This is a genomic window from Streptomyces chumphonensis, assembly GCF_014779715.1.
GTDB lineage: Bacteria > Actinomycetota > Actinomycetes > Streptomycetales > Streptomycetaceae > Streptomyces > Streptomyces chumphonensis.
In genome coordinates, this window is the sequence record NZ_JACXYU010000005.1 from 226952 (window position 1) to 335715 (window position 108764).

Below are 108764 nucleotides of genomic sequence, written 5' to 3' on the forward strand. Positions count from 1 at the left end.
CCAGGCCGACACCCACGATGATCAGGATGCTGGTACCGCCGAACGGGAAGTTCTCGTTCGCACCGAAACCTGCCAGCGCCACCGTGGGCACCAGGGCGATCAGACCGAGGTAGATCGACCCGGGCCACGTGATGCGGTTCAGCACGTAGCTCAAGTACTCCGCCGTGGGGCGTCCGGCCCGGATACCCGGGATGAAGCCACCATACTTCTTCATGTTGTCTGCAACTTCTTCGGGGTTGAAGGAGATGGCGACGTAGAAGAAGGCGAAGAAGACGATGAGCAAGAAGTACACAGCGACGTAAATCGGGGCACCCTGGTCCGTGAAGTTGTCACGAACCCAGTCCGCCCAGCCCGCCGTCGAGCCGCTGAACTGAACGATCAGCGCCGGGATGTAGAGCAGCGACGAGGCGAAGATGACAGGAATCACACCTGCCTGGTTCACCTTGAGCGGGATGTAGGTGGACGTTCCGCCGTAGGAACGGCGGCCGATCATGCGCTTCGCGTACTGCACGGGGATGCGGCGCTGGGCCTGCTCGACGAAGACCACGAGCCCGACCATCGCGAGTCCGACGACCACGACGGTGCCGAACTCGATCCAGCCGTCCGCGAGGTCGCCCTGCTGCTTGATGGCCCACAGCGCGCCGGGGAAGCCGGCGGCGATGGAGATGAACATCAGGATGGACATGCCGTTGCCGATGCCGCGGTCGGTGACGAGCTCACCGAGCCACATGATCAGGGCGGTGCCGGCGGTCATGGTGACGACCATGGTGATGGTCGTGTACACCGAGTCGTCGGGGACGATCTCGTCGCCCACGGGGCAGCCCTGGAAGAGGGAGCCGCTGCGTGCGGTCGCGACGAGACCGGTGGCCTGCAGCACCGCCAGCGCCACGGTGAGGTAGCGGGTGTACTGGGTGATCTTCGCCTGGCCTGACTGGCCCTCCTTCTTCAGGGCCTCCAGCCGCGGGATCACCACCACGAGGAGCTGCAGGATGATGCTCGCCGTGATGTACGGCATGATTCCGAGAGCGAAGATGGTGACCTGCAACAGTGCGCCACCGCTGAACATGTTCACCAGGCCGAGCAGGCCGGCGTCGCCGCTCTGCTGGTTGTCCAGGCAGAACTGGACGTTCTGATAGCTGATTCCCGGGACGGGGATCTGGGCCCCGAGCCGGTAGAGCACCACGATGCCCAGCGTGAACAGCAGCTTCTTGCGCAGGTCGGGCGTCTTGAAAGCCCGGGTGAACGCGCTGAGCACGGTACCTCCTGCGGCTCTCGCACGATGTGCGCGAGAGGTGACGGTCTGGGTAATGACGGATACGACGGTCAAGAACTGGTCAGTCACTGTGCCGACGCCCAACGGGTGGCTGCGCGCAGGCGGACAGTGCCGCTCACCTTACCGGCGAGAAGGCCGCCCTAGGAACGACCAAACGACCAACCGGGGATGCCCGTTCCTTGGGCATCCCCGGTTGGTGTTGCTGTCATCGTGCTCAGACGAGCTCGGTGACGGAGCCGCCGGCGGCGGTGATCTTCTCCTTGGCGGAGCCGGAGACCTTGTCCACGGTCACCGTCAGCGCCACGGAGACCTCGCCGCTGCCGAGCACCTTGACGAGGTGGTTCCTGCGCACGGCACCCTTGGCGACCAGGTCGGCCACGGTGACGTCGCCACCCTCGGGGTAGAGGGCGGCGAGCTTGTCCAGGTTGACGACCTGGTACTCGGTGCGGAACGGGTTCTTGAAGCCCTTGAGCTTGGGCAGCCGCATGTGCAGCGGCATCTGCCCGCCCTCGAAGCGCTCCGGGACCTGGTAGCGGGCCTTGGTGCCCTTGGTGCCACGACCCGCCGTCTTGCCCTTCGACGCCTCACCACGACCGACGCGGGTCTTGGTGGTCTTGGCGCCCGGGGCGGGACGGAGGTTGTGGACCTTCAGCGGCTTCTCTTCCTGAGCAGCCATCTCAGTCGACCTCCTCGACCGTCACCAGGTGACGCACGGTGTGCACCATGCCGCGCACCTCGGGACGGTCAGCCTTGACGACCACGTCGTTGACACGCTTGAGACCGAGGGTCCGCAGCGTCTCACGGTGGTTCTGCTTCGTACCGATCACGGAACGGGTCTGAACGATCTTCAGCTGAGCCATTACGCGCTCACCCCGGCACGGGCCCGCAGCAGGGCGGCGGGCGCGACGTCCTCGAGCGGCAGGCCACGACGGGCGGCGATCTCCTCGGGGCGCTGCAGGCCCCGCAGAGCGGCCACCGTGGCGTGCACGATGTTGATCGGGTTGGACGAGCCGAGGGACTTGCTCAGCACGTCGTGGATGCCCGCGCACTCCAGCACGGCACGCACCGGGCCACCGGCGATCACACCGGTACCGGGGGAAGCCGGCTTGAGCAGCACGACACCGGCCGCCTCCTCACCCTGGATGGGGTGCGGAATGGTGCCCTGGATGCGGGGGACCTTGAAGAAGTGCTTCTTGGCCTCCTCAACGCCCTTGGCGATGGCGGCCGGCACCTCCTTGGCCTTGCCGTATCCGACGCCCACGGTGCCGTCACCGTCGCCCACCACGACCAGCGCGGTGAAGCTGAAGCGACGACCACCCTTCACAACCTTGGCGACGCGGTTGATCGCGACGACGCGCTCGACGTACGCGGTCTTGTCGGCAGCAGCGCCGCCGTCCCGCCGGTCCTTACGGTCCCGCCGCTCGCCGCCACCGGCGCCGCCACCGCGGCGCTGGGGTCCAGCCATTGGAATTACCTCTCTCGTTGATCCGCTGTGCGTAGGGACCGGCTCAGAACTTGAGCCCGGCCTCGCGGGCGGCGTCGGCCAGGGCGGCGATGCGCCCGGCGTACTTGTTGCCGCCGCGGTCGAACACGACGGCCTCCACGCCGGCGGCCTTCGCACGCTCGGCGACCAGTGCGCCGACCTGCTTGGCCTGGGCGCTCTTGTCACCCTCGGCGCCACGGACGGAGCTGTCCATCGAGGACGCCGAGGCCAGCGTGTGGCCCTGGATGTCGTCGATGACCTGCGCCACCATGTGGCGGTTGGACCGCGTCACCACGAGACGCGGACGCTCGGCGGTGCCGGAGACCTTCTTCCGGACGCGGATGTGACGCCGCTTGATGGCGGCGCGCTTGTAGGCGTCGCCCTTGGCGATCTTCACGCCGAATGCCATGGCTTACTTACCAGCCTTTCCGACCTTGCGGCGGATGACTTCGCCCTCGTACTTGACGCCCTTGGCCTTGTACGGGTCGGGCTTGCGCAGCTTGCGGATGTTGGCCGCGACCTCGCCCACCTTCTGCTTGTCGATGCCCTCGACCGAGAAGCGGGTCGGGGTCTCGACCTTGAAGGTGATGCCCTCGGGCGCCTCGACCAGCACCGGGTGGCTGAAGCCGAGGGAGAACTCCAGGTTGGAGCCCTTCGCCTGGACGCGGTAACCGACACCGCTGATTTCGAGCTTCTTGACGTAGCCCTCGGTCACGCCAGTGATCATGTTCGCCACCAGCGTGCGGGACAGGCCGTGCAGGGCCTTGTTCCGGCTCTCGTCGTTCGGGCGGGTGACGACTACGGCGCCGTCCTCACCCTTGGCGACCTCGATGGGGGCGGCGACGGTGTGCGCGAGGGAGCCCTTGGGACCCTTCACGCTGACCGCGCGGCCATCGATGGTGACGTCCACACCGGCGGGAACCGTGATGGGGAGCTTGCCGATTCGCGACATGGCTTTTCCTCCGTTCCCTTCCGTTACCAGACGTAGGCGAGGACTTCTCCGCCCACGCCCTTCTTGCCGGCCTGCTTGTCGGTGAGGAGCCCGTGCGACGTGGAGATGATCGCCACGCCCAGGCCGCCGAGCACCTTCGGCAGGTTGGTGGACTTTGCGTAGACCCGAAGGCCCGGCTTCGAGATCCGCTTGATGCCGGCGATCGAGCGCTCGCGGTTGGGGCCGAACTTCAGCTCCAGGACGAGGCTCTTGCCCACGGGGGCGTCCTCGACCTTCCAGCCGGTGATGTAGCCCTCCTGCTGGAGGATCTCCGCGATGTGCGACTTGATCTTGCTGTGCGGCATCTCGACGGTGTCGTGGTACGCCGAGTTCGCGTTCCGCAGACGTGTGAGCATGTCTGCGATCGGATCGGTCATGGTCATGTGATGGCCTTCGGCCTCTCTCGCCGGGGTTTCCTGTCTGCTCCATCCCTCTCCCCGCTCGGTGGCGGGACGGGTGCGGTGCGGGGACCTACGGCGTAGTAAGCGTCTTTAGCGGGCTTCGCCCGCGGGCGGTCCTGGGCGGCGGACGCCCAACCCCACAAGCCTACGGCATGGGGGGCGGGCCTCCGCCGTCCAGTTGCTTACCGAGAGTCCTGGTGGTCCGCGGGTGCGGGACTACCAGGAGCTCTTGGTCACGCCCGGCAGCTCGCCGCGGTGCGCCATCTCGCGAAGGCACACACGGCACAGGCCGAACTTGCGGTAGACGGAGTGCGGACGGCCGCAGCGCTGGCAGCGGGTGTACGAACGCACACCGAACTTCGGCTTGCGGGCGGCCTTGGCGATCAGAGCCTTCTTCGCCATGTCAGTTCTCCTTGAACGGGAAGCCGAGGTGACGCAGCAGGGCGCGGCCCTCTTCGTCGTTGGTCGCCGTGGTGACCACGGTGATGTCCATGCCCCGGACCCGGTCGATCTTGTCCTGGTCGATCTCGTGGAACATGACCTGCTCCGTGAGACCGAAGGTGTAGTTCCCGCGTCCGTCGAACTGCTTCGGGGACAGGCCGCGGAAGTCGCGGATGCGCGGCAGCGCGAGCGACAGCAGGCGGTCCAGGAACTCCCACATCCGGTCGCCACGCATGGTCACGTGGGCACCGATCGGCTGGCCCTCGCGCAGCTTGAACTGCGCGATGGACTTACGGGCCTTGGTCACGGCCGGCTTCTGGCCGGTGATCGTGGCGAGGTCGCGGATGGCGCCCTCGATCAGCTTGGAGTCGCGGGCGGCGTCGCCCACACCCATGTTGACCACGATCTTGGTGAGGCCGGGGATCTGCATGACGTTCTCGTACTGGAACTCGTCACGCAGCTTGCCCGCGATCTCCTCGCGGTAGCGCTGCTTGAGGCGCGGTGCGTTGGTGGTGGCAGTCATCAGATGTCCTCACCGGTCCGCTTGGCAACGCGGATCTTGTTGCCGTCCTCGTCGAAGCGGTATCCGACGCGCGTCACGACCTTCTCGCCGTCCTTCTCCACGACGAGCTGAACGTTGCTCACGTGGACGGGGGCCTCGGTCGTCACGATGCCGCCGGTCTTCGAACCGCGAGCGGTCTGGCCGGCCTTCGTGTGCTTCTTGACCCGGTTGACACCCTCGACCAGGACGCGGTCCTCGCGGGGGTAGGCCTGGATGACCTTGCCCTGCTTGCCCTTGTCCTTGCCGGTGATGACCTGAACCAGGTCGCCCTTCTTGATCTTCATGCTCACAGCACCTCCGGCGCGAGCGAGATGATCTTCATGAACTTCTTCTCGCGCAGTTCACGGCCCACCGGGCCGAAGATTCGGGTGCCGCGGGGGTCACCGTCACCCTTGAGGATGACAGCGGCGTTCTCGTCGAAGCGGATGTACGAGCCGTCGGGACGACGGCGCTCCTTGACGGTGCGCACGATGACGGCCTTGACGACGTCACCCTTCTTCACGTTGCCACCGGGGATCGCGTCCTTGACGGTGGCGACGATGACGTCCCCGATACCCGCGTAGCGGCGACCCGAGCCACCGAGCACACGGATGCAAAGGATCTCCTTCGCACCAGTGTTGTCGGCGACACGCAGTCGCGACTCCTGCTGGATCACGTCTATCTCCTGATCGTCTGCCGGTTCCCGGTGGGGAGTTCACGCGAACTCCCCACCGAGCCTGGCGGAACTTTCCGGAAGGCGAATGCCTTACGGGTTACTTGGCCTTCTCGAGGATCTCGACGACGCGCCAGCGCTTCGTCGCGGACAGCGGCCGGGTCTCCATGAGGAGGACGCGGTCGCCGACACCCGCGGCGTTCTGCTCGTCGTGCGCCTTGAGCTTGTTCGTACGGCGGATGACCTTGCCGTACAGCGCGTGCTTGACGCGGTCCTCGACGGCGACGACGACGGTCTTGTCCATCTTGTCGCTGACGACCAGACCCTCACGGGTCTTGCGGAAGCCGCGCTGCTCGTTCTTCTCAGTCACATTCGTCTCGCTCATCAGGCGCTCTCCACCGTCTCGATGCCGAGCTCGCGCTCGCGCATCAGGGTGTAGATCCGGGCGATGTCCTTGCGGACGGCCTTCAGCCGGCTGTTGTTCTCCAGCTGACCGGTCGCCGCCTGGAAGCGGAGCTTGAACAGCTCCTCCTTGGCCTCGCGCAGCTTCCCAACGAGTTCCTCGTTGTTCAGCTCACGCAGCTCGCTGGCCTTGGTACCGGCCGACATCACGCGTCACCTGCCTCGCGCCGCACGATCCGGCACTTCATCGGAAGCTTGTGAGCAGCGCGAGTGAGCGCCTCACGAGCAATCTTCTCGTTCGGGTAGGACAGCTCGAACATCACCCGACCGGGCTTGACGTTCGCGATCCACCACTCCGGCGAACCCTTACCGGAACCCATGCGGGTCTCGGCGGGCTTCTTGGTGAGCGGACGGTCCGGGTAGATGTTGATCCAGACCTTGCCGCCACGCTTGATGTGACGCGTCATGGCGATACGAGCTGCCTCGATCTGCCGGTTCGTCACGTACGCGGCGGTGACCGCCTGGATGCCGAACTCGCCGAAGGCGACCTCGGTGCCACCCTTGGCCATACCCGAGCGCTTGGGGTGGTGCTGCTTGCGGTGCTTGACCCTGCGCGGGATCAGCATGGCGGTCAGGCCTCCTGTCCGGTGCTCTCAGCCGGAGCGGCGGCGGCGGGCGCCTCGGCCTTGGGGGCCTCGGCGGCAGCCTGCTGCTGCTGCGGCTTGCGGCCACGACGCTCGCCGCCACCGCCACCCCGACGCGGACGGTCACTGCCGCCGCGGGAGGGACGGTTACCGGCGCGCGCGGCGGCGTTCTCGGCACGGACCTCGGCGATGTTCTTCACGTCGCCCTTGTAGATCCACACCTTGACGCCGATGCGGCCGAAGGTGGTCTTGGCCTCGAAGAAGCCGTAGTCGACATTCGCGCGGAGCGTGTGCAGGGGCACCCGGCCCTCGCGGTAGAACTCCGAGCGGGACATCTCGGCGCCGCCGAGACGACCGCCGCACTGGATCTTGATGCCCTTGGCGCCGGCCTTCATCGTCGACTGCATGCTCTTGCGCATGGCGCGACGGAAGGAGACGCGGGAGGACAGCTGCTCGGCGACGGCCTGGGCCACCAGCTGAGCGTCCAGCTCCGGGTTCTTCACCTCAAGGATGTTGAACTGGATCTGCTTGCCGGTCAGCTTCTCGAGCCGGCCGCGGATCCGCTCCGCCTCGGCGCCGCGGCGGCCGATGACGATGCCCGGACGGGCGGTGTGCACGTCCACGCGCACCCGGTCGCGGGTGCGCTCGATCTCCACCTTGGAGATGCCGGCCCGCTCCATGCCCTGCGTGAGCAGGCGGCGGATCTCGACGTCTTCCTTGATGTAGTCCTTGTACAGCTTGTCGGCGTACCACCGGGACTTGAAGTCCGTGGTGATGCCGAGCCGGAACCCGTGCGGGTTAACCTTCTGGCCCATTACCGGGTTCCTTCCTTGCTGCCGACGACCACCGTGATGTGGCTGGTCCGCTTGCGAATCCGGTACGCGCGGCCCTGGGCGCGCGGACGGAAACGCTTCAGGGTCGGGCCCTCGTCGACGTAAGCCTCCTTCACGAACAGGGTGCTCACGTCGGTGTGGTCGTAGTTGTGCGCGGCGTTGGCAATGGCGCTGTCGAGCACCTTGCCCACCGGCACACTCGCGGCCTGCGGGGCGAAACGCAGGACCGCCTGGGCCTCCGTGGCGTTCATGCCACGGACGAGGTCCACCACCCGGCGGGCCTTCATGGGCGTGACGCGCACATAGCGCGCCTGGGCCCTGGCTTCCATGGTTGTCCCTTCGGTGTCAGTCATAGTCGTTGCACCCAGCCGATCAGCGACGACGCGACTTGCGATCGTCCTTCACGTGGCCGCGGAAGGTGCGGGTCGGCGCGAACTCGCCGAGCTTGTGGCCGACCATCGACTCGGTGACGAACACCGGGACGTGCTTGCGGCCGTCGTGCACCGCGATCGTGTGGCCCAGCATGGCCGGGACGATCATGGAGCGGCGGGACCAGGTCTTGATGACGTTCTTGGTGCCGGCTTCGTTCTGCGTGTCCACCTTCTTGATCAGGTGGTCGTCGACGAAGGGCCCCTTCTTGAGACTGCGCGGCATCTAAACCCGCTCCTAGCGCTTCTTGTTCGTCTTGCGGCGGCGGACGATGTACTTGTTGCTGGCCTTCTTCGGCGAGCGAGTACGTCCTTCCTTCTGACCCCAGGGCGACACCGGGTGGCGTCCACCCGAGGTCCGGCCCTCACCACCACCGTGCGGGTGGTCGATCGGGTTCATCACGACGCCGCGGACGGTCGGGCGAACGCCCAGCCAGCGCTTGCGGCCCGCCTTGCCCCAGTTGATGTTCGACTGCTCGGCGTTGCCGACCTCGCCGACGGTGGCGCGGCAGCGGACGTCGACCAGCCGGATCTCGCCGGACGGCATGCGCAGGTGGGCCATGGAGCCCTCACGCGCGAGCAGCTGCACGGCGGCACCCGCGGAACGGGCGAACTTCGCGCCGCCGCCGGGCCGCAGCTCGATGGCGTGGATGGTCGTACCGACCGGGATGTTGCGCAGCGGCAGGTTGTTGCCCGGCTTGATGTCGGCCCCGGGACCGTTCTCCACGCGGTCGCCCTGCTGGATGCCGCGCGGCGCGAGGATGTAGCGCTTCTCGCCGTCGGCGTAGTGCAGCAGCGCGATGCGCGCGGTGCGGTTCGGGTCGTACTCGATGTGCGCGACCTTGGCCGGCACGCCGTCCTTGTCGTGACGACGGAAGTCGATCACGCGGTAGGCGCGCTTGTGGCCACCGCCCTGGTGGCGAACGGTCACACGACCGGCGTTGTTACGGCCGCCCTTGCTGTGCAGCGGGCGGACCAGCGACTTCTCCGGCGTGGACCGCGTGATCTCGACGAAGTCGGCGACGCTGGCGCCACGACGGCCAGGAGTCGTCGGCTTGTACTTGCGGATACCCATTTCTCAGTCCTCGTCCAAAATCGGACAGCTATTGGACAGTCCACGTCTCCGTTAGGAGACCGGCCCGCCGAAGATGTCGATACGGTCGCCCTCGGCGAGGGTCACGATGGCGCGCTTGGTGTCGGCGCGCTTGCCGTAACCGGTGCGGGTGCGCTTGCGCTTGCCCTGCCGGTTGATCGTGTTCACACCGGTGACCTTGACCGAGAAGACCGCCTCGACGGCCTGCTTGATCTGGGTCTTGTTGGCCCGCGGGTCGACGATGAACGTGTACTTGTTCTCGTCGAGCAGCGCGTAGCTCTTCTCCGAGACCACGGGCTTCAGCAGGATGTCACGGGGGTCCGTGAACGTGCTGCTCGTGATCGCGGTGGCCGCGGTGGCGGTTGCCTCGCTCATCAGGCGTCGCTCCCTTCGAGCTCAACCTCACTCGCGACGGCCTTGCCGGCCTTGGCGGGCCCGGCGACGAAGGAGTCGTAGGCAGCCTTGGTGAAGACCACGTCGTCGGAGACGAGCACGTCGTACGTGTTCAGCTGGCCCGGCTCCAGGATGTGCACCTGGGGCAGGTTGCGGGCGGACAGCCACGCGGCCTCGTCGGCCCGCTCGGCGACCAGCAGCACGCTCTTGCGCTCGCTGATCTTGCCGAAGAGGGTCTTGGCGGCCTTGGTGGAGACCTCGCCCTCGACCACGCCGGAGACGACGTGGACGCGGTTGTGGCGGGCCCGGTCGGAGAGGGCGCCACGCAGGGCGGCGGCCTTCATCTTCTTCGGGGTCCGCTGCGAGTAGTCACGCGGCACGGGACCGTGCACGACGCCACCACCGGCGAACTGCGGGGCGCGGGTCGAACCCTGACGCGCGCGGCCGGTGCCCTTCTGGCGGTACGGCTTCTTGCCACCGCCGCGGACCTCGCCACGGGTCTTGGTCTTGTGCGTGCCCTGGCGGGCAGCGGCCAGCTGGGCGACGACGACCTGGTGGATCAGCGGGATGCTGACCTTCGCGTCGAAGATCTCCGCGGGGAGCTCGACGGTCCCGGCCTTGTCGCCTGCCGGCGAAAGGATGTCAATGGTGCTCATTACCTCAGGCCCCCTTGGCCGCAGTACGGACCAGGACGAGGCCGCCGTTCGGACCGGGGACGGCGCCCTTGATGAGCAGCAGTCCCTTCTCCGCGTCAACGGCGTGGACGGTCAGGTTCTGGGTGGTGACCCGCTCGTTGCCCATGCGGCCCGCCATCTTCATTCCCTTGAAGACGCGGCCGGGGGTGGCGCAGCCACCGATGGAGCCCGGCTTGCGGTGCACGCGGTGCGCACCGTGCGAAGCCTTGCCGCCGTGGAAGCCGTGGCGCTTCATGACACCGGCGGTGCCCTTGCCCTTGGACTTGCCGGTCACGTCCACCTTGATGCCGGACTCGAACACCTCGGCGGTGATCTCCTGGCCCAGGGTGTACTCGGACGCGTCCTCGGTGCGGAGCTCGACCAGGTGGCGCCGGGGCGTCACGTCGGCCTTGGCGAAGTGACCCTTGAGGGGCTTGTTCACCTTGCGCGGGTCGATCTCGCCGAAGGCGATCTGGACGGCGCCGTAGCCGTCACGGTCTGCGGAGCGCACCTGGGTCACGACGCAGGGGCCGGCCTTGACCACGGTCACCGGGACGACACGGTTGTTCTCGTCCCAGACCTGGGTCATGCCGAGCTTCTCGCCCAGGAGGCCCTTGATCTGCTTAGCCATCTTCAGCGCACCCCTCAGAGCTTGATCTCGATGTCAACGCCGGCCGGGAGGTCCAGGCGCATCAGCGAGTCAACGGTCTTGGGCGTCGGGTCGAGGATGTCGATCAGACGCTTGTGGGTACGCATCTCGAAGTGCTCGCGCGAGTCCTTGTACTTGTGCGGCGACTTGATGACGCAGTACACGTTCTTCTCAGTGGGCAGCGGCACCGGGCCCGCGACCGACGCACCAGTGCGGGTCACCGTCTCGACGATCTTCTTCGCCGAGTTGTCGATGACCTCGTGGTCGTAGGCCTTGAGCCGGATGCGGATCTTCTGTCCCGCCATGGCTACTTCGTAGTCCTGTCTCTCGTAAACGCTCTGGACCCGGTGGCTCCACCCTCACGTCCGACCCACGCGGTCGGGCGTGTCGCATCCCCTCTCGTACTTCTCCGCAGGAGCAGCCCTGCGAGGGGAGGAACCGGGGGGAAGAAACCCACCGGGTGCCTGGTTAAAAGCCCCTCCTGCGCTTCCCGGAAGATTCCCGTACTTCCGCCCCTGACGAGGGGCGACGAATACCTGGGACTCGCTTCCGGTCCTCCCGGCGGGAGGCGCACAGCATCGGCACTCAACCGAGCAACCGGAACAGTGTGCCATACGGGACAGAGCCGTCGCCAATCGGGCCGGGCCCGCCCCGGGCGCTGTGCGCCGGGCCCACTCAGCCCTCGGCGGCGCCCTGGACGGCGGACAGCAGCGCGTGGATCCGCTGCGCGTAGGCCCGGCCCCAGAAGCCGTACTCGACCAGGTCGTCCGCACCGAGCCGGAGGTTCACCAGCCAGCCGGTCACGAAGCGACCGTGGCCCGCGTGCTGCTCCTCGGAGGTGAGCGTCACCCGCAGCCGCCCCAGCTCGCCGTACGGGCAGCGTAGCCGTCCGTACTTCGTGACGGCGTACAGGGCCCGGTCGGTGAAGACCAGCATCCGGTACCCGTAGCTGCCCGGAAGCCGCCCCGGCGGGACGGCGACCGCCCCCACGGCCTCGCCCGCCCGGACCCGACCCTGCCGCGCGGCCTTCTCCACCAGCCGCCCGGAGAGCGCGACCCCCTTCCGCACCAGACGGTCCGGCTGGACCGCCAGCACGTCGAAGATCCGCTCGGCGACGGCCCGGTCCGTACGGGTGGGCCCGATGTTTGGAGCCGGCTGACGCCTCCCCGGCCCGGCGACCCCGGAGGCCGCCCCCGCCGGGTTGGGGAACAGAGGCACACGGGCCAGATCACCGGCCTTCTGCGTGGGGGCGTGCACCTCCGGCACGGGCGCCCCCTTCTCGCGCTGGAGCACCCCCACGACCCGGCACACGTCGACCAGCGACAGCGCCCCGGCCACGTCCGCCTCCCCGGCGGTCAGGACGTCGACGAGGCTGCGCCCGAACGTCGTCCAGGACAGCGTCCCGTCCATCTCCGCCCAGGTGTCCCGGTCGGCGGCGCACAGCACGGCGACGCTGCCTGGCCCGGAGCGGGGCTCCTCCTCGACGACCGTCCGCACCCGCCGCCCCACGACCTCGTCGAGCGGCCCCTGCATGTGCGGCACCGCGGCCGCCGCGAAGCAGGAGTCGAGGATCAGGACACGGTCGCTGTCGGGCGCCACCGCCCGCAACAGGCGGCCCAGCGAGCTCGCGCGCAGGCTGGTCTCCTCCGTCAGCGGCGGACGGGTGTCGTGCAGCGCGAGGCAGTACTCCTGCGACGACGGCGGGAAGAACCCGTGACCGGTGTAGAGGAACAGCACGGTCCACCCGGCGCCCCTGGGGCTCTGCCCGCCGAACGCCTTGACCAGGAAGTCCTGGATCACGTCGAGGTGATGCTGCGCGCCCGCCTCCCCGAACAGCCACAGCAGGTGTTCGGTCGGGAGCCGAAGGTGCTCGCCGGTCAGGTAGGCCCGCACGGCGTCGGCCGTGGTGCGGAACGCGGCGGCGTCCTCGAACTGCTCCATGCTCGGCCAGGAGTCGGCACCGCAGACGATCGCCAGCGTGCGGCCGGGGTCGAGCACCCCTACTCCCCCGCCTCCCCGACGGCCCCGGCATCCTCGTCCTGCGCGGTGTCCTCAAGGAACCACTCGATGACCTTCATCGTGCGCGCCGAGGGCCGCCCCTCCAACGTCAGCTCCGTGGTCACCTCCCCGGACCCCGCCCGCCGTCGCACGAGGTGCAACTGAGCGACGCTGCGCTTCGCCATCCACCGCGCGACCCCCCGGGCGAGGATCGGCCCGACCCCGAGACTCAACGCACCGGCGAGGGCGACGAGCGCCCCCGCGTCCTGCCGCTTGGCGTCGGCCCGCTGCTGGCGGGCAGCGGCCTGCGGCACCTCGGCGTGCAGGAACTCCGCCAGATCCGCCGCCAACACACCGGCCTCCCGGGCACCGACCCCGGGGAAACTCACGACCACACGGTCCCGACCACCCTGCTCCGCCACACCGACCCCCTCAGCCGAAACCACCCGCACACCCCATACCCCCACCCACGTCCAGCCAAGCCCCAGGCCGACCACACAGCCTGCCGTGCTCTGAGCTACGCCATGCACGGCAGAGAAGCGCCAGTCTGCCAAGTCACCTATCGCGCTACTCACGAAGAGGACATCTTGAACATGAGGGTCGGAAACACCTCCAAATTCTGACCCACTTCTACCTCCGAGCCCGTTTCCACTGAGACCACTTGCCCACCTGAGTCAAGAATCGCCAACCGTTTCGATTAAGACTCACGGGCACGACTTCAAATGAGAGGGAATTCTCTTTCAATTGCATCCAGTTTGGACCGATGGCGAGAAATCCAGTTCGCATCAATCGAAACAGGCACAGTTACTTCAATCTGAGACACAGGGGCATCGTAGACTGAGATTTCCGCACACCCACTGTCACCCTCTGGATTGACTATAAGCCGTGGCGATCGCCCGCTCTCCAACCAAGTAACGCTTCGCCCGGACGAAAGCGACACTAGCAGCGCCCGCCAAACCTCCAGGTCGTAACCTGAGATGGACAGATCCAAGCGCCCCTGCGCGAAGTGACTGGAAACAATAATCTCCGCCTCAAGGAAATCATACTCGGGCTGTTCCCCAAATTTGCCACCACGTAGAATTCGGACCACTACACCTTGTTCTTCATCCGAAAGATTTATGAGCTCCATGAAATCCTCTCCTGATTCTAAACATCCAGCCTCATTGATCACTGCATACACAAGATAGAAGCACCGAGGGACGACGATGATTTACTCATGGTACGTTCTTGATTTCTGCTTTCACGTTTGTGCCCCGATTCCCCACTGCATAGATATCCAACTTGTAGGGAATGAGGTTCCCGCCTTCATAGGAAGGAATAGATAGGTAGTATACTCGCTCGCCGCCTGCTACAGCCTTCGCGACTCTGTCTTCGAAAGTCTTCTGCACGACCGAGTTGGCTCGGGGGTGCTGAGGGATGAGATTTCGCACCTCAGTGCCACTCCCGCCTAGTTGGCGCCCAATCAAATGCCCGCGATGCAAGCCTCGACGGTATCCAGGTGGGTCAAAATGTCCGTTGCGATTGGTGTCGCTGCCGACGATGTCGGTGTCATTCGAATCAGGGTGCGCACCTCGACCGATCACCTTGATGGCATCGCGCTGTAGGCAACCCACTGCTCCGGTCGCTCGATCTTGTTCGTCTCGAGGGTGATAATAGATCCAACTAGTACCGCCGGAGATGCAATTCCTCTCCTGCTCCTCCCAAGATTCGACGAGATTGCGAAATTCCCGCCTAAAGGACGCATCATCAGACGCACGCGGGAACATTTTGAAGTATTCGCCGAGTTGCTTGTCAGTGAGGTTCAGGTCCTTGCGCGCGCGAGTCTGCGAGTCGTCGGCGAGGGTGTTCTGGGCGGAGTCGACGGTGGCTGTCGAGACGTCCCGGGCGTGGACGACTGATATGACGGCCGCGAGGATCACGTGCCACGGAGGTGGCGGGGGCGGCGGCGGGGGTCCCTGAGGGCCACGGGGGCCTTGGGGAACACGCGTGGCGGCAGCGCCGCCGCTGCCCCCGTTGGCGCCGCTGTTGGCGCCGCCGGTCCCGGAGCTGTAGCCGCAGTTGTAGGTGCACCGGGGAGCGTTGGTCGTGGGCCTGTGGGGACGGTTGTTGCCCCGCATTCGGTCCCTGTACCGGAACTCGCGCTGCCAGCGGCGTGCCTGGCTTCGGTGGCTCGTGCGCGACTGATAGCTGGAAGTCTTCTTGTTGTTCGACTTCTTATTCTTGTTCGAGTTGTTGTTCGAACGGTTCGGTGTGCCTCCCCCTTGGTGCTTGGGTGCACCGCCACGACCACCGCCGGAGTACGGACGGCCGATGAGTGGTGCCCATCCGCCCCCTTGGTGGGCGGACTTGTGGCCGGTGGGGTCGGTGTGGTTGAGGGGGCTGGCGCTGCCGTAGGTGTAGCGGTTGGCCTGGACGGACGGGGTCGGGTTCAGGGTCCAGGAGTCGCGGGAGGTGAAGCCGCCGGACGCGGGGTCGTACCAGCGGGCGTGCATGTTGACTTCGCCGGTGACCGGGTCGGTGTACTCGCCCTGGTAGCCCAGCGCCCCCGTGGCGCCGTCGGTGGCGGCGACCTGGCCGAAGGGCGAGTAGGCGGTGGATCCGGAGAGAGTGCCGTCGTCGGGGATGAAGGTGGCGGTCACATCGCCGTGGACGTCGGTGAGGACGGCGGTGGCGCCGTTGCCGTCCGCGTCGGCCGTGGCCAGCGGATCGCCGACCGGGTCACGGGTGACGAGCTGGTCACCGGTGCGGACGGCGTTGTTGGACTGGTCCGCGTAGGCGAAGGGGGTGTCGTCGCCGCGCTGGACGAGTCGGCCCAGACCGTCGTAGGTGTAGTCGACGCCGTCGCGGCTGCTCATCCGGCCGAGCGCGTCGAAGGCGGCGGAGACGGTTCCGCCGTCGGCGTCGGTGACCGTGCGCTGCGTGCCGCGCGCCGTGTAGGCGTAGGAGCTGCCGGCGGCCGTCAGCAGACGGTTGCGCTCGTCGTAGGTGGCGGTCGCCTCGCCTGCGCTGGTGCGGTTGCCGGCCGCGTCCCAGGTGTAGGCGGTGTCGGTTCCGTCGGGGGCGGTCCAGCCGGTGAGGCGGCCGGAGCGGTCGTAGGTGTGGGCGCCGGAGCCGGCGGTGCCGGTGGTGGTCTTGCCGGTGACGCGGTCCTCGGCGTCGTAGGCGTAGGTGAGCGAGGCGCTGGTGGCGCCGCCGGGCTCGGCCAGGATGTCGGTGACCAGGCGGCCGAGGTCGTCGTAGGTGTAGCTGCGGACGGCACCGCCGCTGCCGTAGGTGACGGTCGTCGGCTGGGACGCGGCGTTGTAGCCGTAGCCCTGGGTGGTGCCGGTGAGGGGGTCTGCGGCCGAGGTGAGGCGGCCTGCGGGGTCGTAGCCGAAGGTGGTCGTGCCTGCGGCGTCGGTGCGGCTGGTCAGGTGGCCGTCGGCGTCGTAGGCGAACGACGCGTCGCCGGAGGGGCCTTCGGCCGTCAGCAGGTTGCCCCGGTCGTCGTAGCCGAATGTCTGGGTGCCGCCGGGGGCGTTGACGGACGTCAGCCGGTCGGCGAGGTCGTAGGTGAAGGTGTCCGTTCCGGTCGCCGTCTCGGCGCCGGAACCGGTGTGCTCGGTGATCCGGCCCAGCGCGTCGAAGGTGCGTTGTTGGGTGACGCCGCCGGGTTGGATCTCCCGAACCGGCCGGCCGGCGGCGTCGTACACGGTGGTGAAGGTGCGGTCGGCGGCGTCGGGGTGGGCGTCCGTGGCCGGTTCGACGACGGACTCCGGCTCGCCGTGGCTCGTGTGGGTGTACCAGGTGGTGTGGCCCCTGCCGTCGGTCAGGCGGGTGCGCTGCCCCAGGGCGTCGTAGCCGAAGGTGGTGGTGACGGAGGTGTCGGCGTCGACGGGCTCGACGAGCCGCGTCAGGCGTCCGGCCGCGTCGAACGTCTGCCGGGTGGTGTGGCCGAGCGCGTCGGTGACGGCGACGGGGTTGCCCTCGGCGTCGTAGGCGGTGCTGCGGCTCCGTAGCGGTGTGCCCTCGGGGTCGTGGTCGCTGACCTCGACGGCCCGTCCGGCCGGGTCGTACTGCGTCCGGGCGACGCGTCCCAGGGGGTCGGCGACGGCGGTCAGCAGGCCGGTGGGGCCGTAGGTGTACGTCGTCGTGCCGTCGGCGGCGTCGGTTTCGGTGACGGGCTGGCCCGCCGCGTTGTACTCGGCACTCGCCTCGGCCCCGCCGGGGCTGGTGGTGGCGACGAGGTTGCCGCTGTCGTCGTACCGCAGGCGGGTGGTGTACACGGCGTCGGCGGGGTGGCGTTCGAAGACGCTGAGGGTGATGCGTCGGCCGAGTTCGTCGTAGGTGGACTCGGTGCGGGCGCCCGTCGGGTCGGTCACCGAGAGCTGCTCGCCCAGCAGGTCGTAGGTGTAGCGGGTGACGGGCCGTTCGGCGCCGTCCCCCGGGGCGGGGGCGGTGACGCTGGTGCGGTTGCCGAGCTGGTCGTGGGTGAAGTCGGTGGTGTGGCCGAGGGGGCCGGTCTCGGTGGCGACGTGCCCGGCGGCGTCGTAGGTGCGGGTGACGGTGGGGGTGAGCGCCTCTTCGGCACCGGGCGGCGTGTAGGCGGGCAGGGTGGTGCGCACGGCCCGGCCGAGCGCGTCGTAGTCGGTGCGGACGATCTCGCCGTCCGCGTCCCGCGTCGCCGTCTCGTCCCCGAAGGCGTCGAATCCGCTGCGGATGACGGGGCGTTCGGTGGCGGGGGCCACGCCGTGCTTCTCGACGGTGACGGGCGCGCCGCGGGTGCTGTTCGGGTCGGCGGACGGCCTGCGGCCCGACTCGGTCCTCTGGGTCGACCAGGACAGCCCGCACGCCCCCGGGGTCCCGGAGGAGGGCGACCGCTTCGGTGAACAGCTCGCCGTCGGTGACGTCGACGGCGACGGCGCCGAGGACCTCGTCGTCACCACCCTCGGCGAGCAGATCAGCGGCAGCTCCGACCGGGGCTCGATTCACACCCTCTTCGGCCCGTTCGACGACGCAGGGCCCTCGGACGGCTCCTACATCGACTCCGCGCACATCGACGGCATCGGTGAGTTCTCCGGTAGCGCCGTCGCGCTCGGCCACTTCGACGAGGACCTCTACCTCGACCTGGCGGTCGGCGTCTCCGACCAGAAGGTCGGCGCCGACGGGGCGGCGGGCAGTGTGGCCGTCCTCTACGCGGGCGAGGACGGCTACCACCACGACGACGTCGACGTCTTCCACCAGGACAGCCCCGGCGTTCCCGGCGCCCCCGAGGAGGAGGACTACTTCGGTGCCTCGCTGGCCGCCGGGGACTTCGACGGGGACGGTGTCGACGACCTCGTCATCGGCATGCGCAGCGAGGCCGTCGGCTCCGCGACCGGTTCCGGCGCGGCCCTGGTGATGTTCGGCAACACGACCGGCGGCATCAGCGCCGGCGGCGGGGTCTGGATCGACCAGGACGTCGAGGGCGTCCCCGGTGTCGTCGCCACCGCCGACCACTTCGGCTGGACCGTGGGAGCCCTGGACACCGACGGTGACGGGCGCGACGAACCGCTCATCGGCGCCCCCGGGAACGCCGCCGGGACCGTCACGGTGGTGAAGGTGCGGCCCGGCGAGCTGGAGTCCGCCACCGCTCTGGCCGAGGGTGACCTGGGTTGGGACGACGGGGAGCGCGGGGACGCGTTCGGCATCAGCCTGCCGCGCTGACCCGCGGTGCGGTGCGGGCCCCTACCGCCGAGGAGCGGGGTGCGGTCCTCGGCGTGGGGGCGGGGGCCGTGGATGCGGCGGTCCTCCGGCGCGATGGGGACGTCGTTGATGACGGCCTCGCGGCGGGACATCAGGCCCTGGGCGGTGAACTCCCGCATCTCGTTGCCGTGGCTGCGCCGCCGCCCACACGCTCCTCGCCGCCGCCCTCGACGCCCGGAACGGCGACTGGCCCGGAGCCACGCCGAGGTCCCCGGCCGCCGGGCGCGTTCGGCTACGCGGGTACGGGTGTCTGCTGGTACACGGCCAGCGCCCATCCGGCGCCGCGCCGCACGTAGACGCTCGACATCAGGGCCGTGAACGCGGGTTCCGCGCCCTCCCGGTACGCCCGTCCGCGATAGACCAGGGCGGCGGAGGACTCGTTCAGCGGGACGAGCCGCTCCTCCGTGATGTCGTAGGTCCGCCAGGGCGGCGCCGCACCGAGGGAGTCGACGACGTCCTGGCGGGTGAAGACCTGGCCACCGGCCAGCACCATGACGCCGTCCTCGGTCATCGACCGTCCGTAGAAGACGTCACCCGTGCCGTCGCACAGGGACTGCCAGCCGCGGTGTTCCAGTTCCAGGAGCTCAGCGATGTCCATGGGACCGACGGTATCCGCGGGGTGTGACAGCGTCCGGCTCACCGCGCGTCGGAGGCCCGGGGTCGGGGGAAGACGCTGTGGGCGTGGCGGAGGAGGGCGCGGACGGCCGGGCCGTGCGCCGCGCGCCAGACGAAGGAGAGGTACGCCGGAGTGTCGGCGTCGGCGATCGGCCGGACGACGAGGCGGTCGTCGTGGGCGTGGGCCATGGAGGCGCTGAGGACGGCGGCGGCCAGCCCCCGGGCTGCGAGGTCGGCGACCGCGTCGGCGGCACCGGCCTGGAGGGTGACGGTGGGCCGCAGGTCCCGGGCGGCGCAGGCGCGGTCGAGGACGGTCCGCACCCCGGTGCCCGGCGGCATGCACACGATCGGGTGAGCGCACACGTCCCGCAGGGTGACGCGGCGCAGCCGGGCGAGGGGGTGGTCGGGAGGGACGGCGGTGACGAGGCGTTCGCTGACGACGGTCAGCGCCTCCAGTCCTTCGGGGGCGGCGGTGGCCGAGCCGACCAGGGCGGCGTCGAGGGCGCCGGAGCGCACGTCCGCGACGAGGCGGTCGGAGTGGTCCTCCCGCAGCGCGAGCTCGACGCCGGGGTGCTCGCGGTGGAACGCGGCGAGGGCGTCGAACAGCGGTGTGACCGTGCAGCCGACGACCATGCCGAGGGTGAGCCGTCCCCGGAGCAGGCCGGTCACCTCGCTCACCGCCTCCCCGACCGCCTCGGCGGCGGCGAGGGCGGCACGGGCGTGGCTGAGCGCCGCGCGGCCTGCGGCGGTGAGGGTGACGGTGCGGGCCGAGCGGTCGAACAGGTCGGCCCCGAGTTCCCGTTCGAGTTGGCGGACCTGGGCGCTGACGCCGGACTGGCTGATGTGGACGCGGGCGGCGGCGCGGGTGAAGTTCCGCTCGTCGGCGACGGCGACGAAGTACTCCAGCTGCCTCAGTTCCATGACCGGAGATGCTAGATGCCATCTCCACCATCTGTTGGACTTCTCATCGGTCCGGCACCCACGCTGGAGGAACGACATACCGACCCCGGGATGCACCGACCCCGGGATGCACCGACCCCAGGAGGAGCCTGTGCCGGAGTACGAGAAGGCCATGCGGCCCGAGGACCTCACCCGCCTGTTCGTCGAGCGGTCGAACGCCGGGGACGCGGCCGGCGTCGCGGCGCTGTACGAGGAGGACGCGGTGATGGCCTACCCGCCGGGCACGACGACGGTGGGCCGGGAGGCGATCCGCGTCCTGTGGGAGGAGGTCCTGGCGCACGCCCCGCGCTTCGAGCCGGAGGCGCCGCTGCCGACGCTCGTCAGCGGGGACGTCGCCCTGACCGCGACGCCGCCGGGGGACGGCGCGGGCGCCCGTGCCCAGGTGGTCCGACGCCAGTCGGACGGCAGTTGGCTGCGCCTGCTCGACCAGCCGGAGTTCCTGCCGCCCGTCGGCTGACGGCTCGTTCTCCTGGCCGCTGTGGTGGTGGCGGCGCGGGCACGGCCGGTGCGCGTGCTAGGGAGGAGCCATGGCGGAACAGGGGTCGGAGTCCTTCAGGCATCTGAGGTCCAAGGCGGACGAGGAGCTGGAGGCCATCGCGGAGCGTGTCCGCTCGTTGGCGCGCGCGCAGGAGCGGTTCCACGGTCTGCTGGACGCCTTCCTGACGCTCAACCGGGAGCTGGAGCTGCCGTCGCTGCTGCGGGAGCTGCTCAAGACGGCGCAGGAGCTGGTGGGTGCCCGCTACGGGGCGATGGGCGTGCTGGACGAGACGGGCGAGCGGCTGGCCGACTTCATCCCCGTCGGTCTGAGCGAGGAGGAGGAGCAGGCGCTCGCGGGGGTCCCGCTGCCGCACGGACTGGGGCTGCTGGGGCATCTGATCCGTCATCCGGAGCCGCTGCGGGTGGAGACGATCGCCGCGCACCCGGAGTCGGTGGGCTTCCCCTCGGGGCATCCGCCGATGCGCCGGCTGCTGGGCGTCTCCATCCGGGTGCGCGACCAGGTCTACGGGAACCTGTACCTGACGGACCGGCGGGACGGGCTGCCGTTCGACGAGCACGACGAGGCCGTCCTCGTCGCCCTGGCCAGCGCGGCGGCGGTGGCGATCGACAACGCGCGGCTGTTCGCGTCGGTGCGGGCGAGTGCGGAGCTGTTCCAGCGGCTGCTGCTGCCCCGGCTGCCGGACCTGGCGCCGTACGAGGCGGAGGCGGTGTACCGGCCCGCGCCCGCCCCGGGGAACCGGCTGGGCGGGGACTGGTACGACGCGGTGCCGCTCCCGGACGGCTCCTGCGCGGTCGTGATCGGCGATGTCGTGGGGCACGACCTGTACGCGGCGGCGGCGATGGCGCAGGCGCGCAACATGTTGCGGGCGCTGCTGTACGAGCGGCGCACGCCGCCCAGTTCGGTGCTGGAGAAGCTCGATCGCACGCTCCACGCCATCACGGACATCCCCGTCACCACGGCCGTCCTCGCCCGGGTCGGGCCGGACGACGCCGGGGGCGGGCGGCTGAGCTGGAGCGCCGCGGGGCATCCGCCGCCGCTGCTCATCACCCCGGACGGCAGCGCCCGGGTGCTGGAGGGCGAGCCGGGTCTGCCGCTGGGCGTGGACCTCGCGCACCCGCGCCCGGACCACGAGGTGGCCGTCGCGCCGGGTTCGACGCTCGTGCTGTACACCGACGGGCTGGTCGAGCGGCGCGGGGAGTCCCTGGACGAGGGGTTGCGGGCGCTGGAGGCGGCGGCCGGGCCGCTGGCCCGCGCGCCGCTGGCGGAGCTGTGCGCGACGCTGGCGGACTTCCACCCGGAGGCGGGCCAGGACGACACGGCGGTGCTGGCGCTACGCGTCCCCGGGGACGGGCCCCCGACCGCATAGCGCCGTCCTTCGGGTGAATGCGGGCCGAGCCGCCCGCCCGTCTGGCAGTCTTTGCACCGTTTCACCGTTTCACCGTTTCGCCCTTTTCAGGCGGTCAGGGAGTGCACATGCGGATGGGGCTGCGAAGGAGCTGGTCGGCGCTCGGCGCGGCGGGCGGGCTCGTGTGCGTCCTCGCGCTCCCCTCGGGCTGCGCGCTGCCCGAGCCCTACGCGCCGCCGGGGAAGAACAGCGCGGGCGGGTTCACCTACCACGTCAGCCCGGACGGCGACGACGGCGCCGACGGCCTGTCCCCCGAGACGGCCTGGCGCACGCTCGGCCGCGCCGACGAGGTGAAGTACCGCCCCGGCGACCGGCTGCGGCTGGAGGGCGGCGCCCGGTTCCGGGGCGGGCTGGACATCGCGCGGGGGGAGGCGGGCGACGCGCGCCGGCCGGTCGTCATCGACTCCTACGGCAGCGGCCGGGCGACGCTGGGGGCGCGCGGCTCGGCGGGCGTCACGGTGTACGACACCGGCGGCGTCGAGATCCGCGACCTCGTCCTGCGCGGGGACGCGCGGGCGCGCCGGAACCACGACGGCATCCACCTCTTCAGCGACGCGGCGAGCGGGGAGCGGTTCGCCGGGGTGACGGTCGCGGGGGTGGACGTCTCGGGGTTCCGCAACGGCGTCGGTGTCGGCGCTCCGCGCGGCGTGGGCTTCCGCGACGTGCGCGTCGCCGACTCGGTGCTGCACGGCAACCTGGAGGCCGGGCTCGTCACCAGCGGGCCGCCGCTGGACGCCGACGACCCCGCCTACGCCCACCACGACGTGGCCGTCACGGGGGTGCGCGCGCACGACAACACCGGTGACCCGGCGGCGGACGACCGGAACACCGGGAGCGGCGTCATCCTCGGCAGTGTGCGCGGCGGGCGCGTCGCGGACTCCGTCGCCCACTCCAACGGCGCCCGCTCCTCCCCCGACGCCCAGGAGGGTCCGGAGGGCATCTGGGCCTACGACGCCACCGGGCTCGTCATCGAGCACAACGTCTCCCACGGGAACCACACCGGCTCCCGCGTGGACGGCGGCGGCTTCGGCCTGGACAACAACGTGTCGGGGACGGTGGTGCAGTACAACCTGTCCTTCGGCAACGAGGGGCCCGGCTACCTCGTCTACTCCGGCCGCCCGACGGGCGCCCACCGCGACAACGTCCTGCGCTTCAACCTGAGCGCGAACGACGCCCACAAGCTGGAGGTCTACGGCGGCATCGTCGTCTACGGGCTGCGCCTGAGCGACCTGGACGTGCACCACAACACCGTCGTCATGCGGGCGAACGGGCCGGTCGCCGCCCCGGCCCTGCGGCTCCAGGAGGACCTGGACCGCGTCCGCGTCCACAACAACCTGCTCGTCACCGACGGCGCGGCCGTCGTCGGCGCCGACCGGGGGTTCGCGCCCGCCGAGGTCGCCCTCCAGGGCAACGCCTACCACGTCGCCGGGGGCTGGCGGCTGCGGTGGGGCGGCCGGACGTTCACCGCGCTGGACTCCTGGCGCGGGGCGAGCGGCCAGGAGCGTCGGGGCGGGGCGGACACCGGCACCGACGCCGACCCGTGCCTGGCCGCCGTGACGACGCCCGTCACCGACGCGGAGGGGGCCGCCGGGCTGCTGACCCCGCGCTGCGCGGCGGACCTCGCGGGCGCGGGCGTCGACGCGGCGGCGCTCGGCGTCGACCTCGGCCGGGTCGACTTCGGCGGGACGCCGCTGGGGGCGGCGCCGCCCGTCGGCGCCCTGGCCGCGCGGGGCGGTCAGGACGGATGAGCGGTTCGCCCCCGGGGACGGTCAGTCCGGGTAGCCGGCGGGGTTGAGCTGCTGGAAGCGCCATGCGTCGCGGCACATGGCGGCGACGTCCCGGGTGGCGGACCAGCCCCACGCCCGCCGCACCGCCCCCGGGTCGGCGACGAGCGAGGCGACGTCGCCGGGGCGGCGGCCGGTGATCTCGTGCGGCAGCCGCCGCCCGCAGGCGGCGGAGAAGGCGGCGAGCAGGTCGAGCACGGAGGTGCCGGTGCCGGTGCCCAGGTTGAGGACGCGCAGGCCGGCCGCGTCGTCGAGGTGCTCCAGGGCGACGCGGTGCCCCTCGGCGACGTCCATCACGTGGAGGTAGTCGCGGACGCCCGTGCCGTCGGCGGTGGGGTAGTCGTCACCGAAGACGCGCAGCCGGTCGAGGCGGCCGACGGCGACCTGGGCGAGGTAGGGCATGAGGTTGTCCGGCACGCCGCGCGGGTCCTCACCGAGCAGCCCGCCGGGGTGGGCGCCGACGGGGTTGAAGTAGCGCAGGGCCAGGGCGCTGAAGGCGCCGGGCAGCCGGTCGCAGACGTCGCCGATGATCCGCTCGCACAGCAGCTTGGAGGTGGCGTAGGGGTTCGTGGGGGCCACCGGGTCCGTCTCGCGGAGCGGGGTCCGCGCGCCGCCGCCGGTCGGGCCGTTCCCGTAGACGGAGCAGGAGGAGGAGAGGACGAGCCGGGGGACGCGGTGCCGTTCCATGGCGGCGAGCAGCGCGGTCGTGCCGCCGACGTTGGTGTCGTAGTACGCGACCGGCATCCGCACCGACTCGCCGACCGCCTTGCGCGCGGCGAAGTGGATGACGGCGTCGACGCGGTGGGCGGCGAAGACGGCGTCCAGGCCCGCGCGGTCCCGCACGTCCGTCACGTAGGACGCGGTCGGCGGGCGTCCGGCGATCTTCGCGACGCGTTCCAGCGCGACGGGCGAGCTGTGGGAATGGTCGTCGACGACCACGACGTCGTAGCCGTGGACGAGCAGTTCGACGCAGGTGTGGCTGCCGATGAAGCCGGCGCCACCGGTGACCAGGACCGTGCGGGGCATGCGGGGCGTTCCTTCCGGAGAGCGGGGCCGGGACGTCGTCACCGGACCCCGACGTGCTCGAAGAGGTCGGGGCCGAAGACGTTCGCGAGGTAGGCCGGGTAGAGGGCGTAGGCCAGGGCGAGCGGCAGCAGGGCGAGGGTGCCCGCGAGCAGCGGGAGCGCGGCCGTGCCGAGGGCGCGCCGGAGCCGCACCCCGGCCGCCCGCGCGGTCTCGGCGACGTGCAGCCAGGCGACGGCCAGGGTGAGCACGGCGTAGGAGGTGGCGCCGAGCATGCACAGGAAGACGTAGCCCGCCGACGGGCCGGTGAGTTCGCCGACGACGGCCGCCGAGGCGAGGGTGACGGTGATGAGCAGGTAGGGGGCGACGAGGCGCAGCGTCAGGGGTTCCAGCCCGCCGCGCGACTTGGGCGTGACCTTGAAGACGATCCGCCGGGGCCGCAGCCGTTGCAGCAACGCCGCGCCGACGCCGCAGGCCACCCACGGCCAGCGGGCGAGGGCGAACAGCCAGCCCTCCCAGCTGACGACGGGCGCGGCGGGCGGACGCAGCAGCCCGCGTCGGCGCAGCAGCAGGGCGAGCAGGATCAACACCCCTGACATCACCCAGAAGTGGGCCAGGAAGGCGAAGTAGTTGACGTTGATCCAGGCCATTCCGGTGACGGCGGCCACCGGCGGCAGCGCCAGCCCGGCCGTCGTCGTGACGGCGAGCAGCGGGTAGTAGACGAGTACCAGCGTGAAGCGGACGCGCAGCGGCCCGGGCAGCCGGGCCAGGTGCCGGGGCAGCAGGCCCAGCAGCGCCACCGTCAGGCTCCGGGACCACTGGAACTCCTGCGTCACCATCGCGGAGAACGTGATCGGCCCTTCGCCGTGCGCCTCCGCGTCGATGGCGAACGCGCCGTGCCAGCCCGCCGAGTTCAGCAGGAACGTGGTGGTGAAGTCCTCGGCCAGCTCGGGCCCGAGGCCGCCGACGTCCCGCAGGGCGCGGGTGCGGACGGCGTAGTGGGAGCCGATGCACACCGGTGCGAGGCCGGCCGAGTGGCCGAGCTGGACGGGGCCGTGGAAGAGCGCCTCGCGGTGCAGCCGCCCCCGCGCGGACCATGACGCGTCCGCGTTCGTGTCGCACACCGAGGGGGCGGCGACGTAGCCGACGGCCGGGTCCGCGAACGGGCGGACGACCTCCGTCAGGTAGCCGGGGCGGGGCACGTGGTCGCAGTCGAGCTGGGCGACGACGTCGTAGTCGCGGTAGCCCCAGTGGTCGTAGAAGTGGGCGAGGTTCCCCTCCTTGCAACGGGTGCGGCGCGGCCAGGTGTCGCGGTGGTAGGCGGCCACGCCCCTGCGGCAGGAGAGGCGGACGCCGTGGCTGCGGCACCAGCGGCGGATGCGCGGGGTCGGGTCCTCGTCGCAGAGCCAGACGTCGTAGGGGTGCGGGAAGTCCTGGGCGAGCATCGCCCGCAGCGTGGCGCGCGCGATGTCCCAGTCCTCCGAGGGCGCCCGGGTGACGACGAACGCCGTCCGCAGGGCGGGCACGTCGACCTCGGGGTCGAACCGGCGCAGCCGCAGCACGGCGACGACGAAGTGCACCGGCATCACCGCGAGGTACAGCAGCAGGGCGCTGTTGACGACCAGGCCCACCCAGCCGACGCGGTGGTCCGGCTGGAGCCACCAGTCCCAGAACCATGCGAGGGCCAGCGTCCAGGCGACGCACAGGAGCACCGCCTTCGCCCGGGCGGTGCCGGTGAGGACCGGCACGAAGCTGCGCCGCCGCGTCCGCAGACGGCGGCGCGGCCGACCGAGGACGGGGCCGTCCGGGCCGACGTCGACGACGCCGCCGTCGGAGAGGCCGAGCAGGTGGTCGCGCGGGGAGCCCCCGGTGTCGGCGGGCGTCGGGGTGGTCGTCGGAGTGGTCGTCGGGGGCGCGGACGTCGTGGCCTGCGCGAGGAGGGCGGATTCTGCCTGCGTCATGGAAGCGTGCTCCGTCGCTGGCACCGGGGGGCGGCCCGGTGGGGACGTCGTGGTGCGGCGTCAGTGCGGGGTCGCGGCGGCCGGGTCGGGGGCGGCGGGGGCGGCCGCGAGGTCGGGGGCGTACCGGGTGGCGTCCTCCTGGCTCCCGCGGATCGCCTCGGCTCCGGCCGCCACCTCCAGGGGCCGGGCGGCGAACCAGGCGACGGTGCGGCACAGACCCTCCTCGATGCCCACCTCGGGGTGCCACCCGAGCCGTTCCACCGCCCGCGTGATGTCGGGGCGGCGGCGGACGGGGTCGTCGACGGGCAGCGGGTGGTGCTGCACCCGCGCGTCGGAGCCCGTGAGGCGCAGCACGAGGTCCGCGAGGTCGGCGACCGACAGTTCGACGGGATTGCCGAGGTTGACGGGCCCCCGCTCGTCGTGGTCGAGCATCGCGAGGAGGCCGCGCACGAGGTCGTCGACGTAGCAGAAGCTGCGGCTCTGCTTGCCGTCGCCGTACAGGGTCAGCGGCTCCCCGCTGAGGGCCTGGGTGATGAAGCTGGAGACCACGCGGCCGTCGTGGGGGCGCATGCGCGGCCCGTAGGTGTTGAAGATCCGCACGATGCCCGCGTCGAGGCCGTGGGTGCGGTGGTGGGCGAGGGCGAGGGCCTCGGAGAAACGCTTCGCCTCGTCGTACACGCTGCGCGGGCCGATGGGGTTGACGTTGCCCCAGTAGCTCTCGTCCTGCGGGTGCACGAGGGGGTCGCCGTAGACCTCGCTGGTGGAGGCCAGCAGGAACCGCGCGCCGTGGCGCCCGGCGAGGCGCAGGGCGTTCTCGGTGCCCCTGCTGCCCGCGCGCAGGGTGTGCAGCGGCAGCCGCAGGTAGTCGGGCGGGGAGGCGGGGCTGGCCAGGTGGGCGACGGCGTCGAGCGGGCCGGGCACGTCCAGGTCCGCGCTGACGTCGGCGCGCAGGAAGGTGAACGCCGGGTCCGCCCCCAGCGGCGCGATGTTCTCGGGCCGACCGGTCGACAGGTCGTCCACGCAGACGACCTCGTCGCCGCGTCGCAGCAGCGCCTCGCACAGGTGCGAGCCGAGAAATCCCGCTCCCCCGGTAACGACTACACGCATGGCTCCTCCGTGGTTCGGGCAGAACGACACATCCGCCGACGCCGGGGCGGCGTCCGCGGTGCGACCGGCCGGGGCGGAACGGTTCGCCACGGAACCGCAGGAGGAGATTAAGAATGAATGTAGTATTTGATCTTTATTGACACGCTTGTCCTGACCCGGACAGCGGGCCGCCGCCTCCCCATCTCACCCGAACGGAGCAGCCGGGGCGGACGCTCAGCGGTAGGCGGCGAGGAACGCCCGGACGCCTTCGGCCGCGTAGTGGTCCAGCTCCGCCGCCGTGTGCCGGGGACCGCCGTGGAACATGGCCCGGTTCACGGGGATCCACAGCAGCAGACCCGTGAAGTGGTGGGCGGCGAGCAGCGGTTCGCGGACGTGGAGCACCCCCGCCTCCGTCAGGGACCGGAACGTCGCCGCGAGCGTGGCCAGCACCCGCTCGAACCCCTGCTCGTACCAGGCGGCGCCCAACTCGGGGAAGGCGTCCGCGTTGGCGATGACCAGCCGGCGCAGCTGGAGCACCTCCGGCCGCGTGAGGGCGTCGAGCAGCGCGCGGGCGAGGGCGACGAGGTGGGCGGGCAGCGTCTCCGCGTCGGCCGGGACGTCCGCGACGAGATCGACCGTGGTGTCGACGCGGTCCGTGGTGGCCAGCACGATCTCGGCGAACAGCTTCTCCTTGTCGGCGAAGTGCTTGTACACCGTCTGCTTGGAGACGGCGGCGCGCTTGGCGATGTCGTCCATGCTCGTCCCGGCGTACCCCTGGGCCATGAAGACCTCGGTCCCGGCCGCCATGATGGCCCGCCGCTTCCGCTCCGACCGGCCGACCTGCGCTCCCGCCTCCACGGCACCTCCACTGCGTCGATGAGTACTGGACAGTCCAGTTTCGCACGGGTACCGTACCGTCTAGCTCACCAGAACTGGACGGTCTAGTTCTTGCTCGAAGCCGTCAGGTTCTCCACCCCCGCACGCCGGGTTCCGCACGCACGCCGAAGGGCCACCCATGACCACCACCCGCAACCGGCCTCCCACCACCGGCACCGACCCCGGCTCCCCCACCGCCGACCGGGCCGTCACGCGCGGGCTCCTGACGGCCGGAGCCGCCGCCGGCCCGCTGTTCCTCACCGCCGGGCTGACCCAGGCCCTCACCCGGGACGGCTTCGACCTCACCCGCAACGCACTGAGCCAGCTCAGCCTCGGCGCCCTCGGCTGGATCCAGGTCGCCGTCTTCCTCCTGACCGGCGCTCTGGCCGTCGCCGGGGCCGTCGGGACGCGTCGAGCGCTGCGGGGCGGGCCCGGCGGCGTCTGGGCACCCCGGCTGATCGGCGTCTTCGGTGCCTCGTTCCTCGTCGCCGGGATCTTCCGGGCCGACCCCGGCCACGGCTTCCCGCCGGGCACCCCCGACGGAGCCCCGGCGTCCATGAGCGCGGAGGGGAGCGTCCACATGGCCGCCGCCACGCTGGGCTTCCTCGCGCTGTGCGCCGCGTTCCTCGTCCTCGGCCGGTTCTTCGCGGCCGAGGGACGGCGCGGCTACGCCCTCGCCTCCCGCGTCGTGCCGGTGGTGGTGCTGGCCGGCTCGTCCGCCGCCGCCGTCTCGATGCCGGCGTTCACCGCCTCGGCGGGGCTCGGCCTGCTCTGGCTCACGGCCGTCGCCCTGCGGCTGACCGACCGACGCTGAAGCATCCGCACGACCGCACCCGCCGAGGGCCCTGCCTACGTCCCCGTCGGTCGAGCAAACCCGCGACCGTCCGGTCGCCACTCCCGCCTGATCAGGCCGAACACCCAGGTGTCGGACACCTCGCCGTTCACGACGCAGTCCTCCCGCAGCGTCCCCTCACGCACGAACCCCACCTTCTCCAGCACACGGGCTGAGGCTTCGTTGCGCGTGTCGGTCTCGGCCTGCACGCGGTTCAGGTCCCAGGTGTCGAACCCCCACCGCAGCACGGCGTGCGCGACCTCGGTCGCGTACCCCCGCCCCCACAGCGCGTCGACGAGGCAGTAGCCCAACGACGCGCTGCGGTGGACCGGATCCCAGTCGGTCAGGGCGCACCAACCGACGAACGCCCCGTCCTGGACCCGGTCGACGGCCAGCCGCGCGCCGGTGCCGTCCGCCGCCACCCTTCGGCACACGGCGATGAAGCGATCGGCACGGGCCGGATCCCTCCACGGCGGTGAGTCCCAGTAGCGCATCACGCGGGCGCTGCGATGCAGGGCGAACAGGGATTCCGCGTCCGCGTCGGTGAAGGGACGCAGACGCAGACGCGCGGTGTGCAGTAAGGGGGTGGCCACGGGCATGCGCACCATGATGCGTCTCACCGGGCGCAGGGGACACCGAATATCCGGCCCACTCCGGCGTCCCTCGACACCACTACGGCGTGCGCCCCGGCGGCGTCGGCCGGCGCTCCATGACGACGTCCACCGCGTTCCGCACCCCGTCCTGCGACCCGAGCCCGAAGCCGTGGCGCTCGTACAGCCGCCGGGCCGGACTGCCGCGCAGCACGATCAGCCGCACCGGCACGCCCTTCGCGTCACACCGCCCCAGCACCCGACGCAGCACGGCCGAGCCGATGCCGCTGCCCTGGAGGTGCGGCGCGACGTAGAAGTGCTCCAACCAGTGGGCGTCCTCGGCCGGCCGCAGGGCCACACACCCGGCGAACGCGCCGCCCACCTCGATCACCCGGGTGTGCCGCGGGGCGAACCCGTCCCGCAGCCGCTGCCGCACCCGCCGCTCGTCGTACCGCCCCAGCCGCTCCAGGTCCGGCCGCAGCACCACGGCCCGCAGTTCGGCCACCGCGTCGACGTCCGCCGCCGACGCCGGTCGCAGGGTCCAGTGGAGCGTGCCGGTCATGCGTCCCTCGTCCGTGTCGTTCACGTCGTTCACGTCGTTCGTCACGCCGGGCGGCGCGCGTCCACCTCGATCTCGAACTTCATGCGCGGGTCGGCGAGCCCGCACTCCATCATCGTCGCCGCCGGACGGACCGCCCCGAAACAGGCCCGCAGCACCGGCCAGCAGGGCTCGAAGTCCTCGCGCCGGGGCAGCAGGTAGCGCACCCGCACGACGTCCGCGAAGGTGCACCCGGCCTCCTTCAAGGCCGACTCCACGTTGCGCAGGCACTGCTCGGCCTGCGCGACGACGTCCTCGGAGATCGTCATCGTCGCGTAGTCGAAGCCGGTCGTGCCCGAGACGTGCACGCGGTCGCCGTCCACGACCGCGCGCGCGTAACCGATCCGCTCCTCGAAGGTGGAACCGCTCAGGATCGCGCGTCGCTCGCTCATGCGGGCACGATACGCGCGGTCCCACCCCCGTCGGAATCAGTCGGCGAAGGAGGCGTGACTGGTGGCCAGCGCCCAGATGACGAAGACGCCCAGGGCGATGTTCACCAGCCCCCACAAGGGCTGGTAGGGCAGCCAGATGAAGTTCGCGATGACGACCAAGCCCGCGAGGAACACCCCGAGGAACCGTGCCCACGTGGCCCCCATGAGGATGCCCAGCCCGGTGAGCGCCACGACCACGCCGAGGACGAGGTGGATCCAGCCCCAGGAGGTGGTGTCGAAGGCGTACGTGTAGTCGCCGATCGTGCCGTAGACGTCGTCCTTCGCGATGCCCGCGATGCCCTGGAGGACGCCGATGACGCCGTAGACGAGTGCGAGCACCCCGGCGAACACGGTGCCTCCGCTCGCCCAGGCGTCCCTGTCGTGTGTGCTCCCGCCCGAGCGCGGGTGCGTCGATGAGGCCATGGGGCGGCTCCTTCCGCAGACCGGGCCCGCTGTCGGACCCACGGCCAGCGTTGGGCGCCCCCGCCACGGCGACCAGCCGAAAGGGGCCGAACGGGTGAACGTCGACGCGCCTCCGCCCGGCCCGCCCGGCTCAGCCCTCGACCGTCTTCCAGGGGCTCACGGCCAGCTCACCGGCGGCGGCGAAGTCCTTGCCGCCGAGGGACGTCACGCTCTGCCACGGCTCGCCCTCGGCCGGGGCCACGTCCACCGACCGGCCGCCCGCGCCGCTCCCCGGACGCCACACCAGCACCGCCATGGCCGTCTCCCCCGGACTCAGGGACAGCTTCTTCGGCTCGCCGTTGAAGCCGCGCACCTCGGACACGGCCGAGACGCCCTCGTGCACCGTGACGTCCAGGGCCTCACCGTCCTCGTCGAGCACCCGGACGTCCGGGTGACCGTTGACGGCGAACGGCTCCTTGCCGCAGTTCAGCATCATGACGCGCAGCAGGCTCAGGCTCTCGTCCCCGTCGACCGGACCGGCCGCCATGACCCGCACCCCGGGGTCCGGGCAGTTCGGGTCCACGGCCGCGTCGTCCGGCGCCGGCTCGACGCCGTCCTTCTCGCCGCCGTCCTTCTCCCCGCCGCCGGTCGTCTTGCCGTCACCGCCACCGTCCGTGCCGCCGTCACCGCCGCCGTCGGAACCCCCGCCGCCGTCGCCACCGTCCCCGTCACCGCCGCCGTCGGTCTCCCCGGAGCCGCCGCCGCTCTCCTCCTGCGATGCGGACGGCGCGGCCTTGTCCTCCGTCTCGGAGTCGTCGGAGCCGCCACCGCAGCCCGAGACCAGCAGAGCACTCGCGGAGAGCAGCACGCCCAGCCGCCGAACGGAGGTACGGCCGAGCCCGGCCCGCGTCAAGGTCTTCACAACGCGTGATGTTCGCAGGAACACCCGTCCGATATCCAGACCTTCCACGTCACGAATCGGTGCCTGCCACCGGCACGACGCCGGGGCGTGGTGGGATGACGCGGTGAGCCGCGCGACCGAGGACACCAACCGCCGCATGCTGCGGGCCCGCGACACGATGGACCGGGCCTACGCCGAGCCGCTGGACGTCCCGGCACTGGCCCGGGTCGCCCACGTGTCACCGGCGCACTTCACGCGGACGTTCCGCGCCACGTTCGGCGAGACCCCGCACCGCTACCTGCAACGCCGCCGCGTCGAGCGTGCGATGTCACTCCTGCGGGAGACCGACCGCAGCGTCACCGACATCTCCTACGAGGTCGGCTTCGGCAGCCCCGGCACCTTCAGCCGCACCTTCCGCGACATCGTCGGCAGGTCCCCTCGGCAGTACCGCAAGGAGGCCCGGGCCACCGGCGTCCCGACCTGCTTCACCATGGCCTGGACACGGCCGCGCGACTGAGCAGTTTCGGATAAGTACGGGCGGCGACGGACCAGTAGCGTCATCCTCATGTTCAACGCCATCACGCACTCACAGCTGTACGTCCTCGACCAGGACGAGGCCGTCGACTTCTACGTCGGGAAGCTCGGCCTGGAGGTCAACACGGACGTCGACCTCGGATTCATGCGCTGGCTCACCGTCAACGTCCCCGGCGCCCCGGACCGACAGATCCTGCTCCAGCTCCCGGGCGGACCGCAGATGTCCGAGCAGACGGCCGAGCAGGTCCGGGACCTCGTCACCAAGGGCGCCCTGGGCACCGTCATCCTCACGACGTCCGACTGCCGCAAGACGTACGAGGAACTGCGCGCCAAGGGCGTCGAGTTCACCCAGGAGCCCGTGGAGCAGCCGTACGGCGTCGACTGCGGAATCCGCGACCCCTTCGGCAACCACATCCGCTTCACCGAACCGAGGACCGCCTGACTCCCGGCCGGCGGCCTCTACCGAGCCACCACGCACCGCGCCCCGCCCGGCCGTCGTGACCGGCCGGGCGGGGCGCGGCTCTACGCGTCAGCGCTCGGACGCGAACCTCACGAACGCGGCCCACGTCGTACGCGGCACGGAGAAGCTCGGCCGACGCACGTCCTTCGAGTCCCGGACGTGCACGACGTCAGGCGCCCCCGCGACCTCGACGCAGTCCGTGTCGTGCTCACCATTGCTGTAGCTGCTCTTGAACCACGCGCCATGGATATCCATGGTTGATCAACCCTTCGCGGCGAACGAGATGAAATCGGCCCACGTAGTGGGAAGAACCGCGATGGTCGAGCCACTCTTGGCCGGTCTCTCCACACCGGCCCGTTCGGTCTGGTCCGTCCCGCCTCGTACAGGACGGGACGGACCGGCCGGGCGCGGTGACCCACCGCGTCGCCGAAGAGCAGGAGTCGGGAGGAGAGCCCGGACACCTGGGCCCTGTGCGGCTGTTGGCGGACGGAGGGGCCTGACGGTGCTAGCGGCTGTGCTCGGCCAGGAGTGCGAACCCATGACGGTCCACGGGTGCGGCGGTGGCCGAGAGGAGGGCGACACCGGCGCCGGTGGTGCGGTCGAGGCCGAGCCAGGACCGGAAGCCGCCGGTGCCTCCGTTGTGCCAGGTGATCGGTCGGCCCTTCACCTGGATCGTGATCCATGCGGCCCCGATGCGGGCGCCGGTGCCGAACGGAGTGATCGGATCGAGTGCGGCGAGGCCCGGGGCGCTGCCGTCGAGGAGCGCCGCCGTGAAGCGCGCCATGCTGGTGATGGCGGCCCGAATGCCGCCTGCCGGTCCGAGTCCCTCACCGGTCCAGGGTTGCCGCGGACGCCCTCCCCGGCTTCTTCCGCTGAGCCCCCCGGGGCGGAGGTCGTCCGGCGTTCGCGGGACGTAGAAGCAGTCGAGTTCCAGCGGGATCGCGATGCGCTGTTGGACGAGCTTCGGGTAGGTGGTCGTGGCGGCTGCGGCGAGAGCGTGTCCGAGGAGCTCGAACCCGAGGTTGGAGTAGCGGGGCCGTGGCGTGCCCAGCGGAACATCCCGGGCTTGGTCCAGGAGCTGTGCGAGGTTCTCACCGTAAGGGTTGGTTCCGTGTCGCCACAGGGCGAGGGTGCGCCGCCATGGTCGCGCGGATCCGGGGAGCCGGGGCAGGCCGGATCGATGCGTGCTCAACGATCTCAGGCTCACTCCTGCGGCGGGGGTGTCGCCCAGGGGCAGCAGTTCGCCGAGGGTCGTGTCGGCGTCGACCTCGCCTCGGGCGAGAGCGTCGGCGCACAGCAACCCGGTGACCCCCTTGGAGATGGAGCCGATTTCGTAGTCGGCGTCGAGGCGGCTGCCGAGACCCGCCAGGCGCACCTCCTCGTGGGTGACCACGGCTGCGGCGGCGACGGGGTGGCGCGGGCCCAAGAGTTCGCCGAGCCGGGCAACGAGTTGCTGATCGCCGTGCGCCCCTGCGGTCATGACCGGCCGCCCAACAGGCCCCGGCCGGCGTACTTCTTGTGGACCGCCTGCTTCGAGACACCCAGGGCTGCGGCGATCTGCGGCCATGTGGCACCGCTGTTGCGGGCGCGGCGTACCAGCGCCGCTTCGACGCGTTCCGTCTCTGCGCGCAGCCGGGCCACGGCGTCCAACCCCGCCAACGGGTCGCCGTCGGCCGTCGATGCGGCGAGTTCGGCCAACCGTTCCCCATCCATGCGTCAACCATAGTTGACGGCCACGAGGAGCGTCAACAAAGGTTGACGCAACCTCCTGCCTCACCACCGAGAAGGGAATCCGAGCATGCGACGGTACGTTCTCACCGGCACGCCCGGCGCGGGCAAGACGTCGATCCTGCGAGGTTTGGCAGCACGCGGCTACGAGGTTGTCGAGGAGGCCGCGACCGCGGTCATCGCACGCGCGCAGGCTCAGGGCGAGGGCGAACCGTGGACACGGACCACCTTCATCGACGAAGTGGTCGATCTGCAGAAGCAACGGCATCTACGAGCCGACGGCACGCACGCGGTTCAGGTCTTCGACCGGTCCCCAATCTGCACACACGCGCTCGCGAACTACTTGGGTCGGCCGGTGTCACGCGCACTGACGTCCGAGATCCAGCGGATCGTTACCCAGGAGATCTACGAGCGGCAGGTGCTCTTCGTCCGCAATCTGGGGTTCTGTGAGCCCACCCGCGCCCGTCGGATCAGCTTCCAGGAGTCACTGGAATTCGAGAAGGTGCACGCAGAGAGTTACCGCGCGTTCGGCTTCGAGCTGATCGACGTCCCTGCCGACGACCTGGCCGACCGTGTCGCTGCGGTCAGCCAGGTCATCTCGCGGCTCGCCCCATGAGCGATGCCGGTGCGAGACCACCGGGCCTCTTCGCCGCCGAGACGTCCTGTGAACGCGGCGACCACTCCCCCGACCGCGCTCCGTCTCATCGAAACGATCGCCGGAAGCGGCCTCGACGCCTCCTGTCGTGACCCCTCCGCCAGGCCGCTGCCGCGACCGCCGTTCACGGGGGTCGCGCGTGTGCGACGGGGACTGTCGGTGCCCCGGCGTACCGTCTGGGACCTGACGTGATGTGCCGTCAGAACATCGCATGCCCGGTCGAGGAGGAACGCGTGGGTCAGCTGCTGAGAGTGATCAACTTCAGTGTCTCAAGCGACGGCGTCGGCGCCGGTGAGGACCAGAGCCTGGAGCGACCCTTCGGTCATGCCAGTCCGGAGGAGCTGTTCGCCTGGGCCGGAGCCACGGCGAGCTGGCCCGGCCGCACGGACCCCGGCGGGAGCCGGGGGCTCGACGACTACTTCACGCGGGACTTCGCACGCGACATCGGTGCGGAGATCATGGGCCGCAACAAGTTCGGCCCGCAGCGCGGGCCGTGGCAGGACCACGAGTGGCGCGGTTGGTGGGGCGAGGAACCCCCCTTCCACACCCCGGTCTTCGTCATGACGCACCACGAGCGCCCGTCGTTCACGCTGAGCGACACCACCTTCCACTTCGTGGGCGGCGACCCGGCGAAGGTCCTCGCGCAGGCGCGGGAGGCGGCCGAGGGCAAGGACGTCCGGCTGGGTGGCGGGGTCTCCACCATCCGGCAGTTTCTCGACGCCGACCTCGTCGACACGCTGCACGTCGCGGTCACGCCGGTGACCTACGGGTCCGGGCTGCGGCTGTGGGAGTCCCCTGAGGAGCTGCTCGACCGGTTCCACCTGGAGGTCGTCCCCAGCCCGAGCGGCGTGACGCACCACCTGTTCTGGCGCAGGTGACGCAGAGGGCCGCCGACGGCCGGGCCGTCGCGCGGAGGCGCCCGCTCAGGGAACCGTCAACGTGGCCATGACGCCGCCGTGGTCGTCCCATGGGTGCGGCGGCGCGAGGGCTCCCTCGTGTCGCACCCCTTTTCCGAGTCGATCACACCTCGCCGACACCAGCCGCATCCGACCACGCCGGGACGGGATCGTCGGCCTCCGCGACGTCACTGAGAGTAGGTTCTCCTGCATGAGGATCGTGTCCGGCGCACGAAGCGCCGCTGTGGCCGCTGCGATCGTTGTCGCCGCAGGAGGGCTGCCGTCTGTGGCGGCATACGCCGACGACGGCAGCGAGACGAGGAAGAAGGTCGTCAACTGCATCAACAAGGAGATCGTCAAAGAGAACGCGACGTGGCAGCTGACAGAGTCCGACCTGCGCACGTTCACGGGCATCGTGGATCGTGTCGTGATGAGGGAGCCTCACAAGCCGGTTTCCGCGGAGGAACAGGAGAAGATCCTGCGGGAGGTCAGGTTCGCGACCTACAGGGAACTACCGCATCTCGACGCAGACACCGTCGACCGGATGATGCAGTCGCTCACCACACATGGAAGGCACTGCGTCGCCCGCACCAGCGGGTGAGGACTGTCCCCGCACGGGGCACGTCGTCGGATCGGCGCCCGATGGCGTCGGCTGGACTCCGGCCGACGCTCCCCGCACCTCCTCCGCTCCCCTGCGCCGCGAGGGAGTCGACGCTCGCCTCGTAGCGGGTTCCCCGCCTCGGCATCGTGGCAGCCTCACAGCGCCGGGGAAGAGGGAGCGTGACGGACGGTGAGACGCGACTCCGCGCCATGCGACGGCGGACGCTCGTAGATCTGGTCGCGCCGGTCACGTCAGCCAGGGCGAGCCCTTCCCGTTCAAGTGGGCGCCGCAGAGGAGGCGTTCGCCGGTGGCCAACTGCACACGCACCGTCGACGCGGCCGTCTCCAGGAAGCCCTGCGGCCGTACCGGAACCGAGCGTGCCCGAGCGGTTCTCGGGGACGGTCCGGAAAAAGGGGAGGACAGGCGCGCGAACCGCCATGAAAGGATGGCGCAGCCGGGAATCGGTCGACACCACGTGACGCCCGTCCGTCCCGGCACATCCAGCGCGCACACGCCCCAGCAGGAGAAGCACACCTCGTGACCCGCACCAGCGCCGTATCACTGATCCGCTCCCGCTCCCTGTCCGACGTCGCCGAGTACGCCTACGCGGCCACGGCGCCCGCCACATCACGGCTGGTGTTCCTGGCCGGTTCGTGTCCGCTCGACGAGCACGGCAACACCGTGCCCGTGGGGGACTACGCGGGCCAGGCGGCGAAGGCCATGGAGAACCTGCGGACCGCCCTCGCCGATGCGGACGCCTCGGTCGAGGACGTCATCAGCACACGCGTCCTGGTGGCATCGACCCGGCAGGAGGATCTCGTGGCCGCCTGGGAAGTGGTCCGGGACGCCTTCGGTCACCACGACGTGCCCAGCACACTGATGGGCGTCACCGTTCTCGGCTACACGGACCAGCTCGTCGAGATCGAAGCCGTCGCCGCCGTCCTCGACGAGCCGGAGTCCGACGGGCCGACCCACGCGCCGTCGGCATGATGACGGCGTAAGCCTCTTCGCCACCTCGACCCGGCGTCGGTGGCCGGCAGTTGACCGACTCAAGGCCGACTGCTCCTGCGGACGTTCCGCCGAGGCAGTAGCAGAAACACCCTCTGGCGCGGGCCGAGGAGGCTCACCGGCTCGGGCGGCCCCCGGCGCGGTTGCGCGGGTGCTGCTTGGCGGTTCGCTCGTTGCCGCGCCGGTAGTTGCCGGTCCAGCGCGCCATCACCAGCTGCGGGTCCTCGGAGGTGACGGCGTCGAGGAACTCGTCGGCCCGGGGCCCCCGCAGCGTCGCCGCCTTCCGGGTGCCGTGGAGCACCACGACCGTCCCGTCGGACCGCTGCTCGTACCGGAACCCCGTGGCGTCGCCCATCCGCGGATCGTACGTGGGGCCGGGAACGCCCGTCGAGGCGACCTCAGGACGCGACGCTGACGTCCGCCCCGACGTCGTCGGTCGCGGCGGCGTCGAGGATCGCGGGGAGCAGTGCGGGGAACCGGGCTTCGAGGTCGGCGCTGCGCAGCCGGACGTAGCAGCGGGTGCCTTCCTGACGGGTGCGGGTGACGCCCGCGTCGCGCAGGACCTTCATGTGGTGGCTGAGCGTCGACTTGGCGACGGGTGCGCGCAGCTCGCCCCAGCCGAGCTCGGCCCCGTCGGCCAGCAGCCGGACGACCCCGAGCCGAACGGGGTCGCTGAGCGCGGCCAGCACGCGGGTGAGGCTCATCGCGTCGGGGGCCGGGTGCCTGGGGTCCTTCATGACACCATGGTACGTTGTTCGACATTCGCAGAACATCGAACAACGGAGGCAGCATGGACGGGCACGTGGTCGTCGTGACAGGAGCCGGAAGCGGGATCGGCCGGGCGACGGCGCGGGCGTTCGCCGAGCGGGGCGCGCACGTCCTCGCCGTCGGACGGCGCCCCGAACCGCTGGCCGCGACGGCGGAGGCGCACCCCGGCATCGCGACGCTGAGCGCCGACATCACCGCCGTGGACGCCCCCGACACCGTCGTCCGGGAGGCCGTACGGCGCTGGGGACGCCTCGACGTCCTCGTCAACAACGCGGGCGCCTTCGCCGCGATGCCCGCGACCCGAACCGACGCCGAGCGGGTGACGCGGCTGCTCGCCCTCAACGTCACCGCACCCGGCCTGCTCCTCGCGGCCGCGCTCCCCCACCTCACCGCGGTCGGCGGGGCCGTCGTCAACGTCTCCAGCACCTTCGGGCACCGCCCGGCCGCCGGGGCGGCGTACTACGCGGCGTCCAAGGCAGCGCTGGAAAGCCTCACCCGGAGCTGGGCTCTGGAACTCGCTCCCGAGGGGGTCCGCGTCAACGCCGTGGCACCGGGCCCGACGGAGAGCGAGGCGCTGGCCGCATCCGGCCTGCCGGAGGCCGACGTCGCGGAGGTCAAGGCCGCCGAGGCCGCCCGCATACCCCTCGGGCGGCGCGGGGAACCGGAGGAGGTCGCCGCGTGGATCGTCCACCTCGCGGGCCGGGACGCGTCCTGGCTCACCGGCCAGATCCTCACCGCCGACGGCGGCCTTGAACTCACCTGACGCGCCGTGGACGGTGACGTCCGGTCGATCCGACGGTGCGTTGGACGGCTCGTCGCGGCGGGCGCATGCTGAAAGGTGACGCGTCGCGGACGTGCCCGACCCCGGCAGTGGCCCGGTGGAACGTCGGTGCGATGACGGCGCACGTTCGGCACGACGCCCCCTCAGTTCGTGCGGAAGGGAGTGCGCACCATGGCGGACCCGGACCGACCCCCAGGTTCCCCGGGGGGCCCGTACCCTCCCCCACCGCCGCAGGGCCCGCCGGGGTCGGGCGGCGGGTGGTCGGCCGGACAGGGAGGCCCCGGCTGGCCCGGCGGACCACAACCGCCACGGAACGGCTTCGGCATCACGGCGCTGATCCTCGGCATCATCGGAGTGCTGTTCGGCATCATCCCGCTGTTCTTCTGGCTCGCCGCCGTCCTCGGCATCATCGCTCTGATCATGGGCGTGGTGGGGGCGCGGCGCGCGAAGCAGCGCATCGCGACCAACGGGAGGATGTCGGTCGTCGGCGCTGTGCTCGGCGGGCTGGCGATCGTGCTCGCCATCGTCGGCCTCGTCATCGTGAGCAACGCCTTCGACGACCTGGAACGGGACCTCGACGACGCGGTCGAGCCGACGCCCACAGCCTCCCCCTCCCCGGGCGTGGAAGAACCCCCGCCCACGGAAGACGCCACCGAGGAACCGATTGTGGAAGAGGCCCTGGCCTTCGGGGACGCGTCGAGCTATCCGGACGGGCTGGAGGTCGCCGTGTCCTCCCCGACGCCGTACACCCCCTCCGACACCGCCGCCGGGCACTCCCCCGGCAACGAGACGGTGACGGTCGAGGTCACCGTCGTCAACGGGACCGACGAACGTCAGGATCTGGGCCTCGTCGTCGTGGACGCCAAGGACGCGTCCGGCCGGACGGCGGAGCCGGTCTTCGACACCGGCATCGAGGGCTTGCAGGGCACGCTGCTGCCGGGGGACGAATCCGTCGCGACGTACGCCTTCGACCTGCCTCCGGACGCCGCCGACGAGCTGACCATCGAGGTCACACCGGACTTCGACCACGACTCCGCTCTGTGGAACGGCCCAACGTCCTGAGCGGACGTCGCCCGTTTGCCTGCACGGGGTGCAGGGAACTCGGCGCGGGAGTGGCCCGGCCGGTCGGGCCGCCCGGCCCACGCGGGCCGCGCCGCCGAGGAGGGAGAGAGGCACGCATGGCGTACGACGAGTTCCTGATGACCGTGAGCGAGACCGGCGGGTACGAGCGCGAGGACGCCGCCCGCGCCACCGAGGCGGTGATCAGCACCCTCGGTGACCGGCTCCCGCCCGAGACGGCCGAGCACCTGGCCGATCAGCTCCCCGACCCGGTCGCCGAGCTGATCGAGGGCGCGGGTTCGGCGCCGCAGAACTGGGGCGTGGGCGAGTTCGTGCACCGGGTCGCGGAGATCACCGGTGAGACCGAGGAGCAGGCGGAGGGGCACAGCCGGGCCGTCCTGACGGCCGTCGCCGGGCAGGTCAGCGGCGGCGAGCTGAACAAGGTGATCAGCGATCTGCCCTCGGGGTACGCCGACCTCTTCGGCCACCCCGAACTGACCTGACGCCCGCCGAGGCCGAAGCCGGCGTCACACCGTCACGACCGTCACATGCCCTTCCAGGCCCGCGAAGTGGGCACCGTTGCGGGTGTACAGGGGAAGGCCTTGCGAGGAAGCGACGGCGGCCATCATCAGGTCCATGCGGCGAGGCTTGGGGTTGCGGCCCGCACCGACCACCAGCGCCACCAAGGTGCCGTAGCGCGCCGCGGCGGCGCCGTCGAACGGCAATGGCTCGACGTCCGCCACCGCCGCCCCGAGCACCTCCATCCGGACCGCACGGGCGGCGGCGTCCTTGGTCATGGCAACCCCGTGCCGCAAATCGGCCATGGTGATCGCCGTCAGCTCGGGCACGGCGGGCAGAACCTCCGGGTCCAGGAGCCCCAGGTCGATGAACGTGCGGGTGTCGAGCACCCCGGAGGCGTGCCGCTCAGTCACCGGAGCGCGTCCAGGGGTCGACGGTCACGTCGTCCTCGTCCCCGAAGACCTCGTCGGCCTCACGACGCAGCTCACGATGGTCGAGACGTGGCAGCGTCCGGTGCCGGGCCACGAGCTTCTCGGCGCTGAGCCGACGCCTACGGCACAGCGGCCGCAGTTCGGCGACCTCGACACCGTTCCGGGTGATGTGGAAGGTTTCGCCCTCCTCCACGGCGTTCATGACCGCTGCGGACTCGCGCCTGAGCTCTCGCTGCGTGATGGCCTTCACACCCGTCAGCGCAGCGCCCCATAGCACAGCGTGCTACGGGCGTCGTATAGACACGCGTAGGGGCCCGTACGACCATCCGGTCGTACGGGCCCCTACGTTCAGCGTGCTCCGGGGAGCGTCAGGTCACTTGACGATCTTGGTGACCTGGCCGGCGCCCACGGTCCGGCCACCCTCACGGATGGCGAACTTCAGGCCCTCCTCCATGGCGACGGGCTGGATGAGCTCCACCTTCATCTCGGTGTTGTCACCCGGCATGACCATCTCGGTGCCCTCGGGGAGGGTCACCACGCCGGTCACGTCCGTCGTGCGGAAGTAGAACTGCGGGCGGTAGTTGTTGAAGAACGGGGTGTGGCGGCCGCCCTCGTCCTTCGACAGGATGTACGCCTGCGCCTCGAACTCCGTGTGCGGGGTGACCGAGCCCGGCTTGATGATGACCTGGCCGCGCTCGACGTCCTCGCGCTTGATGCCGCGGAGCAGCAGACCGACGTTCTCACCGGCCTGGCCCTCGTCGAGCAGCTTGCGGAACATCTCGATGCCGGTGACCGTGGTGGAGGTCTTCTCCGGCTTGATGCCGATGATGTCCACGTTCTCGTTGACCTTGAGAACGCCACGCTCGATACGGCCGGTGACGACCGTGCCGCGACCGGTGATCGTGAAGACGTCCTCGATGGGCATGAGGAACGGCTTCTCGGTGTCGCGCTCGGGCTCCGGGATCGACTCGTCGACCGCCTTCATGAGCTCCATGACGGACTCGCCCCACTTGGCGTCGCCCTCCAGCGCCTTCAGCGCGGAGACCTTGACGACCGGAACGTCGTCGCCCGGGAACTCGTACTCGGAGAGCAGCTCGCGGACCTCGAGCTCGACGAGCTCCAGGATCTCCTCGTCGTCCACCATGTCGGCCTTGTTCAGGGCGACGACGATGTACGGAACGCCGACCTGGCGGGCCAGGAGCACGTGCTCCTTGGTCTGCGGCATCGGGCCGTCGGTCGCGGCGACCACCAGGATCGCGCCGTCCATCTGGGCGGCACCGGTGATCATGTTCTTGATGTAGTCCGCGTGACCCGGGCAGTCGACGTGGGCGTAGTGACGCGAGTCGGTCTGGTACTCGACGTGCGCGATGGAGATGGTGATACCGCGCTGACGCTCCTCGGGCGCCTTGTCGATGTTCTCGAACGCGGAAGCCTCGTTCAGGTCCGGGAACTGGTCGTGCAGCACCTTGGTAATGGCCGCCGTGAGGGTGGTCTTACCGTGGTCGATGTGACCGATGGTGCCGATGTTGACGTGCGGCTTAGTCCGCTCGAACTTCGCCTTCGCCACTGGGGTCCTCCTGTGGACTGGTGCTGTACGCCCCCCGCTTCTGCGGAAGGGTTCAGGTGGTCGTACCGAACAAGCCAGGACCCCGAGGGGGACGCCCTTGACCCGTTCGTTCTTAAGGGCTGGCGACCCGGGGCTCCGGCCCAGAACGCGTGTGCGATCTGTGCCGGATGCCCCGGAATGCCGTTGTGCTACAGCCTAAGGGGTGAGATTACGACGGCGAACCGACGTCACTCGCCCCGGGCCTTCGCGATGATCTCCTCGCTGACGTTCCGGGGAACCTCGGCGTAGGAGTCGAACTGCATGGAGTAGCTCGCGCGACCGGAGGTCTTGCTCCGCAGGTCACCGACGTAGCCGAACATCTCCGACAGCGGAACCAGGCCCGTGACGAGCTTGGCGCCACCGCGGTCCTCCATGGACTGGATCTGACCGCGACGGGAGTTGATGTCGCCGATCACGTCGCCCATGTAGTCCTCGGGCGTGGTGACCTCGACCTTCATCATCGGCTCCAGCAGGGCCGGGCTGGCCTTGCGGGCGGCCTCCTTGAAGGCCATCGAGCCGGCGATCTTGAAGGCCATCTCGGAGGAGTCGACCTCGTGGAAGGCGCCGTCGAGCAGCGTCACGCGGACACCCGTGAGCGGGTAGCCCGCCAGGACGCCGAACTCCATGGCCTCCTGGCAGCCGGCGTCCACCGAGGGGATGTACTCCCTGGGGATGCGGCCACCGGTGACCTTGTTGACGAACTCGTAGCCGTCGCCTTCCAGCGGCTCGACCTGGATCTGCACCTTCGCGAACTGGCCGGAACCACCGGTCTGCTTCTTGTGCGTGTAGTCGTGCTTGTCGACCGACTTGCGCAGCGTCTCGCGGTAGGCCACCTGCGGCTTGCCGACGTTGGCCTCGACCTTGAACTCGCGCTTCATGCGGTCGACCAGCACGTCCAGGTGCAGCTCGCCCATGCCCGCGATGATCGTCTGGCCGGTCTCCTCGTCGGTGTTGACCTGGAAGGACGGGTCCTCCTCGGCCAGCCGCTGGATCGCGACGCCCAGCTTCTCCTGGTCGCCCTTCGACTTGGGCTCGATGGCGACCTGGATGACCGGGGCCGGGAACTCCATCGACTCCAGGATCACCGGGGACGACGCGTCGCAGAGGGTCTCACCGGTGGTGGTCTGCTTCAGACCCATGACGGCGATGATGTCGCCGGCACCCACCGAACCGATCTCCTCACGCTTGTTCGCGTGCATCCGGTAGATCTTGCCGATGCGCTCCTTCTTGCCCTTCACGGAGTTCAGCACCTGAGTGCCGGCCTCCAGGCGGCCCGAGTACACCCGGACGAAGGTGAGCTTGCCGAGGTGCGGGTCGCTGGCGATCTTGAACGCCAGGGCGGCCAGCGGCTCCTCCTCGGACGGACGGCGCTTGATGACCTGCTCGGAGTCCTTGACGTCGTGGCCCTCGATGGCCTCGACGTCCAGGGGCGAGGGCAGGTAGCGCACGACCGCGTCGAGCAGGGGCTGCACGCCCTTGTTCTTGAACGCGGTACCGCAGAACACCGGGGTGACCGTCGTGGTGCCCTCGGCGCCCGTGGACGCGAGGGTGACACGGCGGATGGCGGCCATGAGCTGCTCCTCGGTGGGCTCCTGGCCCTCGAGGTACAGCTCCATCATCTCCTCGTCGTTCTCCGCGACGGCCTCAAGGAGCTTGCCGCGGTACTCCTCGGCGGCCTCCTTGTGCGTGTCGGGGATGTCGACGACGTCGTACGCCTCACCCAGGGCCGTCTCGGCGGACCAGACGAGGCCCTTCATGCGGACCAGGTCCACGACGCCCTTGAAGTCGGACTCCGCGCCGATCGGCAGCTGCATGACCAGCGGCGTCGCACCGAGGCGGTCGACGATCATGTCGACGCAGCGGTGGAACTCGGCACCGGTCCGGTCCAGCTTGTTGACGAAGCAGATACGCGGCACGCCGTAGCGGTCCGCCTGACGCCACACCGTCTCGGACTGCGGCTCAACGCCGGCGACACCGTCGAACACCGTCACCGCACCGTCGAGCACGCGCAGCGAACGCTCCACCTCGACGGTGAAGTCGACGTGGCCCGGGGTGTCGATGATGTTGATGGTGTGGTCGATGTCGTCCAGCGGCCAGTGGCAGGTCGTCGCGGCGGACGTGATGGTGATGCCGCGCTCCTGCTCCTGCGCCATCCAGTCCATCGTGGCAGCGCCGTCGTGGACCTCACCGATCTTGTAGCTGACACCGGTGTAGAACAGGATCCGCTCGGTGGTGGTCGTCTTGCCCGCGTCGATGTGGGCCATGATCCCGATGTTCCGGACCTTGGCCAGGTCAAGTGAAGTGGTAGCCATGAGGCTTCAGTCTTCTCTCGGTCTCGATAGGGGTAGCGACTACCAGCGGTAGTGCGCGAAGGCCTTGTTGGACTCGGCCATCTTGTGGGTGTCCTCACGCTTCTTCACGGCCGCACCGAGGCCGTTGGAGGCGTCCAGGAGCTCGTTCATCAGGCGCTCGGTCATCGTCTTCTCGCGACGGGCGCGGGAGTAGCCGACGAGCCAGCGCAGCGCGAGCGTGGAGGCGCGGCCGGGCTTGACCTCGACCGGCACCTGGTAGGTGGCGCCACCCACACGACGCGACTTGACCTCAAGGGTCGGCTTGATGTTCTCCAGAGCGCGCTTCAGCGTGATGACCGGGTCGTTGCCGGTCTTCTCACGCAGACCCTCCATGGCGCCGTAGACGATGCGCTCGGCGGTGGAGCGCTTGCCGTTCAGCAGCACCTTGTTGATCAGGGAGGTCACCAGAGGAGTGCCGTACACCGGGTCGATGATGACCGGGCGCTTCGGGGCGGGGCCCTTACGAGGCATGCTTACTTCTCCTTCTTGGCGCCGTAGCGGCTGCGAGCCTGCTTGCGGTTCTTGACGCCCTGGGTGTCGAGCGAGCCACGGATGATCTTGTAGCGAACGCCCGGCAGGTCCTTCACACGGCCGCCACGCACGAGCACGATGGAGTGCTCCTGCAGGTTGTGGCCCTCACCCGGGATGTAGGCCGTGACCTCGATCCCGCTGGTCAGACGCACACGCGCGACCTTACGCAGGGCCGAGTTCGGCTTCTTCGGGGTGGTGGTGAACACGCGCGTGCAGACGCCACGACGCTGAGGAGAGCCCTCAAGTGCCGGCGTCTTGTTCTTCTCGACCTTGTCCTGCCGGCCCTTGCGGACCAGCTGCTGGATCGTAGGCACAGTTTCTCCGGTTTCTGTGTGCCAGTCTCGGTAAAGCTAACCTGGGCCACATTGTCCGACCCACGCGGTCGGGTGTGTCGGATTCTGCAGACCCCCCACTGACGCGGGAGACTCCTCTGGAGGGAGAAGTGAGTGCAGATCCTGGTGTCACGCGCGGCCGTCCGCGAACGGGACGAACCAGCGCAGGGGACACCCCAGGCACAAGGTCAGAGCGTACCTACCGCATCGGCTCCGGTCAAAAGCGATCGGCGCGCGCGGGCGGCACAGAATCCCCGGGCGCCGTCACCCGGGCGCTCTCACCGTAGCGGGCCCCACGCACGGCGGCCAGAGGGCGGGGCGAACGCTCACACGGAGAGCGCGACAGCGAAGAAGGCGATCAGCGCCGCGAACCCCATGGCGACGTACCCCACGACGATACCGGCCGTCGCGAAGCCGCCGCCCTCCTTGCCCGTCCGCCGGATGTCGGCCCGCGCGACGTGGCCGCAGATCACGGCCGGCAGCGCGGTGATGTACACGGCCGGCACGAGGCAGGCGCAGACCAGCGCGGCCGTCGCCCACCCGCTCGTCTCCGGCGGGCGGCGCATCGGGTGCACCGGATAGGGGGAGTACCGCGGCGGGGTGATGTGGTACGTCGGCTCGGCCGGACGCTGGTACGGGGCGGGCGCGGGTGCGGGCACCGGGCCCTGCGGGAGGTCGGCGATGAGCGGCTGCATCTCGGCGTACGTGCTCGCCTCGTGGATGCGGTGGAGGCGGGCCTCGTACTCCCCCTTGGGCAGGCGCCCCTCGGCGTAACCGGCCTTCAGGACGTCCGCGGCCCGCTCGCGGTCGGCGTCGGAGGCCCGCATGAACGGCTGCCCCCCGTAAGGCTGGCTGCCTCCCGGCCAGTTCAGTGACATCGACCGACTCCTCCCCACGTTGCGGAGCGTACGGCTCCTATCATCCAGGACGTCCGGGCGTCACGCGGAGTTCCCCCCGGAGAACGCCGAAGGGCGGCACTCCCGAGGGAGTGCCGCCCACGGCGACGTGTGGGCCCTACTGGTTGTAGGGGCCGTAGTCGTAGTCCTCCAGCGGAACGGCCTGGCCGGAGCCGGTGCCGAACGGCGAGTAGTCGATGTCGTCGTACCCGACGGCCGAGTACATCGCGGCCTTCGCCTCCTCGGTCGGCTCGACCCGGATGTTGCGGTAGCGGGACAGGCCCGTACCGGCCGGGATGAGCTTACCGATGATGACGTTCTCCTTGAGGCCGATCAGGGAGTCCGACTTGGCGTTGATCGCCGCGTCGGTCAGGACCCTGGTCGTCTCCTGGAAGGAGGCCGCCGACAGCCACGACTCGGTCGCCAGCGAGGCCTTGGTGATACCCATCAGCTGCGGACGGCCGGAGGCCGGGTGTCCGCCCTCCTGGACCACGCGACGGTTCTCGCCCTCGAACTTCGACCGCTCGACCAGCTCGCCGGGCAGCAGCTCGGCGTCGCCGGACTCGATGATCGTCACCCGGCGGAGCATCTGCCGGATGATGATCTCGATGTGCTTGTCGTGGATCGACACGCCCTGGCTGTTGTAGACCTTCTGCACCTCGCCGACCAGGTGGACCTGGACGGCGCGCTGGCCGAGGATGCGCAGCACGTCGTGCGGGTTGGCCGCACCGACCGTCAGCGGCTGGCCGACGGTGACGTGGTCGCCCTCGCCCACGAGCAGACGCGAACGCTTGGAGACGGGGTAGGCCATCTCGTCGCTGCCGTCGTCCGGCGTGACGACGACCTTCTTCGTCTTCTCCGTCTCCTCGATCCGCACCCGGCCGGCCGACTCGGTGATCGGGGCGACACCCTTCGGGGTGCGCGCCTCGAACAGCTCGACGACACGCGGCAGGCCCTGGGTGATGTCGTCACCGGCCACACCACCGGTGTGGAAGGTACGCATCGTCAGCTGGGTGCCGGGCTCACCGATGGACTGGGCGGCGATGATGCCGACGGCCTCGCCGATGTCCACCAGCTTGCCGGTGGCCAGGGAGCGGCCGTAGCACATGGCGCAGGTGCCGACGGCGGACTCGCAGGTCAGGACCGAGCGGGTCTTGACCGTCTCGATGCCGTGCCGGACGAGCTCCTCGATGAGGACGTCGCCCAGGTCGGTGCCGGCCGGGCCGAGCACCTTGCCGTCGACGACGATGTCCTCGGCGAGGCAGCGCGCGTACACGCTGGTCTCGACGTCCTCGGTCTTGCGCAGCACGCCGTCCTCGCCCTTGACGGCGATGGGCAGCTTGAGGCCGCGCTCGGTGCCGCAGTCCTCCTCGCGGATGATGACGTCCTGGGAGACGTCCACGAGACGACGCGTGAGGTAACCGGAGTCCGCGGTCCGCAGGGCGGTGTCCGCCAGCCCCTTACGGGCACCGTGCGTGGAGATGAAGTACTCCAGCACGGACAGGCCCTCACGGAACGAGGACTTGATCGGACGCGGGATCGTCTCGTTCTTCGCGTTCGACACCAGACCACGCATACCCGCGATCTGCCGCATCTGCATCATGTTTCCGCGCGCACCCGAGTCGACCATCATGAAGATCGCGTTCGTCTTCGGGAAGTTCGCGTTCATGGCCTCGGCGACCTCGTTCGTCGCCTTGGTCCAGATCTCGATCAGTTCCTGGGAACGCTCGTTCTTCGTGATCAGGCCGCGCTCGTACTGCTTCTGGACCTTCTCGTCCTTCGCCTCGTACCCGGCGATGATCTCCTTCTTCGCCTCGGGGACGACGACGTCGGAGATGGCGATGGTCACACCGGAGCGCGTGGCCCAGTGGTAGCCGGCCGACTTGAGGTTGTCCAGCGTCGCGGCGACCGCCACCTTCGGGTAGCGCTCGGCCAGGTCGTTGACGATCTGGGAGAGCTGCTTCTTACCGACGGTGTAGTTGACGAACGGGAACTCCTCGGGCAGGAGCTCGTTGAAGAGCGCCCGGCCGAGCGTCGAGCGGAGGCGGAAGCCGTCACCCGGCTGCCAGGCGGACTCGCCCTCCTCCGGGACCGGCGGCGTCCAGCCCAGCGGCGGGACGGAGCCCACCGGGAACCGGATGTCGATCTCGGCCTGGAGCGACAGCTCACCGGCGTCGAACGCCATGATCGCCTCGGCCGTCGACGCGAACGACCGGCCGTCGCCCACGACCTCGCGCTCCCCCGCCTCACTGGTGAGGAAGAAGAGGCCGAGCACCATGTCCTGGGTGGGCATGGTCACCGGACGGCCGTCGGCGGGCTTGAGGATGTTGTTCGAGGACAGCATCAGGATGCGGGCCTCGGCCTGGGCCTCCGCCGAGAGCGGGAGGTGGACGGCCATCTGGTCACCGTCGAAGTCCGCGTTGAACGCGGTGCACACGAGCGGGTGAATCTGGATGGCCTTGCCCTCGACGAGCTGCGGCTCGAAGGCCTGGATGCCGAGGCGGTGCAGCGTCGGCGCGCGGTTGAGCAGCACCGGGTGCTCGGCGATGACCTCTTCGAGGACGTCGTACACCACGGTGCGCTGGCGCTCGACCATGCGCTTGGCCGACTTGATGTTCTGCGCGTGGTTCAGGTCGACCAGGCGCTTCATCACGAACGGCTTGAACAGCTCCAGCGCCATCGCCTTCGGCAGACCGCACTGGTGCAGCTTGAGCTGCGGGCCGACGACGATGACCGAGCGGGCCGAGTAGTCGACGCGCTTGCCGAGCAGGTTCTGCCGGAAGCGGCCCTGCTTGCCCTTGAGCATGTCGGACAGCGACTTCAGGGGCCGGTTGCCCGGACCCGTCACCGGCCGGCCGCGGCGGCCGTTGTCGAACAGCGCGTCGACGGCCTCCTGCAGCATCCGCTTCTCGTTGTTCACGATGATCTCGGGCGCACCGAGGTCGAGGAGACGCTTGAGGCGGTTGTTGCGGTTGATGACGCGGCGGTACAGGTCGTTCAGGTCGGAGGTCGCGAAACGGCCACCGTCCAGCTGCACCATCGGACGCAGGTCCGGCGGGATGACCGGCACGCAGTCCAGAACCATGCCCTTGGGGCTGTTGGACGTCTGGAGGAACGCCGAGACGACCTTGAGCCGCTTGAGGGCGCGGGTCTTCTTCTGGCCCTTGCCGGTGCGGATGATCTCGCGGAGGCGCTCGGCCTCCTCGTCCAGGTCGAACGTCTCCAGGCGCTTCTGCAGGGCGGCGGCGCCCATGGAACCGTCGAAGTAGGTGCCGAAGCGGTCCCGCAGCTCGCGGTAGAGCAGCTCGTCACCCTCCAGGTCCTGGACCTTGAGGTTCTTGAAGCGGTTCCACACCTCGTCGAGGCGGTCGATCTCGCGCTGGGCGCGGTCGCGGAGCTGCTTCATCTCGCGCTCGGCGCCCTCGCGCACCTTGCGGCGGACGTCGGCCTTGGCGCCCTCGGCCTCCAGCTCGGCGAGGTCCGTCTCCTGCTTCTTGGCGCGGGCCTCCAGGTCGGCGTCGCGGCGCTGCTCGATCTGCTGACGCTCGACGGAGACGTGGGCCTCCAGCGACGGCAGGTCGCGCGTGCGGCGCTCCTCGTCCACGTACGTGATCATGTACGCGGCGAAGTAGATGACCTTCTCCAGGTCCTTCGGCGCGAGGTCCAGCAGGTAGCCCAGCCGGGACGGGACGCCCTTGAAGTACCAGATGTGCGTGACGGGGGCGGCGAGCTCGATGTGGCCCATCCGCTCCCGGCGCACCTTGGCGCGGGTCACCTCGACGCCGCAGCGCTCACAGATGATGCCCTTGAAGCGGACGCGCTTGTACTTGCCGCAGTAGCACTCCCAGTCCCGGGTGGGGCCGAAGATCTTCTCGCAGAAGAGCCCGTCCTTTTCCGGCTTGAGGGTGCGGTAGTTGATGGTCTCCGGCTTCTTGACCTCGCCGTGGGACCACTGACGGATGTCGTCAGCGGTGGCGAGGCCGATCCGCAGCTCGTCGAAGAAGTTGACGTCGAGCACTCTCGTCAATCCCTCTCAGGGTCGTGTCAATGGTGGTCTGAACGGGGGTCCGGGGAGTGCCGGGGAGCCGCCGACGGCGGCTCCCCGACCACCCGTCAGACCTCTTCGACGCTGCTCGGCTCGCGCCGGGACAGGTCGATGCCGAGCTCTTCCGCGGCGCGGAAGACGTCCTCATCGGTGTCACGCATCTCGATCGACATGCCGTCCGAGGAGAGCACCTCCACGTTGAGGCAGAGCGACTGCATCTCCTTGATGAGCACCTTGAAGGACTCGGGGATGCCGGGCTCGGGGATGTTCTCGCCCTTGACGATGGCCTCGTAGACCTTCACACGGCCGGTGACGTCGTCGGACTTGATGGTCAGCAGCTCCTGGAGGGCGTAGGCGGCGCCGTACGCCTCCAGCGCCCACACCTCCATCTCACCGAAGCGCTGGCCACCGAACTGGGCCTTACCACCCAGCGGCTGCTGGGTGATCATGCTGTACGGGCCGGTGGAGCGGGCGTGCAGCTTGTCGTCCACCAGGTGGTGCAGCTTGAGGATGTACATGTAGCCGATGGAGATCGGCTTCGGGAACGGCTCGCCCGAGCGGCCGTCGTAGAGCCTGGCCTTGCCGGAGGGCAGGACCACGCGGTCACCGTCCCGGTTGGGCATGGCGTGCTCGAACAGACCCGTCAGCTCGTCCTCGCGGGCGCCGTCGAAGACCGGGGTGGCGACGTTGGTGCCCGGGGCCACCTCGTCGGCACCGATGGCCTTCAGCCGCTCCATCCACTCCTCGCTGCCCTCGACCTTCCAGCCCTGGGAGGCCAGCCAGCCGAGGTGGATCTCCAGCACCTGGCCCGGGTTCATCCGGGACGGGACGCCGAGCGGGTTGAGGATGACGTCGACCGGGGTGCCGTCCTCGGTGAACGGCATGTCCTCGACCGGCAGGATCTTGGAGATGACGCCCTTGTTGCCGTGCCGGCCGGCGAGCTTGTCACCGTCGGTGATCTTGCGCTTCTGCGCCACGTAGACGCGGACCAGCTGGTTCACGCCCGGGGGCAGCTCGTCGCCCTCCTCGCGGTCGAAGACGCGGACGCCGATGACCTTGCCGGTCTCGCCGTGCGGCACCTTCAGCGAGGTGTCACGGACCTCACGGGCCTTCTCACCGAAGATCGCGCGCAGCAGGCGCTCCTCCGGCGTCAGCTCGGTCTCACCCTTCGGGGTGACCTTGCCGACCAGGATGTCGCCGGCCTCGACCTCGGCACCGATGCGGATGATGCCGCGCTCGTCGAGGTCGGCCAGGACCTCCTCGGAGACGTTCGGGATATCCCGGGTGATCTCCTCGGGGCCGAGCTTGGTGTCGCGGGCGTCGACCTCGTGCTCCTCGATGTGGATCGAGGAGAGGACGTCGTCCTGCACGAGGCGCTGCGACAGGATGATCGCGTCCTCGTAGTTGTAGCCCTCCCACGGCATGAACGCGACGAGGAGGTTCTTGCCGAGCGCCATCTCACCGTTCTCGGTGGACGGGCCGTCGGCCAGGACCTGGCCCTCGATGACGCGGGCGCCCTCGTCGACGATCACCTTCTGGTTGAAGGAGGTGCCCTGGTTGGAGCGGTAGAACTTGGCGACGCGGTAGGTGGTGTACGTGCCGTCGTCGTTGGCCACCGTGACGTAGTCGGCGGAGACCTCCTGGACGACGCCGTCCTTCTCGGCCTTGATGACGTCGCCGGCGTCGACCGCGGAGCGGTACTCCATGCCGGTGCCGACCAGCGGCGACTCCGACTTCAGCAGCGGCACCGCCTGGCGCATCATGTTCGAGCCCATGAGCGCGCGGTTGGCGTCGTCGTGCTCCAGGAAGGGGATCATGGCCGTCGCGACCGACACCATCTGGCGCGGCGAGACGTCCATGTAGTCGACCTCGTTGCCCGTGACGTAGTCGACCTCACCGCCACGCCGGCGGACCAGGACGCGGCCCTCGGCGAAGTGCATGTCGTCGGTCAGCGGGGCGTTCGCCTGGGCGATGACGTACCGGTCCTCCTCGTCCGCCGTGAGGTAGTGGGCCTCGTCGGTGACGACGCCCTCCACCACCTTGCGGTACGGGGTCTCCACGAAGCCGAAGGCGTTGACCCGACCGTAGGAGGCGAGCGAGCCGATCAGGCCGATGTTCGGGCCTTCCGGCGTCTCGATCGGGCACATGCGGCCGTAGTGCGACGGGTGCACGTCACGGACCTCGAAGCCGGCCCGCTCACGGGACAGACCACCGGGGCCCAGGGCGGACAGACGGCGCTTGTGGGTCAGGCCCGACAGCGGGTTCGTCTGGTCCATGAACTGGGACAGCTGGCTGGTGCCGAAGAACTCCTTGATGGAGGCGACGACCGGCCGGATGTTGATCAGCGTCTGCGGCGTGATCGCCTCGACGTCCTGCGTGGTCATGCGCTCGCGGACCACGCGCTCCATGCGGGCGAGGCCGGTGCGGACCTGGTTCTGGATCAGCTCGCCGACGTTGCGCAGGCGGCGGTTGCCGAAGTGGTCGATGTCGTCGGTCTCGACGACGATCTCGTCACCCTCGGCGCTGACCGTCTCGGTCTCACCGGCGTGCAGCTTCACCAGGTACTTGATCGTGGCGATGATGTCGGCGCTGGTGAGCACGCCGGAGTCCAGCGGCTCGTCCCCGCCGAGCTTCTTGTTGATCTTGTAGCGGCCGACCTTGGCGAGGTCGTAGCGCTTGGGGTTGAAGTAGAGGTTCTCCAGCAGGGTCTGGGCGGCCTCCTTGGTCGGCGGCTCACCCGGACGCAGCTTGCGGTAGATGTCCAGCAGCGCGTCGTCCTGCCCCTGGGTGTGGTCCTTCTCCAGGGTGGCGCGCATGGACTCGTACTGACCGAACTCCTCCAGGATCTGCTCGGTCGTCCAGCCCAGGGCCTTCAGGAGCACGGTGACGGACTGCTTGCGCTTGCGGTCGATGCGCACACCGACCATGTCGCGCTTGTCGATCTCCATCTCCAGCCAGGCGCCCCGGGAGGGGATGACCTTGGCGGAGAAGATGTCCTTGTCGGACGTCTTGTCGAGCGAGCTGTCGAAGTACACACCCGGGGAGCGCACCAGCTGCGAGACGACGACACGCTCGGTGCCGTTGATGACGAAGGTGCCCTTGTTCGTCATGAGCGGGAAGTCGCCCATGAAGACCGTCTGGGACTTGATCTCGCCGGTCTCGTTGTTGGTGAACTCTGCGGTGACGAAGAGCGGAGCGGCGTACGTGAAGTCGCGCTCCTTGCACTCGTCGATGGAGTTCTTCGGGGGCTCGAAGCGGTGGTCGCGGAAGGTCAGCGACATCGACCCGGAGAAGTCCTCGATCGGGGAGATCTCCTCGAAGATCTCCTCAAGACCGGACTTCGTGGGGACGTCCTCCCCCCGGTCGAGCGCAGCCTCGATCCGCGCCTTCCAGGCGTCGTTGCCGAGTAGCCAGTCGAAGCTCTCGGTTTGGAGCGCGAGGAGGTTGGGAACCCCGAGAGGCTCCTTGATCTTCGCAAAAGAAATACGCAGCGGTGCGGTGCTGGCGCCGTTGTTCGAATTGACGGTCGAGGCGTTGCGCGAGGCGGCCAAGAGGGGGTCCTTCCGAGGGCTCGGACTCACTACGCGCATACCGGTGCCCCTGGTGACGGGCAGGGAGCAGCTATAAGGCAGCGCAAAGGGTCAGTGTAGCCACAAGGCACACTGATGTCCAGAGCGGAACATCGGAGATCGGCGCAGGGCCTCTCTCTCCCTCCGGGAGTCTCTTCCTCGGTTGTCTGTCTCGTGCTGTCTCGGTGCTGCTGCTCGGTACTGCTGTGCTCGTAGGCACGGCTCTCGCGCGGCGTCTCGATCCGGCCTGGCGGCCGTCCCTCGGCGTCTGCCGCAAGACTTCCCACATCACCGAGATTCCATGCCTCGGGTTCCGTGGAACTCCGAACCGGTACTTCCCGGCACCTCGGGCGCTTGTGAGAATCGCGTGCCCGGAGGCCGTACGTCAAGGCCCCGCGCTCGGTTGCGGTGGTCACGCCCGCGACGGCAGCCGCCGACGGCCCGAACGACCACCCCTCGCCGACCCCGCCGACCCCGTCGAGGGGGGGCCGGGTCGAACGCCGGTGATCACCCTACCCTTGGCAGCCGCGAAGGCAAGGAGAGCGCGGCGCGATCGAGCGGGTGACTCCGGGGTATCCCGGAAACCACCCGGTCGTGGGGGTGCGGGAACGCCGAAGGGCGACCACCCGGATGGGTGATCGCCCTCGACGAGCGGGCCGCGTGCCGTGTCGGCACCCGCCCCGCGGGGGTTCAGCGGGTCACTTGACCTCGACGCTGGCGCCGGCGCCCTCGAGGGACTCCTTGGCCTTGTCCGCGGCGTCCTTGGCGACCTTCTCCAGAACCGGCTTCGGCGCACCGTCGACCAGGTCCTTGGCCTCCTTCAGGCCGAGGGAGGTCAGCTCGCGCACGACCTTGATGACCTGGATCTTCTTGTCACCGGCGGCGGTGAGGACGACGTCGAACTCGTCCTTCTCCTCCTCGGCGGCGGCGGCGCCACCACCCTGACCCGGGGCAGCGGCGACGACGGCGGCCGGGGCGGCGGCCTCGACGTCGAACTTCTCCTCGAACTTCTTGACGAACTCGGAGAGCTCGATGAGGGTCATCTCCTCGAACTGCGCGAGCAGCTCGTCCTGGCTGAGCTTCGCCATGATGGCGTCCTTCCACTCGTTCGGCTGGTGCCGGATGTCGTACATGTCGGCGGGCGTACGGGGGCCCGCTGGGCTGCGCGGTAGCCGGAAGTTCGGTTACTCCGCGGCCTCGGCGGGAGCCGGCGTACCGGCACCGCCCTGCTCGTCCTGCTTGGCACGCAGCGCGTCCGCGGTGCGGACGAACTTCGTGAGCGGGGCCTGGAAGGTCGCCGCGGCCTTGGCCATGGACGCCTTCATTCCACCGGCCAGCTTGGAGAGCAGCACCTCGCGGGACTCGAGGTCCGCAAGCTTCTTGATCTCGTCCGCGGACAGTGCCTTGCCGTCAAGGACACCGCCCTTCAGCTCGAGAGCGGGGTTGGTCTTGGCGAAGTCACGCAGACCCTTCGCCGCCTCGACCGGGTCACCGGTCACGAAGGCGACCGCCGTCGAGCCCGTCAGGAACTCGTCGAGCGTGGTGACCCCGGCCTCCTTGGCCGCGATCTTGGTCAGCGTGTTCTTCACCACACGGTACTGGGCGTTGTCACCGAGCGAGCGGCGCAGCTCCTTGAGCTGTGCCACGGAAAGTCCGGTGTACGCGGTGACCACAGCGGCGTTGGAGTTGCGGAACTTCTCCGTCATCTCCTCAACGGCTGCGACCTTGTCGGGCGTCGCCATGAGCCTCGCGCCTCCTTCCGGGTGTTGGTCCTCGACCGGTCTGCCGACCGGTCCGTCGCGCCGGACCGCCCCATCGGGCACTTCAGGAAGGAGCTGCACACAAGCGAAACGCCCCGGTGCGCAGGCGCACGGGGCGTGACTCGACAGTACGGAACGCCGCCCGTACCGGAGTATGAACCTCACGTGCCTGCACGGGCCGTCCGCTCAGACGAGCGAATCCTTAGGCCACCGCGAGCCGACTGTGACGACGGCACGCAGCAACGACCAGCGGTCTTTGGCTACCGCGACACTGTACGGGGGGCGTCACGGCGGAGGCAAATCCGGCCCCGGTCCGACGTCACGGCACGGGCGCCGTCACGTCGGACCGGGAGGCCGGGTGCGTCAGACCGCGCCGGGCTCCAGCGCGCCCGGACCGCCGAGCTCCTCCAACATCTCCACGAAGTCGATCGTCTCGTCGGCCGGCGGAGCCTCGGGAGCCACCTTCACGCCGTAGTCGGTCATGCGCTGGGTCATCTCCATGCTGCCCTCGGGGCTGTCCATGACCACCGTCATCTGCACCGGCATGTCGTCCTCGTTGAGCCAGACGTCGAGGTCCATCGCCTCGATGCCCGACTCGTCCATGCCGTCCAGGAGCTCCGCCCGCTTCTCCTCTGTCAGGTACTCGCCGGACGCGGAGTTCTGCGCCTCGATCTCCAGCAGCTCCTCAAGGGTGATGCTGCCCTGGTAGTGCTGCGTGGCGGCGCCGTCCAGCTTCTCCTCGCCGACGTGCTCGATGTTCGGCGAGTCCAGCAGCAGAGCCATCTGCTCGGCCGGGCTGCGGCCCATCTCGTCCAGGCCGGCCGTCATCTGGTCGGCGAGCGCCTCGTCACCGGCCTCCTCGACCATGGCCTCGATGTCGAACTTCATCCAGGTCTTGCCGCCGGTGTCGGCCGCCATGACCTCACCCATGTACATGTACATGACGTCATCGAGCCACACCATGCGCATCTCGGACGGCGCGGAGGACTCCTCACCCGCGGCCCCCGCGAACGCCTCACCGCTCATGGTGAAGTCCATGGCGACCGGGTCCCAGGACATGACGCCCTGCATCTCCATCGCCTCGGGCATGCCCGGCGCCGTCATCGTCATCTCGAGGCGGGCGGACTTCGCCTCGGTCGTCTTCTTCGTGGCCGCCGCCATGACCTGGAGCGCCGAGCGCTTCTCGGCGGCCTGCGACGGGGCCGACGACGTCGTGCCGCCCTCGTCCGAGCTCTCCCCGCCCCCGGTGCAGCCGCTGAGGACCAGGGCCGCGGTCAGGCTGACGGCAGCCAGTGCCGTCGTGCGCGTACGACGCATCACGTTCTCCCCCACATGTGTCAGTGAATGTGCCAACCGTAGTCCATGCCCGTGTGTCCCTGACAACGGGAAAGCCCCCGCTCCACAGGGAGCGGGGGCTCGTCCCAACCGGCGTCGGGGAGAGGCTCAGGCGGCCTCGTCCTCGACGAGCAGGTTGCGGGTGCGGTTGCCGTCGACCGGGATGCCGGGGCCCATCGTGGTGGTGATGGTGGCCTTCTTGATGTAACGGCCCTTGGCGGCGGACGGCTTCAGACGCATGACCTCGTCCAGCGCCGCGGCGTAGTTCTCCACGAGCTGCTGCTCACCGAACGACACCTTGCCGATGATGAAGTGCAGGTTCGCGTGCTTGTCGACGCGGAACTCGATCTTGCCGCCCTTGATCTCGGTGACGGCCTTGGCGACGTCGGGGGTGACGGTGCCGGTCTTCGGGTTCGGCATCAGGCCACGCGGACCGAGCACGCGGCCGAGGCGGCCGACCTTGCCCATGAGGTCCGGGGTGGCGACGACCGCGTCGAACTCGTTCAGGCGCTGGCCCTTGGAGATCTCGTCGATCAGCTCGTCGGAGCCGACGATGTCGGCGCCCGCGGCTTCCGCGGCGGCTGCACGGTCACCGGTCGCGAAGACCAGGACCCGGGCGGTCTTGCCGGTGCCGTGCGGCAGGTTCACGGTGCCGCGGACCATCTGGTCGGCCTTGCGCGGGTCGACACCCAGGCGGAAGGCCACCTCGACGGTCGCGTCGAACTTGACGGCGGTCGTGTCCTTGGCGAGGCGGACGGCCTCGAGCGGGGCGTAGAGCCGCGTCCGGTCGATCTTGGCGTCCGCGCTGCGGAGATTCTTGCTGCGCTTCACTTCTGCTCCTGTGTTTCAGGTACGGAGTCGTGGTGTGGACCAGCGCTTGGTCCTTCCACGGAACTGCTGGTGACCGGGTGCGGTCAGCCCTCGACCGTGACGCCCATGGAACGGGCGGTGCCGGCGATGATCTTCTCGGCGGCGTCCAGGTCGTTCGCGTTCAGGTCGGGCATCTTGGTGGTGGCGATCTCCCGCACCTGGTCGCGCGTGATCTTCGCGACCTTCTTGACGTGCGGCTCGCCGGAGCCCTTCTCCACGCCCGCGGCCTTGAGGATCATCTTCGCGGCCGGCGGGGTCTTCGTGATGAAGGTGAAGGAGCGGTCCTCGTAGACCGTGATCTCCACCGGGATGACCCAACCGCGCTGCGACTCGGTCGCCGCGTTGTAGGCCTTGCAGAACTCCATGATGTTGACGCCGTGCTGGCCCAGCGCGGGACCGACCGGCGGAGCCGGGTTGGCGGCGCCGGCCTGGATCTGGAGCTTGATCAGCCCCGTGACCTTCTTCTTCTTGGGAGGCATGCTCTCTCCGGGTCTTGAGTGAGAGTGGTTCGCCCACCATCCGTCATCCGGATGGAGGCATACCGCACCACGATAGCGAATGGCCCGCCGTACCACGAAACCGGGCAGGCCGGGCCGGGCCCCGGGCGCCTGGGCAGGCACGCGGAAGGGCCCCGGCGGACGGTGGAACCGTCCGCCGGGGCCCTTCCCGATGCGCTCGGTGCGCTCAGTTCTTCTGGATCTGGTCGAAGCTCAGCTCGACCGGCGTCTCCCGACCGAAGATCTCCACCAGGCCCTTGACCTTCTTGGAGTCGGGGTTGATCTCGTTGATCGTCGCCTGGAGGGTGGCGAAGGGACCGTCGGTGACGGTGACCGAGTCGCCCACCTCGAAGTCCAGGACCTGGACCTCCAGCTTGCGGCTCGGTGCCGGGCGGCCCTCGGCCTCGGCGGCCTCCTTGGCGGCCTTCTCCTCGGCCTCCGGGGCGAGCATCTTGACGACCTCGTCCAGCGTGAGCGGGTACGGGTCGTAGGCGTTGCCCACGAAGCCGGTGACGCCCGGGGTGTTGCGGACGACGCCCCAGGACTCGTTCGTCAGCTCCATGCGGACCAGCACGTAGCTGGGCAGCTTGTTCTGCCGGACGGTGCGGCGCTCGCCGTTCTTGATCTGGGCGACCTCTTCCTGCGGCACCTCGGCCTGGAAGATGTAGTCCTCGACGTTGAGCGAGACCGCCCGCTGCTCCAGATTCGTCTTCACGCGGTTCTCGTAGCCCGCGTAGGTGTGGATGACGTACCACTCGCCGGGCTGGTGGCGCAGCTCGTCGCGCAGGGCCGCGACCGGGTCGACGGGCTCCTCCTCGACGGCGTCCTCGGCCTGCTCGTCGGCTGCCTGCTGGTCGGACGGCTCGGTGGCGTCCTGTGCCTCGGCGGCGTCTGCGACGTCGTCGGCCTGCGCGGCCTCGGGGGCTTCCCCGGCGCCGGACACCTCATCGGCGGTGGCGTCCGCAGCGTCGTCGGCCTGGTCGGCCTGCGCGGCCTCGGCCTGGCCGGCGCTGTCGTCTGCCGCGGTCTCGACGGAGTCGAGCGCGGTCTCGCGGCCCTGTGCGGGCTCGACAGCGTCGTTCAGGTTCGGGTCAGACACGGTAGCTGCTTCTTCCTGGCTCTATGGGGTCGAACATACGGACCGGCTCCGCAGGAGCGGCGCCGCCGCGAGGGTGTCAGCCGAAGACGAACTTGACGGCCTCACTGAAGCCATAGTCAAGCACGAACACGATACCGATCATGATCAGCACGAAAATGATCACCACGGTGGTGTACGTCGTGAGCTGGTGCCGCGTGGGCCAGACGACCTTGCGGAGCTCGGCGACAATCTGTCGGTAGAAGAGCGCGAGGCGGGCCAGAGGGCCCTTCTTGCCACGCTTGCCGCCCCGCCGCGGCTTCTTGTCGTCCGACGAACGCCCGGGCTCGGGGACCTCGGCAGTATCCGTGATCTCCGCCACTTGTCCTCACCTGATCCGGGGTCGGGGGCCGCGCGACGTTCAGCCCAGCCGCACGGCGGTGCATTTCTGTAACGTACGCCTGCACGCACCATCCTATGGGGTGGAAGAGATGCGTGGAGCAGGGCCGGAGGGACTTGAACCCCCAACCGCTGGTTTTGGAGACCAGTGCTCTACCAATTGAGCTACGACCCTTTGCCGATCCCTCAACCTACCGCATGACGGACACCCGGGTGAGCGCCCGACGCGTGGTCGGAGAAGGCCAACGAGGGATGAGTGTACGTGCTCACCGCGCTGCCGTCGAACAGGTAGCCCTGCGTGACGGGCGCGGCCTCGCACGTCCGGCGCCCCGGGGCCGGGCCGCCGGCGCCCGGACGGGTGCGCGGGGGCCGGGGCGGCGGGCCGCGCGACCCGGCTTCCGCAAGGTGAAACCGTTGTGTCCGGCCGTCGTCGAGTCTGCAACGATGCTTCGCATGACTGCTGCAAACCCCTCAGACCAGTCCTCCACCGCGTCGTCCGGCAACCGCGTGTCGGCGCGCGTCGGCGCCATCTCCGAGTCCGCCACGCTCGCCGTCGACGCCAAGGCCAAGGCGCTGAAGGCGGCCGGCCGGCCCGTGATCGGCTTCGGCGCGGGTGAGCCCGACTTCCCCACGCCCGACTACATCGTCGAGGCGGCGGTCGAGGCCTGCCGCAACCCCAGGTTCCACCGCTACACCCCGGCCGGCGGCCTGCCCGAGCTGAAGGCCGCCATCGCCGACAAGACCCTGCGCGACTCCGGCTACCGCGTCGAGGCCGCCAACGTGCTCGTCACCAACGGTGGCAAGCAGGCCATCTACGAGGCGTTCGCCGCGATGCTCGACCCGGGCGACGAGGTCATCGTCCCGGCCCCGTACTGGACGACCTACCCCGAGTCGATCAAGCTGGCGGGCGGCGTGGCCGTGCCGGTGGTGGCCGACGAGACGACCGGCTACCGCGTCAGCGTCGAGCAGCTGGAGGCCGCACGGACGGAGCGCACGAAGGTGCTGCTCTTCGTCTCCCCCTCCAACCCGACCGGCGCCGTGTACACCCGCGAGCAGGTCGAGGCCGTCGGCCGCTGGGCCGCCGAGCACGGCCTGTGGGTCATGACGGACGAGATCTACGAGCACCTCGTCTACGGCGACGCGGAGTTCTCCTCGCTGCCCGTCGTCGTGCCGGAGCTGGCCGACCGCTGCGTGATCGTCAACGGCGTCGCCAAGACGTACGCGATGACGGGCTGGCGCGTGGGCTGGGTCATCGGCCCGAAGGACATCGTCAAGGCCGCGACGAACCTGCAGTCGCACGCCACGTCGAACGTGAGCAACGTCGCGCAGGCCGCCGCCCTGGCCGCCGTCTCCGGCGACCTGACGGCCGTGGAGAAGATGAAGGAGGCCTTCGACCGCCGGCGCCGCACGATCGTGCGGATGCTGAACGAGATCGACGGCGTGGTCTGCCCGGAACCGGAGGGCGCCTTCTACGCCTACCCGTCCGTGAAGGGGCTCCTGGGCAAGGAGATCCGGGGCAAGCGGCCCGCCGACACGGTGGAGCTGGCCGCGCTGATCCTGGAGGAGGCCGAGGTCGCCGTCGTCCCCGGTGAGGCGTTCGGCACCCCGGGCTACCTGCGGCTCTCCTACGCGCTGGGCGACGAGGACCTCGTCGAGGGCGTCTCGCGGATCCAGAAGCTGCTCGCCGAAGCCCGCTGAGCCCGGTGCCGGGCCGGTGCGGCGGCGCACCGGCCCGGCAGGGTGTCCGCCGGGCCGCGGATACCGCACGGGGCGGCTTGTGCGCAAAGCGACTTCCCGCCCTCCGCCCGATGCGGCAGGATCTTGGGATGGAACGCGTGCGTGACGTCCGTCTGCTCCCCAAGGCCCATCTCCACCTGCACTTCACCGGCTCCATGCGCCCCGGCACCCTGCTGGAGCTGGCCGACAAGTACGGCGTCCACCTGCCGGACGCCCTGCGCGGCGGGGAGCCGCCGAAGCTGCGTGCCACGGACGAACGCGGCTGGTTCCGCTTCCAGCGCCTCTACGACATGGCGCGCTCCTGCCTGCGCCGGCCGGAGGACATCCAGCGGCTCGTGCGGGAGACCGCCGAGGAGGACGTGGCGGACGGCTCGCGGTGGCTGGAGATCCAGGTCGACCCGACCTCGTACGCGCCGCGGCTCGGCGGCCTCATCCCGGCGCTGGAGATCATCCTGGACGCCGTGGAGTCCGCCGAGCGCGCCACCGGGCTGCCGATCCGGGTCCTCGTCGCCGCGAACCGCATGAAGCACCCGCTGGACGCCCGCACCCTGGCCCGGCTCGCGGTCCGCTACCGGGACCGCGGGGTCGTCGGCTTCGGGCTCTCCAACGACGAGCGGCGCGGCTTCGCCCGCGACTTCGACCGGGCCTTCGCCATCGCCCGGGACGGCGGGCTGGCCGCCGCCCCGCACGGCGGCGAGCTGGCCGGGCCCGGCAGCGTGCGCGACTGCCTGGACGACCTGCGGGCCCACCGCGTGGGCCACGGCGTCCGCGCGGCCGAGGACCCCCGGCTGCTGGCCCGGCTGGCCGAGGCCCAGGTGACGTGCGAGGTGTGCCCGGCGTCCAACGTGGCGCTCGGGGTGTACGACAAGCCCGAGGACGTCCCCCTGCGCACGCTGTGGGACGCGGGGGTGCCGATGGCCCTGGGCGCGGACGACCCGCTGCTGTTCGGTTCGCGGCTGGCCGCCCAGTACGAGCTGGCCCGCGAGCACCACGGCTTCACGGACGTGGAGCTGGCGGAGCTGGCCCGGCAGTCCCTGCGGGGCTCGCTGGCCCCCGGGCCGGTGCGGACGGAGCTGCTGGCGGGGGTCGACGCCTGGCTCGCGTCCTGACGGGCCGGGGTGCGGGCCGGGCGCGGACGGCCGCTACAGCGCGCAGCCCACGGTGACCGGCTCGTTGACGAGCGTGACGCCGAACGCCGCCCGGACGCCGTCCCGCACCTCCCGGGCGAGGTCCAGCAGCTCCGCCGTGCTGGCCGTGCCCCGGTTGGTCAGGGCGAGGGTGTGCTTGCTGGAGATGCGGGCCCCGCCGGTGCCGTACCCCTTGGTGAAACCCGCGCGGTCGATCAGCCAGGCGGCCGAGGTCTTGACGCGGCCCTCCCCGGCGGGCCAGGCGGGAGCCGCCACGTCGGGCCCGAGGCGTGCGGCGACGCGGGCGGTGAACGCGGCGTGCTGGGCCTCGCTGAGGACGGGGTTGGTGAAGAAGGACCCGGCCGACCACGTGTCGTGGTCCTCCGGGTCGAGCACCATGCCCTTGCCGGCGCGCAGCTTGAGCACGGTCTCGCGGGCGCGGGCGGCGGGCACCCGGTCGCCGACCCCGACGCCGAGGGCCCGCGCCGTCTCGGCGTACCGGATCGGGGCGGAGAGCCCGCCGGCGTCCTCCAGCGCGAACCGCACCCGCAGCACGACGTGGCGGTCCGGCTCGGCCTTGAAGCGGCTGTGCCGGTAGGAGAAGCCGCACGCGGCGGCCGGGATCGTCACCGTGCGGTCCTCGGCCCGGTCGTAGGCGACGACCTCGGTGATGACGGACGACACCTCCTGCCCGTACGCGCCGACGTTCTGGATCGGCGTCGCGCCCGCCGAGCCGGGGATGCCGGCCAGGCACTCGACGCCCGCCAGCCCGGCCTCGACGGTGCGGGCGACGGCCTCCGACCAGTTCTCCCCCGCCGCCAGCTCCAGCCGCGTCCCGTCCAGGGTGAGGCCGGTCGTCGCGACGCGGACGGCGGTGCCGTCGAACCCGTCGTCCCCGATGACGAGGTTGCTGCCGCCCCCGATGAGCAGAAGCGGCGTACCGGCGGCGTCCGCCGCGCGCACGGCGTCGATCACCTCGTCGTCGGTGGTGGCGTGGACGAGGCACCGCGCCGGCCCGCCGAGCCGGAACGTGGTCAGCGGGGCGAGCGGGGCGTCGAGAAGCTTCTGCACGGGCACCAGCGTACGGGTGGGGCCGCCGGGGAGCGGGGTCAGGCGAGCCGGACGACGGCGCGGGCCATGCCGAGGACCTTCTGCCCGGCGCTCGTCGCCGTCAGGTCGACGCGGACGGTGCGCGCCTCGTCGTCGAGCTTCGCGCCGACCTTGGCGGAGACCTCGATCACAGCGCCCTCGACGTCGTCCGGGACCACGACGGGCTTGGTGAAGCGCACCCCGTACTCGACGACGGCACCCGGGTCGCCGACCCAGTCCGTGACGACGCGGACGGCCGACGCCATCGTGAACATGCCGTGCGCGATGACGTCCGGCAGGCCCACCTCGCGGGCGAACCGCTCGTTCCAGTGAATCGGGTTGAAGTCACCCGAGGCACCGGCGTACCGCACCAGCGTCTCCCGGGTGACGGGGAACGTCCGCACGGGCAGCTCGGTGCCCGGCTCGACGTCGGCGTAGCGGCGTGTGGCGGCCATCTCAGCTCTCCTCCGCCGCCGCGCGGGCGACCAGCTTCGTGTGGGCGGTCACGACGAGCTCGCCCAGCTCGTCGTGGACGTCCCCGCGGATGTCCAGGATGTCGTTGCCCGCCATGGAGCGGATGGCCTCGACCGTCGAGGTGACGGTGAGCCGGTCGCCCGCCCGCACCGGGCGGACGTAGGCGAAGCGCTGGTCGCCGTGGACGACGCGGCTGTAGTCCAGCCCGAGCTCCGGGTCCTGCACGACCTCGGCGGCGGCCCGGTAGGTGATGCTGAACACGAACGTGGGCGGCGCGACGACGTCCTCGTGGCCGAGCGCCTTCGCCGCCTCCGGGTCGGTGTAGGCGGGATGGGCGTCGCCGATCGCCTCGGCGAACTCCCGGATCTTCTCCCGGCCGACCTCGTAGGGAGCGGTGGGCGGGTAGCTCCGCCCGACGAACGACTGGTCGAGGGCCATGGCCCGCTACCTCCTGCTGGAATCCGGCGTGCTGGTGCCCGACGTCAGCCGTCCCCGTGGCCGGTCGCGACCGGCCACGGGGACGGCGAACGCCGTGAGGCCGCCCCCGACGACGGGGGCGGCCTCGACGATTGCTGTGATCAGCCCGGTGATCAGCGCGTCTCGCGGTGCGCGGTGTGCGCGTTACAGCGCGGGCAGTGCTTCTTCATCTCAAGACGGTCCGGGTTGTTACGCCGGTTCTTCTTGGTGATGTAGTTCCGCTCCTTGCACTCCACGCAGGCCAGCGTGATCTTCGGGCGGACGTCCGTGGCAGCCACGTTGAGTGCTCCTTGACGCGAACGAATGGTGTTTAACGCAGAAAGAGTAGCCGATCGAAGGACCGACCCCACAATCGGCTACTGAGTGGTGAGTAGCGGCGACCGGACTTGAACCGGTGACACAACGATTATGAGCCGTTTGCTCTACCGACTGAGCTACGCCGCCACGATGTGACCGGCCCCCCGCCACCTGGCGGACGGCCTCTCACATCAGAGCCCCAAAACGGAATCGAACCGTTGACCTTCTCCTTACCATGGAGACGCTCTGCCGACTGAGCTATTGGGGCGAGCGAGGAAGACACTACACGCTCCGCCGCCGAAGGTGAAATCAGTACAGCGCCGTGAGGCGCCCCTCGCGGAGGCCCCCGGAGCCCCCTCGCAGCGGCCCTCCCAGCACCCGCCGGAGCCGCCCGCCACGTCGGCGGACGTGGGCCGGAGGCGGTCCCGCCCGAGCCGCACCGGGCGCCCCCGCCGGTACGACTTATGCCGACCGCCTCGCGACTGCGCGCACCGGGCACCCACCGCGTCCTACGCTCGGTCCGACCCCGCCCACGGACCGTGCACGCCACCGCGCCACACCGTCGGCCCGGGACGCCCCCACCGACACTCCTCGACCGAGGCACAGCACCCAGCGGGAGCCCGATGCCGGACAGCCAGCCCCAGGAACCCGGGCGCCACGGACGCGCCGGAGCGAACGACGAGGCGGGCGGCCTGGTCCTCAGCGGCGCCCGTCTCGCCGACGGCAGGACCGTCGACGTCCGCGTCACCGGCGGCCGCATCGAGGCCGTCGGCACCGCCGGAAGCCTCGCCGACACCGACGCGCGCGCCCGGGGCACCCGCGTCGACCTCGGCGGATACCTCCTGCTGCCCGCGCCCGCCGAACCCCACGCCCACCACGACAGCGCCCTCACCGCCGACGTCGACGGACCGCCGTCCCTGGAACCCGTCGACGTCCAGCGCCGCACCACCCAGGCCGCCCTCCTCCAGCTCGGCCACGGCGCCACCGCCATCCGCACCCACGTGCGCATCGGCGACGTGACCGGACTCCGCTCGCTCCAGGCCGTCCTCGGTGCCCGCCGCGCACTGCGCGGGCTGACGGAGCTGCGCGTCGTCGCCGTACCGCGCCAACTCACCGGAGCGGCCGGAGCCGACGGGCTCGCCATGCTCCGCGACGCCCTCCGGATGGGCGTGGACGTCGTCGGCGGCTGCCCCGACCTCGACCCCGACCCGTCGGGCCACGCCGAGGCCGTCCTCGAACTCGCCGCCGAACACGGCCGCGCCGTCGACCTCCACACCGACGCCCCCGACCCGGCCCGGCTCGCCCGGCTCGCCGCCATGGCCGGCGGGCTGCGGCCCCACGTCACCATCGGCCCCTGCTGCGGGCTCGCCCGGCTCCCGCACGACGTCGCCGCCCACCTCGCCGGACGGCTCGCCACGTCCGGCGTCAGCGTCGTCACCCTGCCCCAGGGCGGCTGCGTGCTCGACGGCACGACCGGCCAGCCCGACACGGGCGGGTGGGTGCCGCTGCGGCTGCTCCGCTCGGCCGGCGTCCACGTCGCCGCGGGCAGCGGAGCCCTGCGCGACGCCGCCAACCCCGTCGGGCGCGGCGACCCCCTGGAGGCCGCCTTCCTCCTGGCGTCCCGCGCCGAGGCCGGCCCCGAGGACGCCTACGCGGCCGTCAGCGCCGAGCCCCGGCGCGCCCTCGGGCTCCCCCCGGTGCGCGTCGAGGCCGGCTTCCCCGCCGAACTGCTCGCCGTCCGGGGGCAGACGGTGCCGGGCGTCCTGTCCCTGGGATACAGCCGCGTCGTGCTCCACCGGGGCCGCGTGGTCGCCCGCACCAGCGCGGTGCGGGAGTTCTGCGACGCGGCCGACGGCGCCGGACTCGACCTGCCGCGCCAGGCACAGGGATGACACCGCAGCGGAGCCCGGGTGACGTACCGTCGGACGCATGCGCACAGTCATCGCAGGGGGCAACGGACAGATCGCGGTACGGCTCGAACAGCTGCTCACCGCACGCGGCGACGAGGCCGTCGGCCTGATCCGGCGCCCGGAGGCGGCGGACACCGTCCGGGCGGCCGGGGCCGAACCGGTCGTCTGCGACCTGGAGTCCGCCTCCGTCGCCGACGTCGCCGGTCACCTCGCGGGCGCCGACGCCGCCGTCTTCGCCGCCGGAGCCGGGCCGGGCAGCGGCGCGGCCCGCAAGGAGACGATGGACCGCCGGGGCGCCGAACTCTTCGCCGAGGCCGCCGCGCAAGCCGGCGTCCGCCGCCTGATCGTCGTCTCGGCCATGCGGGTCGACGAGGAGCCGCCGCCCGGCATGGACGAGGTCTTCGCCGCCTACCTCCGCGCCAAGGGCGCCGCCGACGCCGCCGTCCGCGCCCGGACCGACCTCGACTGGACGATCCTGCGCCCCGGGCGTCTCACCGACGACCCCGGCACCGGCCGCGTCCACCTCGGTCCGGACGCCGAACGCGCCGAGGTGCCGCGCGACGACGTCGCCGCCGTCCTCGTCGCCCTCCTCGACGAACCGCGCACCGCCGGGCTCACCCTCAACCTCGTCAGCGGCGAAAGCCCCGTCCCCACCGCCGTCACCGCCACCCTCCCCTGACGCGTCGCTCCCACCCGTCACACGCCCGACCGGTTCGGGCCGGCTGATGTATCGTCATTCGCCGGTCCGGGCACGTCCCTCGTGCCCGGGGGGCCACGCGGGAGAACGGTGCGGTGGAGTCACAGAAGAGGTCCCGCCAACGACGCGAACGCATCGACATCATCGCGGCGTGGAGCAGGTCGGGGATCGTCGCGGAGCGCCGACGGCTGCTCATCGAGGAGCAGTTCGCGCAGCGGTTGACGCGGACCGGGTCCCGCTTCTTCGTCCCCCTTCCGCTCCCGCACTCCGACGACCTCTGGTACCACACGCAGGTCTCGTTCCTGCTGGAGGCCCTCGACGCCCTGCCCCGGCGCCCGGACATCGCCTTCGACTCGACGTGGAAGGTGCTGGAGAAGACCGCCGTCACCCGTCTGCCCACCCGCCGAGGCGGACGGCCGAACGTCACGGACGCGCTGAAGCTCCTCAGCGCCGACCGGCGACTGTCCGGTGCCGTCACGGAAGCCCTGCTCGCCGACGTCCCGAGCCAGACCTGCGGATACCTCTTCAAGCGACTCGTGCTCCGGGAGCCCGCCGAGAGCAGCCGCCAGGCCCGCACGAGGCTGTCCACCGGCTACGGAGCCGGTGACGGCCTGCCCGCCGAGATCGACGCCTTCCTCACCCTGGTGGAGAAGCAGTACGCCGCCCCGGACACCGACACGGCGCGCCGGGGAGCCATGCTCCTCCGGCGCGCGCTGAGGGGAGAGCGGCTCGACGTCGGAGGGACGCCGGTCGCCCTCTCACCCCCGGCCCGGCTCCGCATCCTGCTGTGCGGGCTCCTCTACACCGCTCGCAACGAGCGGTACCACGGGGAGTCCTTCTCGCCCTTCTACAGCAGCGCCGCGAGCATCAAGACCTACACGCACCCGCACTACCTCTTCCTCGCGGCCTACGCCCTGGTGCACCTCGTCTGGGCGCACGACCAGCACCCCTACGGCCCGCCCGTGGACGCGGTCGAGGAGAACACCGTCCTCAACCTGCGCGAGGCCCGCGCGCTCTACACCCACCACTGGACCGCCTGACCGAGGCCGTGGACGGGCCCACGCCACCCGGAACCCAAGAAGCCCCCTCTGACCTGGTCTTTCGACTGGTCGGAGGGGGCTTCCCGTTCCTGTGGCGGCGCCAGGATTCGAACCTGGGAAGGCTGAGCCGGCAGATTTACAGTCCCCTCAAGGTCACACGCCGAAAATACTGCTGAACTGCAGAAATTGAGAGTGCCCGTATGGACTGACGCCTAGTCGTCCACACCTCGTCCAGGGGCACTGGACATCGCTGCTCCTACCGTCTACACCTCAGGAAGCGGTGCTCCCCACGCGCGCTGAGTGAGCTCGCCCCAGACACCCGGAGAAACAGTTCGCGGGTCAACTGCCTCGCTCGGTGCCGAGCGACTGTACGTCCCGTTCGGTTCCTCGGACCTGTCGTGATCCTTCACCCAGAAGATCCGCCGCACGAACTTGCCTGGCACGTCCCCACTTGGCGCGTCGGGGCGAAGCACTGCGTAGCCCACCCGGCGTCCAGCACCCCGCCAGGGCACCGGCCTCCGACGCGTGGCCACAGACAGCTCAACGGACTGCCGAACGTAGTCGAACGAGCCTATGTCCTCCATCCAGACGATGCCGTCCTCGAATTCCAAAGCCATGAGCTTCTCCCGCACTTTACGCCTCCCTCTGCTGTAAGCAGTCAGAGCAACAGTGTCCTACTCCTACAGATTTCCAGTCGCCCACCTAGCTCCGGCCGTGCGTCTTACGCTCCAACTCGTTCAGGCGGCTGAGGGCCGACTGGACATCGAGCACAGCTGTGTGCGCCAGCTCTGTCATCCGATGAACCTGTTCAATGTCTCGGGCGTCCTGTAGCGCGGAGTCTCGGTGCTGGCGGACCTCGTCAGCTCCTCCCAGGAAGCGCCGTCTTGCACGGACTGGAGGTGCCAACGCGAAGATCTGATCCCACGCATCGGCTAGGCGGTTCAGCGACAGCTTGAGTACCTGATCCTCTCGACGGTCGGCAGCGTCTCGGAGAGCCCGGCCAACCTCGCGCCGGTCCTCATGCATGAACCAGTCCGACCGGTGAAGACCTGAAGTTACCTCGTCCAAGAGGGCACGGAACTCTGTGAGCTGCCTGCGAAGGGCCTCAGCTTCAGGCCCCAGAGCGAGTTGGTGACGACGCAGCCATACCTTGCGAGTCCCCGCACCCACGGTCCACACGAACGCAAGCCAGCCAGGGACGAACTTAAGCCAGTCGGCCCAGGAAAGATCAGCAGCAGCCATGACCCGAGTGTGCCGATCCGGGATGCTTCAGGCAGCGGTTTCCCGAAAAGCACGCTCAACTCTTCGCCTGCTCGTGTGCGTCAGGCGGACGACGACCTTCCGCACTCCACGTAGCAGCTGAGCATAGTAGCCAAGGAGGAACCGTCTGTGGACGTCGTCCGGTGACCGTGGCTGTCGTCCACGGGTGGCGTCTACCGTGCGACTACTTGTCTTCGTCCTGAGGGACACCGTCTGGCCATACGGCACCCTTGGCCGACCGCACCTGATCAATTGCGCCCTGCCTGAGGCCATTAGCAGCCATTAGGTTGGAACCGTCCAGCTTTGCCCCTGCGAGATTGATCGCAGTCATGTCGGCTTCAGGAAAGGCACAGTCTGAGAGATCTGCGCCTTCAACCCTTGCCCATGTCAACAGTGTCCCCCGAAAATACGAACCTGAGAAGTTTGCTTCGGGGAGATAGCAATTCCCAAGATGGGACTCGGAAAAGTCGGTATTGCGGAAGTTCGCACCTCTACTGAATGAGAAACGTCGCAAATCGCAGCGACTGAGGTCGACCTGCGGATCGTCACCCCTGAACTCTCTTCTGGCCAGTACAGTGAGTGCAGCTGCCACGTCTTCTGCGCGGCATATATTTCTCTCGGTGTAAGATGGGGAGGCGTTGGCGGATAGACCACCGAATGACGACCGTCGACGAATGTGGGCTGCCAGGACCTCGATCACCGCCGACCTATCGTAGGGTGAATCTTTCATGACTCGCTCAAGCGCGTAGATTCCTCCAAGAGCCATAGTAGGTTCCTCGTTTGCAGAAAGCATTTCCACGGCCTTACTGAAACGATCTGTGAACTGTGCCGACTTACCCAGTTCGTAGGTACGGTGCGCAAAATAGAGGCTAACCAGTGCTGCCGCGCCCACGCCGAGTGCTGCGATGCCTGTACGGAATCCGTTGACTGCGGCCCCTGCACCGGGGGACAAATCGTCCAAGTGGGGGCTGTCGAGTAGCCACGGTCCCCAAATGAGAGAGCATAGCCAACCGGTGATGGCCAGGACTATCAGTGCAACTGTACGGCGCTTCACTTATTACTCTTTCTGAATGCGAGGCTTGCCCTAAGAAGGGAGAAACCCAGGGCTCGCCGCGCCAAGGTCTCGCAGGTGAGTCAAATAATCCTGCGCTGCCGAGTCGCCGCTGAAACGTTGGCGCATTTCAGCTGCCAGTTCTCGACTTGTCATGATGAGTGACGGTACTGATTGCCGGTCTCCTTTGAGCGCGCGTTCCCCGTAAATGATAGCTTCCTCCAAGGAGCCTTCACGCGCCGAGGTGACACCGAGAGTTACGCGCGCTTCGGCGTTGCGCATAGGGGAGCGTTCGGTGCCGTCGAAGTCGGTGCCGTCACGGAGGACCTGCTCGGCGAGATTGCGGGCCAGCTTGTCTTCGCCGACGAGACGGTAGCAGTCCATCGAGTAGAAATCGAACTTTGCCGGGTCCACTACGAAGTGGTTGTCCAGATTCTCCGGGAGCGGCATTCCTTCGAGGAGGCGACGGCCACGGTCGAGGGTCACCTCGACTTGCCGTCGGTCTCCTATGCGGGCCCACGCCTTCGCTTCCTGCGCGGCCAGCTGCACAGCGACGCCGTGATTCGTGGCGCGTTCGGTACCGGCTTGGGCGGCAGCGATAACGCCTCGGTAGTCGCCCGTGGTGAGCGCGAACCAGGCGCGCATCTCGTGGGCCCATCCGGCGATCTCGCCGTGGTCGGTCTCCGTGGCAAGTGAGAGCGCGGCCCGGCGCGTTGACTCGGCGCCGTGGCGGTTGCCCATGTCGTACTCGACGCAGCCGACCAGGAGCGCGAGCCACCCGGAGAGCGCCAGCACTTCGCGGTGCTGGGCGAGCGTGAGGCTCTTGGAGTGGAGGTCCACCACGCGGCGGAGCCACTGCCGGCCCTCTACGAGCAGCTGCTCGCTCGGCATGAATGGGTACTCGGAGCAGAGCCGGTCGACGGTGATGCGCAGCGCGTCCAGGGTGGCGGCGTCGACGTCGGAGCGGTTCAGGCGGCTGACGATTTCCAACGTCTCCATGCCGCTCGCGGCGACGATTTCGGCGTTGCCGTCACGACGGGACGGGGCGGGGAAGATCGCGTGTGTCACGGTGCCGAAGGTCGCGGCGATGATGGGGCGGTAGAAGTCGCCGGGCATGGAGCCGGCTTCCCAGCGCTTCCACTGGCGGACCATCGACTCTTCGCTGGGCAGCTCGCTCGGTGCGTGGGCTCTGAGGGCGCGTACGGCTTGAAGCTGAGACCAGTCCCGTGCTTGCCGTTCGGCCACGATGCGGTGTGCCCATGCTGGCCTGTCGTCTGCCATGTGCCCTCCCTTGGCTGCCTGTCGTGAGTCTTGCCGTTCCTTCGGGGGGACACGCAAGAGGACAGTGGGGGGCATCTGAGGTGTCACCGTCCCCGGCTCGCTGACACCCCCACTGTCACTTCTCGACAGCCGGTCCCAGCTTCACAGTGTTGTCCAGATCACGCACTGCCTGAGGTGGCGCGACCTTCGAGGGCCGCCACCCGTTCAGCCAATGCCTGAATCTGGGAGCGGATTTCCTTGATCTCTTCGGTCGTGTCCTGCTTAGCACTCGGCGCCTCTGCTGAGGCCGCCGTCACGAAGTACCCGCGGTTCCCCGCAGAGAAGATCAACCCCTCTGCGACGAGGATGCCCAGCCCGTCGCGCACCGTCTGGCCGGCGATTCCGAATTCGCGGGCCAGCTCCCGGGTTCCCGGCAACCTGCCGTCCGCGTACCTCCCCTCGCTGATCCGCCTCCGCAGCACATCCGCAACCTGCACCGGCTTGGGTCTGGGGTCGTTCGCGGCAAGGCTCATGCTTCGAGGTTATCCACCAGCGCGCCCTACTGCGCACTGTCGCAATGCTTGCGAGCTAGTGCGCACTAGTGCATGCTGATGCGTGCGCGGTCGTCTCCCGGCCAAGGAACGCCGACCGCTGCACCCTGCCCTGCTCGACAAACACAGGAGTAGTGATGCGCACCTTTGTTGCTGGTCAGGAGGCTTACAACGCCTCCGAGTTCACGGAACTGGCACTCGGTATCGACCGGGAGCTGTTCGTGGGTGTCCCGGGCGAGTCCCACGAGGAGCGGGCCGCGCGGATGGACGTCGCGCGAGAGGCCCTGGCGGACCTGCGAGAGCGGGCCGAGTCGGACGAGGTGGCCGCCTGGGACGCGCTGTACGCCGAGGCCCTGACACGCACCGTGCCGATGCTGAGGGCTGCGGCCCGGCGTCGTCGCGTGCGCCGAGAGGGTGAGGCGGCATGAGCGCTGTTCTCTCCACGGTCGTCGCTGCGGCGCCCGTAGCGGCGGGCTGGTCCGTTCACACCGTGTGGATGCGTCGCCAACTCAGCCGCGCCCGGCGCGACCCGTTGACCGGGTTGCCGACGCGGGCGCTGTTCGAGACCCGGGCCCGGAAGCTGTTGTCTCGGGGATCGCGGGCGGTGCTGCTGGCGGACCTGAACCGCTTCAAGGAGCTGAACGACACGTTCGGTCACGCAGCCGGTGACGCGGCCATCCGGGCAACCGGTCGGCGGCTGGCCCGGTGGGCGCTCGACCACGCGGGGACGGCTGCCCGGCTCGGCGGAGACGAGTTCACCGCCGTGTTCACCGTCGGTGGTGAGTCCCACCTCCGCACTGCGCTGACCGATCTGGCCGAACGACTCAACGAGCCCGTGCCCCACCAAAACGCCCAGCTCCCCGTCAGCGCGTCCATCGGCGCAGTGGTGGCCGCCGGACCCGGTACGGGACTGCCGGTCGCACTGCGTCGGGCTGACGAGGCGATGTACCGGTGCAAGCGGAGCGGCTGGGACTGGTGCATCGGTCACGGAAACGTGCCGATCACCGGCGAGCAGATCAACGGCCGCCGCCCCGGTCGAGTCGGCGCAACCCGGCCCGAGGGGAGGCAGCCGTGAGCGGGACCGAGACGGCCGCGACGACGGCTGAGCACCGGGGCATCCCCGCTCTGAGCACGGGGGAACGGTGGCTGGCTGCCGCTGCTGCTCTGTCCGCCGGCGCGGTCGGCGGACTCGGCTTGGCATCGTCGTTCGACGCGGTGTCCGCCGCAGCTGAGCGGTGGGGATTCGGTGCACCGTGGATGCTGCCGGTCGGCATCGACGTGGCGATTCCGGTGTTCACCGTGGCCAACCTGCTGCTCATCCGCATGGGGATGCCCCTGGGGTGGGTGCGGTTCGTTCCCTGGGCCCTCACGGCGGTGACGTGCTGGCTGAACGTCGCTGCTGGCGAGTCCCTGTCGGCGAAGGTGGCGCACGGGACCATGCCGCTGCTGTGGGTGGTGCTCTCCGAGATCGCCGCCCACATCTACGCCGTCCGCATCGGCGCGGCGACCGGTGCGCGGATGGAACGCATCCGCCGCTCCCGCTGGCTGCTCTCCCCGATCGCGACGTTCGCCCTGTGGCGCCGGATGGTGCTGTGGGAGACGACCAGCTACCGCGACGCACTCGCCCGCGAGCGGGAACGCCAGCTGCTCCGGGCAGAGCTGCGCGAGCGGCACGGTCGCAACTGGCGCCGCACCGCACCGCGCCGGACCCGCGTCCTGCTCAAGCTGGGCGAACTCGCCCCCGACGAGGCGGTGCCGGAACCGGCCACGCCGGACCGACCGGCACTGCCGCCCGCGCCCCCCAAGGAGGCGCCCAAGCCGCGCGCGACCGGTGCGAGGAAGGGGCGGCGTCCGCAGGGCAAGCGGTCGTTCGAGGAGCTGCTGACGCAGGCACGCGAGGCCACGGCACAGTGGCCGGCCGAACGGCTGGCAGCTGAGCCGATCCGGACCGAGCTGCGTTGCTCCCCGGCTAACGCCCGTCGGTTGCGGGAGACGCTGCGCGCAGAACGTGTCGAGGGTAAGCAGCGTGGGCCGGTGGGGGTTGCCGCATGAGCGCTTCTACGCCGAGCTTGCGGCTGCTGTCCCTGGGGGCTGGAGTACAGTCCACCGCGCTGTTGCTGCTCGCTGCTGAGGGAGTTCTTCCCCGACTGGATGGAGCGATCTTCTCTGACACCGGGTGGGAACCGGAGCAGGTGTACGTGCACCTGGAGCGGCTGGAGAAGGAGGTGGCCACACCGGCGGGTATCCCCGTGTACCGGGTGTCGGCGGGCAACATCCACACCGACGCGTTGGACCCGGCTCACCGATTCGCGTCCATGCCGCTGTTTGTGAAGAACGGTGATGGCAGTGTGGGCATGATCCGGCGGCAGTGCACCGATGAGTACAAGCTCAAGCCCATCAAGCGGCAGGTGCGCACCCTGCTCGGCTACCCCGCCGGGCGTCTGCCTCGGGGACTGTTCGCAGAGCAGTGGGTGGGCATCAGCTGCGATGAGTTCACCCGGGCCAAGGACTCGGGCATCGGCTACGCGCTCAACCGGCACCCGCTGCTGGAACTGGGCTGGTCACGCACGGACTGTCTGCGTTTCCTCGCCCGACGCGGTTGGCAGAGCACCCCGAAGAGTGCGTGCGTCGGCTGTCCGTTCCACTCCAACGCCCAGTGGCGCCAGATGCGCGACCACCAGCCCACCGAGTGGGCAGCGGCCGTCGCCTTCGATCACGCGATCCGTTCCGGGGCCGCGCGCGGCAACGCCACCGGTTCACCTCTGTTGGGCCAGGCCTATCTACATCGCTCCTGTGTGCCACTGGACCAGGCCCCCGTAGACACCGTGACCGCTCATGAGTGGCGGGAGCGGCAAGGTTCGCTGCTGGATCTCCTCGATCCGGAGGATGGGCCCCGAGGGTGTTCGCCGTGGACGTGCCGCAGCGATGACCACGACGCCGAATCGGCGGTGGCGGCGTGAGTGAGCCGATCGTCTACGCCGACCAATGGCGCATCGTCATGGCCGCATCTGAGTGGCGCTGCCAGTGCTCCGGGGAGTGTGGCCACGCCCACGCCAAGGGCGGGGGCCGCTGCCCGAGAGAGCACGACCGACACGCCAGCAAGCACCGCGGGCCGGTCCGGCTGCTCGCCGCACCGGCCGACCCGATCACCCCCACCCGCCGCGCGGTCGCCCTCCCGGCGCACGCGCTCCGGGCATGGTGCCCGGATTGCCTGGACGCAGCTCGCCGCGTGGCACTGCGCACCGCACCTGCCGATCCCGCACAGATCGGCCTGTTCGACCTGTCGTAGCACCGACGGGGCCCGGCCACCGCCGACCAAAGCACATGGTCGGGCCCCGGTCCTCCCTCTCCACAAGGAAGGAACTCTCAGTGAATCAGCACGACGGACACGACGACGAGCGGAAGCTGTTTGCCCGGCTCGAACACGAGATGAGCGGCACCGGATCGGCCGACCCCACGCCCGACAGATCGGACGGCTCGGTGGTCGATCTGGACAAGGCGCGATCGGCCCGCGAGTCGGCCGACGCATCGGCGACGGGATCGGCCGGACGGATCGACTCCGGGTCGGTCGACGGATCGGGGCGCGTGTGGGTCGACTCCCCGGGGACCGGATCGGGCGGTGGGCTGGCCGATCGGTTGCGGGGTGGCAAGCGTCGCGAAGTGCTCCCGGCGTGGGCCCGCTCTCGCGAGGAGTTCGCGACGGCGGCGCGGTGGCTGACCGGCCACATCGGGCACACCGTCGCCTACCACGGGGTGCGCCTGCCGTGGTACGGGCTGCGGCTGACCGCACAGGCCCCGGCCGGTACGGCGAAGTTCGTCGGCGGGGCGATGCGGTGGGTGGCCGATCGCGAAGGCGATCCGCTGCGGGCGGCTGCCGCGCGGCGGGAGAACGTGGCGGAGTACATGACGCTCTCCCGCCAGCGGGACCGCCGCGTGAAGTGGCGCACCCTGGTTGCCGTCGTCTCGACCTTCGTCGGGATCGGGGCGGCCCTGTCGCTGTACGTCCTCGCTCCCGGTTGGCTGCTCGCGCTCGCGGGCGCCTCGGTGACGCTCGCGTTGGGGTGGCTGGGGGCGCCGGCCGATGCTCCCGTCATCCACCGCGCCGTGGAGACCGGCAAGGCCCCGAAGCTCACGTCCGACATCGTCCTGCGGGCGCTGGGCGCTCTGGGGATTCCGGCGATCAATCAGGCGCAGCCCAAGGGTCGGGATGGGTTCAAGTTCACCGCTCCCATCGCCCGCGACGGGCGCGGTTGGCGCGCCGAGGGGGACCTGCCCTACGGGGTGACGGTCACCGACGTCATCGACCGGCGCGACAAGCTCGCGTCGGGTCTGCGTCGCCCGCTGGGGTGCGTGTGGCCCGAGGCCGTGACGGAGGAGCACACCGGGCGCCTGGTGCTGTGGGTTGGGGATCAGGACATGTCCAAGGCCAAGCAGCCGGTGTGGCCGCTGGCCAAGGACGGGAGCGTGGACCTGTTCAAGCCCGTCGCGTTCGGCACCGACCCGCGCGGGCGGTGGGTGGAGATCACGCTCATGTACATCGCGGCCGTGATCGGTGCGATCCCCCGCATGGGCAAGACCTTCCTCCTGCGCCTCCTGCTGCTCATCGCCGCGCTCGACCCGCGAGCGGAGCTGCACACGTACGACCTCAAGGGAACCGGCGACCTCGACCCGGTCGGCAACGCCGTCTCCTACCGCCACCGCGCCGGGGACGAAGAGGAGGACATCGAATACGCGCTGGCGGACCTGCGGGCCCTGCGGGAGGAGCTGCGGCGCCGTACCAAGGCGATCCGGGCCCTGCCGCGCGACGTGTGCCCGGAATCGAAGGTGACTTCCGAGCTGGCGTCGAAGGCGTCACTCGGCCTGCACCCGATCGTGATCGGGGTGGACGAGTGCCAGGTGTGGTTCGAGCACGACAAGCACGGAAGCGAGATCGAGGAGATCTGCACCGACCTGGTCAAGCGCGGCCCCGCGACCGGCATCGTGCTCCTGCTGGCCACGCAGCGCCCCGACGCCAAGGCCCTGCCCACCGGCATCAGTGCGAACGCCTCCGCGCGGTTCTGCCTGAAGGTCATGGGCCAGCTGGAGAACGACATGGTGCTGGGCACCTCCGCGTACAAGCGCGGGGTGCGGGCCACGATGTTCTCTTGGGCTGACAAGGGCATCCACTACTTCGTGGGGGAAGGTGCCGACGCCCGCATCGTCCGCTCCACGTTCGTCGACGCTCCCGCCGCCGACGCCATCGCTGCCCGTGCCCGCGCCGCACGCCAAGCGGCCGGCACGCTCGCCGGGTACGCCCTGGGGCAGGAGCACGACGCCGACACCACGGACCAGCCCGGGTTCGACCTGCTCGCCGACATCCTCGCCGTCGTCGGCGCGGACGAGGCCAAGGTGTGGTCGGAGACGGTCGTGGCGCGGCTGGCGGAGCTGCGGCCGGACGTCTACGGGACGTGGAGCGGTGAGCAGCTGACCGCAGCGCTCAAGCCCTACGGCGTCAAGACCGGTCAGGTCTGGGGAACGACGGAGGACGGCAAGGGCGCGAACCGGCGCGGCATCAAGCGCGCCGACATCCTCACCGCCGTCGCTCAGCGTGACGGAAACACCGACGCGGCCTGACTCGGATTCGCCGCTAGACCTAGCGGCACACCCCGCTAGGTCTAGCGGCCCCGCTAGCGGCCTGTACCGCATCTGATCAGCTCACTAACTCCTAGCGGCCCACCTGCGAGAACACCGGAATCCGGCTCTGGAGGCCGTACATGCCCCCTGCCCTGGCTGCTATAGCCATCCTCCTGTTCGTCACCCTGGGTTACGCAGCTCTGTGCGCGGCATCGCCCTTCGGCCAGTGCCGTACCTGCTCCGGACTCGGCTTCGCCCTCACCCACACCCGGCGCGGCAGGCCCAAGCGCGGCAAGACCTGCCGCCGCTGCAAGGGCCACGGCCACCGCCTCCGTGCCGGGCGCTGGCTCTACAACCGCACCACCCGCCTGCACCACGACGGCACCCACACCCCCGCACGCACCCCGGAGGAGAACCACCCATGGCTGTGACCATCTCCCTCGCACTCCTCTTCGGCGGCGCACTGGCCATGCTGCTGAAGTCCCGCAGCCTCGGCGCAGGCTCCGCGTTCGTCGCCGCAGGGTTCGGCTACTTCCTCGCGTCCACCGGCGCGGCCGGGCCCATCAACGAGTTCTTCGCCGCCGTCATCGACGCCATCCCCAACGTCTGACCGGGCGGCTGCGATGACCGACCGCATCACCCTCATGGCCGCCGGAGAACTGCGCGACGCCGTCGACGCCGTCCAGCGCGGCGACACGGCCGCCGCCGCTCACGCCCTGGCCTCCATCGACCCCGAGTCCTGGCGAGCCATCGAGGACCGGCTCGCCGCGCTGGGCGGCAGCATCGCCGCCCTCACCACCACCACGAAGGAGCACTGACCCCATGCCCGCGTTCATCGACTGCGAGCTGTGCGCCGACGACCCCGACCCCCACCCCCACTGCTGCGGGTGCGGCACCGACGGCAGCAGCGAGCGCCCCGACTGCATCTGCGACCAGGAGCACTGACCCATGTTCGAGCTTCGCGTCATCTGCGACCCGGCCGACGCCGACCGCATCACCACCGCCCTGAACACCACGTTCGAGACCGGCCCCGTGCGGCGGCTGCCGTCCCGGCACAGCGCTCAGGCCCGGCTCTACATCACCGCCGACCACCGCCCCGACACCGAGACCGCGACGTGGCCGGCGCCGGAAGACGCCTACGCCACCGCGCCCAGCATCATCCGCGAGATCGGGTGGACCGCCGACGCGGCAGCCAGTCGTCCCGTCGGCACCACGCTCGGCCGCGAGTTCTGGCTGCGCAAGGCCGCCGTGCTCGACCGCATCGCCCTGACCGATCACGCCCCGGGTGACGCCGACGAGGTGGCCGCGAAGGCCGCTCAGCGACTCGTCGAGCTGGACGACGTGACCGGCGTCCGGGATGCCCGCGGCTACGTCCGCCAGCAGTACGCCCGCTGGGCCTGCGACCAGTAGCAACGCCCGGGGCGGCGGTCTCCCGGCCAAGGAACACCCGCCGCCCCGGTCTCCCTGCCCGTTCGATGACTGAACAGGAGACCTCCAGAATGACAGCTGATCCCACGGACCGGCAGCACGGCGATGTGCTGTTGCTGCACGGGCCCGGTGAAGCCCGGCGGGACGGTCCGCCGCAGGACCTCGACGCGGAGCAGTGCGTCTTGGGCGCCATGCTCCTGTCGGACGCCGCCATCACCGATGCGGCGGGCACGATGGACCCCTCCGACCACTACCGGCCCGCGCACGAGACGATCCACCGCGCCGTTCAGCGGATGCACGACGAGGGACGGGCCGTGGACCCCATCACCCTCACGCACGAACTCGACCGGACCGGCGACCTTCGCCGTGTGGGTGGTGCCGGATACCTGCACTCGCTCGTGCAGAAGGTCCCGACGCCCAGCCACGCCGAGTACTACGCGGAGATCATCAGGGACAAGGCGGTCCGCCGACGCCTGATCGAATCCGGCACCCGGCTCGTGCAGGCCGCGTCAGCGTCCGACGTCGACACGCACGAGGTGCGGGCCGCCGTGCTGGCCGAGGTGACCGCGCTCACCACCTCCGACCGCGACAGCGGTGCCGAGGACGACGCACCGCAAGACGGACCGCCGAACGTCCTCTACGACCCCCAGCCCGGCATCCGCCGGCCTCAGCGCCTCGGCCCGACACCCCACCCCGACGTGTTCACCGGCTGGCTGGGCGAGACCGTGCGCGAACTGGACCCCACGACCGAGGCCGACCCGGTCGCGGTCCTGGTGAACCTGCTCTCCGCAGCCGGGGCCGCCATCGGACGACGCCCCCACGTCATGGTCGGCAACGACAGGCATCCCTGCCTCATCTGGGCCCTCACCATCGGTCCCACCTCGACCGGCCGGAAAGGTTCGGCGACCTCGACGGCCCGCCGTGTGCTGGCGGAAGCCCTGCCGGAGTTCTTCGGCCCGGAGCACACCCCGCGCGGGTTGAACTCCGGCGAAGGGCTCATCGAGTACGTCAAGGACGACGACAGCGACAACCCCGCACCGGCCAGCATCGACAAGCGACTGTGGGTGCTTGAGTCGGAGTACGCCGTCACGATGAGCCGGGGACGCCGTGAGGGCTCAAGCCTACCGGGCGTCCTGCGGCAGGCATGGGACGGCGACTCGCTCGGCTCGATGGTCCGCGACTCGCTCAAGGCCACCGATCCCCACATCGCGATCCTCGGCCACATCACCCCCGAGGAGTTCCGGGCCAAGATGCAGGACTCGGAGATGGCCGGCGGCACGTACAACCGCTTCCTCCCGATCTTCTGCCACCGCAACCTCGTGCTCCCCGGCTCGCGCGGCGCCAGCCCGGAGCTGGTGGCCAATCTCGCGGCAGGGTGGCGCACCGTCCTGAACGACGCCGCCCGTGTGGAGCACGTGAAGTTCAGCCCGGACGCGTGGGCGCTGTACTGCGACGAGGTGTACCCGGCTCTGAGCGACGATTCCGCCGGCGGCGTCATCGCCCAGTTCACGGCCCGCTCCGCGCCCTACGTTCAGCGCGTCGCCATGGTCTACGCCCTGTGCGACCACACCGACACCATCACCGAAGCCCACATGCGGGCGGCATGGCAGCTGCTCAACTACGCCCGCGCGTCCGCCGTGCACCTGCTGGGCAACGTCACCGGCGACCCGAAGGTGAACAAGCTCGCCGACGCCGTACGCGCGGCCGGGCCGGACGGGCTCAGCGCCGACCAGGTGCGGCGGCTGTTCAAGAACTCCAGCCGCGCGGACCGCGACCGGCTCACCGCCGAACTGCTCGACCAGCCCGGCTACGTCCGCACCCAGCGGCCGACCCGAGGCCGCCCGACCACCGTCATCAGCTACGCGGGCTGAGGGCGGTAAGGGCGCGAAGGGCGATAAGCACGCTGACCAGGGGCGACGGCAGGGCGGTAAGGGGTGCGGAAAGGCGGGCGGTAAGTCCGCCGGACGCGCGTCCCCGACTTACCGCCCCGGATACCGCACCCCATACCGCCCCAGCGAAGGCCCAGCTCAGGCCGCTTAACACCCTTACCGCCCTTACCGCCCCAGCCGGACACCAACGGAGAACCCATGCGCATCCCCGGATCGGACAGGGAGGTCCGCCCGTGAGCACGTCCGCACGCAAGCGCCGTCAGCCCGCTGATGAACTCCTACCGCTCACCGTGGTGCTGGAAGAACTGGGCATCACGCGAGCCTCCTGGTACCGCTGGCGCAACCGTGGCCAGTGCCCCCGCACACATCGTCTGCCGAACGGGCACCTCCGGGTGCGCCGTAGCGACCTCGACGCCTTTCTGGCCGACATGGAGGTGTCGTAATGGATTGGAGCTACACCGTCCGCGTGTGGAGCATCCGAAAGCGCCCGTACCGCAAGCCGTTCCAGCTTCGCTGGCAGGTGGGCGAGCGGGCACATTCGGAGTCGTTCCTCACGGCCGGGCTGGCGGAGAGCCGCAAGGCTCAGCTCATCACAGCCGCCAGGGCAGGTGAGCCGTTCGACGTGGAAAGCGGGCTTCCGAAGTCCCTGCTGCGTGAGCAGGAAGACATCTCGTGGTACCAACACGCACGGCAGTACATCGAGATGAAGTGGCCTCACTCCCCCGCGTCCACACGGAAGACGCTCGCGGAGGCCATGGCCACCGTGACGCCTGTGCTCGTGAAGGACACCCAAGGCATGGGGGACGCCCGTGTCGTCCGCGCGGCGCTGTACGGCTGGGCATTCAACGTGAAGCGTTGGGACGAGGAGCCGCCGCCCGAGTACCAAGCCGTGTTGGCATGGTTCGAGCGGAAGTCGAAACCCACGTCAGCCCTGGCGGACAGGATGCTCGTGCGGAAAGCGCTGGACGCCCTGACTCGCAAGTTGGACGGCAAGACGGCGGCTTCGTCAACGATCCGCCGGAAGCGGGCCATTTTCCACAACGCGCTTGTCTACGCCGTTGACGCCGGGCTTTTGACCGAGAACCCGATTCCCCGGGTGAGCTGGAGCCTGCCTGAGCCGGTCGAAGAGGAGATCGACCCATCGTGCGTGCCCGAGCCCGTCCAGGCGGCGGAACTGCTGAACGCCGTGCGGGCGCAGGGTGCCCGTGGCCGGCACCTGGTCGCGTTCTTCGGCTGCATCTACTACGCCGCTGCGCGGCCCGCCGAAGTCGTGGGGCTGCGGCAGGAAGACTGCACACTCCCCCGCCGTGGCTGGGGCCTCCTGCAACTACAGGAGACGCGTCCGCGAGCGGGCGCGGCATGGACGGACTCCGGGCAAGCGCACGACAGCCGTGGGCTGAAGCACCGGTCGCGAAGGGCGGTGCGGCCGGTTCCCATTCCGCCCGAGCTGGTGGCCATGCTGCGGTGGCACGTCACGGCGCACGGCGTGGCCCCGGACGGTCGGCTCTTCCGGACGCTGCGGGGTGGACTCGTGCAGGAGAGCGGCTACGGGGAGGTCTGGGCGCGGGCACGGGAGAAAGCCCTCCCAGCGGGCGCCGCGAAAACGCTCATGGCGAAACGGCCCTATGACCTCCGCCACGCAGCGGTGTCCACCTGGCTCAGCTCCGGGGTGGAACCGCAGCTGGTGGCCAAGCGGGCCGGCCACAGCGTGGCCGTGCTCTTCCGGGTGTACGCGAAGTTCCTCGGCAACGCGGACGAGGCGGCGAACGCCAAGATCTCCGCTCGGTTGGGGGAGCGGGGGACGCCGTCCCCCTGAGCCCCACGCATGCCCCATAGGTGCAGGTCACCCACCCGACGCCCGTCCACGGCTCGTCCAGAACCACTGGTAGAGGACGTGATCGAACGGGACGGAGTGAGACAGTCCGGCACTCCGCTGGGCACCGACACGAAGAGGCCCCTGCCTGCTTGTATGCAGGTCAGGGGCCTCTTGCGTTCCTGTGGCGGCGCCAGGATTCGAACCTGGGAAGGCTGAGCCGGCAGATTTACAGTCTGCTCCCTTTGGCCGCTCGGGCACACCGCCTGGGATGGGCCGTCGTGAGCCGTGCTCCTCGACGACGGGGTAAACCATACCTGATGGGTGGGGGTGCTTCGCCACTCGGTTGATCAGCGGCCGGGCCGGGTGGGCGGGGCTAGGCTTGCGGGCGCGGACGCCGTCGGGCGGGCCGTCGTCCCTACCGGATCTACGCATTGAGGAGCCAACCCACGATGGCCGACTCCAGTTTCGACATCGTCTCGAAGGTCGAGCGGCAGGAGGTCGACAACGCCCTCAACCAGGCCGCCAAGGAGATCTCCACGCGCTACGACTTCAAGGGCGTGGGCGCGAGCATCGCCTGGTCGGGCGAGAAGATCGAGATCCGTGCCAACTCCGAGGAGCGCGCGAAGGCGGTCCTGGACATCTTCGAGACCAAGCTGGTCAAGCGGGGGATCTCGCTGAAGGCGCTGGAGTCCGGGGAGCCGCAGGCGTCGGGCAAGGAGTACAAGATCTTCAGCTCGATCCAGGAGGGCATCTCCCAGGACAACGCCAAGAAGGTCGCCAAGGTCATCCGCGACGAGGGGCCCAAGGGCGTCAAGGCGCAGGTGCAGGGTGACGAGCTGCGGGTCAGCTCGAAGAGCCGTGACGCGCTTCAGGAGGTCATCACCCTGCTGAAGGGCAAGGACTTCGACTTCGCCCTCCAGTTCGTCAACTACCGCTGACGGGTGGGCCCGCCCGGTCGGACGCCGGGCGGGTCAGCGTTCGACGGTGAGGCGGAAGACGGGGTGCTTCGGGGCGATCGCGAGCAGTTCCGCGTCCGTGGCGTCGGGGCCGACGCCGCCGAAGAAGACGCCCACCTCGGCTTTCCAGCGCCGTAGGTAGGCCCGCAGGAGCGGGGGCTTCTCCTCGTCCGGCACCTCGACGGCGGTGAAGCGCCGGGTCCGGCGGCCGAGCCGCAGTTCGCCGCCGCCCGCAGCCCGCAGGTTGTGCGTCCACTGGACGTGGCCGCGCGGGGCGACGAGGTGGAGGTGGCCGTCCGCCGTGAGGGGGTTCACGGGGGTGCGGCGCCAGGCGCCGGTCTTCCGGCCGCGCACGGCCAGGATCCTGGCCCCCCACACGCTGACGCCGCGGCGGGCGAGCCAGGCGACCAGCGGGTTGAGCACGTGGACGGTGAAGCGGCCGGGTTTGATGACGTGTGCGGGCATGGCGGGACCTCCACGATGTGAGCACTGCTCTCGTCATAGAGCAGTGTCCCACCCGGGCACGCCCCCGGCAAGAGCAATGCTCTCGTTCTTGGCCGGTGCTCCGACGCCTGGCAGACTCCTCCCCATGACGGTGATCAGAGGGGCCAGGGAGCGCGCGCGGAGCGACGTGACGGCGGCCATCAAGGAGGAGGCGCGGCGCCGGCTGGCCGCCGAGGGCGCCGCGCGGCTCTCGCTGCGCGGCGTCGCGCGGGAGCTGGGCATGGTCTCCTCGGCGCTCTACCGCTACTTCCCCAGCCGGGACGAGCTGCTGACGGCGTTGATCATCGACGCGTACGACGCCGTCGGGGAGGCCGCCGAGCGCGCGCTGGACGCGGGGGCGGGGGCCCGGCCCGTCGCCCGCTGGACGGCCGTCTGCCGGGCGGTGCGGGACTGGGCGCTCGCGCATCCGCACGAGTACGCCCTCATCCACGGCTCGCCGGTGCCCGGCTACGCGGCGCCGCAGGCCACCGTGGGCCCGGCGTCCCGCGTCGGGCTGGCCCTGATCGCCGTGGTGGCCGACGCGCACGCGGCCGGGGCGCTGCGGACGTCGGGTCCGCCCGTGCCCGAGGCGGTGCTGCGCGACGTGGCGGCCCTGCGTGAGCGGCTGGGGCTTCCGCTGCCCGCGTCCGTCCTGGCGGAGGCGGTGGCCGCCTGGTCGCAGTTGTTCGGGCTGGTCGGCTTCGAGGTGTTCGGCCAGTTCGAGCGGGTCATCGACGCCCGCGACGCGTTCTTCGACCACGCGGCCGCCCGGCTGGCGCGCCTGGTGGGCTTGGAGGAGCTGGAGGGGGACTCCGGGCGCTGAGCGCGGCCGTCAGGGTGCGGCGACCTTGGCGACGAAGTCGTCCAGGTTGGCCAGGGCCCGCTCGATGCGCTGCTCCAGGGTGAGGGACTCCGTGTGCCGGACGAGGCGGCGGGCGGGCCGGCGGATGCCGCGCAGGTAGAGGGAGCACTTGAGGTCGGCGCAGAAGTACAGGCCGACGGAGTTGCCCGCCCGCCCGGCGGCCCCGGCGCGCGGGGCGACGAGGAGGCGCACGCCGGACAGGTCGTGGGCGGTGAGGCAGATCTGGCACATGCCGGACCTGACGGTTCCGGCCGGCCGTCCGGAGGTGCCGCGCAGCAGGACGCCGACGGGCCCGTCGGCGCGGGGCAGGACGAGCAGGGAGCGCTGGGGGGCCGTCGGGTCCGTCCAGCCGAGGAAGTCGAGGTCGTCCCAGGGCGTCGTGGGGAAGTCCGTCGGGAGGCGCAGGCGGGACGCCTCGCCCTTGCTGCAGTTGATGAAGCCGGCCCGGACGGCCTTCTCGGTGAGGGGTTCCATGTGGGGCCAAGCTATCCGGGGGCACGACCGCTGTCCTGCGGTTTTTGGGGCAGCGGTCGTGCCCGCGCGGTGGTCAGCCCTCGCGGTGGCTGACGACGTTGACCACGCGGCCCTCGGGGTCGCGGGTGAAGAAGCGGCGGACGCCCCAGGGCTCGTCGGTCAGCGGGTGGACGATCTCGGCTCCGGAGGCCAGGACGGCGGCGTGGACGGCGTCGACGTCGTCCACCTCGATGCTGAGGTCCGGGACGACGGGCGCCGTCTCCTCGCGGATGAAGAGGAGTTGGGCCGTCGGGTTGGACGGCGAGGCCAGGGCCATGACCCAGCCCAGGTTCATGACCTCCTCCAGGCCCAGGAGGCCGTAGAAGTCGCGGTTCTCGGCCAGGGCGTGGGTGTGCGCGTCGGGGACGACGCGGCGGACGGTCATCGGAGCGCGTACCCCCGGGGTGCGTCGGAGCGGACGATCTCGCGGCCGAGCGGCATCAGCGAGACGGGCACCAGCTTGAAGTTGGCGATGCCGAACGGGATGCCGATGAGGGTGAGGCAGAGGACGACGCCGGAGGCGATGTGCCCGAGGGCCAGCCACCAGCCGGCCAGGACGAGCCACAGGATGTTGCCGACGAGGGAGCCCGCGCCCGCGTCACCCCGTTCGACCACGGAGTAGCCGAAGGGCCAGAGCGCGTAGACGCCGATGCGGAAGGAGGCGATGCCGAAGGGGATGCCGATGACGGTGAGGCACAGGAGCACGCCCGCCGCGAGGTAGCCCAGGAAGAGCCAGAAGCCGACGAGCACCAGCCAGATGACGTTCAGGATCGTCTTCACGGTGTCCAGCCTGCCATGCGTTCGAGCCGGGCGATGCGTTCGGACATCGGGGGGTGGGTGGAGAAGAGGCGGGAGAGCCCCTCACCGGGCCCGAACGGGTTGGCGATCATGAGGTGGCTGGACGTCTCCAGCCGGGGCTCGGGGGGCAGCGGCAGGCGCCTGGTGCCGGCGTCGAGCTTGCGCAGGGCGGAGGCGAGGGCCAGCGGGTCGCCGGTGAGCTGCGCCCCGTCGGCGTCGGCCTCGAACTCGCGGGAGCGGCTGACGGCGAGGCGGATCACGGAGGCGGCGAGGGGCCCGAGGATCATGAGCATCAGCATGCCGACGAGGCCGGGGCCCTCGTCGTCGTCGGTGCGGCCGAAGGGGATGAGCCAGGCGAAGTTGGCCAGGAAGACGACGACGGAGGCCAGCGCCCCGGCGACGGAGGCGATGAGGATGTCCCGGTTGTGGACGTGGCTCAGCTCGTGCGCGAGGACGCCGCGCAGCTCGCGTTCGTCGAGGAGGCCGAGGATGCCCTCGGTGCAGCAGACGGCGGCGTTGCGCGGGGTGCGTCCGGTGGCGAAGGCGTTGGGGGCCTGGGTGGGTGAGACGTACAGCCGGGGCATGGGCCGGCGCGCGGCGGTGGAGAGCTCCCGGACGATGCGGTAGAGCTGGGGCGCCTGGAACTCGCTGACGGGGCGGGCGCGCATGGCCCGCAGGGCGAGCCGGTCGCTGTTCCAGTAGGCGTAGGCGTTCGTGCCGAGGGCCACGAGGACGGCGACGAGCAGGCCGGTGCGACCGAAGAAGCCGCCGACGACGACGATCAGCGCGGACAGCGACCCCAGCAGCAGGGCGGTCCTCAAACCGTTGTTGCGGCGGTGCACGGTACGCCCTCCAGGTGGTGCAGCAGGGGAGCGCCTCGCTCCGGTGGTCCCTCCACCTTCCAGTGGAACCTCCCGGAGGGGACAACGCGAGGCGCCGTCCACGGGTTCCCGCCGGTGGGCGGGGTGCTGGACCGATCCGGCGGGTTACAGGAGGGAGCCGGAGACGAACCGCAGGACGAGCTGCGGCGCACCGGAGAGGACGACGCCCGCGACGGCGGTCACCGCCAGGGCGACGCCGACGGGCGCCGGGAGGCTGAGCCGGGCGGGGGCGCCCACGGGGGCGCGGAAGAGGAGGGCCGTCCAGCGGAGGTAGTAGACGAGGCCGATGACGACGTTCACGGCCATGACGACGGCGAGCTGGCCGAGCCCGGCGTCGACGGCGGCGGCGAAGACGCTGACCTTGGCGAACAGGCCGATGACGCCCGGGGGCAGCCCGGCCAGGCAGAGCAGGAAGAACGCGAGGGCGAGGGCGGTCGGCGCGTGGGCGGCGTAGAGGCCGCGGAAGTCGGCCACGCGGGTGCCGCCGTCCGCGCCGGGTCGCGCGCCCGCGCGCGGGGCGCGGTGCAGGCGCAGGACGACGGCGAAGGCGCCGAGGTTCACGACGGCGTACATGAGGGCGTAGGCGACGGTGGCGCCGACGGCCCGTCCGGGGTCGTCGCCGTAGGCGGCCGAGGCGATGGGCACCAGCAGGTAGCCGGCCTGGGCGACGGACGACCAGGCCAGCAGCCGTACCGCGCTGTGCGGGGCGTCGGGGCGCTGGCGCAGCGCGCCGACGTTGCCGACGGTCATGGTGAGCGCGGCCAGCACGCCGACGACCGGTCCCCAGGTGCCGGCGTAGGCGGGGAAGGCGTAGAGCGTGACGAGGATCAGGCCGGAGAACCCGGCGGCCTTGCCGATGACGGACAGGTAGGCGGCGACGGGCACGGGCGCGCCGACGTAGGTCTCCGGCACCCAGAAGTGGTAGGGCACGGCGGCCGTCTTGAAGGCGAAGCCGACGAGGGTGAGGACGATCCCGGCGGGGACGAGCACGGTGAGCCGGGGGTCGACGTCGGTGAGGCTCTGCGCGACGGTCCGCAGGTGGAGGCTTCCGGTGGCGGCGTAGACGAAGCTGATGCCGAGCAGGCTGACGGCGGTGGCCGTGACGGAGGACAGGAAGAACTTCAGCGCGGCCTCGGACGCCTTCCGGTCCTCGCGGCGCAGGGCGATCAGCGCGAAGACGGGCAGCGAGGCGACTTCGAGGGCGACGACGAGCGTGGCCAGGTCGCGGGCGGCGGGCAGCAGGGCGGCGCCCGCGACCGAGGAGAGCAGCAGGAACCAGTACTCGCCGGGCGGGAGCTTGCTGTCGGCGACGGTGGTCACGGAGAGCAGGGCGGTGAGCAGCGCGCCGCCGAGGACGAGGAGCTGGATCGCCAGCGCGAAGCCGTCGGCGGTGTAGCTGCACGCGGCGGCGTCGGTGGTGAGGCAGAACGTGGAGCGGTCCTCGCCGACCAGCGGCAGCAGGGAGAGCGTGGCGAGGGCGAGGCCCGCGACGGCGGCCCAGCCGAGCAGCGGCTTGCGCCGCTCGGGCAGGAAGAGGTCGGCCAGGAGGAGGAGCAGGGCGACGGCGGCGGTGACGGCGACGGGGGCGAGCGCGACCCAGTCGACCGACTGCACCAGGTCCGCGGCGAGCGCGGCGGTGTCCCCCGGGTGCGCCGACGCGGCGGGCGGGGCGGGCGGGGCGGGGGTGACGGTCTCGGTCATCGGCTGACTCCCGGCAGGAGGTTCTGCACGGCCGGGTCGGTGAGCCCGAGGAGGAGCGCGGGCCACAGTCCGGCCAGGACGGTGAGGACGACGAGCGGCGTCCAGGCGGCGAACTCGTAGCCGCGGACGTCCGGGAGCGCGGCGGTCTCCGGCTGCCGTTCGCCCATGCAGACGCGCCGGACGACGAGCAGCAGGTAGGCGGCGGTGAGCAGGGTGCCGAGGCCGCCGAGGGCCATGAAGACGAGGTAGGCGGGGCGGCTGAGCCCGTCGGCGGGGTGGTAGGCGCCGAGGAGGGCCAGCATCTCGCCCCAGAACCCGGCGAGGCCGGGCAGCCCGAGTGAGGCGACGGCGCCGAAGGCGAGCAGCCCGCCGAAGCGCGGCGCGCGGCCGTAGAGCCCGGCTCCGCGCCCGCCCGCGGCCTGGGCGGCGAGGGCGTCGAGGTCGGTGGAGCCGGTGCGTTCCTTCAGGGCGCCGACCAGGAAGAACAGCAGGCCGGTGATGAGGCCGTGGGCGACGTTGGCGAAGAGCGCGCCGTTGACGCCCGTGCGGGTGAGGGTCGCGATGCCGAGCAGGACGAAGCCCATGTGGCCGACGGAGGAGTAGGCGATGAGCCGCTTGAGGTCGCCGCCGCCGCCCCGGCGGACGAGCGCGAGGCAGGCGAGGGAGCCGTAGAGGATGCCGACGACGGCGAAGGCCGCCAGGTAGGGGGCGAAGTGGGCGGCGCCCTCGGGGGCGGCGGGCAGGACGATGCGGACGAGTCCGTAGGTGCCCATCTTCAGCATGACGCCGGCCAGCAGGACCGAGCCGACGGTGGGCGCGGCGGTGTGCGCGTCGGGCAGCCAGGTGTGCAGGGGCCACATCGGCGTCTTGACGGCGAAGCCGATGCCGAGGGCGAGCACGGCGACGATCTGCGTGGTGCGGCCGATGCCGGCGCCGTTGTCAGAGGCGAGTGCCACCATGTCGAACGTGCCGGCCGTGAGGCCGACGAGCAGCAGCCCGAGCAGCATGACGACGGAACCGAGCAGCGTGTAGAGGATGAACTTCCAGGCCGCCTTCGCGCGGCCCTCGCCGCCCCAGCGGGCGATGAGGAAGTACATCGGGACGAGGACCATCTCGAAGGCGAGGAAGAACAGCACCAGGTCGAGGACGGCGAAGGTGGCGAGCGTGCCGGCCTCCAGGACGAGGAGGAGGGCGACGAACGCCGTGGGGGTCGGGCCCTTCGGCGGGTTCCGGTAGCTGTAGAGGGCGCAGAGGAACGTCAGCAGGGCGGTCAGGACGAGGAGGGGGAGCGAGATGCCGTCGACACCGAGGTGGAGCCGGATGCCGAGGGCGGGGATCCAGGAGATATCGGTGCCGCCCTGGATGTCCTGCGCGCGGTCGTAGTCGAAGCCGGCGGCGAGGGCCAGGGCGGCGGCGAGGACGACGCCGGTGACGGTCACGCCGTGCCGCAGGACGGCCTGCTCGGGGCTGCGGCCGCGCAGTCCGGGCGGGGCGGGCAGCAGAGCGGCCGCCGCGCCGAGCAGGGGCAGCGCGACGACGGCCGCCAGGAGGTACTGCAGCACGGTGTCGTTGAGGGTGATCACGGCTCACGCTCCGGCGAGGACGACGGCGAGGACCAGCACGACGGACGCGGCGAGCAGGGCGCTCAGGTAGGTCTGCACGTTGCCGGTCTGGGCGAGGCGGACGGCCCGGCCGAGCCAGCCGGTGGCGGTTCCGGCGCCGCGCACGTAGGCGTCGACGACCTCGCGGTCCAGGAAGCGCACGAGCCGGGCCGCGCCCTGCACGGGGGTGACGAACGCGCGCTGGTACAGCGCGTCGACGCGGAAGCCGTCGACGGCGCCGCGGTGGAGCCGGCCGAGCAGGGCGGGCCCGGGGTCGACCGAGCCGTAGGTGACGGCGTGCCGCCAGGCGGCCCAGGTGACGGCGGCGCCCGCCGCGGCGGCGCCGGTGGCCAGGACGGAGGTGACGAGCGTCGGGCCGAGGCTGCCGCCGCCGAGCCAGTGCGGCAGCCAGTCGTAGAACAGGCCGAAGGCGAGGGAGGGCACGGCGAGCACCCACAGGACGAGCGTCATGACGGGCGGCTGGTGCGGGTGGCCGCGCTCCGGGCCGGGGTCGCGCCCGGTGTCGAGCGCGGCCTCGGCGGACGGGACGGTCGTGCCGTCGGCGGCGGCCAGGGCGACGGCCTCCGTGGCGCCGGGCTCGGGGGCGGCGGCGTCCTCGGTGTCCGGGGTGCCCGCGTCCAGGGAGCCGGCCGGGGCGGTGACGGCGTGGGAGCCGCCGGTGCGGGCGGCGCTCGTCCGCGCGGGTTCGGGCGCAGGTTCGGCGGCGGCACCGGCGGGGGCGGGGGCGGGGGCTGCGGCGGGTGGGACGGCGGCCTCGCCCCGGCAGGCCAGCAGCCACAGCCGGGTGGCGTAGGCGGCGGTCAGCGCGGCGGTGAGCAGCCCGGCGACGAGCACGATCCACCCGGCGGCGGCCGGGATGCCGGCGGCCGGGTCCAGCGCCGTGTGCTCGGCCGCTCCGAGCACGGCCTCCTTGGAGAAGAAGCCGCTGAACGGGGGGACGGCGGCGAGCGCCAGCAGGCCGATCGTCAGCGTCCAGTAGACGTCGGGGACGCGCCGGGCGGTGCCGCCCGCCCGGGCCATCGCGGTGAGCGATCCGGTACCGGCGGCGTGGATGAGCACACCGGCGGCCAGGAAGAGCAGGGCCTTGAACGCGCCGTGGGAGAGGAGGTGGAAGATCGCCGCGCCCCGGTTGTCGACGGCCAGGGCCCCGGCGAGGTAGCCGAGCTGGCCGATCGTGGAGTAGGCGAGCACGCGCTTGATGTCGTCCTGCGCGAGCGCGGCCAGGGCGGAGCCGGCCATCGTCACGGCCGCCAGCAGGGCGAGCACGACGAGGGCGGCGGCCGAGGCCGTGAAGACGGGGAGCAGCCGGGCCACGAAGTACACACCGGCGGCGACCATCGTCGCGGCGTGGATGAGCGCCGAGACGGCCGTCGGGCCGGCCATCGCGTCCGGCAGCCAGGTGTGCAGGGGGAACTGGGCGGACTTCCCCGCGACGCCCGCGAGCAGCAGCAGCGCGATCACCGTGGGGTGGTCGAGCTGGAAGTCGGCGAGCGAGGAGGTGAGCCGGGTGACGATCGTGGAGATGCGGAACGTGCCCGCCTCGGAGCCGAGCGCGAGGATGCCGATGAGGAACGGCACGTCGCCGAGCTTGGTGACGAGGAACGCCTTGAGGGAGGCGGCGCGGGCGGCGGACGTCTCCCAGTAGTGCCCGACGAGGAAGTACGAGCAGATGCCCATGACCTCCCAGCCGACCAGCAGCACGATGAGGTCGTCGCTGTAGACGACGAGGAGCATCGCGGCGGTGAAGAGGGAGACCAGGGCGGCGTAGGAGGCGTAGCGGGGGTCGTCCCGCAGGTAGCCGGTGGAGTAGAGCTGCACGCAGGTGGCGACGGTGCCGACGAGGACGGCGACGAGGACGGCCGTGCCGTCGAGTTGGAGGGCCAGCTCGACGGGGAGGGCCGCGTTGCCGGTGGGCGTCAGCTCGGTGGCGGCGGTCAGCGGGGCCCGTCCGCCCTGCCGCACGGCGACGACGACGGCCAGCACGGCGGCCGTCAGCGTCGGCAGGACGGCGAGGGGGCGGACGAAGCCGGGGGCCCGGCGGCCCGCGGCGAGTCCGGCGACGGCGCCGAGCGCGGGCAGGAGGGGGACCAGGACGGCGAGGGTCGTCGTGCTCACGCGGCGGCCTCCGCCTTGTCTGCGTCTGCTTCTGCGGCGTCGCTTCCAGCTCCGGCGCCGGTGGGTGTGGGCGGCGGCTCGGCGAGGTCGCGGAGCTCGTCCACGTTCGAGCCGGCCCGGTTGCGGTAGACCTGTAGCACGATCGCGAGGCCGATGCCGATCTCGGCGGCGGCGACGGCGATGGTGAAGAGGGTGAGGCTCTGCCCGGCGCGCAGGGTGTCGCGCAGCCACACGTCGAAGGCGACGAGGTTGAGGTTGACGGCGTTGAGCATCAGCTCGACGGAGATCAGCACCAGGACGGCGTTGCGCCGGGCGAGGACCCCGTACAGGCCGATGCTGAAGAGCAGGGCGGCGAGCACGGCGGGGTAGACGAGATGCATCAGCGCTCCTCCTCCGGCGCGACGGCGCCCCGGGCGTCCGGGGCGTCCTGGGCGTCCTGGGCGTCCGAGGCGTCCTGGGCGTCCGAGGCGTCCGGGCCGCCGCGGCGGCGGGAGACGACGATGGCGCCGACGAGGGCGGCGAGCAGCAGCAGGGACAGGGCCTCGAAGGGCAGCACCCAGTGGCGGAACAGCGCCTCGCCGATGGCCTGCGTCGAGCCCTGCGGGGTGTCCAGGTCGATCCAGGCGGTGCGGAAGGCGTCCACGACGACGGTGACGAGGGTCGCGGCGGCGGCGAGGGCCACGGCGAGGGCGACCCAGCGGTTGCCGGAGTCCGCGTCGGGCGAGCGGCCGACGGGTGCCCGCGTGAGCATCAGCCCGAACAGCAGCAGGACGACGATCGAGCCGACGTAGATGAGGACCTGCACCCAGGCGACGAACTCGGCCGTGAGCAGCAGGTACTCCACCGCGATCCCGCCGAGCGCGACGACGAGCCACAGCGCGGCGTGCACCAGCTGCTTCGTGGTGACGGCGACGAGCGCGGCGCCGAGGGTGACGAGGCCGGTGAGGACGAAGGCGATCTCCACACCGGTCGGGGAGAGGAAGCCGGGAGCGGTCACGCGCGCTCCCCCGCTCCGTCGCCGTCCCCGGGCTCCGGGGCACCGGGGGTCTCGGCCGCAGCGGCGGAGGCCGCCTCGGCGGCGGCCAGCTTGTCGGCGGCCTTGCGGGCGGCGCCGAGCTCCTTGGGCTCCTCGGCGGCGGGGTCGAGCGGCGGCGGCTCGGGCACCGTCCACATCCACTCCCGCAGCTTGTCGCGCTCGTGGGTCAGCTCGCGGATGTCCGTCTCCGCGTACTCGAACTCGGGCGACCAGAACAGCGCGTCGAACGGGCACACCTCGATGCAGATGCCGCAGTACATGCACAGCGAGAAGTCGATCGCGAAGCGGTCGAGCACGTTGCGGCTGCGTTCCCGGCCGCCGGGGGCGGTGGCGGGGAGCGTCTCCTTGTGCGAGTCGATGTAGATGCACCAGTCCGGGCACTCGCGGGCGCAGAGCATGCAGACCGTGCAGTTCTCCTCGAAGAGGCCGATGACGCCGCGACTGCGCGCGGGCAGGTGCGGCTGCACGTCCGGGTAGTGCGCGGTGTGCGAGCGGCGGGTCATCGTCTTCAGGGTGACGGCGAGGCCCTTGGCCAGGCCGGAGCCGGGGAGACCCATCAGGGGAACACCACCTTCACGACACCGGTGACGGCGATCTGGAACAGCGCGAGCGGCACCAGGACCGTCCAGGCGAACTTCTGGATCTGGTCGGCCCGCATCCGGGGCCAGGCGACGCGCATCCAGATCACCAGGAAACTGAGCGCGCCGGTCTTGAGCAGCATCCACAGCCAGCCGAGCTGGTCGGCGAACGGGCCGTGCCAGCCGCCGAGGAAGAGCACGGCCGTCAGTGCCGAGACGACGACGATGCCCGCGTACTCGGCGAGCAGGAACAGGGCGAAGCGCAGGCCGCCGTACTCGGTGAGCGGACCGAAGATGATCTCCTCGGGGGCGAGCGGCGCGTCGAAGGGCGGGCGGTGCAGCTCGGCGACCCCGGCGGTGAAGAAGACGAAGGCGCCGATCAGCTGCCACGGCAGCCACCACCACTCCCACGCGTCCAGGATGCCGGGCAGGGAGAGCGTCCCGGCGGCCATGGCGACGGAGGCGGCCGACAGGAGCAGCGGGAGTTCGTAGGCCATCAGCTGGGCGGCGGTGCGCAGGCCGCCGAGCAGGCTGTACTTGTTGGCCGAGGCCCAGCCGCCCATGAGCTGGCCGAGCACGCCCACGCCGAGGACGGCGAGGACGAAGAAGACGCCCGCGTCGACGGCCTGCCCGACGCCCCCTTCTCCGGGCGCGAGGGGAATGGCGATGAGCACCAGCAGGTAGGGGACGAGGGCCACCGCCGGGGCGAGCCGGAAGATCCTCCGGTCGGCCTCGGCCGGGACGACGTCCTCCTTCTGGGCGAACTTGACGCCGTCGGCGACGAGCTGGGCCCAGCCGTGGAAGCCGCCCGCGTACATGGGGCCCACCCGGCCCTGCATGTGGGCCATGACCTTGTGCTCGGCCTGGCCCACGAGGAGCGGGAGGGTGAGGAACGCGAGGAGGACGGCGGCGAGCCGCCAGGCGACGTCGAGGAAGTCCATTACGGGGTGCCCTCCTCTCCGTCGGTCTCGGTGCCGGTCTCGGGGCCGGTCTCGCGGCGGTCGGGCTCGTCGCCGCGCGGCTCGGGGGCGGGCTCCTGCGGCTGCTCGCGCCACGGCACGTCGGCGGCGCGCCCCCGGCGCGGCGCGGCGGGCTTCTCGGGGGCGGGCTTCTCGGGGGCGGGCGTCGCGGGGGACGGGGCGTCGGCGGTCGGCGCCTCCCCGCCGGTGGTGGCGCGCTGGCTGGCGGAGCCGGACGAGGCGCTGCGGGTCCGGCGGGGCGGACGGTCGCCCGCCGCCGCGCGGCCACGGGCGGGCCGGGCGGGGGCCGGGGGCAGCTGGCCCTTGAGGGGGCCCCACTCGTTGGGGTCGGGGACGCCGGGCGGGAGCATCTGCCGGCGCTTCGGGCCGCCGTGTCCGGCCGCCGACTCGCCCGGCTCCTTCGCGCCGGGCCACGCCTTGGCGACGCGGGCGGCGAGCACGAAGTCCTTGCGCAGCGGGTGGCCCTCGAAGGTGTCGGGCAGCAGCAGCGGCGTCAGCCCGGGGTGGTCGGTGAAGTCGACGCCGAACATCTCGTGCGTCTCGCGCTCGTGCCACCCGGCTCCGGCGTAGACGCCGGTGGCCGACGGCAGGGCGGGCGCGTCGTGCGGGACGGTGGTGCGCAGCACCAGCCGCCGGACGCCCCCGGTGGCCGCGTCGCCGCCGGTCGCAGGCAGGGCGACGAGGTGGGCGCAGACGAGGAAGCCGGTGCCGGGCTCGTCGACGGCGCTGAGCCAGTCGAAGTAGGTGCAGCCCAGGGCGTCGCGGGCGGTCTCCAGGGCGGCGAGCCACCCGGCGGCGGGGACGTCGACGGTCAGCAGGCCGAAGGCGTCCTCGGCGCGCGCCTCGGGGCCGAAGAGCTCCTCGGCCGGACGCGGCAGCCATGCGGTGGTCATCGTCCGCCCTCCTCGACGTCCCCGGACCCGCCCGCGCCGGCGTCCCGCCCGGAGCCCGGACCGGCCGCGGGGGGCGCCACGAGCGGGCTGGTCAGGGCGGCCGGGGAGGGCCGGGAGGAGGTGCCGTACCGCTCCGCGAGGGACTCGGCGGCGATCTTCTCCTGGAGCTTGAGGATGCCCTGGAGCAGCGCCTCGGGGCGGGGCGGGCAGCCGGGCACGTAGACGTCGACGGGGATGATCTGGTCGACGCCCTTGGTGACGGCGTAGGAGTCCCAGTAGGGGCCGCCGCAGTTGGAGCAGGCGCCGAAGGAGATGACGTACTTCGGCTCGGGCATCTGCTCGTAGAGCCGCTTGACGGCCGGGGCCATCTTGTCCGTGACCGTGCCGGAGACGACCATCAGGTCGGCCTGGCGGGGGCCGGGGGCGAACGGGATGACGCCGAGCCGGATGAAGTCGTGGCGGGCCATGGAGGCGGCGATGAACTCGATCGCGCAGCAGGCGAGCCCGAAGTTGAAGACCCACAGGCTGTACCGGCGTCCCCAGTTGAGGACGACCTTCATGGGCTCGGGGGCGAGCTTGGCGAGGGTGCCGAGCCGGCGCGGCATGGGCAGGTCGGTGCGTGTCACGTCCATGTGAGGACGCCCTTCTTCCAGGCGTAGAGCAGACCCAGGGCGAGCAGGCCGAGGAAGAGGAACATCTCCACCAGGGTCACCGCGCCGAGGGACGCGAAGACCGTGGCCCACGGGAAGAGGAAGATCGAGTCGATGGCGAAGATGACGTAGAGGAAGGCGTAGACGTAGTAGCGCACCTGGGTGTGCGCCCAGTTCTCGCCGACGGGGTCGACTCCGCACTCGTAGGTGAGCATCTTCTCGCGCGTCGGCACGACCGGCCGCAGGAGTGCTCCGGCCGCGAAGGACACGGCCACGAAGAGCACGCCGACGACCGCGACCAGTCCGACGACCGAGTAGCCGTGGAAATAGTCCGGCACCGTCCTACCTCGTCCCTGGTGTGGTCCCTGGCTGTACGCCGACGTTCGACGTTCTGTACGGACCACACCCTAGGCCCTGGTCGGACGGCGCAGGGCCCCGTCTCACCGCCCGGTCGGTGCGGTCCGGTCCGGGCCGCCGTCATCTTCCGCCGGTTTGCCCCGTGCGTCCGTCGCCCGCAGGTGCTGGGCGAGTTCCTGGAGACCGCCCCACCCGGCCTCGGCGAGCGGGTAGTACATCCCGGCCCGGGAGGCGGGTCCGAGCTGGACGGGCTCCCCGGCCGACGGTGCGCGGCGGGCGGCGGTCAGGCCGATCTCCGCGATCTCGCCGGGGCCGAGCGCGAAGCCGACGGGCTCGGGCGGGCCCTCCAGGGCGCAGGGCACGGTGAGGTCGGCGCGGCCGTGCCGCTGCTGGGCGAGCAGGGAGACGAGCCCGTGGTGGGCGGCCAGCTCGGCGGCGAGGCCGGGCAGCTCGGCGAGGGCGGGTTCCGGGCCGTCCTCGGGGTGGCCGACGGTCAGCGTCATGTCCTCCTCGACACCGCTCTCGGTGACGGAGACGCGCAGGGTGGCGATGGCGGGACGTTCGGGCTGCCCGACGACGACGAGCCAGGTGGGTTCGGCGCGCTCCCGCACGTAGGCGCTCAGCTCCTCGCGCGACCAGGGGGCTCCGGCGGGTTCGGCGGTGCCCCAGCCCGCCGGGAGGGTTCCGGTCAGGCGCTGCCAGGTCTCCTCCAGGGCTCCGCCGAGCAGCAGGTCGGTGGTGGCCCGGTGGCGGGTGCGCAGGGAGACGCCGAGCTGCCGGCCGGTGGGCGGGGTGGGCGGCGCGTAGCCGTCCACGAGCTTCCCGGTGGCGGTGAACGAGCCGTTCTCCCAGCGCAGTTCGGCGCCGGAGAGGCCGTCGAAGTAGCCGCGTCCGGGGTCCTGGACGACCCACCGGTTGGGCAGTCCGGAGAGCACGGAGCGGGTGGGGAGGGAGAGCCGGGCGGTGGGCGGGGTGACGAGTTGGAGGGCGCGCTCGGAGTCGGTGGTGGCGCGCAGCGTCTCGGACAGCCACGCCGTCATGGCGATCACCGGGCGGTCCTGGATGACCACGGCCGCCTCGTCGGTCAGGACGTCCACGGCGGGCTGGGCGGCGGCCGGGGTCGCGGCGGTGACGTCGCGCACCGGCGTCCCGGCGTCGGGGACGAGGGCGGCGGGGGGCCACACGGCGCCGCCGAGGCGGGTGACGAGGCGGGTGGCGATCGTGCCGGCGAGCCGGTCGCCGCCCCGCGCGGTGGTCGCGGCGCGCACCTCCGTCCACCACACGGGCCGGTCGGCGTCGAGGCCGAGCAGGCGGCGCACCTCGCCGGGCACCTGGACGAGCATGGGCGCCTCGACGGACGCCAGCGGACGCCCGTCGGCGTCGGTGAGCTGGACGACGGCGCCGTCGGCGACGGTGGCCAGGTGGGTGTCGGGGCCGCCGGACAGGAGTCCGGCCAGGAGCGTCCAGCTGTCGGGCATGCGCTCGGTGAGCGCGATGACGTCCTTGGTCATGCGGGGGTCCCCCTGCCGGGTGCGGTGGCGTCGGGCTCCTCGGCGAGCGCGGTCTGGACGAGCCGGTTCGGCGCCCCCCGGCGGACGAAGGTGCCGCGTCCCGGCGGGCGGTGTGCGGCGCGGACGCCGGGGAAGAGGGCGCCTTCGGAGCGGTCGCCGGTCATCACGAGTCCGGCGGTGCCGGACTCGCGGAGCGTCATGAGGAACGGCTCGTACAGGGCCCGCGAGGCGCCGCCGACGCGCCGGGTGACGACGAAGTGCAGGCCGATGTCCTGCGCGGAGGGCAGGTAGGGCAGGAACGGTTCGAGCGGCGCCTGCCCGGCGGTGGCGAGGACGTCGTAGTCGTCGACGAGGACGACGATGCGGGGGCCGCCGATCGACCCGCCGCCCGCGGCGAGCACCTCGGGGGCGACGGTGTCGTCGGGCATGCGCTGTTCCAGCTCGGTGGCGATGGCCCCGGCCAGGCCGTGGGCGAGCCGGGCGTTGTGGGCGTAGCCGCCCCGGTACTCCTCGGGGACGAGGCTGTGCAGGCCGCGGCGCGGGTCCATGACGGCGAAGACGAGTTCGTCGTCGCCGTAGCGGTCCATGAGGCCGCGGGCGACCAGCCGCAGCAGGTTCGTCTTGCCGCACTCGCTGTCGCCGAAGACGAGGAGGTGCTGGTCGTGCCGGAAGAGGTCGAGCAGGACGGGTTCGAGCCCGGCCTGGTCCAGGCCGAGGGGGACGCGCCCGGGCTCCCGCTGCGGGGAGGGCAGCCGGTGCGGGTCGAGCCGGGCGGGCAGCACCCGCACGGGCGGGGCCTGCTCGCCCGACCAGGCGGCGCGGACGGCGCGGACGGCCTGCTCGACGGCGTCGCCCAGGTCCTCGCCGGTGCGCCGGGAGTCGATGCGGGGCAGGGCGCACTGGGCGAAGAGCTTGCCGGTCGTCAGGGCGCGGCCCGCCTCGTCGGCGCCGATGGTCTCGGCGAGCTTGCGCGCGATGCTCGACTCGCTCGGGTCGTTGAGCCGCAGCTCGACGCGGGTGCCGAACGCGGACTGGGTGGCGATGCGCACGTCGTTCCAGCGCAGCATGCTCGCGACGACGTGGATGCCGTACCCGCCGCCGCGCTTGAGGAGGTCGGCGACGGCCTCGTCCAGCTCCTCGAAGTCCTCGCGCAGGCCGCCGAACCCGTCGATGACGAGGACGACGTCGGTGGAGCCGAGCTGCGGCAGCTCGCCGCGGGCCCGCATGCGGCGCAGCTGCTCCACGGAGTCGATGCCGTGGTCGCGGAAGAGCTCCTCGCGGGCGGTGAGCATGGCCCGGACCTCTTCGACGGTGCGGGCGGCCCGCTCCCGGTCGGCGCGTCCGGCGACGCCGCCGACGTGCGGGAGCCCGGCCATCGTCTGGAGGCCGCCGCCGACGAGGTCGAGCCCGTAGACGCCGACGTCCTGCGGGGTGTGGGTGAGGGCGAGGGAGAGGATCAGGGTGCGCAGCAGGGTCGTCTTGCCCGACTGCGGGCCGCCGATGACGGCGACGTGCCCGCCCGCCACGGTGAGGTCGAGCAGCCACTGGCCCTGCCACTGCCGGGCCGGGTCGTCGAGCAGACCGAGGGGGACGCGCAGGGCCTCGGCCGGCCGGCGGGTGAGGCGCATGCCGCGCGGGCCGGTCTCCAGCGGCCCGCCGACGGCGTCCAGCGGCAGGGCCTCGGGCAGCGGGGGCAGCCAGACCTGCGGCACGGCGTCGGGCCGGGCGGCGGCGAGCTGGTCGACGACGGTGGACAGCAGCGTGGGCCCGACGGTGCGCCGCGCGGGGGCGGCCTTGGGCTCGCCGTCGTCGTCACCGCCGTCGCCGCCGAGGGTGTTGTAGGCGGGGTAGGGCAGCGCGGCCGGCCCCTCCTCGGTGTCCTCGGCGCGGCGCGCCGGGCCCTGGTAGGGGCCGGAGACGTAGGAGGCCTTGAACCGCTCGTAGTGGCTGGTGTCGACCTTGAGGTAGCCGAAGCCGGGGATGGGCGGCAGGTGGAAGGCGTCCGGGGTGTCCAGGACGGTGCGGGACTCCTCGGGCGAGAACGTGCGCAGGCCGAGCCGGTAGGAGAGGTAGGTGTCCAGCCCCTTGAGCTTGCCGCCCTCGATGCGCTGGCTGGAGAGCAGCAGGTGCACGCCGATGGACCGGCCGATGCGGCCGATGGAGAGGAAGAGGTCGATGAAGTCGGGTTTGGCGGTGAGGAGTTCGCCGAACTCGTCGATGACGACGAACAGGTGGGGCAGCGGCGGCAGTTCGGGGCGCTGGGCCCGGGTGGCGGCGTAGGTGCCGATGTCGGCGATGTGGCCGGCGTCCTTGAGGACCTGCTGGCGGCGCTTGACCTCCCCGGCGAGGCTGGCGTGCACGCGCTCGACGAGCCCGGCCCTGTTCTCCAGGTTGGTGATGATGCCCGCGACGTGCGGCAGCGTGCCGAAGGGGGCGAACGTCGCGCCGCCCTTGTAGTCGACGAGGACCATGGCGAGGTCCTCGGGCGGGTGCGTGGCGACGAGGGCCAGGACGAGGGTGCGCAGCAGCTCCGACTTGCCGGAGCCCGTCGCGCCGACGCACAGCCCGTGCGGGCCCATGCCCAGCTCGGCGGACTCCTTGAGGTCCAGCAGCACCGGCTCGTGCCCGTCGCCGAGCCCGATCGGCACGCGCAGGAACGACTGGTCCCCGCGCGGTGCCCACAGGCGGCGGACGTCGAGGGCGGCGGGGTCGTCCAGGCCCATCAGCTCGGTGAAGTCCACCGGCCCGGACAGCGGCGCCCCGGACGCGGCCGACTCCGGGGAGAGCCGCAGCGGCGCCAGCATCCGGGCGAGCCCGAGGGCGCCGGCGGCCGTCACCTCGTCCAGCGCGCCGTGCACGACCCGCTGCTCGGGCTGTGCGCCGCGCAGGTCCTCCACGGTGACGTCCGGGCCGTCGACGGTGATGCGCACGGAGACCTGGCCGGGCTCGTCGACGCGTCGGGCGAGCAGGTGCACGACGGTGACGCCCATGTCGGGCAGGGCCACGGCCTCGTCGGGCCGGGCCAGTTCGCGGGCGGCCGAGCCGTGGGCGTCGCTGAGGACCAGCAGGCGGGAGCCGAGCCTCAGCGCCTCCCGTCCGGCCAGCCCGCGCCGTACCTCGGCGGCGTACTCGGCGCGGCGGCGCAGGTCCCCGGCGAGCCCGGCGGCGAGCGCCTGCGGGGTCTCGGCGATGCGGCGGGCGCTGACCGGCCCGTCGAACTCCTGCGGGTCCAGGGTGTGCGGGAGCCACTTGGCGAACTCCCAGTCCCCGAGCCGTTCGGCCGGGCAGGCCAGGGCCAGGGCGACGTCGTCCGGCGCGTGCGAGACGGCGGACTGGACGAGGAGCGTGCGGGCGGCCCGCAGGACGTCCTCGCGGCTGCCGATGACGCTCACGTTGCCCGCCCGGTCCAGCGGCACGGTGAGCGGCATCTCCGTGGCGGTGGCGAACCGCTCCTGGAGGCCGGCCGCCTCGTTGAGCATGAAGGGGTCGGGCGGGGTCAGGACGTTGCCGCTCTGCTGCTGCATGGGCAGGGTGCGCACCGGCGCCCGGCCGGTGCCGACGCGCACGTCGAGGAAGTCCCGGTCGGTGCGGCGGCGTTCCCACAGCCGGGCCGGGTCGGCCACCAGGTCGTACAGGGCCTCCGGCGGCGGGGCCAGGACGCGGGCGGCCTCCCGGCGGGCCCGGTCCTCGGCGCCCAGCTCCTCGCGCAGGTTCTCCAGGTACTCCAGGTAGCGCTCGCGCTGGGTGCGCCGGGTGCGCTGGGCCCGGCCGCGCTGGCTGAACAGCAGCGCGACGCCGCCGACGACCGCGACGACGAGGACGAGCGCGCCGATCGCCGCGAACTGGCTGCTGCGGATGACGGTCATCATGACGACGGAGCCCATGACGCCCGCCATCGGCAGCAGCGACGTGGCGGCCGAACCGGCGTTGCCCTCGGGGAGGCTGGGCGGGGGCTCGACGTACCGCTCGGCGGGCGGCGGCAGCGGGCGGGACGTGCGGGCGGGGCGGTGGACGACGCGGACGCTCATCGGCCGTCGGCCCCCGGCGTTCCCGGGCCCGGCGCGCGGCCGGTGCGGGCGCCACGGGACATGGCGCGGTCCATGAGCGTCGCCGCGACGCGGGCGGCGGCCTCGCGTGTGGCCTGGCCGACCAGGCCCGTGCGGACCTCGCCCCCGGCCGCGAGGTGCCGGTCGTAGGGCAGGGCGAGCACCCGGGCTCCGCCCGCCTCCAGGTGTTCGGCGGCCGCCGCCGCGTCCAGCGTCATGTCGGGGCTGGTGCGGTTGAGGACGACGACGGTCGTCGGGAGCATGCTGCGGTGCAGGCCGCCGAGCCAGTCGAGCACGGTGCGGGTGGCGGCGACGCCCTCCACGGTGGCCGGGCTGACGAGCACCCGCGCCTGGGTCGTCGTCAGCGCGGTGCGGGCCACCTCGGCGGGCAGGGTCTCGCAGTCGACGAGGGTCGTGCCGAAGTAGCGGCGCAGGGAGGTCATCACCACGCGGTACGTGTCGACGTCGAGCTGCACGCCGACCGAGCCCTGGCTGCCGGGCAGCAGCCAGCCGCCGCCCGCGAACGGCAGGAGGTAGCCGGTGACGTCCGTGATCTGGAGCGACGGGTCGACGATGCGGGCCAGGTCGCCGCAGGACCAGCGGACCTCGGTGGCGCCCAGGCGGCGCGGCAGCGTGCCCAGCGCCGGGTCAGCCTCCACCGCGAGCACCGGGTCGGTGCGGTAGTGCGCGAACGTCAGGGCCAGCAGGGCGGCGACGGTCGACTTGCCCGCCCCGCCGCGGATGCTGGTGACGGCCATCTGCCGTCCGGTGGTGATGGGCTGCTGGATGGCCTGGGCCGTCTCGGTGGCCGACGCCGTGTCCTTCGCGGCGGCCGTCACCAGGCGGCGCAGCACCAGCCCGGCGCGGCGGGCGAGGGTGTCCCCGTGCCGGGTGCGGCCCTCGGTGCCCGCGAGCTGCGGCGCCACGACCGGCACCGACACCGGCGTGGGCGGCGGCCCGGCCCGGTGCGCCGCGGGGGCCGGCGCCCGCGGCGGCGGCACCGGCTCGCCCGACGGGGGCTGCCGCGCCTCCTGTTCGGCCGCGCCGGACGGCTCCGGGTGCGCGGACGGCTCCGGGTGCGGGTCCGCACCGGCGGGGCGGGCCGCCCGCTCGGCGGCGCCGCTCAGTTCGCCCAGCACGGTGTGCTGCCAGTCCCCGTGCGCCGACTGTGCCACAGCAACCTCTCAGAAGGTGTTCAGCAGTCGGCCGTAGACGCCGAATGCACCGATCACGACGGGGATCAGCACCACGACGCTGACCGACTCGACCAGGTTCGCCGTCCGCCGCAGCCGGACCCGGACGTGGTCCGGGGGCCGCAGGACGAGGACGGCCAGCGGCACCAGGGCCACCACCGCCAGCGCCGCCGGCGGGGCGGCCGTCGCGGCCCCGCCCCACAGCGCGAACAGCCGCACCGCCAGGACGGTTCCGGCGACCAGCAGGGCGACGACCTCGACGGCGAGCGGGTAGGCGCGGGAGCGGGAGAGCAGGACGACCGCGAAGAGCGCGGTGGCCGTGACCTCCCAGGCGGTGGCCTCCGGGCCGCTCACGGCGAGCCAGCCCCCGGCGGCGGCGGAGAGGCCCGTCACCACGGTGGCCAGCGCCAGGCCCCGGTGGGTGGCGGCGAGGGCGGCGTCCACCCGATGACGGCTCACCGACGCGCCGCCCGCGCGCTGGTCGTCCAGCCGGGTCAGGCCCGCGCCCATGAGCGCGAGGCGCGGCAGGTGGCCGAGGGCGAGGACGGAGGCGAGGCCGAGGACCAGCCCGGCTCCGGCGGTGTCGGTGACCGCGAGGGCCAGCTCCCAGCCGCCCACGACGGCGGCCACCGCTCCGGCGCCGACCAGGGCGCCCCGGCCGGCTCCCGCGCACACGCCGAGCAGGGCGAGCGCGAGGGCGAGGACGGCGCCGAGGGCGGCGAGCCGGACGGCGGCGCCGTCGGTCACCGTCCAGGAGCCGTAGGCGCCGAGGACGCCGCCGAGCACGACGAGGGCCGTGCCCGGCTCCCGGCCGCCCAGCCGGGCGGTCGCCGCGCCGATCGCGGACGCCGCTCCGGAGGCGGCCAGCAGCCACGGTCCCACCGCGTCGGCGCCGAGCCAGAGTCGGGCGCAGACGGCGGCGACGAGGCCGAGCAGGACGTGGGCCGCCCCGGCCGTCCACGTCCGGGTGCGGTCGCCCCAGCGCCAGCCGCGGACGTCGAGGTCGTCGGCGGCCTCGTCCGTCACGTCGTGGACGACGGGGGCGGCGGGGGTCTCCTGCTGCCGCACGAGGCGCAGTACGGCGCCGTCGGCGACACCGGCGGAGGCCAGCGTGTCGTCCTGGGCCAGGACGGCGCCGCCGGGGGTGACCAGGCGGCGCAGCGCGGGCCGGTCGGCCGCCTTGTCGCCGAGGAGGCGCAGGACGTCCGGGAGGAGTTCGCCGATGGGCTCCTCGGCGGGCAGCACCATGTCGACGCGCCGCCGCTCGCCCACGAGCGTCACCCGGCTGAGGCCGGTGCGCTGGTCCGCAACGCTCACCACGAAGCCACCGCCCACGCGTGGTCGCTCTCGCTCACGCGTGCGGGCGGGCCGGAGGCGTCGTCGTCCTTCAGCATCCGCTCGGAGATGAAGGACCACCCCACGCACCCGGCGCAGACCACCGCCGCGAGGGCGATGCCGCCGAACATCTTGCCCAGGTTCTCGTCGAGGGTGCGCCGCATGCGCTGCGATCCGAAGAGCAGCGCGTCCCGCAGCCGACGGCGCCGGACGGCCACCGACTCCAGCAGCTGGCTGTCGTAGTCCCGAGCCATCGGCTCCCTTCCCACCCGTTGGCGCGCGGCCCCCGGCGCCGCGCGCCAACACCATACGACCCCGCTCCGACCCGCTGTCCAGGTCGGGTCCGCCCGCCGGGGACGGGGGTGTGCGGGGCGTCACGCCTATTGACAAGATGTCAGCAAGCTCTACTGTGGGGTAACCCGCCGGTAACCCGCCGCTCCTCCGGGAGGAACCCCATGCGCCAGCCCGCCGACGAGCCCGACGGGCTCGTCCTCCAGCCCCGCGACGTCGCCTTCGACTGGGCCGGGCTCCCGATGCACTGGATCCCCGGCGAGCCCATGGCCACCCACGTCGTCAACGTCCTGCACCTCCTCCTCCCCGAGGGCGAACGCTGGTTCGTCCGCACCTTCCAGGAGGCCCTGCCGCTGATCACCGACGACGAGCTGCGCGAACAGGTCCTCGGCTTCATCGGCCAGGAGGCCCTGCACGCCGACGCCCACGAGGGCGTCCTCGACCACCTGCACGCCCGCGGCCTGGACCCCGGCCCCTACCTGCGGCACGTCGAGTTCGTCTTCCGGCGGGTGCTGGGCGAACGTCCCGGGCTGCCGCCGCACCGCGCCCGCGCCTACCTCACCGAACGCGTCGCCCTCATCGCGGGCATCGAGCACGTCACCGCCTTCCTCGGGGACTGGGTGCTGAACGCGCGCGGCCTCGACCGGGCCGGCGCCGACCCCACCATGCTCGACCTGCTGCGCTGGCACGGCGCCGAGGAGGTCGAACACCGCAGCGTCGCCTACGACCTGCTGCGCCACCTCGACCCCGGCTATGTCCGCCGCACCCGCGCCATGTTCATCGCCGGGCCCGTCCTGGTGAGGCTCTGGATCAGCGGCACCCGGTTCCTCATGGCGGCCGACCCCGAACTGCCCGCCCGCTCCCGGCCCACCTGGCGCGGCTACACCGCCGCCGCCCGGCGCGGGCTCCTCCCCGACCCACGACGCGCCGCCCGCTC

Annotated in this window: 123 protein-coding genes, 4 tRNA genes and 1 pseudogene (2 of these 128 running past the window's edge); 36 read left to right on the plus strand and 92 right to left on the minus strand. The window is 71.0% G+C overall.

The window, feature by feature from the left end; genetic code table 11:
* The 26 genes from secY to IF129_RS26950 form a co-directional block, all read right to left on the minus strand.
* A protein-coding gene (gene secY / locus IF129_RS12855; protein WP_191209728.1) for a preprotein translocase subunit SecY crosses the window boundary here: on the minus strand, positions 1-1255 show its 5' portion. It extends 62 nt beyond the left edge of the window; 1255 of the gene's 1317 nt are visible here — the first part of the coding sequence; it begins with the start codon at positions 1253-1255; the stop codon falls past the left edge of the window.
* Positions 1256-1487: 232 nt separating this feature from the next.
* Entirely contained in the window at positions 1488-1949 is a 462-nt protein-coding gene (gene rplO, locus IF129_RS12860; RefSeq protein ID WP_191209729.1) for a 50S ribosomal protein L15, read from the minus strand.
* Between the two features lies 1 nt (position 1950).
* On the minus strand, positions 1951-2133 hold the full coding sequence (rpmD, locus tag IF129_RS12865) for a 50S ribosomal protein L30 (RefSeq protein WP_191209730.1): 183 nt from the start codon (positions 2131-2133) through the stop codon (positions 1951-1953).
* On the minus strand, positions 2133-2738 hold the full coding sequence (gene rpsE, locus IF129_RS12870; RefSeq protein ID WP_191209731.1) for a 30S ribosomal protein S5: 606 nt from the start codon (positions 2736-2738) through the stop codon (positions 2133-2135). Before rpsE ends, rpmD begins: the two co-directional genes overlap by 1 nt.
* A gap of 43 nt (positions 2739-2781) precedes the next feature.
* On the minus strand, positions 2782-3165 hold the full coding sequence (gene rplR / locus IF129_RS12875; RefSeq protein WP_191209732.1) for a 50S ribosomal protein L18: 384 nt from the start codon (positions 3163-3165) through the stop codon (positions 2782-2784).
* A 3-nt stretch (positions 3166-3168) separates the two neighbouring features.
* Positions 3169-3708, minus strand: a complete 540-nt coding sequence (rplF, locus tag IF129_RS12880) for a 50S ribosomal protein L6 (RefSeq protein WP_191209733.1) — start codon at positions 3706-3708, stop codon at positions 3169-3171.
* Positions 3709-3731: 23 nt separating this feature from the next.
* Positions 3732-4130 carry a 30S ribosomal protein S8 gene (gene rpsH, locus IF129_RS12885; protein WP_191209734.1) on the minus strand — a complete coding sequence of 133 codons (399 nt, stop codon included), beginning with the start codon at positions 4128-4130 and terminating at the stop codon, positions 3732-3734.
* Between the two features lie 234 nt (positions 4131-4364).
* On the minus strand, positions 4365-4550 hold the full coding sequence (locus IF129_RS12890) for a type Z 30S ribosomal protein S14 (protein WP_059127180.1): 186 nt from the start codon (positions 4548-4550) through the stop codon (positions 4365-4367).
* Position 4551: 1 nt separating this feature from the next.
* Positions 4552-5112, minus strand: a complete 561-nt coding sequence (rplE, locus tag IF129_RS12895; protein ID WP_191209735.1) for a 50S ribosomal protein L5 — start codon at positions 5110-5112, stop codon at positions 4552-4554.
* Positions 5112-5435 (minus strand): 50S ribosomal protein L24, encoded by a 324-nt coding sequence (gene rplX / locus IF129_RS12900; RefSeq protein WP_191209736.1) that lies wholly within the window; start codon positions 5433-5435, stop codon positions 5112-5114. Before rplX ends, rplE begins: the two co-directional genes overlap by 1 nt.
* Before the next feature lie 2 nt (positions 5436-5437).
* Complete coding sequence (gene rplN, locus IF129_RS12905) at positions 5438-5806, minus strand: 50S ribosomal protein L14 (protein WP_030174545.1); 369 nt, start codon at positions 5804-5806, stop codon at positions 5438-5440.
* Positions 5807-5903: 97 nt separating this feature from the next.
* Positions 5904-6188, minus strand: coding sequence for a 30S ribosomal protein S17 (gene rpsQ, locus IF129_RS12910; protein WP_191209737.1), 285 nt, complete (start codon positions 6186-6188; stop codon positions 5904-5906).
* Positions 6188-6412, minus strand: a complete 225-nt coding sequence (gene rpmC / locus IF129_RS12915) for a 50S ribosomal protein L29 (RefSeq protein ID WP_191209738.1) — start codon at positions 6410-6412, stop codon at positions 6188-6190. Before rpmC ends, rpsQ begins: the two co-directional genes overlap by 1 nt.
* A complete protein-coding gene (gene rplP / locus IF129_RS12920) occupies positions 6412-6831 on the minus strand; it encodes a 50S ribosomal protein L16 (protein WP_191209739.1) in 420 nt (139 codons plus the stop codon). The genes rpmC and rplP overlap by 1 nt, the downstream gene beginning before the upstream one ends.
* A 5-nt stretch (positions 6832-6836) precedes the next feature.
* Entirely contained in the window at positions 6837-7664 is an 828-nt protein-coding gene (rpsC, locus tag IF129_RS12925) for a 30S ribosomal protein S3 (protein ID WP_191209740.1), read from the minus strand.
* Positions 7664-8011 (minus strand): 50S ribosomal protein L22, encoded by a 348-nt coding sequence (gene rplV, locus IF129_RS12930; RefSeq protein WP_191209867.1) that lies wholly within the window; start codon positions 8009-8011, stop codon positions 7664-7666. Before rplV ends, rpsC begins: the two co-directional genes overlap by 1 nt.
* Before the next feature lie 43 nt (positions 8012-8054).
* Positions 8055-8336: a 30S ribosomal protein S19 gene (rpsS, locus tag IF129_RS12935; RefSeq protein ID WP_059012867.1), complete on the minus strand. Its 282-nt coding sequence runs from the start codon at positions 8334-8336 to the stop codon at positions 8055-8057.
* Between the two features lie 12 nt (positions 8337-8348).
* Entirely contained in the window at positions 8349-9185 is an 837-nt protein-coding gene (gene rplB, locus IF129_RS12940; RefSeq protein ID WP_191209741.1) for a 50S ribosomal protein L2, read from the minus strand.
* A gap of 51 nt (positions 9186-9236) precedes the next feature.
* Entirely contained in the window at positions 9237-9578 is a 342-nt protein-coding gene (rplW, locus tag IF129_RS12945; RefSeq protein WP_191209742.1) for a 50S ribosomal protein L23, read from the minus strand.
* Positions 9578-10252, minus strand: a complete 675-nt coding sequence (gene rplD / locus IF129_RS12950) for a 50S ribosomal protein L4 (protein ID WP_191209743.1) — start codon at positions 10250-10252, stop codon at positions 9578-9580. The genes rplW and rplD overlap by 1 nt, the downstream gene beginning before the upstream one ends.
* Before the next feature lie 4 nt (positions 10253-10256).
* Positions 10257-10901, minus strand: coding sequence for a 50S ribosomal protein L3 (rplC, locus tag IF129_RS12955; protein WP_191209744.1), 645 nt, complete (start codon positions 10899-10901; stop codon positions 10257-10259).
* 14 nt (positions 10902-10915) lie between these two features.
* Positions 10916-11224, minus strand: coding sequence for a 30S ribosomal protein S10 (gene rpsJ / locus IF129_RS12960; protein ID WP_016473429.1), 309 nt, complete (start codon positions 11222-11224; stop codon positions 10916-10918).
* 370 nt (positions 11225-11594) lie between these two features.
* The gene (locus IF129_RS12965; RefSeq protein WP_191209745.1) at positions 11595-12917 is read right to left on the minus strand and encodes a hypothetical protein; all 1323 of its coding nucleotides are present in this window, start codon (positions 12915-12917) and stop codon (positions 11595-11597) included.
* A 2-nt stretch (positions 12918-12919) separates the two neighbouring features.
* Positions 12920-13306, minus strand: coding sequence for a hypothetical protein (locus IF129_RS12970; RefSeq protein ID WP_191209746.1), 387 nt, complete (start codon positions 13304-13306; stop codon positions 12920-12922).
* 329 nt (positions 13307-13635) lie between these two features.
* Positions 13636-14046: a DUF5959 family protein gene (locus IF129_RS12975; RefSeq protein ID WP_191209747.1), complete on the minus strand. Its 411-nt coding sequence runs from the start codon at positions 14044-14046 to the stop codon at positions 13636-13638.
* A gap of 85 nt (positions 14047-14131) precedes the next feature.
* Positions 14132-17644, minus strand: a complete 3513-nt coding sequence (locus tag IF129_RS26950) for an RHS repeat-associated core domain-containing protein (RefSeq protein WP_191209748.1) — start codon at positions 17642-17644, stop codon at positions 14132-14134.
* On the opposite strand from IF129_RS26950, the gene IF129_RS12985 reads away from it, so the two are divergent.
* A complete protein-coding gene (locus IF129_RS12985; RefSeq protein ID WP_191209749.1) occupies positions 17616-18602 on the plus strand; it encodes an FG-GAP repeat protein in 987 nt (328 codons plus the stop codon). The genes IF129_RS26950 and IF129_RS12985 overlap by 29 nt on opposite strands.
* A gap of 47 nt (positions 18603-18649) precedes the next feature.
* Here IF129_RS12985 and IF129_RS26360 read toward each other — a convergent pair.
* The 3 genes and pseudogenes from IF129_RS26360 to IF129_RS13000 form a co-directional block, all read right to left on the minus strand.
* Positions 18650-18778 (minus strand): annotated as a pseudogene (locus IF129_RS26360) (DUF1348 family protein); the annotation flags it as partial.
* A 95-nt stretch (positions 18779-18873) separates the two neighbouring features.
* Positions 18874-19239 (minus strand): nuclear transport factor 2 family protein, encoded by a 366-nt coding sequence (locus IF129_RS12995; RefSeq protein ID WP_191209750.1) that lies wholly within the window; start codon positions 19237-19239, stop codon positions 18874-18876.
* A 38-nt stretch (positions 19240-19277) separates the two neighbouring features.
* Positions 19278-20177: a LysR family transcriptional regulator gene (locus tag IF129_RS13000; protein ID WP_191209751.1), complete on the minus strand. Its 900-nt coding sequence runs from the start codon at positions 20175-20177 to the stop codon at positions 19278-19280.
* 130 nt (positions 20178-20307) lie between these two features.
* On the opposite strand from IF129_RS13000, the gene IF129_RS13005 reads away from it, so the two are divergent.
* The 3 genes from IF129_RS13005 (at position 20308) to IF129_RS13015 (ending at position 23868) form a co-directional block, all read left to right on the plus strand.
* Complete coding sequence (locus IF129_RS13005; RefSeq protein ID WP_191209868.1) at positions 20308-20673, plus strand: YybH family protein; 366 nt, start codon at positions 20308-20310, stop codon at positions 20671-20673.
* Positions 20674-20743: 70 nt separating this feature from the next.
* Positions 20744-22081, plus strand: a complete 1338-nt coding sequence (locus IF129_RS13010; protein WP_191209752.1) for a PP2C family protein-serine/threonine phosphatase — start codon at positions 20744-20746, stop codon at positions 22079-22081.
* A 107-nt stretch (positions 22082-22188) separates the two neighbouring features.
* Positions 22189-23868, plus strand: coding sequence for a right-handed parallel beta-helix repeat-containing protein (locus IF129_RS13015; RefSeq protein WP_224754858.1), 1680 nt, complete (start codon positions 22189-22191; stop codon positions 23866-23868).
* A gap of 21 nt (positions 23869-23889) precedes the next feature.
* Here IF129_RS13015 and galE read toward each other — a convergent pair whose 3' ends face one another.
* From galE to IF129_RS13035, 4 genes are all read right to left on the minus strand, one after another.
* Positions 23890-24930, minus strand: coding sequence for a UDP-glucose 4-epimerase GalE (gene galE, locus IF129_RS13020; RefSeq protein WP_191209753.1), 1041 nt, complete (start codon positions 24928-24930; stop codon positions 23890-23892).
* 38 nt (positions 24931-24968) lie between these two features.
* The gene (locus IF129_RS13025; RefSeq protein WP_191209754.1) at positions 24969-26888 is read right to left on the minus strand and encodes a glycosyltransferase family 2 protein; all 1920 of its coding nucleotides are present in this window, start codon (positions 26886-26888) and stop codon (positions 24969-24971) included.
* A gap of 60 nt (positions 26889-26948) precedes the next feature.
* Positions 26949-27995, minus strand: a complete 1047-nt coding sequence (locus tag IF129_RS13030; protein WP_191209755.1) for a UDP-glucuronic acid decarboxylase family protein — start codon at positions 27993-27995, stop codon at positions 26949-26951.
* Positions 27996-28208: 213 nt separating this feature from the next.
* A complete protein-coding gene (locus IF129_RS13035) occupies positions 28209-28832 on the minus strand; it encodes a TetR/AcrR family transcriptional regulator (RefSeq protein ID WP_318153705.1) in 624 nt (207 codons plus the stop codon).
* Positions 28833-28989: 157 nt separating this feature from the next.
* Here IF129_RS13035 and IF129_RS13040 point away from each other — a divergent pair, with 157 nt between their 5' ends.
* A complete protein-coding gene (locus IF129_RS13040; protein WP_191209756.1) occupies positions 28990-29664 on the plus strand; it encodes a DUF998 domain-containing protein in 675 nt (224 codons plus the stop codon).
* A 35-nt stretch (positions 29665-29699) separates the two neighbouring features.
* Here the strand turns inward: IF129_RS13040 and IF129_RS13045 are convergent, their stop codons facing one another.
* The 5 genes from IF129_RS13045 to IF129_RS13065 form a co-directional block, all read right to left on the minus strand.
* Positions 29700-30281: a GNAT family N-acetyltransferase gene (locus IF129_RS13045; protein WP_191209757.1), complete on the minus strand. Its 582-nt coding sequence runs from the start codon at positions 30279-30281 to the stop codon at positions 29700-29702.
* A gap of 73 nt (positions 30282-30354) precedes the next feature.
* Positions 30355-30834 (minus strand): GNAT family N-acetyltransferase, encoded by a 480-nt coding sequence (locus IF129_RS13050; RefSeq protein WP_191209871.1) that lies wholly within the window; start codon positions 30832-30834, stop codon positions 30355-30357.
* 41 nt (positions 30835-30875) lie between these two features.
* Entirely contained in the window at positions 30876-31262 is a 387-nt protein-coding gene (locus tag IF129_RS13055) for a RidA family protein (RefSeq protein WP_191209758.1), read from the minus strand.
* A gap of 36 nt (positions 31263-31298) precedes the next feature.
* Positions 31299-31724, minus strand: coding sequence for a DUF7144 family membrane protein (locus tag IF129_RS13060; protein ID WP_191209759.1), 426 nt, complete (start codon positions 31722-31724; stop codon positions 31299-31301).
* 130 nt (positions 31725-31854) lie between these two features.
* Complete coding sequence (locus IF129_RS13065) at positions 31855-32625, minus strand: DUF4232 domain-containing protein (RefSeq protein ID WP_191209760.1); 771 nt, start codon at positions 32623-32625, stop codon at positions 31855-31857.
* 103 nt (positions 32626-32728) lie between these two features.
* Between IF129_RS13065 and IF129_RS13070 the strand changes: the two genes are divergently transcribed.
* Positions 32729-33121 carry a helix-turn-helix domain-containing protein gene (locus IF129_RS13070; RefSeq protein ID WP_191209761.1) on the plus strand — a complete coding sequence of 131 codons (393 nt, stop codon included), beginning with the start codon at positions 32729-32731 and terminating at the stop codon, positions 33119-33121.
* Between the two features lie 48 nt (positions 33122-33169).
* Positions 33170-33580: a VOC family protein gene (locus IF129_RS13075; protein WP_191209762.1), complete on the plus strand. Its 411-nt coding sequence runs from the start codon at positions 33170-33172 to the stop codon at positions 33578-33580.
* Positions 33581-33667: 87 nt separating this feature from the next.
* Here the strand turns inward: IF129_RS13075 and IF129_RS13080 are convergent, their stop codons facing one another.
* From IF129_RS13080 to IF129_RS13090, 3 genes are all read right to left on the minus strand, one after another.
* Positions 33668-33853 (minus strand): DUF397 domain-containing protein, encoded by a 186-nt coding sequence (locus tag IF129_RS13080; protein WP_191209763.1) that lies wholly within the window; start codon positions 33851-33853, stop codon positions 33668-33670.
* 250 nt (positions 33854-34103) lie between these two features.
* The gene (locus IF129_RS13085; protein WP_191209764.1) at positions 34104-35078 is read right to left on the minus strand and encodes a serine hydrolase domain-containing protein; all 975 of its coding nucleotides are present in this window, start codon (positions 35076-35078) and stop codon (positions 34104-34106) included.
* The gene (locus tag IF129_RS13090) at positions 35075-35311 is read right to left on the minus strand and encodes a helix-turn-helix domain-containing protein (protein ID WP_191209765.1); all 237 of its coding nucleotides are present in this window, start codon (positions 35309-35311) and stop codon (positions 35075-35077) included. The genes IF129_RS13085 and IF129_RS13090 overlap by 4 nt, the downstream gene beginning before the upstream one ends.
* A gap of 85 nt (positions 35312-35396) precedes the next feature.
* Between IF129_RS13090 and IF129_RS13095 the strand changes: the two genes are divergently transcribed.
* From IF129_RS13095 to IF129_RS13110, 4 genes are all read left to right on the plus strand, one after another.
* The gene (locus tag IF129_RS13095; protein ID WP_191209766.1) at positions 35397-35942 is read left to right on the plus strand and encodes an AAA family ATPase; all 546 of its coding nucleotides are present in this window, start codon (positions 35397-35399) and stop codon (positions 35940-35942) included.
* Between the two features lie 272 nt (positions 35943-36214).
* On the plus strand, positions 36215-36859 hold the full coding sequence (locus IF129_RS13100; RefSeq protein WP_191209767.1) for a dihydrofolate reductase family protein: 645 nt from the start codon (positions 36215-36217) through the stop codon (positions 36857-36859).
* Positions 36860-37088: 229 nt separating this feature from the next.
* A complete protein-coding gene (locus IF129_RS13105; protein WP_191209768.1) occupies positions 37089-37478 on the plus strand; it encodes a hypothetical protein in 390 nt (129 codons plus the stop codon).
* A gap of 537 nt (positions 37479-38015) precedes the next feature.
* A complete protein-coding gene (locus IF129_RS13110) occupies positions 38016-38468 on the plus strand; it encodes a RidA family protein (RefSeq protein WP_191209769.1) in 453 nt (150 codons plus the stop codon).
* Positions 38469-38601: 133 nt separating this feature from the next.
* On the opposite strand, the gene IF129_RS13115 is transcribed toward IF129_RS13110, so the two are convergent.
* Both IF129_RS13115 and IF129_RS13120 read right to left on the minus strand, forming a co-directional pair.
* Positions 38602-38841 (minus strand): hypothetical protein, encoded by a 240-nt coding sequence (locus tag IF129_RS13115; protein WP_191209770.1) that lies wholly within the window; start codon positions 38839-38841, stop codon positions 38602-38604.
* A gap of 43 nt (positions 38842-38884) precedes the next feature.
* Positions 38885-39223 carry an ArsR/SmtB family transcription factor gene (locus IF129_RS13120; protein ID WP_191209771.1) on the minus strand — a complete coding sequence of 113 codons (339 nt, stop codon included), beginning with the start codon at positions 39221-39223 and terminating at the stop codon, positions 38885-38887.
* A 53-nt stretch (positions 39224-39276) separates the two neighbouring features.
* Between IF129_RS13120 and IF129_RS13125 the strand changes: the two genes are divergently transcribed.
* The 3 genes from IF129_RS13125 (at position 39277) to IF129_RS13135 (ending at position 41597) form a co-directional block, all read left to right on the plus strand.
* Positions 39277-40017, plus strand: a complete 741-nt coding sequence (locus IF129_RS13125) for an SDR family NAD(P)-dependent oxidoreductase (protein WP_191209772.1) — start codon at positions 39277-39279, stop codon at positions 40015-40017.
* A 372-nt stretch (positions 40018-40389) separates the two neighbouring features.
* Positions 40390-41097, plus strand: a complete 708-nt coding sequence (locus IF129_RS13130; RefSeq protein ID WP_191209773.1) for a DUF4190 domain-containing protein — start codon at positions 40390-40392, stop codon at positions 41095-41097.
* 116 nt (positions 41098-41213) lie between these two features.
* Entirely contained in the window at positions 41214-41597 is a 384-nt protein-coding gene (locus tag IF129_RS13135; protein ID WP_191209774.1) for a DUF2267 domain-containing protein, read from the plus strand.
* 24 nt (positions 41598-41621) lie between these two features.
* Here the strand turns inward: IF129_RS13135 and IF129_RS13140 are convergent, their stop codons facing one another.
* From IF129_RS13140 to IF129_RS13220, 17 genes are all read right to left on the minus strand, one after another.
* On the minus strand, positions 41622-42026 hold the full coding sequence (locus IF129_RS13140; protein ID WP_191209775.1) for a type II toxin-antitoxin system VapC family toxin: 405 nt from the start codon (positions 42024-42026) through the stop codon (positions 41622-41624).
* Positions 42019-42294 (minus strand): type II toxin-antitoxin system Phd/YefM family antitoxin, encoded by a 276-nt coding sequence (locus IF129_RS13145; protein ID WP_191209776.1) that lies wholly within the window; start codon positions 42292-42294, stop codon positions 42019-42021. The genes IF129_RS13140 and IF129_RS13145 overlap by 8 nt, the downstream gene beginning before the upstream one ends.
* Before the next feature lie 123 nt (positions 42295-42417).
* Positions 42418-43611, minus strand: a complete 1194-nt coding sequence (gene tuf, locus IF129_RS13150) for an elongation factor Tu (RefSeq protein ID WP_191209777.1) — start codon at positions 43609-43611, stop codon at positions 42418-42420.
* 227 nt (positions 43612-43838) lie between these two features.
* Complete coding sequence (gene fusA / locus IF129_RS13155; RefSeq protein WP_191209778.1) at positions 43839-45962, minus strand: elongation factor G; 2124 nt, start codon at positions 45960-45962, stop codon at positions 43839-43841.
* A gap of 39 nt (positions 45963-46001) precedes the next feature.
* Complete coding sequence (rpsG, locus tag IF129_RS13160; protein WP_191209779.1) at positions 46002-46472, minus strand: 30S ribosomal protein S7; 471 nt, start codon at positions 46470-46472, stop codon at positions 46002-46004.
* Positions 46473-46474: 2 nt separating this feature from the next.
* Positions 46475-46846, minus strand: a complete 372-nt coding sequence (rpsL, locus tag IF129_RS13165; RefSeq protein ID WP_003948652.1) for a 30S ribosomal protein S12 — start codon at positions 46844-46846, stop codon at positions 46475-46477.
* A 344-nt stretch (positions 46847-47190) separates the two neighbouring features.
* Positions 47191-47742 (minus strand): DUF1707 and DUF4190 domain-containing protein, encoded by a 552-nt coding sequence (locus IF129_RS13170; protein WP_224754859.1) that lies wholly within the window; start codon positions 47740-47742, stop codon positions 47191-47193.
* A gap of 136 nt (positions 47743-47878) precedes the next feature.
* The gene (locus IF129_RS13175; RefSeq protein WP_191209873.1) at positions 47879-51778 is read right to left on the minus strand and encodes a DNA-directed RNA polymerase subunit beta'; all 3900 of its coding nucleotides are present in this window, start codon (positions 51776-51778) and stop codon (positions 47879-47881) included.
* Between the two features lie 95 nt (positions 51779-51873).
* The gene (rpoB, locus tag IF129_RS13180) at positions 51874-55356 is read right to left on the minus strand and encodes a DNA-directed RNA polymerase subunit beta (protein ID WP_191209780.1); all 3483 of its coding nucleotides are present in this window, start codon (positions 55354-55356) and stop codon (positions 51874-51876) included.
* A 716-nt stretch (positions 55357-56072) separates the two neighbouring features.
* Positions 56073-56462 carry a 50S ribosomal protein L7/L12 gene (rplL, locus tag IF129_RS13185; protein WP_191209874.1) on the minus strand — a complete coding sequence of 130 codons (390 nt, stop codon included), beginning with the start codon at positions 56460-56462 and terminating at the stop codon, positions 56073-56075.
* Between the two features lie 96 nt (positions 56463-56558).
* Positions 56559-57116 carry a 50S ribosomal protein L10 gene (gene rplJ, locus IF129_RS13190; protein ID WP_191209781.1) on the minus strand — a complete coding sequence of 186 codons (558 nt, stop codon included), beginning with the start codon at positions 57114-57116 and terminating at the stop codon, positions 56559-56561.
* A 381-nt stretch (positions 57117-57497) separates the two neighbouring features.
* Positions 57498-58451 carry a hypothetical protein gene (locus tag IF129_RS13195; protein ID WP_191209782.1) on the minus strand — a complete coding sequence of 318 codons (954 nt, stop codon included), beginning with the start codon at positions 58449-58451 and terminating at the stop codon, positions 57498-57500.
* A gap of 126 nt (positions 58452-58577) precedes the next feature.
* Entirely contained in the window at positions 58578-59300 is a 723-nt protein-coding gene (rplA, locus tag IF129_RS13200; protein ID WP_191209783.1) for a 50S ribosomal protein L1, read from the minus strand.
* Between the two features lie 83 nt (positions 59301-59383).
* Positions 59384-59818: a 50S ribosomal protein L11 gene (gene rplK, locus IF129_RS13205; RefSeq protein WP_191209784.1), complete on the minus strand. Its 435-nt coding sequence runs from the start codon at positions 59816-59818 to the stop codon at positions 59384-59386.
* A 205-nt stretch (positions 59819-60023) separates the two neighbouring features.
* Entirely contained in the window at positions 60024-60935 is a 912-nt protein-coding gene (nusG, locus tag IF129_RS13210; RefSeq protein ID WP_191209785.1) for a transcription termination/antitermination protein NusG, read from the minus strand.
* A gap of 76 nt (positions 60936-61011) precedes the next feature.
* Positions 61012-61293, minus strand: coding sequence for a preprotein translocase subunit SecE (secE, locus tag IF129_RS13215; RefSeq protein WP_191209786.1), 282 nt, complete (start codon positions 61291-61293; stop codon positions 61012-61014).
* A 119-nt stretch (positions 61294-61412) separates the two neighbouring features.
* Positions 61413-61485: transfer RNA gene (locus IF129_RS13220), tRNA-Trp, on the minus strand.
* 278 nt (positions 61486-61763) lie between these two features.
* On the opposite strand from IF129_RS13220, the gene IF129_RS13225 reads away from it, so the two are divergent.
* The gene (locus IF129_RS13225) at positions 61764-63008 is read left to right on the plus strand and encodes a pyridoxal phosphate-dependent aminotransferase (RefSeq protein WP_191209787.1); all 1245 of its coding nucleotides are present in this window, start codon (positions 61764-61766) and stop codon (positions 63006-63008) included.
* 128 nt (positions 63009-63136) lie between these two features.
* The gene (locus IF129_RS13230) at positions 63137-64156 is read left to right on the plus strand and encodes an adenosine deaminase (RefSeq protein ID WP_191209788.1); all 1020 of its coding nucleotides are present in this window, start codon (positions 63137-63139) and stop codon (positions 64154-64156) included.
* Between the two features lie 33 nt (positions 64157-64189).
* Here the strand turns inward: IF129_RS13230 and IF129_RS13235 are convergent, their stop codons facing one another.
* From IF129_RS13235 to IF129_RS13260, 6 genes are all read right to left on the minus strand, one after another.
* On the minus strand, positions 64190-65245 hold the full coding sequence (locus tag IF129_RS13235; protein ID WP_191209789.1) for a UDP-N-acetylmuramate dehydrogenase: 1056 nt from the start codon (positions 65243-65245) through the stop codon (positions 64190-64192).
* Positions 65246-65283: 38 nt separating this feature from the next.
* Positions 65284-65718: a MaoC family dehydratase gene (locus IF129_RS13240; protein ID WP_191209790.1), complete on the minus strand. Its 435-nt coding sequence runs from the start codon at positions 65716-65718 to the stop codon at positions 65284-65286.
* Between the two features lies 1 nt (position 65719).
* Positions 65720-66175 carry a MaoC family dehydratase N-terminal domain-containing protein gene (locus IF129_RS13245; RefSeq protein ID WP_191209791.1) on the minus strand — a complete coding sequence of 152 codons (456 nt, stop codon included), beginning with the start codon at positions 66173-66175 and terminating at the stop codon, positions 65720-65722.
* Between the two features lie 152 nt (positions 66176-66327).
* Positions 66328-66492 (minus strand): 50S ribosomal protein L33, encoded by a 165-nt coding sequence (gene rpmG / locus IF129_RS13250; protein WP_003948671.1) that lies wholly within the window; start codon positions 66490-66492, stop codon positions 66328-66330.
* Between the two features lie 93 nt (positions 66493-66585).
* Positions 66586-66658 (minus strand) — tRNA-Met (locus tag IF129_RS13255).
* A 48-nt stretch (positions 66659-66706) separates the two neighbouring features.
* Positions 66707-66779, minus strand: a tRNA-Thr gene (locus tag IF129_RS13260).
* Between the two features lie 355 nt (positions 66780-67134).
* Between IF129_RS13260 and IF129_RS13265 the strand changes: the two genes are divergently transcribed.
* From IF129_RS13265 to IF129_RS13275, 3 genes are all read left to right on the plus strand, one after another.
* Positions 67135-68403 (plus strand): amidohydrolase family protein, encoded by a 1269-nt coding sequence (locus tag IF129_RS13265; RefSeq protein WP_191209792.1) that lies wholly within the window; start codon positions 67135-67137, stop codon positions 68401-68403.
* 37 nt (positions 68404-68440) lie between these two features.
* Positions 68441-69100 carry an NAD(P)H-binding protein gene (locus IF129_RS13270; RefSeq protein ID WP_191209793.1) on the plus strand — a complete coding sequence of 220 codons (660 nt, stop codon included), beginning with the start codon at positions 68441-68443 and terminating at the stop codon, positions 69098-69100.
* Positions 69101-69213: 113 nt separating this feature from the next.
* Positions 69214-70158 carry a hypothetical protein gene (locus IF129_RS13275; protein WP_191209794.1) on the plus strand — a complete coding sequence of 315 codons (945 nt, stop codon included), beginning with the start codon at positions 69214-69216 and terminating at the stop codon, positions 70156-70158.
* 263 nt (positions 70159-70421) lie between these two features.
* Here IF129_RS13275 and IF129_RS26365 read toward each other — a convergent pair whose 3' ends face one another.
* The 5 genes from IF129_RS26365 to IF129_RS13295 form a co-directional block, all read right to left on the minus strand.
* Positions 70422-70775 (minus strand): DUF6009 family protein, encoded by a 354-nt coding sequence (locus IF129_RS26365; protein ID WP_224754925.1) that lies wholly within the window; start codon positions 70773-70775, stop codon positions 70422-70424.
* Between the two features lie 85 nt (positions 70776-70860).
* On the minus strand, positions 70861-71400 hold the full coding sequence (locus IF129_RS13280) for a hypothetical protein (RefSeq protein ID WP_191209795.1): 540 nt from the start codon (positions 71398-71400) through the stop codon (positions 70861-70863).
* Between the two features lie 202 nt (positions 71401-71602).
* On the minus strand, positions 71603-72379 hold the full coding sequence (locus IF129_RS13285; protein WP_191209796.1) for a pentapeptide repeat-containing protein: 777 nt from the start codon (positions 72377-72379) through the stop codon (positions 71603-71605).
* 123 nt (positions 72380-72502) lie between these two features.
* Positions 72503-73750: an XRE family transcriptional regulator gene (locus IF129_RS13290; protein ID WP_191209797.1), complete on the minus strand. Its 1248-nt coding sequence runs from the start codon at positions 73748-73750 to the stop codon at positions 72503-72505.
* 158 nt (positions 73751-73908) lie between these two features.
* On the minus strand, positions 73909-74262 hold the full coding sequence (locus IF129_RS13295; RefSeq protein WP_224754861.1) for a winged helix-turn-helix domain-containing protein: 354 nt from the start codon (positions 74260-74262) through the stop codon (positions 73909-73911).
* Positions 74263-74417: 155 nt separating this feature from the next.
* On the opposite strand from IF129_RS13295, the gene IF129_RS13300 reads away from it, so the two are divergent.
* The 14 genes from IF129_RS13300 (at position 74418) to IF129_RS13360 (ending at position 85026) form a co-directional block, all read left to right on the plus strand.
* Positions 74418-74708, plus strand: coding sequence for a hypothetical protein (locus IF129_RS13300; protein WP_191209798.1), 291 nt, complete (start codon positions 74418-74420; stop codon positions 74706-74708).
* Complete coding sequence (locus IF129_RS13305; RefSeq protein WP_191209799.1) at positions 74705-75355, plus strand: GGDEF domain-containing protein; 651 nt, start codon at positions 74705-74707, stop codon at positions 75353-75355. The genes IF129_RS13300 and IF129_RS13305 overlap by 4 nt, the downstream gene beginning before the upstream one ends.
* Positions 75352-76332 (plus strand): DUF2637 domain-containing protein, encoded by a 981-nt coding sequence (locus IF129_RS13310; protein ID WP_318153708.1) that lies wholly within the window; start codon positions 75352-75354, stop codon positions 76330-76332. The genes IF129_RS13305 and IF129_RS13310 overlap by 4 nt, the downstream gene beginning before the upstream one ends.
* Positions 76329-77240, plus strand: a complete 912-nt coding sequence (locus IF129_RS13315; RefSeq protein ID WP_224754862.1) for an adenine nucleotide alpha hydrolase family protein — start codon at positions 76329-76331, stop codon at positions 77238-77240. Before IF129_RS13310 ends, IF129_RS13315 begins: the two co-directional genes overlap by 4 nt.
* Positions 77237-77569 (plus strand): hypothetical protein, encoded by a 333-nt coding sequence (locus IF129_RS13320; protein WP_318153709.1) that lies wholly within the window; start codon positions 77237-77239, stop codon positions 77567-77569. Before IF129_RS13315 ends, IF129_RS13320 begins: the two co-directional genes overlap by 4 nt.
* Positions 77570-77709: 140 nt before the next feature.
* Positions 77710-79893, plus strand: coding sequence for a cell division protein FtsK (locus IF129_RS13325; protein WP_191209879.1), 2184 nt, complete (start codon positions 77710-77712; stop codon positions 79891-79893).
* Between the two features lie 140 nt (positions 79894-80033).
* Positions 80034-80324: a hypothetical protein gene (locus IF129_RS13330; RefSeq protein WP_191209800.1), complete on the plus strand. Its 291-nt coding sequence runs from the start codon at positions 80034-80036 to the stop codon at positions 80322-80324.
* The gene (locus tag IF129_RS13335; protein WP_191209801.1) at positions 80315-80503 is read left to right on the plus strand and encodes a hypothetical protein; all 189 of its coding nucleotides are present in this window, start codon (positions 80315-80317) and stop codon (positions 80501-80503) included. The genes IF129_RS13330 and IF129_RS13335 overlap by 10 nt, the downstream gene beginning before the upstream one ends.
* Before the next feature lie 13 nt (positions 80504-80516).
* On the plus strand, positions 80517-80711 hold the full coding sequence (locus IF129_RS13340; RefSeq protein WP_191209802.1) for a hypothetical protein: 195 nt from the start codon (positions 80517-80519) through the stop codon (positions 80709-80711).
* Positions 80712-80715: 4 nt separating this feature from the next.
* The gene (locus IF129_RS26735) at positions 80716-80838 is read left to right on the plus strand and encodes a hypothetical protein (protein ID WP_263576221.1); all 123 of its coding nucleotides are present in this window, start codon (positions 80716-80718) and stop codon (positions 80836-80838) included.
* 3 nt (positions 80839-80841) lie between these two features.
* Positions 80842-81303 (plus strand): hypothetical protein, encoded by a 462-nt coding sequence (locus IF129_RS13345; RefSeq protein WP_191209803.1) that lies wholly within the window; start codon positions 80842-80844, stop codon positions 81301-81303.
* An 89-nt stretch (positions 81304-81392) separates the two neighbouring features.
* A complete protein-coding gene (locus IF129_RS13350) occupies positions 81393-83192 on the plus strand; it encodes a DnaB-like helicase N-terminal domain-containing protein (RefSeq protein WP_191209804.1) in 1800 nt (599 codons plus the stop codon).
* 251 nt (positions 83193-83443) lie between these two features.
* Positions 83444-83653 (plus strand): helix-turn-helix transcriptional regulator, encoded by a 210-nt coding sequence (locus IF129_RS13355; RefSeq protein ID WP_191209885.1) that lies wholly within the window; start codon positions 83444-83446, stop codon positions 83651-83653.
* Entirely contained in the window at positions 83653-85026 is a 1374-nt protein-coding gene (locus IF129_RS13360) for a tyrosine-type recombinase/integrase (RefSeq protein ID WP_191209805.1), read from the plus strand. The genes IF129_RS13355 and IF129_RS13360 overlap by 1 nt, the downstream gene beginning before the upstream one ends.
* Positions 85027-85208: 182 nt before the next feature.
* Here the strand turns inward: IF129_RS13360 and IF129_RS13365 are convergent.
* Positions 85209-85290, minus strand: a tRNA-Tyr gene (locus IF129_RS13365).
* A 185-nt stretch (positions 85291-85475) separates the two neighbouring features.
* On the opposite strand from IF129_RS13365, the gene IF129_RS13370 reads away from it, so the two are divergent.
* Entirely contained in the window at positions 85476-85964 is a 489-nt protein-coding gene (locus IF129_RS13370) for a YajQ family cyclic di-GMP-binding protein (protein ID WP_191209806.1), read from the plus strand.
* Positions 85965-85997: 33 nt separating this feature from the next.
* Here the strand turns inward: IF129_RS13370 and IF129_RS13375 are convergent, their stop codons facing one another.
* Entirely contained in the window at positions 85998-86447 is a 450-nt protein-coding gene (locus IF129_RS13375) for a nitroreductase family deazaflavin-dependent oxidoreductase (protein ID WP_191209807.1), read from the minus strand.
* A 124-nt stretch (positions 86448-86571) separates the two neighbouring features.
* Between IF129_RS13375 and IF129_RS13380 the strand changes: the two genes are divergently transcribed.
* A complete protein-coding gene (locus IF129_RS13380; RefSeq protein WP_191209808.1) occupies positions 86572-87288 on the plus strand; it encodes a TetR/AcrR family transcriptional regulator in 717 nt (238 codons plus the stop codon).
* A 9-nt stretch (positions 87289-87297) separates the two neighbouring features.
* Here the strand turns inward: IF129_RS13380 and IF129_RS13385 are convergent, their stop codons facing one another.
* The 19 genes from IF129_RS13385 to IF129_RS13475 all read right to left on the minus strand — a co-directional run bounded on the left by IF129_RS13385 (position 87298) and on the right by IF129_RS13475 (position 107790).
* Positions 87298-87801: an FBP domain-containing protein gene (locus IF129_RS13385; protein ID WP_191209809.1), complete on the minus strand. Its 504-nt coding sequence runs from the start codon at positions 87799-87801 to the stop codon at positions 87298-87300.
* A gap of 73 nt (positions 87802-87874) precedes the next feature.
* Positions 87875-88225: a VOC family protein gene (locus IF129_RS13390; RefSeq protein ID WP_191209810.1), complete on the minus strand. Its 351-nt coding sequence runs from the start codon at positions 88223-88225 to the stop codon at positions 87875-87877.
* On the minus strand, positions 88222-88620 hold the full coding sequence (locus IF129_RS13395; RefSeq protein WP_191209811.1) for a YccF domain-containing protein: 399 nt from the start codon (positions 88618-88620) through the stop codon (positions 88222-88224). The genes IF129_RS13390 and IF129_RS13395 overlap by 4 nt, the downstream gene beginning before the upstream one ends.
* Positions 88617-89480 (minus strand): zinc metalloprotease HtpX, encoded by an 864-nt coding sequence (gene htpX / locus IF129_RS13400; protein ID WP_191209812.1) that lies wholly within the window; start codon positions 89478-89480, stop codon positions 88617-88619. Before htpX ends, IF129_RS13395 begins: the two co-directional genes overlap by 4 nt.
* A 144-nt stretch (positions 89481-89624) precedes the next feature.
* Positions 89625-91220 (minus strand): NADH-quinone oxidoreductase subunit N, encoded by a 1596-nt coding sequence (locus tag IF129_RS13405; protein ID WP_191209813.1) that lies wholly within the window; start codon positions 91218-91220, stop codon positions 89625-89627.
* The gene (locus tag IF129_RS13410; RefSeq protein WP_191209814.1) at positions 91217-92803 is read right to left on the minus strand and encodes a complex I subunit 4 family protein; all 1587 of its coding nucleotides are present in this window, start codon (positions 92801-92803) and stop codon (positions 91217-91219) included. The genes IF129_RS13405 and IF129_RS13410 overlap by 4 nt, the downstream gene beginning before the upstream one ends.
* A gap of 3 nt (positions 92804-92806) precedes the next feature.
* Positions 92807-94957 carry an NADH-quinone oxidoreductase subunit 5 family protein gene (locus IF129_RS13415; protein ID WP_191209815.1) on the minus strand — a complete coding sequence of 717 codons (2151 nt, stop codon included), beginning with the start codon at positions 94955-94957 and terminating at the stop codon, positions 92807-92809.
* Positions 94954-95337, minus strand: coding sequence for an NADH-quinone oxidoreductase subunit NuoK (gene nuoK, locus IF129_RS13420; RefSeq protein WP_191209816.1), 384 nt, complete (start codon positions 95335-95337; stop codon positions 94954-94956). Before nuoK ends, IF129_RS13415 begins: the two co-directional genes overlap by 4 nt.
* Complete coding sequence (locus tag IF129_RS13425) at positions 95337-95954, minus strand: NADH-quinone oxidoreductase subunit J family protein (RefSeq protein ID WP_191209817.1); 618 nt, start codon at positions 95952-95954, stop codon at positions 95337-95339. Before IF129_RS13425 ends, nuoK begins: the two co-directional genes overlap by 1 nt.
* The gene (locus tag IF129_RS13430) at positions 95951-96550 is read right to left on the minus strand and encodes a NuoI/complex I 23 kDa subunit family protein (RefSeq protein ID WP_191209818.1); all 600 of its coding nucleotides are present in this window, start codon (positions 96548-96550) and stop codon (positions 95951-95953) included. The genes IF129_RS13425 and IF129_RS13430 overlap by 4 nt, the downstream gene beginning before the upstream one ends.
* Complete coding sequence (locus IF129_RS13435; protein WP_191209819.1) at positions 96550-97512, minus strand: complex I subunit 1/NuoH family protein; 963 nt, start codon at positions 97510-97512, stop codon at positions 96550-96552. The genes IF129_RS13430 and IF129_RS13435 overlap by 1 nt, the downstream gene beginning before the upstream one ends.
* Entirely contained in the window at positions 97512-98444 is a 933-nt protein-coding gene (locus IF129_RS13440; protein ID WP_191209820.1) for an NADH-quinone oxidoreductase subunit C, read from the minus strand. The genes IF129_RS13435 and IF129_RS13440 overlap by 1 nt, the downstream gene beginning before the upstream one ends.
* Positions 98441-99076: an NADH-quinone oxidoreductase subunit B gene (locus IF129_RS13445; protein WP_191209821.1), complete on the minus strand. Its 636-nt coding sequence runs from the start codon at positions 99074-99076 to the stop codon at positions 98441-98443. Before IF129_RS13445 ends, IF129_RS13440 begins: the two co-directional genes overlap by 4 nt.
* Positions 99067-99432, minus strand: a complete 366-nt coding sequence (locus IF129_RS13450) for an NADH-quinone oxidoreductase subunit A (protein ID WP_191209822.1) — start codon at positions 99430-99432, stop codon at positions 99067-99069. Before IF129_RS13450 ends, IF129_RS13445 begins: the two co-directional genes overlap by 10 nt.
* A gap of 102 nt (positions 99433-99534) precedes the next feature.
* Positions 99535-100962 carry a DUF6177 family protein gene (locus tag IF129_RS13455; protein ID WP_224754863.1) on the minus strand — a complete coding sequence of 476 codons (1428 nt, stop codon included), beginning with the start codon at positions 100960-100962 and terminating at the stop codon, positions 99535-99537.
* Positions 100959-104990 carry a type VII secretion protein EccCa gene (eccCa, locus tag IF129_RS13460; protein WP_191209823.1) on the minus strand — a complete coding sequence of 1344 codons (4032 nt, stop codon included), beginning with the start codon at positions 104988-104990 and terminating at the stop codon, positions 100959-100961. Before eccCa ends, IF129_RS13455 begins: the two co-directional genes overlap by 4 nt.
* Complete coding sequence (locus tag IF129_RS13465) at positions 104987-106183, minus strand: MinD/ParA family ATP-binding protein (protein WP_191209824.1); 1197 nt, start codon at positions 106181-106183, stop codon at positions 104987-104989. Before IF129_RS13465 ends, eccCa begins: the two co-directional genes overlap by 4 nt.
* A 9-nt stretch (positions 106184-106192) precedes the next feature.
* On the minus strand, positions 106193-107521 hold the full coding sequence (locus IF129_RS13470; RefSeq protein WP_381481301.1) for an EsaB/YukD family protein: 1329 nt from the start codon (positions 107519-107521) through the stop codon (positions 106193-106195).
* Positions 107515-107790: a hypothetical protein gene (locus IF129_RS13475; RefSeq protein WP_224754864.1), complete on the minus strand. Its 276-nt coding sequence runs from the start codon at positions 107788-107790 to the stop codon at positions 107515-107517. The genes IF129_RS13470 and IF129_RS13475 overlap by 7 nt, the downstream gene beginning before the upstream one ends.
* Before the next feature lie 201 nt (positions 107791-107991).
* Here IF129_RS13475 and IF129_RS13480 point away from each other — a divergent pair, with 201 nt between their 5' ends.
* A protein-coding gene (locus tag IF129_RS13480) for a metal-dependent hydrolase (protein WP_191209825.1) crosses the window boundary here: on the plus strand, positions 107992-108764 show its 5' portion. The gene runs 109 nt beyond the window's last position; 773 of the gene's 882 nt are visible here — the first part of the coding sequence; its start codon is at positions 107992-107994; its stop codon lies beyond the right edge, outside the window.

What these genes read in the sequence shown, in the direction of transcription:
- IF129_RS13385 (WP_191209809.1), bottom strand. Translation starts at nt 87,801, where the DNA reads ATGGAACCCCTCACCGAGAAGGCCGTCCGGGCCGGCTTCATCAACTGC.
- IF129_RS13230 (WP_191209788.1), top strand. Translation starts at nt 63,137, where the DNA reads ATGGAACGCGTGCGTGACGTCCGTCTGCTCCCCAAGGCCCATCTCCAC.
- rpmD (WP_191209730.1), bottom strand. Translation starts at nt 2,133, where the DNA reads ATGGCTCAGCTGAAGATCGTTCAGACCCGTTCCGTGATCGGTACGAAG.
- IF129_RS12985 (WP_191209749.1), top strand. Translation starts at nt 17,616, where the DNA reads ATGACGGGGCGTTCGGTGGCGGGGGCCACGCCGTGCTTCTCGACGGTG.
- IF129_RS13440 (WP_191209820.1), bottom strand. Translation starts at nt 98,444, where the DNA reads ATGACCACCGCATGGCTGCCGCGTCCGGCCGAGGAGCTCTTCGGCCCC.
- IF129_RS13435 (WP_191209819.1), bottom strand. Translation starts at nt 97,512, where the DNA reads ATGGACTTCCTCGACGTCGCCTGGCGGCTCGCCGCCGTCCTCCTCGCG.
- IF129_RS13075 (WP_191209762.1), top strand. Translation starts at nt 33,170, where the DNA reads ATGTTCAACGCCATCACGCACTCACAGCTGTACGTCCTCGACCAGGAC.
- IF129_RS13325 (WP_191209879.1), top strand. Translation starts at nt 77,710, where the DNA reads ATGAGCGGCACCGGATCGGCCGACCCCACGCCCGACAGATCGGACGGC.
- IF129_RS13240 (WP_191209790.1), bottom strand. Translation starts at nt 65,718, where the DNA reads ATGGCCGCCACACGCCGCTACGCCGACGTCGAGCCGGGCACCGAGCTG.
- rplW (WP_191209742.1), bottom strand. Translation starts at nt 9,578, where the DNA reads ATGAGCGAGGCAACCGCCACCGCGGCCACCGCGATCACGAGCAGCACG.
- rplF (WP_191209733.1), bottom strand. Translation starts at nt 3,708, where the DNA reads ATGTCGCGAATCGGCAAGCTCCCCATCACGGTTCCCGCCGGTGTGGAC.
- IF129_RS13295 (WP_224754861.1), bottom strand. Translation starts at nt 74,262, where the DNA reads ATGAGCCTTGCCGCGAACGACCCCAGACCCAAGCCGGTGCAGGTTGCG.
- nuoK (WP_191209816.1), bottom strand. Translation starts at nt 95,337, where the DNA reads ATGCATCTCGTCTACCCCGCCGTGCTCGCCGCCCTGCTCTTCAGCATC.
- rpsJ (WP_016473429.1), bottom strand. Translation starts at nt 11,224, where the DNA reads ATGGCGGGACAGAAGATCCGCATCCGGCTCAAGGCCTACGACCACGAG.
- IF129_RS12975 (WP_191209747.1), bottom strand. Translation starts at nt 14,046, where the DNA reads ATGGAGCTCATAAATCTTTCGGATGAAGAACAAGGTGTAGTGGTCCGA.
- IF129_RS13390 (WP_191209810.1), bottom strand. Translation starts at nt 88,225, where the DNA reads ATGACCGTCCGCCGCGTCGTCCCCGACGCGCACACCCACGCCCTGGCC.
- IF129_RS13045 (WP_191209757.1), bottom strand. Translation starts at nt 30,281, where the DNA reads ATGCCCGTGGCCACCCCCTTACTGCACACCGCGCGTCTGCGTCTGCGT.
- IF129_RS13290 (WP_191209797.1), bottom strand. Translation starts at nt 73,750, where the DNA reads ATGGCAGACGACAGGCCAGCATGGGCACACCGCATCGTGGCCGAACGG.
- IF129_RS13135 (WP_191209774.1), top strand. Translation starts at nt 41,214, where the DNA reads ATGGCGTACGACGAGTTCCTGATGACCGTGAGCGAGACCGGCGGGTAC.
- rpsS (WP_059012867.1), bottom strand. Translation starts at nt 8,336, where the DNA reads ATGCCGCGCAGTCTCAAGAAGGGGCCCTTCGTCGACGACCACCTGATC.
- IF129_RS13000 (WP_191209751.1), bottom strand. Translation starts at nt 20,177, where the DNA reads ATGGAACTGAGGCAGCTGGAGTACTTCGTCGCCGTCGCCGACGAGCGG.
- IF129_RS13015 (WP_224754858.1), top strand. Translation starts at nt 22,189, where the DNA reads ATGCGGATGGGGCTGCGAAGGAGCTGGTCGGCGCTCGGCGCGGCGGGC.
- IF129_RS13370 (WP_191209806.1), top strand. Translation starts at nt 85,476, where the DNA reads ATGGCCGACTCCAGTTTCGACATCGTCTCGAAGGTCGAGCGGCAGGAG.
- IF129_RS13125 (WP_191209772.1), top strand. Translation starts at nt 39,277, where the DNA reads ATGGACGGGCACGTGGTCGTCGTGACAGGAGCCGGAAGCGGGATCGGC.
- IF129_RS13085 (WP_191209764.1), bottom strand. Translation starts at nt 35,078, where the DNA reads ATGACCGCAGGGGCGCACGGCGATCAGCAACTCGTTGCCCGGCTCGGC.
- rplL (WP_191209874.1), bottom strand. Translation starts at nt 56,462, where the DNA reads ATGGCGAAGCTCAGCCAGGACGAGCTGCTCGCGCAGTTCGAGGAGATG.
- rplR (WP_191209732.1), bottom strand. Translation starts at nt 3,165, where the DNA reads ATGGCATTCGGCGTGAAGATCGCCAAGGGCGACGCCTACAAGCGCGCC.
- IF129_RS13050 (WP_191209871.1), bottom strand. Translation starts at nt 30,834, where the DNA reads ATGACCGGCACGCTCCACTGGACCCTGCGACCGGCGTCGGCGGCGGAC.
- IF129_RS13265 (WP_191209792.1), top strand. Translation starts at nt 67,135, where the DNA reads ATGCCGGACAGCCAGCCCCAGGAACCCGGGCGCCACGGACGCGCCGGA.
- eccCa (WP_191209823.1), bottom strand. Translation starts at nt 104,990, where the DNA reads ATGAGCGTCCGCGTCGTCCACCGCCCCGCCCGCACGTCCCGCCCGCTG.
- rplD (WP_191209743.1), bottom strand. Translation starts at nt 10,252, where the DNA reads ATGAGCACCATTGACATCCTTTCGCCGGCAGGCGACAAGGCCGGGACC.
- IF129_RS13245 (WP_191209791.1), bottom strand. Translation starts at nt 66,175, where the DNA reads ATGGCCCTCGACCAGTCGTTCGTCGGGCGGAGCTACCCGCCCACCGCT.
- IF129_RS13315 (WP_224754862.1), top strand. Translation starts at nt 76,329, where the DNA reads ATGAGCGCTTCTACGCCGAGCTTGCGGCTGCTGTCCCTGGGGGCTGGA.
- IF129_RS13345 (WP_191209803.1), top strand. Translation starts at nt 80,842, where the DNA reads ATGTTCGAGCTTCGCGTCATCTGCGACCCGGCCGACGCCGACCGCATC.
- rpsE (WP_191209731.1), bottom strand. Translation starts at nt 2,738, where the DNA reads ATGGCTGGACCCCAGCGCCGCGGTGGCGGCGCCGGTGGCGGCGAGCGG.
- rplC (WP_191209744.1), bottom strand. Translation starts at nt 10,901, where the DNA reads ATGGCTAAGCAGATCAAGGGCCTCCTGGGCGAGAAGCTCGGCATGACC.
- IF129_RS13040 (WP_191209756.1), top strand. Translation starts at nt 28,990, where the DNA reads ATGACCACCACCCGCAACCGGCCTCCCACCACCGGCACCGACCCCGGC.
- IF129_RS13305 (WP_191209799.1), top strand. Translation starts at nt 74,705, where the DNA reads ATGAGCGCTGTTCTCTCCACGGTCGTCGCTGCGGCGCCCGTAGCGGCG.
- IF129_RS13360 (WP_191209805.1), top strand. Translation starts at nt 83,653, where the DNA reads ATGGATTGGAGCTACACCGTCCGCGTGTGGAGCATCCGAAAGCGCCCG.
- IF129_RS13270 (WP_191209793.1), top strand. Translation starts at nt 68,441, where the DNA reads ATGCGCACAGTCATCGCAGGGGGCAACGGACAGATCGCGGTACGGCTC.
- rplB (WP_191209741.1), bottom strand. Translation starts at nt 9,185, where the DNA reads ATGGGTATCCGCAAGTACAAGCCGACGACTCCTGGCCGTCGTGGCGCC.
- IF129_RS13380 (WP_191209808.1), top strand. Translation starts at nt 86,572, where the DNA reads ATGACGGTGATCAGAGGGGCCAGGGAGCGCGCGCGGAGCGACGTGACG.
- rpsQ (WP_191209737.1), bottom strand. Translation starts at nt 6,188, where the DNA reads ATGAGCGAGACGAATGTGACTGAGAAGAACGAGCAGCGCGGCTTCCGC.
- IF129_RS13090 (WP_191209765.1), bottom strand. Translation starts at nt 35,311, where the DNA reads ATGGATGGGGAACGGTTGGCCGAACTCGCCGCATCGACGGCCGACGGC.
- rplO (WP_191209729.1), bottom strand. Translation starts at nt 1,949, where the DNA reads ATGGCTGCTCAGGAAGAGAAGCCGCTGAAGGTCCACAACCTCCGTCCC.
- IF129_RS13475 (WP_224754864.1), bottom strand. Translation starts at nt 107,790, where the DNA reads ATGGCTCGGGACTACGACAGCCAGCTGCTGGAGTCGGTGGCCGTCCGG.
- IF129_RS13080 (WP_191209763.1), bottom strand. Translation starts at nt 33,853, where the DNA reads ATGGATATCCATGGCGCGTGGTTCAAGAGCAGCTACAGCAATGGTGAG.
- IF129_RS13335 (WP_191209801.1), top strand. Translation starts at nt 80,315, where the DNA reads ATGGCTGTGACCATCTCCCTCGCACTCCTCTTCGGCGGCGCACTGGCC.
- rplK (WP_191209784.1), bottom strand. Translation starts at nt 59,818, where the DNA reads ATGCCTCCCAAGAAGAAGAAGGTCACGGGGCTGATCAAGCTCCAGATC.
- rpsH (WP_191209734.1), bottom strand. Translation starts at nt 4,130, where the DNA reads ATGACCATGACCGATCCGATCGCAGACATGCTCACACGTCTGCGGAAC.
- IF129_RS13225 (WP_191209787.1), top strand. Translation starts at nt 61,764, where the DNA reads ATGACTGCTGCAAACCCCTCAGACCAGTCCTCCACCGCGTCGTCCGGC.
- rplJ (WP_191209781.1), bottom strand. Translation starts at nt 57,116, where the DNA reads ATGGCGACGCCCGACAAGGTCGCAGCCGTTGAGGAGATGACGGAGAAG.
- IF129_RS13010 (WP_191209752.1), top strand. Translation starts at nt 20,744, where the DNA reads ATGGCGGAACAGGGGTCGGAGTCCTTCAGGCATCTGAGGTCCAAGGCG.
- IF129_RS13170 (WP_224754859.1), bottom strand. Translation starts at nt 47,742, where the DNA reads ATGTCACTGAACTGGCCGGGAGGCAGCCAGCCTTACGGGGGGCAGCCG.
- IF129_RS26735 (WP_263576221.1), top strand. Translation starts at nt 80,716, where the DNA reads ATGCCCGCGTTCATCGACTGCGAGCTGTGCGCCGACGACCCCGACCCC.
- IF129_RS13445 (WP_191209821.1), bottom strand. Translation starts at nt 99,076, where the DNA reads ATGGACGTGACACGCACCGACCTGCCCATGCCGCGCCGGCTCGGCACC.
- IF129_RS13375 (WP_191209807.1), bottom strand. Translation starts at nt 86,447, where the DNA reads ATGCCCGCACACGTCATCAAACCCGGCCGCTTCACCGTCCACGTGCTC.
- IF129_RS26365 (WP_224754925.1), bottom strand. Translation starts at nt 70,775, where the DNA reads ATGGCTTTGGAATTCGAGGACGGCATCGTCTGGATGGAGGACATAGGC.
- IF129_RS13330 (WP_191209800.1), top strand. Translation starts at nt 80,034, where the DNA reads ATGCCCCCTGCCCTGGCTGCTATAGCCATCCTCCTGTTCGTCACCCTG.
- IF129_RS13430 (WP_191209818.1), bottom strand. Translation starts at nt 96,550, where the DNA reads ATGGGTCTCCCCGGCTCCGGCCTGGCCAAGGGCCTCGCCGTCACCCTG.
- IF129_RS13105 (WP_191209768.1), top strand. Translation starts at nt 37,089, where the DNA reads ATGAGGATCGTGTCCGGCGCACGAAGCGCCGCTGTGGCCGCTGCGATC.
- IF129_RS13055 (WP_191209758.1), bottom strand. Translation starts at nt 31,262, where the DNA reads ATGAGCGAGCGACGCGCGATCCTGAGCGGTTCCACCTTCGAGGAGCGG.
- rplP (WP_191209739.1), bottom strand. Translation starts at nt 6,831, where the DNA reads ATGCTGATCCCGCGCAGGGTCAAGCACCGCAAGCAGCACCACCCCAAG.
- IF129_RS13405 (WP_191209813.1), bottom strand. Translation starts at nt 91,220, where the DNA reads ATGACCGAGACCGTCACCCCCGCCCCGCCCGCCCCGCCCGCCGCGTCG.
- IF129_RS13120 (WP_191209771.1), bottom strand. Translation starts at nt 39,223, where the DNA reads ATGAAGGACCCCAGGCACCCGGCCCCCGACGCGATGAGCCTCACCCGC.
- IF129_RS13195 (WP_191209782.1), bottom strand. Translation starts at nt 58,451, where the DNA reads ATGCGTCGTACGCGCACGACGGCACTGGCTGCCGTCAGCCTGACCGCG.
- IF129_RS13115 (WP_191209770.1), bottom strand. Translation starts at nt 38,841, where the DNA reads ATGGGCGACGCCACGGGGTTCCGGTACGAGCAGCGGTCCGACGGGACG.
- IF129_RS13350 (WP_191209804.1), top strand. Translation starts at nt 81,393, where the DNA reads ATGACAGCTGATCCCACGGACCGGCAGCACGGCGATGTGCTGTTGCTG.
- rplE (WP_191209735.1), bottom strand. Translation starts at nt 5,112, where the DNA reads ATGACTGCCACCACCAACGCACCGCGCCTCAAGCAGCGCTACCGCGAG.
- IF129_RS13455 (WP_224754863.1), bottom strand. Translation starts at nt 100,962, where the DNA reads ATGACCAAGGACGTCATCGCGCTCACCGAGCGCATGCCCGACAGCTGG.
- IF129_RS13025 (WP_191209754.1), bottom strand. Translation starts at nt 26,888, where the DNA reads ATGACGCAGGCAGAATCCGCCCTCCTCGCGCAGGCCACGACGTCCGCG.
- IF129_RS13060 (WP_191209759.1), bottom strand. Translation starts at nt 31,724, where the DNA reads ATGGCCTCATCGACGCACCCGCGCTCGGGCGGGAGCACACACGACAGG.
- IF129_RS13340 (WP_191209802.1), top strand. Translation starts at nt 80,517, where the DNA reads ATGACCGACCGCATCACCCTCATGGCCGCCGGAGAACTGCGCGACGCC.
- IF129_RS12995 (WP_191209750.1), bottom strand. Translation starts at nt 19,239, where the DNA reads ATGGACATCGCTGAGCTCCTGGAACTGGAACACCGCGGCTGGCAGTCC.
- fusA (WP_191209778.1), bottom strand. Translation starts at nt 45,962, where the DNA reads ATGGCTACCACTTCACTTGACCTGGCCAAGGTCCGGAACATCGGGATC.
- rpsC (WP_191209740.1), bottom strand. Translation starts at nt 7,664, where the DNA reads ATGGGCCAGAAGGTTAACCCGCACGGGTTCCGGCTCGGCATCACCACG.
- galE (WP_191209753.1), bottom strand. Translation starts at nt 24,930, where the DNA reads ATGCCCCGCACGGTCCTGGTCACCGGTGGCGCCGGCTTCATCGGCAGC.
- rplV (WP_191209867.1), bottom strand. Translation starts at nt 8,011, where the DNA reads ATGGAAGCCAGGGCCCAGGCGCGCTATGTGCGCGTCACGCCCATGAAG.
- IF129_RS13030 (WP_191209755.1), bottom strand. Translation starts at nt 27,995, where the DNA reads ATGCGTGTAGTCGTTACCGGGGGAGCGGGATTTCTCGGCTCGCACCTG.
- IF129_RS12890 (WP_059127180.1), bottom strand. Translation starts at nt 4,550, where the DNA reads ATGGCGAAGAAGGCTCTGATCGCCAAGGCCGCCCGCAAGCCGAAGTTC.
- rplX (WP_191209736.1), bottom strand. Translation starts at nt 5,435, where the DNA reads ATGAAGATCAAGAAGGGCGACCTGGTTCAGGTCATCACCGGCAAGGAC.
- IF129_RS13280 (WP_191209795.1), bottom strand. Translation starts at nt 71,400, where the DNA reads ATGGCTGCTGCTGATCTTTCCTGGGCCGACTGGCTTAAGTTCGTCCCT.
- rpsG (WP_191209779.1), bottom strand. Translation starts at nt 46,472, where the DNA reads ATGCCTCGTAAGGGCCCCGCCCCGAAGCGCCCGGTCATCATCGACCCG.
- IF129_RS13095 (WP_191209766.1), top strand. Translation starts at nt 35,397, where the DNA reads ATGCGACGGTACGTTCTCACCGGCACGCCCGGCGCGGGCAAGACGTCG.
- IF129_RS13300 (WP_191209798.1), top strand. Translation starts at nt 74,418, where the DNA reads ATGCGCACCTTTGTTGCTGGTCAGGAGGCTTACAACGCCTCCGAGTTC.
- rpmC (WP_191209738.1), bottom strand. Translation starts at nt 6,412, where the DNA reads ATGTCGGCCGGTACCAAGGCCAGCGAGCTGCGTGAGCTGAACAACGAG.